Source organism: Paenibacillus sp. BK033 (assembly GCF_004345425.1).
In the GTDB taxonomy this organism is placed as follows: domain Bacteria; phylum Bacillota; class Bacilli; order Paenibacillales; family Paenibacillaceae; genus Pristimantibacillus.
This window is the reverse complement of sequence record NZ_SLVP01000007.1, coordinates 1-115,343: the sequence shown is the minus strand read 5'-3', so window position 1 is coordinate 115,343 and position 115,343 is coordinate 1. Positions and strand designations below refer to the sequence as shown.

106 protein-coding genes and 1 pseudogene (1 of these 107 running past the window's edge) are annotated in these 115,343 nt (G+C 51.2%); 77 read left to right on the top strand and 30 right to left on the bottom strand.

Annotation, left to right across the window (positions count from 1 at the left end; genetic code table 11):
- The 3 genes in view from EV294_RS21565 to sbnB are tightly spaced (each overlapping or abutting the next) and all read left to right on the top strand, a layout consistent with a single transcriptional unit that may run on beyond the window.
- Positions 1–705, top strand: the 3' portion of a protein-coding gene (locus EV294_RS21565; protein WP_132310573.1) for a phenylacetate--CoA ligase family protein. It extends 561 nt beyond the left edge of the window; 705 of the gene's 1,266 nt are visible here — the last part of the coding sequence; its start codon lies off the left edge, out of view; it ends in the stop codon at positions 703–705.
- Complete coding sequence (gene sbnA, locus EV294_RS21560; RefSeq protein ID WP_132310571.1) at positions 702–1,703, top strand: 2,3-diaminopropionate biosynthesis protein SbnA; 1,002 nt, start codon at positions 702–704, stop codon at positions 1,701–1,703. Before EV294_RS21565 ends, sbnA begins: the two co-directional genes overlap by 4 nt.
- On the top strand, positions 1,700–2,668 hold the full coding sequence (gene sbnB / locus EV294_RS21555; RefSeq protein ID WP_132310569.1) for a 2,3-diaminopropionate biosynthesis protein SbnB: 969 nt from the start codon (positions 1,700–1,702) through the stop codon (positions 2,666–2,668). Before sbnA ends, sbnB begins: the two co-directional genes overlap by 4 nt.
- A gap of 61 nt (positions 2,669–2,729) precedes the next feature.
- Here sbnB and EV294_RS21550 read toward each other — a convergent pair whose 3' ends face one another.
- Together EV294_RS21550 and EV294_RS21545 are read right to left on the bottom strand one after the other, a co-directional pair.
- Positions 2,730–3,734, bottom strand: a complete 1,005-nt coding sequence (locus EV294_RS21550) for an aldose 1-epimerase (RefSeq protein WP_132310567.1) — start codon at positions 3,732–3,734, stop codon at positions 2,730–2,732.
- Positions 3,735–3,844: 110 nt separating this feature from the next.
- Positions 3,845–4,207 carry a LytTR family DNA-binding domain-containing protein gene (locus EV294_RS21545; RefSeq protein ID WP_015846737.1) on the bottom strand — a complete coding sequence of 121 codons (363 nt, stop codon included), beginning with the start codon at positions 4,205–4,207 and terminating at the stop codon, positions 3,845–3,847.
- Positions 4,208–4,389: 182 nt separating this feature from the next.
- Here EV294_RS21545 and EV294_RS21540 point away from each other — a divergent pair, with 182 nt between their 5' ends.
- The 5 genes from EV294_RS21540 (at position 4,390) to EV294_RS21520 (ending at position 16,440) form a co-directional block, all read left to right on the top strand.
- Positions 4,390–5,469 carry a lactonase family protein gene (locus EV294_RS21540; protein ID WP_132310565.1) on the top strand — a complete coding sequence of 360 codons (1,080 nt, stop codon included), beginning with the start codon at positions 4,390–4,392 and terminating at the stop codon, positions 5,467–5,469.
- Positions 5,470–5,497: 28 nt separating this feature from the next.
- Positions 5,498–6,718 (top strand): MFS transporter, encoded by a 1,221-nt coding sequence (locus EV294_RS21535; RefSeq protein ID WP_132310563.1) that lies wholly within the window; start codon positions 5,498–5,500, stop codon positions 6,716–6,718.
- 177 nt (positions 6,719–6,895) lie between these two features.
- Positions 6,896–8,515, top strand: coding sequence for a cellulase family glycosylhydrolase (locus tag EV294_RS21530; protein WP_132310561.1), 1,620 nt, complete (start codon positions 6,896–6,898; stop codon positions 8,513–8,515).
- Positions 8,516–8,704: 189 nt separating this feature from the next.
- On the top strand, positions 8,705–9,913 hold the full coding sequence (locus tag EV294_RS21525) for an S-layer homology domain-containing protein (protein WP_132310559.1): 1,209 nt from the start codon (positions 8,705–8,707) through the stop codon (positions 9,911–9,913).
- Between the two features lie 821 nt (positions 9,914–10,734).
- Positions 10,735–16,440, top strand: coding sequence for a hypothetical protein (locus tag EV294_RS21520; protein WP_132310557.1), 5,706 nt, complete (start codon positions 10,735–10,737; stop codon positions 16,438–16,440).
- A 38-nt stretch (positions 16,441–16,478) separates the two neighbouring features.
- Here EV294_RS21520 and EV294_RS21515 read toward each other — a convergent pair whose 3' ends face one another.
- Positions 16,479–17,642 carry an ROK family transcriptional regulator gene (locus EV294_RS21515; protein ID WP_132310555.1) on the bottom strand — a complete coding sequence of 388 codons (1,164 nt, stop codon included), beginning with the start codon at positions 17,640–17,642 and terminating at the stop codon, positions 16,479–16,481.
- Positions 17,643–17,896: 254 nt separating this feature from the next.
- Positions 17,897–18,217, bottom strand: a complete 321-nt coding sequence (locus EV294_RS21510) for a helix-turn-helix domain-containing protein (RefSeq protein ID WP_243711747.1) — start codon at positions 18,215–18,217, stop codon at positions 17,897–17,899.
- A 379-nt stretch (positions 18,218–18,596) separates the two neighbouring features.
- Between EV294_RS21510 and EV294_RS21505 the strand changes: the two genes are divergently transcribed.
- From EV294_RS21505 to xylB, 25 genes are all read left to right on the top strand, one after another.
- Complete coding sequence (locus tag EV294_RS21505; protein WP_132310551.1) at positions 18,597–19,220, top strand: ECF-type sigma factor; 624 nt, start codon at positions 18,597–18,599, stop codon at positions 19,218–19,220.
- Positions 19,221–19,551: 331 nt separating this feature from the next.
- The gene (locus tag EV294_RS21500) at positions 19,552–19,977 is read left to right on the top strand and encodes a phage tail terminator family protein (protein ID WP_165930770.1); all 426 of its coding nucleotides are present in this window, start codon (positions 19,552–19,554) and stop codon (positions 19,975–19,977) included.
- The gene (locus tag EV294_RS30400) at positions 19,974–20,150 is read left to right on the top strand and encodes a hypothetical protein (protein ID WP_165930769.1); all 177 of its coding nucleotides are present in this window, start codon (positions 19,974–19,976) and stop codon (positions 20,148–20,150) included. Before EV294_RS21500 ends, EV294_RS30400 begins: the two co-directional genes overlap by 4 nt.
- Positions 20,151–20,153: 3 nt before the next feature.
- The gene (locus tag EV294_RS21495; protein ID WP_132310547.1) at positions 20,154–21,470 is read left to right on the top strand and encodes a phage tail sheath family protein; all 1,317 of its coding nucleotides are present in this window, start codon (positions 20,154–20,156) and stop codon (positions 21,468–21,470) included.
- Positions 21,471–21,483: 13 nt separating this feature from the next.
- Positions 21,484–21,951 (top strand): phage tail tube protein, encoded by a 468-nt coding sequence (locus EV294_RS21490; protein WP_132310545.1) that lies wholly within the window; start codon positions 21,484–21,486, stop codon positions 21,949–21,951.
- 35 nt (positions 21,952–21,986) lie between these two features.
- A complete protein-coding gene (locus tag EV294_RS21485; RefSeq protein WP_132310543.1) occupies positions 21,987–22,394 on the top strand; it encodes a phage tail assembly chaperone in 408 nt (135 codons plus the stop codon).
- Positions 22,395–22,591: 197 nt separating this feature from the next.
- Positions 22,592–24,472, top strand: coding sequence for a tape measure protein (locus EV294_RS21480; RefSeq protein WP_132310541.1), 1,881 nt, complete (start codon positions 22,592–22,594; stop codon positions 24,470–24,472).
- A gap of 62 nt (positions 24,473–24,534) precedes the next feature.
- The gene (locus EV294_RS21475) at positions 24,535–25,323 is read left to right on the top strand and encodes a LysM peptidoglycan-binding domain-containing protein (protein ID WP_132310539.1); all 789 of its coding nucleotides are present in this window, start codon (positions 24,535–24,537) and stop codon (positions 25,321–25,323) included.
- 5 nt (positions 25,324–25,328) lie between these two features.
- Complete coding sequence (locus EV294_RS21470) at positions 25,329–26,303, top strand: XkdQ/YqbQ family protein (protein WP_243711746.1); 975 nt, start codon at positions 25,329–25,331, stop codon at positions 26,301–26,303.
- Positions 26,300–26,554, top strand: coding sequence for a DUF2577 family protein (locus EV294_RS21465; RefSeq protein WP_132310535.1), 255 nt, complete (start codon positions 26,300–26,302; stop codon positions 26,552–26,554). Before EV294_RS21470 ends, EV294_RS21465 begins: the two co-directional genes overlap by 4 nt.
- Positions 26,551–26,928 (top strand): DUF2634 domain-containing protein, encoded by a 378-nt coding sequence (locus tag EV294_RS21460; RefSeq protein ID WP_132310533.1) that lies wholly within the window; start codon positions 26,551–26,553, stop codon positions 26,926–26,928. Before EV294_RS21465 ends, EV294_RS21460 begins: the two co-directional genes overlap by 4 nt.
- Complete coding sequence (locus EV294_RS21455; RefSeq protein ID WP_132310531.1) at positions 26,929–27,990, top strand: baseplate J/gp47 family protein; 1,062 nt, start codon at positions 26,929–26,931, stop codon at positions 27,988–27,990. It begins immediately after the preceding gene.
- Positions 27,991–27,992: 2 nt separating this feature from the next.
- The gene (locus EV294_RS21450) at positions 27,993–28,388 is read left to right on the top strand and encodes a phosphoglucomutase (RefSeq protein WP_132310529.1); all 396 of its coding nucleotides are present in this window, start codon (positions 27,993–27,995) and stop codon (positions 28,386–28,388) included.
- Between the two features lie 4 nt (positions 28,389–28,392).
- On the top strand, positions 28,393–29,415 hold the full coding sequence (locus tag EV294_RS21445; protein ID WP_132310527.1) for a DUF2793 domain-containing protein: 1,023 nt from the start codon (positions 28,393–28,395) through the stop codon (positions 29,413–29,415).
- Positions 29,415–29,831: a tail fiber protein gene (locus EV294_RS21440; RefSeq protein WP_132310525.1), complete on the top strand. Its 417-nt coding sequence runs from the start codon at positions 29,415–29,417 to the stop codon at positions 29,829–29,831. The genes EV294_RS21445 and EV294_RS21440 overlap by 1 nt, the downstream gene beginning before the upstream one ends.
- Positions 29,832–29,835: 4 nt before the next feature.
- Positions 29,836–30,459: a YmfQ family protein gene (locus tag EV294_RS21435; RefSeq protein WP_132310523.1), complete on the top strand. Its 624-nt coding sequence runs from the start codon at positions 29,836–29,838 to the stop codon at positions 30,457–30,459.
- Complete coding sequence (locus EV294_RS21430) at positions 30,456–31,640, top strand: phage tail protein (RefSeq protein ID WP_132310521.1); 1,185 nt, start codon at positions 30,456–30,458, stop codon at positions 31,638–31,640. Before EV294_RS21435 ends, EV294_RS21430 begins: the two co-directional genes overlap by 4 nt.
- Positions 31,641–31,654: 14 nt before the next feature.
- Positions 31,655–32,779, top strand: coding sequence for a hypothetical protein (locus tag EV294_RS21425; protein WP_132310519.1), 1,125 nt, complete (start codon positions 31,655–31,657; stop codon positions 32,777–32,779).
- Positions 32,780–33,019: 240 nt separating this feature from the next.
- Positions 33,020–33,196, top strand: a complete 177-nt coding sequence (locus EV294_RS30395; RefSeq protein WP_165930768.1) for a hypothetical protein — start codon at positions 33,020–33,022, stop codon at positions 33,194–33,196.
- Between the two features lie 65 nt (positions 33,197–33,261).
- Complete coding sequence (locus EV294_RS21420) at positions 33,262–33,555, top strand: hypothetical protein (RefSeq protein WP_132310517.1); 294 nt, start codon at positions 33,262–33,264, stop codon at positions 33,553–33,555.
- Complete coding sequence (locus tag EV294_RS21415; protein WP_132310515.1) at positions 33,555–33,794, top strand: hypothetical protein; 240 nt, start codon at positions 33,555–33,557, stop codon at positions 33,792–33,794. The genes EV294_RS21420 and EV294_RS21415 overlap by 1 nt, the downstream gene beginning before the upstream one ends.
- On the top strand, positions 33,784–34,569 hold the full coding sequence (locus tag EV294_RS21410) for a glycoside hydrolase family 25 protein (protein ID WP_132310513.1): 786 nt from the start codon (positions 33,784–33,786) through the stop codon (positions 34,567–34,569). The genes EV294_RS21415 and EV294_RS21410 overlap by 11 nt, the downstream gene beginning before the upstream one ends.
- A 245-nt stretch (positions 34,570–34,814) precedes the next feature.
- A complete protein-coding gene (locus EV294_RS21405; RefSeq protein ID WP_132310511.1) occupies positions 34,815–35,027 on the top strand; it encodes a helix-turn-helix domain-containing protein in 213 nt (70 codons plus the stop codon).
- Between the two features lie 224 nt (positions 35,028–35,251).
- The gene (xylA, locus tag EV294_RS21400) at positions 35,252–36,565 is read left to right on the top strand and encodes a xylose isomerase (RefSeq protein ID WP_132310509.1); all 1,314 of its coding nucleotides are present in this window, start codon (positions 35,252–35,254) and stop codon (positions 36,563–36,565) included.
- 38 nt (positions 36,566–36,603) lie between these two features.
- Positions 36,604–38,100: a xylulokinase gene (gene xylB, locus EV294_RS21395; RefSeq protein WP_132310507.1), complete on the top strand. Its 1,497-nt coding sequence runs from the start codon at positions 36,604–36,606 to the stop codon at positions 38,098–38,100.
- 161 nt (positions 38,101–38,261) lie between these two features.
- On the opposite strand, the gene EV294_RS21390 is transcribed toward xylB, so the two are convergent.
- Genes EV294_RS21390 through EV294_RS21380 form a run of 3 tightly spaced genes read right to left on the bottom strand, consistent with a single transcriptional unit; the run spans position 38,262 to position 40,676 of the window.
- A complete protein-coding gene (locus EV294_RS21390; RefSeq protein WP_132310505.1) occupies positions 38,262–38,447 on the bottom strand; it encodes a twin-arginine translocase TatA/TatE family subunit in 186 nt (61 codons plus the stop codon).
- 48 nt (positions 38,448–38,495) lie between these two features.
- On the bottom strand, positions 38,496–39,056 hold the full coding sequence (locus EV294_RS21385; protein WP_347813057.1) for a RidA family protein: 561 nt from the start codon (positions 39,054–39,056) through the stop codon (positions 38,496–38,498).
- A 15-nt stretch (positions 39,057–39,071) separates the two neighbouring features.
- Positions 39,072–40,676: a flavin monoamine oxidase family protein gene (locus EV294_RS21380; RefSeq protein ID WP_132310503.1), complete on the bottom strand. Its 1,605-nt coding sequence runs from the start codon at positions 40,674–40,676 to the stop codon at positions 39,072–39,074.
- A gap of 384 nt (positions 40,677–41,060) precedes the next feature.
- Between EV294_RS21380 and EV294_RS21375 the strand changes: the two genes are divergently transcribed.
- The 3 genes from EV294_RS21375 (at position 41,061) to EV294_RS21365 (ending at position 44,015) form a co-directional block, all read left to right on the top strand.
- Positions 41,061–41,291, top strand: coding sequence for a MerR family transcriptional regulator (locus EV294_RS21375; RefSeq protein WP_132310501.1), 231 nt, complete (start codon positions 41,061–41,063; stop codon positions 41,289–41,291).
- Positions 41,288–42,037, top strand: coding sequence for a twin-arginine translocase subunit TatC (tatC, locus tag EV294_RS21370; protein ID WP_132310499.1), 750 nt, complete (start codon positions 41,288–41,290; stop codon positions 42,035–42,037). The genes EV294_RS21375 and tatC overlap by 4 nt, the downstream gene beginning before the upstream one ends.
- Before the next feature lie 247 nt (positions 42,038–42,284).
- The gene (locus EV294_RS21365) at positions 42,285–44,015 is read left to right on the top strand and encodes a methyl-accepting chemotaxis protein (protein WP_132310497.1); all 1,731 of its coding nucleotides are present in this window, start codon (positions 42,285–42,287) and stop codon (positions 44,013–44,015) included.
- A 7-nt stretch (positions 44,016–44,022) separates the two neighbouring features.
- On the opposite strand, the gene EV294_RS21360 is transcribed toward EV294_RS21365, so the two are convergent.
- On the bottom strand, positions 44,023–44,910 hold the full coding sequence (locus EV294_RS21360; RefSeq protein ID WP_132310495.1) for a helix-turn-helix domain-containing protein: 888 nt from the start codon (positions 44,908–44,910) through the stop codon (positions 44,023–44,025).
- Between the two features lie 195 nt (positions 44,911–45,105).
- On the opposite strand from EV294_RS21360, the gene EV294_RS21355 reads away from it, so the two are divergent.
- Positions 45,106–45,498 carry a hypothetical protein gene (locus tag EV294_RS21355; protein WP_132310493.1) on the top strand — a complete coding sequence of 131 codons (393 nt, stop codon included), beginning with the start codon at positions 45,106–45,108 and terminating at the stop codon, positions 45,496–45,498.
- Between the two features lie 27 nt (positions 45,499–45,525).
- Here EV294_RS21355 and EV294_RS21350 read toward each other — a convergent pair whose 3' ends face one another.
- Complete coding sequence (locus tag EV294_RS21350) at positions 45,526–46,806, bottom strand: BaiN/RdsA family NAD(P)/FAD-dependent oxidoreductase (protein ID WP_132310492.1); 1,281 nt, start codon at positions 46,804–46,806, stop codon at positions 45,526–45,528.
- A 116-nt stretch (positions 46,807–46,922) separates the two neighbouring features.
- Between EV294_RS21350 and EV294_RS21345 the strand changes: the two genes are divergently transcribed.
- The 7 genes from EV294_RS21345 to acpS all read left to right on the top strand — a co-directional run bounded on the left by EV294_RS21345 (position 46,923) and on the right by acpS (position 51,872).
- A complete protein-coding gene (locus tag EV294_RS21345) occupies positions 46,923–47,759 on the top strand; it encodes an alpha/beta hydrolase (RefSeq protein ID WP_132310490.1) in 837 nt (278 codons plus the stop codon).
- A 101-nt stretch (positions 47,760–47,860) separates the two neighbouring features.
- A complete protein-coding gene (locus EV294_RS21340) occupies positions 47,861–49,510 on the top strand; it encodes an ATP-binding protein (protein WP_243711745.1) in 1,650 nt (549 codons plus the stop codon).
- A gap of 82 nt (positions 49,511–49,592) precedes the next feature.
- The gene (locus EV294_RS30920; RefSeq protein ID WP_279513598.1) at positions 49,593–49,724 is read left to right on the top strand and encodes a hypothetical protein; all 132 of its coding nucleotides are present in this window, start codon (positions 49,593–49,595) and stop codon (positions 49,722–49,724) included.
- Between the two features lie 10 nt (positions 49,725–49,734).
- On the top strand, positions 49,735–50,112 hold the full coding sequence (locus EV294_RS21335; protein ID WP_132310489.1) for a DUF3905 domain-containing protein: 378 nt from the start codon (positions 49,735–49,737) through the stop codon (positions 50,110–50,112).
- 81 nt (positions 50,113–50,193) lie between these two features.
- Positions 50,194–50,628, top strand: a complete 435-nt coding sequence (locus EV294_RS21330) for a BrxA/BrxB family bacilliredoxin (RefSeq protein ID WP_127491824.1) — start codon at positions 50,194–50,196, stop codon at positions 50,626–50,628.
- A gap of 30 nt (positions 50,629–50,658) precedes the next feature.
- The gene (gene nadE, locus EV294_RS21325) at positions 50,659–51,468 is read left to right on the top strand and encodes an ammonia-dependent NAD(+) synthetase (RefSeq protein ID WP_132310487.1); all 810 of its coding nucleotides are present in this window, start codon (positions 50,659–50,661) and stop codon (positions 51,466–51,468) included.
- 8 nt (positions 51,469–51,476) lie between these two features.
- A complete protein-coding gene (gene acpS / locus EV294_RS21320; RefSeq protein ID WP_132310485.1) occupies positions 51,477–51,872 on the top strand; it encodes a holo-ACP synthase in 396 nt (131 codons plus the stop codon).
- Between the two features lie 81 nt (positions 51,873–51,953).
- On the opposite strand, the gene EV294_RS21315 is transcribed toward acpS, so the two are convergent.
- Entirely contained in the window at positions 51,954–52,295 is a 342-nt protein-coding gene (locus EV294_RS21315; protein ID WP_132310483.1) for a c-type cytochrome, read from the bottom strand.
- Between the two features lie 130 nt (positions 52,296–52,425).
- On the opposite strand from EV294_RS21315, the gene EV294_RS21310 reads away from it, so the two are divergent.
- The 3 genes from EV294_RS21310 to EV294_RS21300 are packed head-to-tail and all read left to right on the top strand — an operon-like array spanning position 52,426 to position 55,164.
- Positions 52,426–53,319, top strand: a complete 894-nt coding sequence (locus EV294_RS21310) for a helix-turn-helix domain-containing protein (RefSeq protein WP_132310481.1) — start codon at positions 52,426–52,428, stop codon at positions 53,317–53,319.
- A gap of 4 nt (positions 53,320–53,323) precedes the next feature.
- Positions 53,324–54,517 carry an A/G-specific adenine glycosylase gene (mutY, locus tag EV294_RS21305; protein WP_132310479.1) on the top strand — a complete coding sequence of 398 codons (1,194 nt, stop codon included), beginning with the start codon at positions 53,324–53,326 and terminating at the stop codon, positions 54,515–54,517.
- A 14-nt stretch (positions 54,518–54,531) separates the two neighbouring features.
- Positions 54,532–55,164: a bifunctional 4-hydroxy-2-oxoglutarate aldolase/2-dehydro-3-deoxy-phosphogluconate aldolase gene (locus EV294_RS21300; protein ID WP_132310477.1), complete on the top strand. Its 633-nt coding sequence runs from the start codon at positions 54,532–54,534 to the stop codon at positions 55,162–55,164.
- Between the two features lie 13 nt (positions 55,165–55,177).
- Here the strand turns inward: EV294_RS21300 and EV294_RS21295 are convergent, their stop codons facing one another.
- The 5 genes from EV294_RS21295 to EV294_RS21275 form a co-directional block, all read right to left on the bottom strand.
- Entirely contained in the window at positions 55,178–55,915 is a 738-nt protein-coding gene (locus EV294_RS21295) for an alpha/beta hydrolase family protein (RefSeq protein WP_132310475.1), read from the bottom strand.
- Between the two features lie 272 nt (positions 55,916–56,187).
- Positions 56,188–57,081 (bottom strand): EamA family transporter, encoded by an 894-nt coding sequence (locus EV294_RS21290; protein WP_132310473.1) that lies wholly within the window; start codon positions 57,079–57,081, stop codon positions 56,188–56,190.
- Positions 57,082–57,489: 408 nt separating this feature from the next.
- Positions 57,490–58,410, bottom strand: coding sequence for a helix-turn-helix transcriptional regulator (locus EV294_RS21285; RefSeq protein WP_132310472.1), 921 nt, complete (start codon positions 58,408–58,410; stop codon positions 57,490–57,492).
- Between the two features lie 112 nt (positions 58,411–58,522).
- Positions 58,523–59,605: a Gfo/Idh/MocA family protein gene (locus EV294_RS21280; protein ID WP_132310470.1), complete on the bottom strand. Its 1,083-nt coding sequence runs from the start codon at positions 59,603–59,605 to the stop codon at positions 58,523–58,525.
- Positions 59,606–59,654: 49 nt separating this feature from the next.
- Entirely contained in the window at positions 59,655–61,418 is a 1,764-nt protein-coding gene (locus EV294_RS21275) for a glycoside hydrolase family 2 protein (protein ID WP_132310468.1), read from the bottom strand.
- Between the two features lie 222 nt (positions 61,419–61,640).
- Between EV294_RS21275 and EV294_RS21270 the strand changes: the two genes are divergently transcribed.
- The 3 genes from EV294_RS21270 to EV294_RS21260 all read left to right on the top strand — a co-directional run bounded on the left by EV294_RS21270 (position 61,641) and on the right by EV294_RS21260 (position 63,654).
- On the top strand, positions 61,641–62,138 hold the full coding sequence (locus tag EV294_RS21270) for a DinB family protein (protein WP_132310466.1): 498 nt from the start codon (positions 61,641–61,643) through the stop codon (positions 62,136–62,138).
- Between the two features lie 2 nt (positions 62,139–62,140).
- Complete coding sequence (locus EV294_RS21265) at positions 62,141–62,704, top strand: P-loop nucleotide/nucleoside kinase family protein (RefSeq protein ID WP_132310464.1); 564 nt, start codon at positions 62,141–62,143, stop codon at positions 62,702–62,704.
- A 92-nt stretch (positions 62,705–62,796) separates the two neighbouring features.
- On the top strand, positions 62,797–63,654 hold the full coding sequence (locus EV294_RS21260) for a sugar phosphate isomerase/epimerase family protein (protein ID WP_243711744.1): 858 nt from the start codon (positions 62,797–62,799) through the stop codon (positions 63,652–63,654).
- A 45-nt stretch (positions 63,655–63,699) separates the two neighbouring features.
- Here the strand turns inward: EV294_RS21260 and EV294_RS21255 are convergent, their stop codons facing one another.
- Positions 63,700–66,024, bottom strand: a complete 2,325-nt coding sequence (locus EV294_RS21255) for a beta-galactosidase (RefSeq protein WP_132310462.1) — start codon at positions 66,022–66,024, stop codon at positions 63,700–63,702.
- A gap of 121 nt (positions 66,025–66,145) precedes the next feature.
- Here EV294_RS21255 and EV294_RS21250 point away from each other — a divergent pair, with 121 nt between their 5' ends.
- Positions 66,146–67,000: a helix-turn-helix domain-containing protein gene (locus EV294_RS21250; RefSeq protein WP_132310460.1), complete on the top strand. Its 855-nt coding sequence runs from the start codon at positions 66,146–66,148 to the stop codon at positions 66,998–67,000.
- 61 nt (positions 67,001–67,061) lie between these two features.
- On the opposite strand, the gene EV294_RS21245 is transcribed toward EV294_RS21250, so the two are convergent.
- Positions 67,062–67,829 (bottom strand): DeoR/GlpR family DNA-binding transcription regulator, encoded by a 768-nt coding sequence (locus EV294_RS21245; protein WP_132310458.1) that lies wholly within the window; start codon positions 67,827–67,829, stop codon positions 67,062–67,064.
- A 220-nt stretch (positions 67,830–68,049) separates the two neighbouring features.
- On the opposite strand from EV294_RS21245, the gene EV294_RS21240 reads away from it, so the two are divergent.
- From EV294_RS21240 to EV294_RS21225, 4 genes are all read left to right on the top strand, one after another.
- Entirely contained in the window at positions 68,050–69,093 is a 1,044-nt protein-coding gene (locus tag EV294_RS21240) for an oxidoreductase (RefSeq protein WP_132310456.1), read from the top strand.
- A 152-nt stretch (positions 69,094–69,245) separates the two neighbouring features.
- Positions 69,246–70,235, top strand: coding sequence for a cation diffusion facilitator family transporter (locus tag EV294_RS21235; RefSeq protein ID WP_132310454.1), 990 nt, complete (start codon positions 69,246–69,248; stop codon positions 70,233–70,235).
- A gap of 181 nt (positions 70,236–70,416) precedes the next feature.
- A complete protein-coding gene (locus tag EV294_RS21230) occupies positions 70,417–71,361 on the top strand; it encodes a glycoside hydrolase family 43 protein (protein WP_132310452.1) in 945 nt (314 codons plus the stop codon).
- A 132-nt stretch (positions 71,362–71,493) separates the two neighbouring features.
- Complete coding sequence (locus EV294_RS21225) at positions 71,494–71,709, top strand: YczF family membrane protein (protein WP_132310450.1); 216 nt, start codon at positions 71,494–71,496, stop codon at positions 71,707–71,709.
- Positions 71,710–71,714: 5 nt separating this feature from the next.
- Here EV294_RS21225 and EV294_RS21220 read toward each other — a convergent pair whose 3' ends face one another.
- From EV294_RS21220 to EV294_RS21210, 3 genes are read right to left on the bottom strand one after another with little or no spacing between them, the layout of a single operon-like run.
- A complete protein-coding gene (locus EV294_RS21220; protein ID WP_132310448.1) occupies positions 71,715–72,932 on the bottom strand; it encodes a Ger(x)C family spore germination protein in 1,218 nt (405 codons plus the stop codon).
- Between the two features lie 38 nt (positions 72,933–72,970).
- Complete coding sequence (locus EV294_RS21215) at positions 72,971–74,431, bottom strand: spore germination protein (RefSeq protein WP_132310446.1); 1,461 nt, start codon at positions 74,429–74,431, stop codon at positions 72,971–72,973.
- Positions 74,424–75,545 carry a GerAB/ArcD/ProY family transporter gene (locus tag EV294_RS21210; protein ID WP_132310444.1) on the bottom strand — a complete coding sequence of 374 codons (1,122 nt, stop codon included), beginning with the start codon at positions 75,543–75,545 and terminating at the stop codon, positions 74,424–74,426. The genes EV294_RS21215 and EV294_RS21210 overlap by 8 nt, the downstream gene beginning before the upstream one ends.
- 161 nt (positions 75,546–75,706) lie before the next feature.
- On the opposite strand from EV294_RS21210, the gene EV294_RS21205 reads away from it, so the two are divergent.
- The 11 genes from EV294_RS21205 (at position 75,707) to EV294_RS21155 (ending at position 92,596) form a co-directional block, all read left to right on the top strand.
- On the top strand, positions 75,707–76,306 hold the full coding sequence (locus EV294_RS21205) for a TetR/AcrR family transcriptional regulator (protein ID WP_132310442.1): 600 nt from the start codon (positions 75,707–75,709) through the stop codon (positions 76,304–76,306).
- A gap of 72 nt (positions 76,307–76,378) precedes the next feature.
- Positions 76,379–77,581, top strand: coding sequence for an MFS transporter (locus EV294_RS21200; RefSeq protein ID WP_132310440.1), 1,203 nt, complete (start codon positions 76,379–76,381; stop codon positions 77,579–77,581).
- Positions 77,582–77,831: 250 nt separating this feature from the next.
- Positions 77,832–82,343 carry a glycoside hydrolase family 3 C-terminal domain-containing protein gene (locus tag EV294_RS21195; RefSeq protein WP_132310438.1) on the top strand — a complete coding sequence of 1,504 codons (4,512 nt, stop codon included), beginning with the start codon at positions 77,832–77,834 and terminating at the stop codon, positions 82,341–82,343.
- A gap of 66 nt (positions 82,344–82,409) precedes the next feature.
- Complete coding sequence (locus EV294_RS21190; RefSeq protein ID WP_132310436.1) at positions 82,410–83,453, top strand: S-layer homology domain-containing protein; 1,044 nt, start codon at positions 82,410–82,412, stop codon at positions 83,451–83,453.
- 88 nt (positions 83,454–83,541) lie between these two features.
- Positions 83,542–84,525 carry a glycerophosphodiester phosphodiesterase family protein gene (locus EV294_RS21185; RefSeq protein ID WP_132310434.1) on the top strand — a complete coding sequence of 328 codons (984 nt, stop codon included), beginning with the start codon at positions 83,542–83,544 and terminating at the stop codon, positions 84,523–84,525.
- 163 nt (positions 84,526–84,688) lie between these two features.
- Entirely contained in the window at positions 84,689–85,330 is a 642-nt protein-coding gene (locus EV294_RS21180; RefSeq protein ID WP_132310432.1) for a class I SAM-dependent DNA methyltransferase, read from the top strand.
- A gap of 45 nt (positions 85,331–85,375) precedes the next feature.
- Complete coding sequence (locus EV294_RS21175; RefSeq protein ID WP_132310430.1) at positions 85,376–86,293, top strand: PLP-dependent cysteine synthase family protein; 918 nt, start codon at positions 85,376–85,378, stop codon at positions 86,291–86,293.
- A 16-nt stretch (positions 86,294–86,309) separates the two neighbouring features.
- Positions 86,310–87,446: a bifunctional cystathionine gamma-lyase/homocysteine desulfhydrase gene (locus EV294_RS21170; protein WP_132310428.1), complete on the top strand. Its 1,137-nt coding sequence runs from the start codon at positions 86,310–86,312 to the stop codon at positions 87,444–87,446.
- 551 nt (positions 87,447–87,997) lie between these two features.
- Positions 87,998–89,764, top strand: a complete 1,767-nt coding sequence (locus tag EV294_RS21165) for a sensor histidine kinase (RefSeq protein ID WP_132310426.1) — start codon at positions 87,998–88,000, stop codon at positions 89,762–89,764.
- Between the two features lie 5 nt (positions 89,765–89,769).
- Positions 89,770–91,290: a response regulator transcription factor gene (locus EV294_RS21160; protein ID WP_132310424.1), complete on the top strand. Its 1,521-nt coding sequence runs from the start codon at positions 89,770–89,772 to the stop codon at positions 91,288–91,290.
- On the top strand, positions 91,283–92,596 hold the full coding sequence (locus tag EV294_RS21155; protein WP_132310422.1) for an ABC transporter substrate-binding protein: 1,314 nt from the start codon (positions 91,283–91,285) through the stop codon (positions 92,594–92,596). Before EV294_RS21160 ends, EV294_RS21155 begins: the two co-directional genes overlap by 8 nt.
- Positions 92,597–92,653: 57 nt before the next feature.
- Here EV294_RS21155 and EV294_RS21150 read toward each other — a convergent pair whose 3' ends face one another.
- From EV294_RS21150 to EV294_RS21140, 3 genes are all read right to left on the bottom strand, one after another.
- Complete coding sequence (locus tag EV294_RS21150) at positions 92,654–93,484, bottom strand: carbohydrate ABC transporter permease (protein ID WP_132310420.1); 831 nt, start codon at positions 93,482–93,484, stop codon at positions 92,654–92,656.
- Positions 93,484–94,365 carry a carbohydrate ABC transporter permease gene (locus tag EV294_RS21145; RefSeq protein WP_132310418.1) on the bottom strand — a complete coding sequence of 294 codons (882 nt, stop codon included), beginning with the start codon at positions 94,363–94,365 and terminating at the stop codon, positions 93,484–93,486. The genes EV294_RS21150 and EV294_RS21145 overlap by 1 nt, the downstream gene beginning before the upstream one ends.
- A gap of 196 nt (positions 94,366–94,561) precedes the next feature.
- Positions 94,562–95,953: an ABC transporter substrate-binding protein gene (locus tag EV294_RS21140; protein ID WP_132310416.1), complete on the bottom strand. Its 1,392-nt coding sequence runs from the start codon at positions 95,951–95,953 to the stop codon at positions 94,562–94,564.
- Between the two features lie 357 nt (positions 95,954–96,310).
- Between EV294_RS21140 and EV294_RS21135 the strand changes: the two genes are divergently transcribed.
- Complete coding sequence (locus tag EV294_RS21135) at positions 96,311–97,852, top strand: alpha-L-rhamnosidase-related protein (protein WP_132310414.1); 1,542 nt, start codon at positions 96,311–96,313, stop codon at positions 97,850–97,852.
- Positions 97,853–97,940: 88 nt separating this feature from the next.
- On the opposite strand, the gene EV294_RS21130 is transcribed toward EV294_RS21135, so the two are convergent.
- Positions 97,941–100,952 carry a glycosyl hydrolase gene (locus EV294_RS21130; RefSeq protein WP_165930767.1) on the bottom strand — a complete coding sequence of 1,004 codons (3,012 nt, stop codon included), beginning with the start codon at positions 100,950–100,952 and terminating at the stop codon, positions 97,941–97,943.
- 443 nt (positions 100,953–101,395) lie between these two features.
- Between EV294_RS21130 and EV294_RS21125 the strand changes: the two genes are divergently transcribed.
- Positions 101,396–102,469, top strand: a complete 1,074-nt coding sequence (locus tag EV294_RS21125) for a LacI family DNA-binding transcriptional regulator (protein ID WP_132310410.1) — start codon at positions 101,396–101,398, stop codon at positions 102,467–102,469.
- A gap of 54 nt (positions 102,470–102,523) precedes the next feature.
- On the opposite strand, the gene EV294_RS21120 is transcribed toward EV294_RS21125, so the two are convergent.
- From EV294_RS21120 to EV294_RS21095, 6 genes are all read right to left on the bottom strand, one after another.
- Positions 102,524–103,303, bottom strand: coding sequence for an ABC transporter permease (locus EV294_RS21120; protein WP_132310408.1), 780 nt, complete (start codon positions 103,301–103,303; stop codon positions 102,524–102,526).
- Positions 103,300–104,112, bottom strand: coding sequence for an ABC transporter ATP-binding protein (locus EV294_RS21115; RefSeq protein ID WP_132310405.1), 813 nt, complete (start codon positions 104,110–104,112; stop codon positions 103,300–103,302). Before EV294_RS21115 ends, EV294_RS21120 begins: the two co-directional genes overlap by 4 nt.
- A gap of 13 nt (positions 104,113–104,125) precedes the next feature.
- The gene (locus tag EV294_RS21110; RefSeq protein ID WP_132310403.1) at positions 104,126–105,163 is read right to left on the bottom strand and encodes an ABC transporter substrate-binding protein; all 1,038 of its coding nucleotides are present in this window, start codon (positions 105,161–105,163) and stop codon (positions 104,126–104,128) included.
- 11 nt (positions 105,164–105,174) lie between these two features.
- Positions 105,175–106,635 (bottom strand): aryl-sulfate sulfotransferase, encoded by a 1,461-nt coding sequence (locus EV294_RS21105; protein ID WP_132310401.1) that lies wholly within the window; start codon positions 106,633–106,635, stop codon positions 105,175–105,177.
- A 26-nt stretch (positions 106,636–106,661) separates the two neighbouring features.
- Positions 106,662–107,165, bottom strand: coding sequence for a MarR family winged helix-turn-helix transcriptional regulator (locus EV294_RS21100; protein WP_243711743.1), 504 nt, complete (start codon positions 107,163–107,165; stop codon positions 106,662–106,664).
- A gap of 273 nt (positions 107,166–107,438) precedes the next feature.
- Positions 107,439–108,284 (bottom strand): helix-turn-helix domain-containing protein, encoded by an 846-nt coding sequence (locus tag EV294_RS21095; protein ID WP_132310397.1) that lies wholly within the window; start codon positions 108,282–108,284, stop codon positions 107,439–107,441.
- 183 nt (positions 108,285–108,467) lie between these two features.
- Between EV294_RS21095 and EV294_RS21090 the strand changes: the two genes are divergently transcribed.
- The 9 genes and pseudogenes from EV294_RS21090 to EV294_RS21050 all read left to right on the top strand — a co-directional run.
- The gene (locus EV294_RS21090) at positions 108,468–110,513 is read left to right on the top strand and encodes a beta-galactosidase (protein WP_132310395.1); all 2,046 of its coding nucleotides are present in this window, start codon (positions 108,468–108,470) and stop codon (positions 110,511–110,513) included.
- A gap of 553 nt (positions 110,514–111,066) precedes the next feature.
- On the top strand, positions 111,067–111,399 hold the full coding sequence (locus EV294_RS21085) for a hypothetical protein (RefSeq protein WP_132310393.1): 333 nt from the start codon (positions 111,067–111,069) through the stop codon (positions 111,397–111,399).
- A 74-nt stretch (positions 111,400–111,473) separates the two neighbouring features.
- Entirely contained in the window at positions 111,474–111,854 is a 381-nt protein-coding gene (locus tag EV294_RS21080) for a hypothetical protein (RefSeq protein WP_132310391.1), read from the top strand.
- Positions 111,855–112,035: 181 nt separating this feature from the next.
- The gene (locus tag EV294_RS21075) at positions 112,036–112,308 is read left to right on the top strand and encodes a hypothetical protein (RefSeq protein WP_132310389.1); all 273 of its coding nucleotides are present in this window, start codon (positions 112,036–112,038) and stop codon (positions 112,306–112,308) included.
- Positions 112,309–112,585: 277 nt separating this feature from the next.
- Positions 112,586–113,491 (top strand): polysaccharide deacetylase family protein, encoded by a 906-nt coding sequence (locus EV294_RS21070; protein ID WP_132310387.1) that lies wholly within the window; start codon positions 112,586–112,588, stop codon positions 113,489–113,491.
- Positions 113,492–113,561: 70 nt separating this feature from the next.
- Entirely contained in the window at positions 113,562–113,996 is a 435-nt protein-coding gene (locus tag EV294_RS21065) for an HIT family protein (protein ID WP_132310385.1), read from the top strand.
- 41 nt (positions 113,997–114,037) lie between these two features.
- A complete protein-coding gene (locus tag EV294_RS21060; protein ID WP_132310383.1) occupies positions 114,038–114,532 on the top strand; it encodes an SMI1/KNR4 family protein in 495 nt (164 codons plus the stop codon).
- A 49-nt stretch (positions 114,533–114,581) separates the two neighbouring features.
- A complete protein-coding gene (locus EV294_RS21055) occupies positions 114,582–114,815 on the top strand; it encodes a hypothetical protein (RefSeq protein WP_132310381.1) in 234 nt (77 codons plus the stop codon).
- 181 nt (positions 114,816–114,996) lie between these two features.
- A pseudogene (locus EV294_RS21050) lies at positions 114,997–115,343 on the top strand (rRNA methylase); the annotation flags it as partial.

The window sequence follows — 115,343 nt, the reverse complement described above, 5'->3', positions numbered from 1 at the left end:
CCGGCACCTCCCGCGTGGCGTCAGCGTGTTGCGGAACGTCTAGGCATTACCGAGCAGGATGTCATGGACACGCTGGGCAGCATCGAGATCGGGACGATTGCTTATTACGACCGGTCGATCGGACGGTATGTCGTTATGGATGGCATTATAGCCGAGGGTGTGGAGCCTGCGGAGGCAGGCCTTTCCGATATCGAGCTTCCTGCCGGAGAGCAGCTGCTCGTGTTGACCTCGCTTGTGCGGCGGCGTTTCCCGGCGCTTCGTTTCGTCACTTACGACGTTGTTCGGGATTTAAAGGTAGAGGAGCGGAACGGCAAGCTGATTACCACTTTTGAAGCCATTGTGAAGCGGGTTGGGCCGGAATTGAAGCATGGGGAAAAAATCAGCATTTACGACATCGAAAATGCGATCTTCAAGCATGTCCGGCAAGCCGTTGTGAAGGTGCTTGTGAACGGCAATAGGCTGCAGGTCAACATTACGACTGCTGATGATTTGGATGAAGAAGCGCGAACTGCGGTTCGCGACGAGCTGCATAGCACCATTCCCGCGATTGGCGCGATGATTCGCGGCGGCCTGCTGGAACAGATGGATGTATGGTTTCATAGTGATAGTACGGACACCGCTTCGCCCGAGGGAACGGGAAAGAAGCCGATTAAGCAGAAAAAGCTGTTTGTGCAGCAGAGCAGCGAAGGAAGGGATCGTGGATGAGCGTTTACGACAATGTGGCGTCCATGATTGGCAATACCCCCATGGTGAAGCTTGGCAGGCTATTTGGGCATGCCGATTTTCAGGTATACGCGAAGCTGGAGATGCATAATCCAGGCGGAAGCGTAAAGGACCGTCCGGCAAAGGCGATGCTGGAGGCGGCGTTAAAGGATGGCCGGATTAAGCCCGGCTCCGTTATCGTGGAGTCCAGCTCGGGCAATCTGGCGGTAGGGCTTGCGCAGCTATGCAACACGATGGGCTTCAAGTTTATTTGCGTGGTGGATCCCAAAACAACGGAGGCGAATCTTCGCGTGCTCCGGGCCTACGGCGCACGAATCGATCTGGTCGAAAAGCCTGATCCGGAGACCGGAGAGTTCGTTCCGGCAAGGCTTGCGCGGGTTCGCCGCTGGTTGAAACGGCTGCCGGATGCTTTTTGGCCGAATCAGTATGGCAATAAAAATAATGCCTTGTCCCATCAACAGACGACGATGGCGGAGATGGCCGCCGATCTTCCTAAGCTGGATTATTTGTTCTGCGGCGTTAGTACCTGCGGAACGATCCGGGGCTGCGTGGACTACATCCGGGAAAACGGGCTGCAGACGAAGGTCATTGCGGTAGATGCGGAAGGCAGTATTATTTTTGGCGGGGAGAAGGGAAAGGTTACGCGTCTGCTGCCCGGACTTGGGGCTGGCATTAAGCCGGGGCTTTGTCCGGACGAAGGCATTCATGAGGTTGTTCGCGTGAACGACCGCGACTGCATCGCCGGCTGCCGGAAGCTGATTCGCATGGAGTCCATACTGGCAGGAGGCTCCTCTGGAGGCGTGATAGCGGCCGTTGAAAAATATAGTCCGTTCATCGAGCCCGGCTCAACCTGCGCGGTGCTGCTGCCGGACCGGGGAGAACGCTATTTGAATACCGTTTATGACGATACGTGGGTATCGCGGATGTTCGGCGCCGATTTTGCGTCCGGTCTTTACAAGCAAGGAGGAAACAAGGAATGATTTATTTGAACGAACGGGATATTGAAGGGATCGGCATTGACTGGCCGGCATTAGCCGGGCTTATTGGAGAGGCGGTTGCTGCTTACGCAGCCGGCGAGTGCGCGCAGCCGATCAAGCCTTATCTGAAATACGGCGATGAGAGCAACCGGATCATTGCGATGCCCGCTTTCGTCAGCCGGCCGGTGAGGGCTGCCGGGCTGAAGTGGATTGCCAGCTTTCCCGGCAATATCGAGAACGGGCTGCCTAGGGCAAACAGCGTTACGATTCTGAATGACCCGGATACGGGCATTCCCGTTGCTATGGTGCAGGGCAGCCTTATTAGCGCTATCCGGACGGCAGCGGTAAGCGGTGCTTTGCTGCGCAAGCTGGTTGCTGATCGCAAGCAGCCGCTGCGAGTAGGGCTGATTGGCATGGGGCCCATCGGGCGCATGCATGTGCATATGTTAAACGGTCTTCTTGGCGGCCGGATCAGCGGCATTTCCGTTTTTGACCGTCGGGACGTTGAAGTAAAGGAATGGCTAAAGGGAGTGCCGGCTGTTATTCCGGTCGTGAAAGCAGCTTCCTGGCAGGAGGCTTACCGCGGAGCGGACGTCGTGTTTACTTGCACGGCTGCGCCGGAGCGCTATATTGATGAACCTGCCAAGCCGGATGCGATTCTGATGCACGTCTCGCTTCGGGACTATCAATTGGAGGCATTGGCTAACGTGGGCACGATCATCGTCGACAGCTGGGAGGAGATTTGCCGGGCGGATACGGATACGGAGCGCCTGCATGTGCATGCGGGTCTGCAGGCAGATGATACGCTGACGCTGGCCGATGCGCTGACGCTTCCACCGGAGCAAATCATTCGGCCTTCGGGACCAACGTTATTTACGCCAATGGGACTTGCGATCTTTGATGTCGCCGTAGCCGCGCATTACGCCGCGGCTGCGGAGCGGCTAGGCGTAGGCTTGAGATTGGAGTAGAAGAACGAGGGCTGTTCCGGTTGGTTGGAACAGCCCTTATTTTTCCAGCTGGATATCTAATTTATTGGGCCGATCGCAAGTAGAAACGGCTGGAGTTTTCCCAAATGCCGCCCGGCTCCAGGCTGACGAGACCAATCTCATCGGCTGGCAGGTCAACGTTTGGCGCATTAACCAGGTTAAGCTGCGGCTCAGGGCAGAAGAAGCCTTTGGTAGCGTTATTGTTCCATACCATCCATTGCTTGAAGGCCGTACCCGCGTCATAGACGAGAGCAACCTGCTCGCGCGAATCCGTCAGCACCATTTGGTTGCGGCCGTTGCGCGGCTCTGCCGTATAGTGGTTGTCCATAGCTTCCCAATAAGTAGGAACGCCGGTTGTTTGAATAGCCTGCTCGCCTTCGGAAAGCGGGAGAAACTGGCCTGTAGGCAGCATACGCTCGCTCATTTCCCAGCGCTTGCCGATCGTCATCGTGAAGGAGCAGTCCTCCGGCGCGCTGTTTGGCGCGAACGGCGCATTAACCGCGGTATGGAAGGCAACCATGCAAGGCATGGCGTCTTGTCCTTCATTATGTACGGAAATATGCTGAAGAAGTCCGGTTTCGTTCAAGGCATAACGCAGACGAAGGGTAAACACATGCGGCAGGAATTCGAAGATCGGATGCTTCTCGTCTACGGACAGCTTCAGGGATACGTAGCTTTCCGTTTGGTTTACGCCGTAGTCTTCAACCGTCCACACCGCCGTATGGGCAAAGCCGTGCAGATGATTGCCTGTCTTAGGCTCGTTGATCGGGAAGGTATACGTGTTGCCGTTAAATTGGAAGCGGCCGTCTTCATAACGGTTCGGCGGGAACAATACCGGAATGCCGTGAACGCCGGGGTTTGCTTTAAACGCTTCCATTTCTTGCTCGGCTGGCTCGCGTAGAATATGATAGCCTTTGCTTGTGTCGCGGAACGCGATCAGGTTCGCGCCAACGCCAGGAAGCACGGCAGCTTCATAAGAACCCCATTGCAGCCATACCGCAGGCTCGCCTTTATATTGTTCTTCAAATGCTTTTCCTTGCGTGCTCATTGATAATGCCTCCTTATAATCAACCTTCCATTAGAATAACAGGATGAACTTGAACAGACAACCGCCGCATTCCAGTCCTGGAATGCGGCGGTTGTCCGTACAGGCAAAGCTTATGGTGTTATGCGCAGCTCGTTGTTGATCGTGCGTTGAGTGAAAAGCTGCTGCAGCACGTATTGTTTGCGCCTAGGTACCGGTACTTGCTTCGTCTCGTGGTATTCCGAGCCAAAGTATACGACGCCGCCGGCAATGGACTTGATCTTGCCGATATTAATGTAGCAATTCGTATTCACCGGATAGAAGCTGCTATTTGCGGTGAGCTGCTGGATCTGTTCGGCAGTCATTCTCTTCTTTATGTTGTAGTTTCTGCCGTGGAAGCTGACTAGACCAAGAGTACCAAGCTTGAAGTAAAGCACATCCGATTCCAGTTCGAAATCCTCGTAGACATTTCGGCCGCTCAGCGTAGTATTCATCATTCCGATTCCCCCTTAGAAATGTGAACTACTGATTTGATAGCGCTTACATTATATCACGCCTATGGATGGTTGAAAAGACATTTTTTATAAGCGTCAGAATGTTTCGTTAGAAGCATTGTGAAGACGGTTGGCATGTGCTATGTTCACTTTACTGTACTCTACTAAGAAAGGTTGTTGGGCAAATGAGCAAGAACCAGGCTTTTGCGGGCATTTTATACGTTGGCTCCTATGGAGCCGCAGCGGAACCGACGATTCGCGTATGCGCTTATGACGGCGCCGCGGGCAGGATTTCGGTCAAGCAAGAAGTGACGGAGGTTCAAAATGCATCTTATCTGGCCGTTGATTCGGCTGGCCGCCGGCTGTACGCGGTAAGCGAAACGGGGCAGACCGGCGAGGAAGCGGGAGGCTCGGTTGTATCCTTTGCGATTGATGAAGAAAGCGGAGAACTCACGGAGCTGAACCGACAGCTGACGCATGGCGCGGATCCTTGCTACATAACGGTTGATTCCGCGAATAACGCGGTTCTGGTTGCGAACTATACCGGAGGCAACGCAGCGCTGCTTCCTATTCATGAAGACGGCACGCTTGCGCCGGCATCCTCCATTGTCCGGGAGGAAGCACCGCTTGGCTCGAATACCGCGCGTCAGGAAGCTACTCATGCGCATGCCATTGTAGTAAACGGCAATTACGTTTATCTGAATGATCTTGGCACGGACCTGATCCATATCTTCCGGATTGAAGAAGGGAACAAGCTTGCGAAGCAGAGCTCCTGCAAGCTTCATTCGGGCGCCGGCCCGCGCCATATTGTTTTCCATCAAAGCTTGTCCACGGCTTATGTCATGAACGAATTGGATTCCACGGTCACCTTGCTCAATGTATCGGCGAGCGGTGAACTGACGCCCGTTCAGACCGTATCCGCTTTGCCGGAAGGCTTCTCCGGCTATAACGACGCAGCGGATATTCATCTGTCGCCCTGCGGCCGTTATTTGTACAGCTCGAACCGCGGTCATAACAGCATTGCCGTATTTGCCGTTGATCAGGCAGACGGAAGGCTGACGCTTCTGCAGAATGCTTCCTGCGAAGGGGATGCCCCGCGCAACTTCCTCGTGCTGCCGGATGGCAGCCAGCTTCTTGTCGCCAATCAGAAAACAGGCAATATCGTGTTGTTCTCCGTTGATGAAGAGACTGGTCATATTCAATCAGAAGGTACGATACTTGAAGTGCCAAGTCCGGTATGCATTCGTTTGGGTGCTGCCCGGTAAGCCTGGAATATAGAAAGAAGGAATCGGCATGTCCGTTAGCAATTCGGCGAAAATATCCCCGGCGGTCAAGCTGGGGACGGTATACTCTATTCTTTTTGCTATCAGCTCTGTCCATTTGCTTAATGATGCAATGCAATCGGTCGTTTCGGCTTTATTCCCGATTTTCGAGGATTCGCTTGGTTTGAAATTCGGCCAGATCGGCTGGATCGCTTTTACGCTTAATATGACGTCGTCGGTCCTTCAGCCTGCCGTAGGTTTATTGTCGGACAAAAAGCCCGCGCCTTGGATGCTTCCGGTGGGGATGGCGTGCAGTCTGGTCGGGATGGTCGGACTCGCTTACGCGCCAAGCTTCTGGATGCTGCTGCTTGCCGTCGTATTTGTGGGCTTTGGTTCGGCCGTCTTCCATCCGGAAGGCTCGCGCGTCGTATTCTTTGCGGCTGGCGAACGCCGCGGTCTTGCGCAATCGATCTATCAGGTGGGAGGCAACTTCGGCCAGGCGCTTGCTCCGCTGATGACGATTTATATTTTTGTCCCGCTTGGCCAACGCGGTGCGGTGCTTGGGACTTTCCTTGCGATTGCCGCCATTCTGGTGCTTCTACGGGTTGTCCCGTGGTACGGAGCGCAGCTCGCTGAGAAGGGAACGCCGGTTAAGAAAAAAGCAGCCGGTGCCGCTGCGGCAGTATCCCCATACAATAAAAAAGTTATCGCGTTTGCTTTAACGTTACTGCTTATTCTTGTTTTTGCGCGCTCGTGGTATGCGGCGGGAATCGGAAGCTTTTATAACTTCTACATGCAGGACAAATACGGATTGTCTATAAAAGCAGCCCAAGTGCCGCTCTTTATCTTTATGGCGGCAGGCGTGCTTGGGACGTTCTTCGGTGGTATACTCTCGGACCGGTTTGGAAGGAAGCGCATGATGCTGTTCTCGATTGCCGGTTCCGCGCCGTTTGCCCTGCTGCTGCCGCATGTATCGCTTGGCTGGGTGTACCCGGTTATTTTCGTGCTCGGGTTTATCCTGCAGTCCGGCTTCTCGGTCAGCGTCGTTTATGCGCAGGAGCTGCTGCCCGGCAAAGTAGGCATGGCGTCGGGCCTCATTACGGGTCTTGCCTTTGGCATGGGCGGGCTTGGCTCGATTGTGCTTGGTACGGCAGCCGACCATTATGGCATTTTGGATACGATGGTGGCCAGCAGCTTCTTGCCTTTGATCGGATTGTTATCGATTTTGCTCCCGAAGGACCGCAGAGAATAAAAGATGACAATATAATGGCTTCCACTCAAAAATCCGGGTATTGCTTAAGATGCTTACCCGTTGATAAAGTTGCCTTAACGGCGCTTGCAACCGCTCTTAACCGGCGTGTGCAGGCGCTTTTTCTGTTCTTACGCTTGTCTTCGGGAGGCATAACTTATCTTATTGGGGGAATCTGAGATGGCTGGGCGGTTGGGAGACGTAAACGGATTTGTAAAACGCGCAGGTCAGAAAATCGTAAACGGTGCTGGCGAGGAGATATTGCTGCGCGGTGTCGGATTCGGGAGCTGGCTGCTTCCTGAAGGATATATGTGGAGGTTCCCGGAAGCCGGCGACCGGCCAAGACGGATTGAGAAAATGGTACGCGAGCTGATCGGCGAGGAGAAGGCGGCATCCTTTTGGGAGATCTACTATAATACGTACATTGCCGAGGCGGATATCCGGCGTATTGCGGAGGAGGGCTTCAACTCGGTGCGTTTTCCGATCAACTGGCGATTCCTGATGGCGGAGGGCACGGACCACTATAATGAGAAGCATATGGCTCTGCTGGATCGGGCGATTGGCTGGTGCCGGGAGTATAAGCTGTACGTTGTTCTTGATTTGCATGGTGCTCCAGGCGGCCAGACCGGTGCCAACATTGACGATTCCGAGAACGATCAACCCGAGCTGTTCTTAAACGACGATTACAGGAAATTAACCATCGATATATGGCGCATGCTGGCGGAGCGTTACAAGGATGAGTGGATCGTAGCGGGATACGATCTTCTAAACGAGCCTCTGCCGGACTGGAATGCGCAATACAACGACAGACTGATGCCTTTATATAAGGAGATGGTGGCGGCGATCCGGGAGGTCGATGACCGTCACATGATTATTATAGAAGGCGCGCATTGGGCGACGGACTGGTCGGTTTTTAATGAGGTAATCGACGAGAACATGATGCTCCAGTTCCATAAGTATTGGAACAGCCCGGATACGGCAAGCATTCAGAAATTCCTGGATAAGCGCGAGGAACTGAACCTGCCGATCTATATGGGTGAAGGCGGAGAAAACAATATCGAATGGTATACGGGCGCGTTCCGTCTGTATGAGGATCATCATATCTCCTGGAACTTCTGGACTTGGAAAAAGCTCAGCACCACCAATTCGCCATGCTCGATTATAATGCCGGAAGGCTGGGACAAGCTTGTTGCTTATTTGGACGGCGGGGATAAGCCCAGCGCGGAAGCGGCGGAGCAGATCTTGTGGGCGTATCTGGAAAATCTCGCGCTTGACCGCTGCGTCTACCACCCGGAGGTTGTACGTTCGTTATTGTTCCGGACGCCAATCCGGATTCCGGCTATTTTTTACGGCTATTATGGGGAAGGCACAAGCTATGGAGTAGGCGAGCGGACTATACGGCAGCTAGGCTTCCGTGACGAGGATGGAACAGATATCCGCTTTACGGACAGTGAGCGGGAGACGGCGCATTTTCAGCATGGCGGCGGACAGTCGTGGGAACCGCAGGATTGGCTTCATGTTCGGTTGGCTCCAGGCGATTGGCTGGTGTACGAGCTGTATCTGCCTGAAGGAACGGCGTTGGAGCATGTCGTAACGGTACGAGCAAAGGCTATTGAAGGCGAAGCGGTTGCTGTCATTCGAGTGAATAACCATCTCGCGGGCATCTGCGCGTTCACAGGCACGGAATGGCAGGAGACGGCCGCAGTCGAACGCGTCACGCTGGCATCCGGCCGCTGCCGCGTAACGATCAAAGCCGAGGGCGGACCGCTTGCGGTCGAGTGGGTCAGGCTGGAACGATAATTAACGGAAACATTTGACAAAAAATGATAGATTACGCTATTATAGAAATAATTTTTGAGCGAAGCACGCCAAAAGCCTTACGGGTTTTTTGTGTGCTTTTTTTCTATCCAAAATTTCGAATACGGGGGAAGCAGGCAAGAAACAGAGGGCGTATTAGTCGCTTAAAAATCATAGGGGAGATGATAGATTGTGAGAAAAACATGGGTTTCTATTGTACTAGCCGGAGTTGTTGCGGCAGGGAGTCTGGTTGGATTAGGCGTGATGAGCAACGGGAGAAGCGCGGAAGCGGCTTCCAAGCCCTCGTTTACCGATATCGACGGGCATTGGGCGGAATCGTCCATAGAAACCGCGATGCAAGCCGGGGTACTTAATGGTTATCCGGATGGATCCTTTAAGCCGAATAATACCATTACCCGGGCGGAGCTGCTCAAGGTTATGGCCATGACCTTTAAAATCGAAGTGGCTGCTGTCGGCTCCAATTGGTATGCGCCTTATCAGACCGCGTTGTCCAAGGCGGGCATTTATTTGGATGGTGATTATCCGGGCAACCTGAACAATCCTGCCACTCGCAACGAAATGGCAAAGCTAGCGGTAAGGGGCGAGTACACGGAATACCGCGGGAAAAAGTTAAGCGCGGCGGAATTGATGTTCCGCGCGGTGAACAAAGGCATTTTATCCCGTTCCGGGACAAAGGCGGAGACGATTAACACCGAAGGCACAACAACCCGCGCGGAGGCTGCGGTGCTCGTAACAAGGCTGTTGAAGCTGGCTAACGGCGGTAAGCTGACGGTAGACCAAGGGGCGTCCAGCGCAGCGGAAATCGCTTGGCATCGGCACAATATGATTACGATGTTTAATCAGAATGATTTGGTGAAGCTGCCTTATTCGGTGGATATTAGCAAGAAGTATAACGTGACGATTGATAAGTTGATTATTCTGGACCCTGCGGATACGAAGGGGTATTATGCGGAGTATTTGAAAGGGGCAACATACAACTCTGCTGTTGCTAATGATAAGCCTTCGGATAATTATGTCTTCGCGTATAAAGTTATTGGTAAGAACTTAGTTGCTGATGGCTCTAGTCAAAATGTAGGAAATAGTTTTGCGATGTTCGCTGATGACTATACTGGTGGAAACATTGTGCTGGCCGATCGTTATATTTATAGAGATGGAAAGCTGCTTGAACGTACTGGGCTTTTTATAAATAAGACAGAGTTTGTCTTTAATGAACCTAGTAAATCAGCACATAATTACATTCTTGCATTGGTTCCTAAAAACTATGTAAATAAACAAATAAAGCAATTTGGAGGGTATCCCATTCATCTTGAAAAGTACAATGTATCATTCGGTAAACCATCACAAATTTACTTAACGGAAGTTAAAGATCAATGGTATTAAAAAAAAGTATTCCCCTTATTTTAATTGTCGTTATAGTACTAAACTTGTTTAATATCCAGTTTGTTTCTAGTGCTTCTACGGAAGTATTAAATAGGTCACAAGCCATTAATTTTAGTCAAAACTATTATTCAAGTGGAGTAATCTCAAATATATCAGTAAATATTAATATTCCCAAGGGTTATAAGGTGAAAGAAAACTCATTTCAGCTTTGGATGCAAGTAGCCGATAGTAAAGGGAATTTAACGCTAACAAAACGTACTAGTAAATTTAGCTTATCAGGTTCTAAATTAATAATCGAAACGGTTAGTGGTACCGAACTTACAGTTACTTCACTAAATTCTTTATCTACAATGTATGTGGCTGTTAACCGAAGAGCAAATGGAAAAGAGTGGATAATAGAGGGGAATGGTGTTGGACCCTATTATGTAACTCCAGATGTGGGTGATCCTTGTTGGGAAGGTAACATAACGGTTTGCCCAGGGAAATTAAAAGAAAAAGACAATCAAGGAAAACTAATTAGTGGAGAGATTAAAGCTGATGATGGAGCGATTAAATCTATTAGTAAAGGATTTGATCTTCCAGCAACATTCTTTACAAAAAATAACGAGAAAGTTTCACCTAATTTATTAAAGCCTTCATCTGCTCGGGTAACGGAAGCTAGACTAGCCCCAGGATCCAAGCACAGGATAGTAACAAAGGGCAATGGTATTAATGGTGCTGGATTAACAACAGCTATCTTACCTATAAAGACGAATGCAGATGTTTTGGTAGATATCCCCTGTACAGGTTGTGGCGGATATGCGGTGGGACAGAAGTACGATATGAATACAATTTTAAACTGGGCCGCAAGTACTTACTACTACGAAGGGGAAGTCCGAGTCACCTACGAACCAATCGCTGAACCAACCTCACCAACAGTCTCCTGCGATTGCTCAGCAGAACCGGACACGATCACCTTCGCTGACAAAGATATCCCAGTCACAGCTACGTTGACTGCCTCTCTCTCGGGTAAAGGCACCAAGACCGTCAAGAACTGGACGGTATACGGCCGAGCCGATGATGGCAGCCAGTACACAACCTCAACGGTTGGGTATGGCTTGGACAAGATTGAGCAGAAATTCAGCTTTACCTTACCCAAGGACAAGCTAGATGGGGTTGATAGTTATACAGAAACATGGGTCATGCGAGCCCGTGTAAACTTCAACGACGGGACAACAGCCGAGCAGCCGATAGCGTGTACAACAACCGTTGCGAAGCCGGGTGCCGCCACGCCGGATCCGGGAGGGACGCCAACCCCGCCGCCGGCTCCGCCGGTCACTGCGGATATTGAGTTTAGGCCTAATACCATTATTACAGGGGATCAATCAACGTTGGATAACAACTCCGATGGTTATACGTCCATGAGCTGGACGTTTTCAACCAACCTGCAAGAGGTTATACCGGATACCAGCCAGTATCGCTACCCCAATGTCAAATTTGATAAGCCAGGATTCTATCAGGCGAAAATAATGGTTACTAACGGCATCGAGACGAAATGGGACACCGCCTCTTTGCAGGTGCTTGATCCAAAGCCGGTAGCAGTCGTAACAGGACCAACGAAGGTGATTCAAGGGAGAGATTTCTCAAACATCTTCCATCTGTATAATTCGTATACTCCGCTTGCGGAGCGTGGGGTAACCCTTGATTTTACGAAGAATCAGACGAGTTACAAAAAGTCCGGAGATCCCGTATATACGAATGGCTGGCCATCCAAGGGACCAACAACGCTTGGCGATTATGCCGTAGAAGGCAAGGTTTTTGACTCGCAAGGACGCGAGAGTGACTGGGGCACTCATATTTTTGAAGTAGTTCCCGATCAGCCGCCAGTTGTAAGCATCATGACTCCGGAACAGACCTATCGTTTTAATGAATCGATGATCTATATCGATGCTGAAAGCGTAGATGGTGATGCGCTCGAAAGCATGAAAATCGAAGAGCGTTACGATCATGATAATGACGGCAACTATGAAGAAGAGCTTTGGACAAGCGTTTATACAGGACCTTTCAAAGATACGTACCCCGTCACTTATACGAGCGTAGGGAAGAGGCAATACCGTGCAAGCGTCACGGAGGATTACGGGTTGTCGGCTATATCCGAGATTGCCGCAACCAATGTTCTGAACTATGCTCCCTTTGTGGATTTTGACGTATTCGGCCTGACGCAGCAGCCTGATCAGGGAGATGACAGCGCACCTGAAGATTTGGCTTATACAGGCGAATCGATCATGCGTTCATGGAGGTTAATCCAGCCCTACACAACAAACGCTAACAAGCCGATCGGTTGGAAAACAAACAGCGGTGCATTGCAAACCAAGAATGCCAAGATGGCCGACTTCTTCATTAAGTATCCCAATATGGGATTAGGCGCAAATAGTCGCTCAAAGTACGAATTAGCTGCCGATCTGACCAGCCTGCCTGTTTGGGGACTGCCAGCAGGCGCTGCTGCCGTACCGTACATTTATGCGGGTCATCGCCTCTACTCGCGTGAAGGTGGGGAAATGGTAGAACGCAATGCGAAAAATGGCACGGAAATCAGCAGATTTTCGTTGTCCGAAGCAAGCGGTATGACCTATTTGGGAGCGGATAAGAACGAGAACTTTTATTATGGGGCATGGGTGGGTGAATCATCGAAAGCAACTGCCTATGAGATCAGGAAAATTAACAATCGCGGTCAACTCTCAGCCAGTTATACAGTCCCAATATCAACAGGCATTTCTTACGTGATGTATTTCGAGGTTTCGGATGACGGGCAATACCTCTATATGGCTTATCGGAATAGAGTGGGCGCCGAGCAAAATTACTGGAATGTACATGCCGTCAAATATTCCGTTCAGGATAAGTCCGTGAAATGGGATGTAAAAACCGGTGATCTCCGATATAACCCAACGATCCTGCAGAACTATAAAGGCGTTGTGGATTCTGACGGGGACTTATACCTGACTTGGGGGACCTATACAAGCTATGATGGCTTTGAAACCTACGCCATGGCGGTAAATGGCGATACAGGGGTTATGGGTTACGGGGCCATGACAACCGGTCAAGCAGACCCATCCTACATGGTTGCGAGTCAGCTCAATAAATCAAACAACACAAAGAATTTGTATTTCACCGTCTCCGGATACTACTCAAACATGTTTAATAGCGATACGGGCATGAGTACGGATATTTACGGGTTCTACTGGAATAGAACAACGGGTCAATTAAGCATGCTGGGTTATCCCGGTGTTTCCGGCCCTAATCGATTTGGGATGGAAAGCTGGTATTGCGACGATTATCCGTATTGCGATAAGTTTACCGCCGAAAAATCTTGGGGTGGGACAACTCCCGTTATTTATCCGGACGGAACGATTTATTCGACTACCGTTTATAATTACGGCGACTATAAGTTCGACAGCAATCTTTATCCAATTGTTTTTTACGATGGTAAGAAATATACGTATCAAAATAACAGAGGGAATAAGATTGCTAATGGAAAAGCCTTTTTAATGCCAAGCGGACTGTTGGCCTATCCGATAAACGGAGCATACGCAAACTACTCCGAGGCCACTTATAAGCCATACGCCGGAATAGTAGCTGCGGGCAGGGCGCCGGTGGACTTCTATAATAATTACTATGGTAACAAAACATATTCCAGCGAGATTTTAGATAAGGGCTATTCATTCCCAAGCGGTGCTTTGAAAGATCCGACACTAAACACATCCATACTTCCAGACGGATCATTTTATGGATTTTCGGCTACTTTAGGAGGTTCTACCATTCAATACGTATTCCCCTTTGTTCCCGCGAACGGCAGCGGCGATTATCCGAGGGCAATGGATGAGAATACCGTCGAAGTCGTGGATGCAACATGGGCGGGGTTGTGGTACGATCCAGCGACTAAGCTGAAGAACGACCGGCTTTCCTTTAACATCGCTGTCAACGATGCGGCTAACGATAAGCCAATCGGAGCAGCCGTTCAGGTACAGGACGGTAAGAATATGTACGCAGCCGAGTGGACAAAAGACAAGCTTACTTTATTTAAAGTCGCAGCGGGTACGAAAACAGCTTTGCAATCGGTAGATTATTCACGATCACCGTTCGTAACGTATCCCTTTGAGCTTGAAGCGAGTAACGGCACTTTGCGCGTCTTCATCAACCATGCCAAATTGATTGAAATTTCAGACGATACTTATAAGCAAGGCTCTGTGGGGATTATGTCGCTTGGCCAGCAGCAAGCAAAGTTTAGCGAGGTGAAGGTCAAGAACTACGGGGATTACTACGTAGAAGAAACCCGCCAGTCCGTTCTGGTCGGAGAAGAGATCAAGTACGACACGATTTTTGATGATATCGAAAAAGACCCGGAATCGGCTGAAGAGTGGAGCTACCGGCATGATCCGAATTATTTTGCCAACCCGCTTGGGCTCAGTGCATTTGACGGCAAAACCTTCGAGGTCAAACTTCCTGTACTGGACAAGCCCGGTCTCTACAACATCACGTTGAAGGCGAAGGATAGCCCCGGCATGGATGAATATGAGGGTTGGTCGGAACCGGTAACCAAGGAGCTGTATGTGCACCGCCGTCCCATTGCGCGGCCGGATGTCCGGTTCACGGGTATTGTATATCCGGAAGGGGAGACGCTCGATTATTCGACGTATGATACCTCATATGATCCGGATATCCCGGACTATCTTGCGGACCGGAAGTTTCGGAACAGATGGGCCGACGAAACGGCGTGGACTGCAGGAAAGAGGGAGCTGTATACCCGCCCTGGCGTGGAGCTTATTATTCAAGAGCAAGTGCAGGACGGCTTTGGCGTATGGTCCTATTGGGTGGAGACACGCGTCTACAAGGAAGCGCTCCCGGCTGCGAATCAGCATAGGCCGCAGATGATGATGACCTATCCTGGCGGAACCTTGGCTAGCCCAACGCTGCTTGGAGGCGAGCCAATGCTGCGTTGGACGTACAGCGATGCCGATGGCGATCCGCAAGAGCAATTTTATCTAAAGGTCTCTTACGTTGATAACGGAGCAACCATTATGGAAGGGACATACCCAGGCAACGATACCTCTTTCATACTTGATGAGGGAATCAAACAGGGGCGCAAAGTAAAGGTACAGGGCCGCGTCTATTCCAAAGGGTACTGGTCGGATGACAGCAATATCGTCTATTTTATTCTGAATACGCCGCCAGTGACGCATCTGCTGTCTTTTAACGGAGCTAAAGCGTCTGAACCTGTCTATACGAACAATAATCGGCCGCTGCTCAAAGTATCCGTTACCGACGTTGACGGTCAGCCGGTGTCCAGGGTGGATTACGAAGTCTTAGAAAATGCGAGTTCTGAGCTTGCGGCAGACACTAATAGCGCAATCAGCGCAACGTCTTACGCGCCTCCCGCCTTGCGGGAAGGACTTCATAACTGGAGGGCAAGAGCAAGCGACAGCTTTGCCTGGGGCGGATATTCGGAGAACGGCTATTTCTTTGTAGATACCGTTCCGCCGGACGATACGAACGAGCAGCTCGAGATCAAGCCTACCTCGGTCAAAGTCATGTTTAATCCGTTTAGAGATGCGGCACCGTCATCGGGCCATGCGTCGAGAGCCTTTTACATGCAAAAGGTGAATGATGACGGTTCAACGACCAACATCGATCTGAACAACAACGGAACCGCGGAATACAGCATTCCGCTCCCGAATGGGGCAACCAGTTATACGGTAGGCGGTCTGCTGACCGGAGCGAAGTACCGTCTGATGGTGGTGGACTGGGATGTAGCGGGCAATATGGGTCAATATCAATATATTTATTTCACAACAAACCGTCCGCCAACCGCGGATTTCGACTGGTCGCCGAAGCCGGTGTATGAAGGGGATACGGTAATATTCACTACAGCTGCATCCGACCCGGATAGCAATGAGCTGGCTGTAACGTATAAGTTAACCAGTCCAGCCGGCGTAATCAGAACCTTTAGCTATAGCTTCAAAACACCTTACCCTTCCACGGGACCAAGCTTGCGAATGACGGAGACGGGAGACTGGACGATGCTTCTCACGGTCAGCGACGGCATGGAAACGGTGCAAACCGAGAAAAAAGTAAAGGTGTTTGCGCTTGGGTTAACGGGTTACGTGAAGCATACGGAGCAGTGGGATGAGAAGCGCAAGGAATTCAACAAGAAGCAGAGCGGCAAAGAGGACTCGCCGCGGGGGTATAACGTATTCTGGGCCGGCGAGAAGTTCCTGCTGTCAGCTTCGACAACAAATACCGGAACGGCAACCAAAGCGGACCGGGTGGAGGTTTCGATGAAGAGCTATTCCGCTTCGCTAACGTCCATGAACAGCTCCCGAGCCGGCTGGCAAGGGGAACTATGGGAGAAGGCATTCAACGATTTGAAGAAAGGGCCGCTAAACTTCGAGTTCACGGCTTATTACAATAATGGCATTGTGAAGCGGGATACCGTGACGGTGCAGATTGAAGGCAATGTCTACGATATCGTTGGCGTGCATAGGGTGAAATAAAACAAAAAGGCTGCCCCATCTGAGGGCAGCCTTTGTCGTTATCCGCTCTTAATTTTTGTGAAAAATTTGCTGATTGCATAGTACGCCGCGCCTCGTACAGCCGATTGATCCTGCAGCTCGGCGAAAAGAATTCGGAGCCGCTCGCGGTGATAGGGCAAGGTGCGTCGGGTAACCGATGTCTGTACCGCTTCCTCAAGCCATCTTTGCGCCCGGCTCATGCGGTTGCCGATGATCACAACGTCGGGGTTGAACACATTAACAATGTTCGAAATACCCGCGCCCATGTACTCGCCAATCTTATAGAACAACGCACGAACCTCTTCATTGCCGGCTTCGGCTGCGTCAAGAAGATCCTCTAAGCTGTCGAAGCCAAGCGGAGCAGCCTGCTCAAGAAGTGCATTTTCGGAAGCATACAGCTCCCAGCAGCCTTCATTGCCGCACCGGCAAGGCTTGCCGCTATATTCAATGGACAGATGCCCAAGCTCGCCGGAGAATCCGGTTGCTCCTTTATATAGTTCTTTATTAAGGATAATGCCCGTGCCGATACCAATCCCGACACTGACATAGATCTGATGGGCGATTCCGCGGCCGATTCCGTATTTCTGTTCGCCTTGCGCGCCTGCGTTAGCTTCGTTGTCAATGGTAACCGGAAGCTGGAATCGTTCCTCCAGCATTTGCTGAAGCTCGACATGCTGCCATTCCAGGTTCGGGGCGAACAGGATGGAGCCCTGATCATCCACGATACCCGGCACGCCAATGCCGATTCCCACGATTCCATACGGACTAGCTGGCGCTCTGCCAATTAACTCCTCTATGCATTGAACCAGTTCCCTCAGAGTGAACTCGAGCTGATGCTTCTTGAGGCTTCTCTGAAGCTCGGCAACCACATTCCCCTCAAGGTCGGACAGCACTCCGCGAATGTAGTTAACGCCAAGATCGATCCCTACGGCATAACCGGCCTTGCCGTTAAACAAGAGCATAACCGGTTTACGTCCGCCGCTTGATTCCCCTGGACCAATCTCCAATACGAGATCACTGTCAATCAAATCTTGAACAAGATTGGAGACAGTTGCTTTGTTAAGCCCCGTTAGCTCGGAAATTTGCGCCCGCGAGAGGGGGGCATGCTTCAGCACGGCTTCCAGCACGATGGATGTATTTATTTTTTTTATAAGGGTCAAATCGCCTGTCGTAGTTACTTTCAACTGCAATTGCCTCCGTCCATGTCGTCCATTCAGCCTATTGTAACAGAATTTCCCCGTGATTTGGCTGGTATAAAATAGTTTAGCATAAAAACTTAGTTTGTTTAATATACAAACTAAGAATGCGGAATGAAGTTAGGGCTGGATTCGCGATTTCGTCCATACAAAAAGGAAATGAACGAACAGTGAGGGGATGAGATAGAGGGGAGAAGAGGGCATCGGCTTTTATGAGGTAAATCTGAAATCAAATCTACCTCTTATTTATTTTGGCGCTTCGACAATATAAAGCGTTTGAATGCATTGATTTCTTTCAATTCTTCCTCGGTCCAGTCTTCGCCATTTGTCTCTTCCTGATTGGAACGAAACGCAAGCTCCATCCCATTCTCTTCGATGAGATTGCTTTTCTTGAGTCCGAATCGGTTGGCAATTTTCTCAATGGCACCCATGCGAGGCTCTTTAAGGCCAGTTTCCCAGGCGGAAACGGCTTTATTTGTAACACCTGCAATATCAGCGAGATCCTGCTGCGTTAGGTCGTATTTTTCACGTAGCTTTTTTAAATTTGCGCTGATACTCAACATAATCACTCCATACTTGTTATAAGGTAATTGTACAAAAAAGGCTGATCCAAATCAACTTAAAGGTAGAAAAACGCGTGTTTTCGACGTTGACAATCTACTTTAAGAAGAATATTATGGAAGCAATATTAGGCAAATGAGGAGGGATGAATGCCAGTCCGGAAAGCATTACAGTTTCCGAAAATGGCTAATCGGAATATTAACGAATTTTTTTTGGATAGCAGTCTACTTTAAGTAGACAAAACAGAAACGGGAGCTGCCTTGGGGTAGGAGCCAAGACAGTCCTCAGGCAAAACTGATTATTGATAGTATAGCAAAAATTGCGAGATATGAAAGGATCTTATCAAATAATATATGAGGCTCAGCAAAGGAGAAATAATAGATGAAAGATAAAACGGCCGAAGAAAAAGAAGTTATTCATCAATTAAATCGATACAAGCAAATTCAGGCCAGAATCCAGGTGCTTGATCATTATTCGATTGGAGCTGGTTTGACGGTAAGAAGGCTTAATCAGGACGATAAGCTGCAGGCTTTGCATCAGCGTTTGCGGGGAATGCCAAGTTACGCGTACTTATCAAAGCGCGAGCAAAAGCTGGAAGCAACAGCAAACGCTTATCTATCCAAACAAGCAACTGGACTCAAGAGGCAGCTTGCCGAAATTCCAAGGGAAGCGGCCAACGAAGAGGATGAGCAGCTGCTCGCGGAGCTGCGCGAAAAAATCAAGAAGGTCATTGCGGCAAGAGGATACGACGATACGAAAAATGATTTTGACGCGGTGCTTGATCGCATAACCGAGCTGCAGGTTCTGCAGGAAGAGCTTAAACAGATTGACACAGTCCTTCAGGCTCTGGAATGTTACAAACCGAATTTATCCAGGCTTCTTCGCTTAAGGTATGTGGAAGGTGAGTCGGTAGAAGAAACGATCAGCCTTCTGGGCATTGTTGAACGGACGTATAAACGATGGAGAAAACAGGCGATTGAGCAGTATATTATCCTTTCCGCTTAAAGTTGTCCCTAAGGTTGTCCCCTTGAATGTACTGTTTGGGCAAGTCAACCCATGCTAATATGATAGTATCAAACGAAATGTTAAGCAGTAGCCAGCCGCCCCCGAGGGGCGGCTTTTACTTTGAATGACAGGCTGCGCACAGTTAACATTATCGGGCGATGAATAGAGAGGATGATGCAGTATGCGCTAACCAGTTGTTTTGGAGAAAAATGAAAAGGGACGATCGGGTGAAGCTTTGCGAGGGCGCAAGGCTTTTTTTGTTGTCCAATTCAAGTTCAAAAACAAAAGGTAACGTCAACGAATGAATTCTTAAAAGATTTGAGGTGATGCCGTGCAGATATCGATTAACGATGTAAGACATGCCGTGATTCAAACCCTAATCAACGCATTTCCGCAAACACCGGTCTCTGGCGATGACATTAAACAGATTCTCGAACCGCCGTGTTTTTACGTGAAATTGCTGGAGTCAACCCATCGGCTTGAGCCTGGCAATCGTTATCATCGGGATTATCCGTTTCTCATTCTGTATTCCGGTACGGACGGAAATGAGGATCTGTACGATGCAGCGGAGCAGCTAACGTCAGGTTTGCAGGTAGTTACGGTAGAGGGCTACCAATTAAACGGCGCGAATATGAGGCACCAAATTGTAGATGGGGCACTTCATTTTAGTGTCGATTACGGTTGTACGGTTACAAAGGAGACACCAATTCATCCAAGGATGATGCAATTGCACCAAACAGGAGGTATAAAGCCATGACCAAAACAGTGAAGCAGCAACCGATTTACTTTAAGGCGCAAATCTTGAAAGCAGGTTGTTTTACGCCGTTGCAAAGGGATTTTCTTAAAGCGCTATTAGAGGAAGGGAAGTATTACACGGTTGACGAGGCAGTAAAGCAAATTGAGCAGTACCTAAAACAGGAGGCGAAGTAAAAGATGGCAGGTGGAACATTTACGATGCAAAACAAGGTTCGGCCAGGTGTTTATGTGAACGTAGGCGGTAAAGGACAAGCGGTAGGTACTCTGGGAAGCAGAGGGATTGCAGCGATGGCGCTCCCACTCTCGTGGGGAGCACCGCAGAAGATGATGACTTTCGAGGCGGGAGAGGATTCGCTGGTTAAGCTCGGCTATGAGTTGAACGCCGGCTCCATGCTGCCTGTTCGGGAGGTTTTGAAACGCGCGAAGACGCTGCTACTTTATCGGTTGAATACGGGGGAAAAAGCATCCGTTACAATCGGGCAATTGACAGCTACGGCGAAATACGGCGGTATCCGGGGTAATGACCTGACGATTGTTATCGAGAATAACATCGATGATTCGGCGAAGTACGATGTAAAAACGTTTGTCGATAAGGCCCAAGCCGACCAGCAAACGGTAACGACGATTTCCGAATTAAAGGCAAATGATTGGATTGACTGGACGGGGGCCGGCGGACTGACGTCAAGCGCTGGCGCGCCACTTGCGGGCGGTACGGACGGAGCGGTTACCAACGCGGATCATTTGGGCTTTTTAGCTGCGCTGGAGCTGCTTGATTTCAACACGGCTGCCTATGTTGGAACGGACAATACGCTCAAAAATGTCTATACCTCCTTTGTGAAGAGACTTCGCGATGACGAGGGCAAGAAGGTACAGGCGGTTGTCGAAAACTATCCGGCTGCTGATTACGAAGGTGTAATCAGCGTGAAGAACGGTGTAGTACTCGGTGATGGCACGGTTCTCACTGCGGCGCAGGCGACAGCATGGGTAGCCGGCGCAACGGCGGCAGCCGATGTAAACCAGTCTCTTACTTATAGCGTGTATGACGATGCGGTAGATGTCTCGCCGCGTTATACCAACAGTCAGATCAATGCGGCGCTGCAAAACGGTGAGTTTGTATTTACGGCGAGCAATGGCAAAGCGGTAGTCGAGCAGGACATTAACAGCTTCACAAGCTTTACGGCGGAGAAAACGAAAGCTTTCAGCAAAAATCGCGTAATCCGTGTTTTGGATGGCATTAATAATGACTTTGTCCGGATTTTCTCCGATTACTATCTTGGTAAAGTTTCGAATAATGCCGCTGGACGCAACTTGCTTAAGTCGGAATGCATAAACAACATCAGCATGCTTCAGGGAATTGGGGCGGTGCAAAATTTTGACGCCCAAAATGATATCTCTGTGTACGCCGGGTTGGAGACGGATGCTGTCGGCATTGACTTGAATGTCCAACCGGTAGACAGTGTTGAAAAAATTTACATTACGGTAACCGTAAACTAAGGAGATGACGTAAATGCCTTTTATGATGGAATCTGATGCCATTAGCGGCAAACAAGCAACGGCGACTGCGACAATTAACGGCCGTGTGGAAGAGTTGTTTTACGCAAAATCGATTGAAGCAACGATTGAAAAAAATAAAGTGGATGTACCGGTTCTAGGCCGAACCAATACGCCGCAACGTTCCGCAGGCTGGAAAGGCAGCGGTACTCTGACGGTTTATTATGTCACTTCCGTATTCAGACAGCTGATGTGGTCCTATATTCAGACCGGTCAGGATTTTTGGTTCGATCTTCATATTACAAACGAGCAGCCGGGATCCGCTTCGGGTAAACAATCGGTTGTGCTTAAGGGCTGTAATCTGGACAGCATCATTGCAACGAAATTTGACGCAACCAGCGACGATATGCTCGACGAGGAAATGCCGTTTACCTTTAACGGTTATGATTTGCTCGATCAATTCAATACGATTACGGGCGCCTAACAGGCGCCTTATTTCAAATACGGAGGTAGATCTCAATGAATCTGCAAGAATTTCTTAATAACCATCCTGTTGACAATCTGACGGAGGAAATCATCGTTTCCCCGCGTTTCAAGGATGCCGATGGACTGCCGCTTAAATTTACGATTAAGGCGATGACGAGCCAAGAGTTCGAGGAAATCCGCAAAAGCGCGACCGAGATCCGCAAAGGCCGCAAAGTAGAGTTCGACGCGCAGAAATTCAATCTGCGCGCGGTTATTAACCACACGATTGTGCCGGATTTCAAAGACGCGGCAAGCATTCAAAAGCTTGGCTGCCGCACGCCGGATGAATACGTGCAAAAAGTGCTGCTGGCCGGCGAAATGTCCACCATCGTGAGCAAGATTCAGGAGCTCAGCGGCTTTGACGTCGGGATGAACGAATTGATTGACGAAGCAAAAAACTAATCATGGAGGGGGACGGCGAAGCCAATTACGCCCACTACGCCCTCCATCAGCTGTATATTCTCCCGGGACAATTTGTTCAATTACCCCGGGAGGAAAAGGCCTTCATAATGGCATCCATCGATATTCGGATTAAGAAAGAGAAGGAAGCTGCGAGGAAAAGGTAATCGTTACGTTATTTTGGAAAGGAGGTGAAAGTTTTGTCTAAGCTAAGGGTTGCACTGCGCTTGGCGGATGAAATATCGGGACCGCTTGCTAGCATTATTAATCAATTCAGTACATTAGAGCAATCCTTTCAGAAAGCTGCCGCCCAACAAGAGAAAGTAAATGGTGCAGTAGAGCAGGGACAAGGCATTGTGGGGTTGTTGGATAAAGGGATTAAGAGTGTAATTGATAAATATGTGTCGCTCGAAAGCTTACAGAATGGTATGAAGCTGAGTGACGATTATATGAATTCGATTACCCGGATCAATGCTATTAATGACAATTTACAGACGAGTGAACAACTGCAGGATAAAATCTTTGCAGCTGCAGAGCGGTCTAGAGGAAGTTATTCCGACATGCTAGCCATAGTTGGCAAGCTTAGTGCTGCGGACGCTTTTAAAAGCAACGATGAGGGGATTGCATTTGCGGATCTTATGCAGAAATCGTTCCGGCTTGGCGGAACCGGCATGGAAGATCAGAAGACAGGAATGGATGAGCTTGCCGGTGCCATGTCGGAAGGAAAGCTGGAAGGTGACGGATTCCAATCCATCCTAGAAAATGCCCCAATGATCGCAAGCGCTATCTCTCAATTCACTGGTAAATCAGAGAGTGAACTGCAGACCATGGCTGATAAAGGAGCCCTTACTGCAGACATAATTAAAAACGCTATGTTTGCGGCTTCGGGCGATATTAATTCGAGTTTCGCTGAAATGCCAATGTCCTTTGGAGACTACGTTACACAAATGCGGAATACGGCTTTACAGTCTTTTGGTCCAGTAATTCAGCAAGTAAGCGAGTTAATTAACAGCCCTGCAGGGGAGCAGTTTGTCCAAGGTTTTGGATCGGCTATTGCATTTGCAGCTCAGCTGGCAGGACAGCTGTTAACGGCCGTATCTAATGTAGTTGGTTTCATTAGCGAGAATATGCCGATTATAGAACCAATATTATGGGGATTGGTAGCCGCCATGGGGAGTCTGTGGTTAATAACCCAAATGGTAAACATAGTGCAGTTAATCTTAAATGCTACGATGAAAGCAAACATCTATGTTTTAATCATTTCGCTCGTAATTGGTCTAATCGTATGGCTTATTAAACTTTGGCAAACGAATGATCAGTTCGCCGCGGCATTAATGCGTGCCTGGAACGTCATTCTTAATTTCTTCGACCAAATCCCTGGATTCTTCTGGGGTATGGTTGAAGCTATGCTAGCTCCCTACGTCTGGCTTGCTGAAAAAATCGGCTTTATTTATGACAGCGTAATAAATGGAATCATTGATGGTATTAATCATGTTTTGCAAATTGTAAATAAAGTCACGGGCTCGTCCTTTGAAATTCAAGGTCACTTCAGTATGGAGAATCTCACCAAAGACATTCAGTCATTTGCGGCAGATCAGAAAAAGGATGCTTTCGCAAAAGCTGCAGATCAAGCTGCTAAGCGTGAACAGCAAGTGAAAGACGCGATGGCTGAACGTGAAGAGGTACGTTCGAAGAAGGAAAAAGAAAAAAATACCAACCCACTGGGAACAGGGGATTACGGCAATTTGGTAAGCGGTACTTACTCCAACCCACCAGGAACCGTAACTGGATCCGTGCCAGGAATCGGCGCCGGTACCGGCGCCGGAACTATTCCCAAGGTAGGAGAAGTTGGGGAAGTCGGCAAAATCAATAATACGGTCGACATCTCGAGCGAGGATATTGAAATGATGCGGAACCTTGCGGAAATGAATGCGATTCAGAACTTTGTGACGCTGACGCCGACGGTGCAAGTGACGACTGGGCCGATATCGAAGGACGTTGACGTGGACGAGGTCATCCGAAGGATCGGCAGCACGATGGAGCAGGAGATTCAGTCTTCCGCGCAGGGTGCTTACGGTTAATATGTTATGAACAGGCGAGGCGCTCTTAATAAAGAGCGCCTTAATAAAAAGGTGGTGTGAGGATGGCCGAGACAAGTTCGTTCACGATGATGATCGGCTGGAACAACGGTGAGGAGGGATGGGAGTTTCCGGTTCTGCCGGACGAAATCAACATTAAGCGCGATGGATCAGGCAAGGATTACAATATTGTCGGTACCGGTCCTATCAGCACGATTGAGAAGCCGGGGCTTGCGGAAATAAGCTTCAAGAGCTTTTTCCCCGGACACAACTATCCCTTTAATCAAAGTATTTATCATTGGAAAAGGTATGATCACGTTCAGGACCGAACAAAATCAAGGAATATGATTCTTGAAGTGCTGCGCGGCGTCGATTGGAAAACGAAAGTTCCGGATCCTAACGCCTATGTGAACGATATTAACAGATGGATGCACAGCGGTTACCCTGTCCGGTTTATTTATGTGGGCAGCAACTCCCAGGATGATTCGGCCAAAATCAGTCTGCCGATGTCAATCGAATCCTTCGAGCGTTGGGAAGAGGCCGGTTCCCCGGGAGATATTTTCTATTCGCTTAAGCTCAAGGAATACGTCTTTCATTACCCGCAAAAAGTCAAAGCCGTAACGACAGCCGACGGTAAAACGAAGCTTCTCAAGGATTCGTCGTCAAGACCGGATGATCGGGTGCCTCTCAAGACGTACACCTTAAAACCGGGCGATACGCTTATAAAAGTAGCCGGAATGCAACTGGGGAACAGTGCGCGGTGGAGGGACATTCAAAAGCTTAACGGAATTACGGATGCGGAACTGAAACGGCTGCCGGTCGGTAAAGTGCTCAAATTGCCGAATAGGAGCTGATGCCCATGTTTGAGCTTATCGTCGACAACCGCAATGGAACGCTTTGGGATCTTTCCAAGCTGGTACCCGATTGGAGCTGGAGTACAAAACGAACCGGCAAAGCAGGCACGCTGCAATTTACGATCATTCGTAACCCGTCCTACCAGGAATCGCATTATGAGATTAATTGCGGCGATGTCGTTAGGCTGCGAATGAACGATACGGTCCTTTTTTATGGATATGTGTTTGTCCTGGAGGACTCCGAGGACCGGGAATTAAAAGTAACGGCTTATGACCAGCTCCGGTATTTGCTCGAGACGGATACGTACGTGAAGACGAACGTTACGGCTACCCAAGTCTTAAAGGACAACGCGCTGGATGTCGGTCTTTCAATCGGAGATATCGCGGATACGATTCATCCCATAAAGACATTTTCGCAGGATGGGCAAAAAAGGCTGGATATGATTTATAAAGCCCTTGACGAGACGCTGATCGCTAAGGGGCGCATTTATGTTTTGTACGATGATGACGGTCATTTAATGCTCAAAGATATCGAGGATATGACTCTCGATCTCATTCTCGGTGATGATAGTCTCGTATACGGCTATTCGTTGAAGCGCGACATTGATTCCGATACCTTTAACCGGGTGAAAATGGTGAAGGATAATCAAGAAACGGGGAAGCGCGAGGCCTATATTCTTGAGGATAGTTCCAAGATCGGCAAGTGGGGGCGGCTGCAGTACTATCAGAAGGTCGATGACGGGCTTAATAAAGCCCAGATCAATGCGATGCTGGAATGCGTGATGGAGCTTAAAGGCCGCGAGCAGAAATCCTTCAAACTGGATGCCCTTGGTTACATCGGTATGCGTGCCGGCGTGAAGCTGCAAATCACGATTAAGGAACAGGGGATTAATCAATATTTTCTCGTTGAAGAATGCACCCATCAAATGAAAGGGGACGAGCATACGATGAGCCTGGATCTAAAGGTGTACGGGACATGAGTATTAACGACCAAGTAAAAAAAATCGTGAAAGAGTATTTAAGCTCTATACAGCCGGTTGCCGTCATGTATGGGTCGGTTACGAATACAAATCCGCTGGAAGTGAACGTTGATCAACGGCTCACCTTTACGGCGGATTTTTTAATTATACCGGAACACATCGGCACCAGTCTGGAACCTGGCGCGAAGCTGATTCTGCTGCGAGAGGCCGGCGGTGAAAAGTTTGTCGCTATAGGGAGGTTGATGGATTGATCTTGCCTAAAGGAGCGGTTCTGGATACCGCGTCGGAAGAAGTGTTACAAACCAGTCGAACCTATCATCTGAATCAAGAGCGGGGCAGGATCACCGGGATTGTTGATGGGCAGGATGCCGTAAAGCAGGCGATTTATAAAATACTGAATACCGAACGGTTCGCCCATTTTATTTATTCCGGAAGTTACGGAAGCGAGAAAAGCGGAATATTCCGCAACGATTATGAGCGCTGCATTCGTGAGGCTCTGTTGCAGGATGAGCGCATAAGCGCCGTTCAGGATTTCGAAATAACGGGAAGCGGAGACGAAGCTGCTGTTCGTTTTACGGCTCTAACGATTTACGGCTCCGTATCCATTGAGAAAGGAGGATTCTAATTGTACGAAACGCAAACCTTCGAAGCGATCTTGCAGCGTATGCTAGATCGGGTACCCGGCTCCATAGACAAGCGCGAAGGGAGTATTATTTACGACGCCCTCGCTCCGGCAGCAGCCGAATTGGCACAAATCTATGCCGATCTGGATATAAATTTAAATTTGGTATTCGGAAATACCTCGACCGGGGAGTATCTGGCGAGGCGAACGGCGGATTTCGGAATCGAGCGCCAGCAGGCATCTAAAGCCGAGCGGCTTGGTTTATTTTACAACAGTGAAAATGTACTGATGGATGTTCCGATTGGCAGCCGTTATTCTTTGGATGGCTTGTATTACAAAGCGATCGAGAAGATCTCGACCGGCAATTATAAGCTGCAATCCGAGACAGCTGGAAGCACGGGCAATGCCAACTACGGACAGATGCTCCCCATGGATTATATTAACGGACTGGGGAGAGCGATTTTGTCAGAGGTTCTGATTCCGGGTGAGGATGATGAGACGGATGATTCGTTAAGAAAACGATTTTTAGCGAAGGTACAAAAACCGGGAACCAGCGGAAATGTATCCGATTATAAAAATTGGGCATTATCCGTGTCCGGTGTCGGAGCAGCGTATGTGAAGCCTTTATGGGATGGGCCGGGCACGGTAAAAGTGACCATCTTAGACAGTGAGATGCGTCCGGCATCCACTGCCTTGACCGAGGAGGTGCAAAATTTCATTAGTCCGTTGCCGGGGATGGGACAAGAGGTAGCTCCGATTGGAGCAATCGTAACCGTATCCCCTGCCGAAGGAGTGGCCGTAAATCTTACGGCTAAGCTGCTTCTGAACGGTTCGGCGTCCTTGGCGGATGTTCAGAGAAATATTGAAGCTGCAGTCGCTGCTTATCTCAAAGGACTCGCATTTGCTGATGATCCTTCGCCTAAATACGTTCGAATCGGTGCATTGCTTTTGGACATTGAGGGGGTTAACGATTACTCCTTCCTGCAGATTAACGGGGGCACATCCAACATCCCGATATCCCCTGATCAAGTAGCCATACTTGGAACGGTGGACTTGGAGGTGTAAGTATGCCCTATCATTTTGCGCCCAAGCTAAATGCCAAATCGGATGGTAGCCATTATGTAATTGAAGAAGCAGTAAAGATGACAAACGGCTCGTATATCGGCTTTCTGGCGCACGATAACATCCTGGAAAATACGATAAGCGTCTATACAGGAACGAAATACACGGGCTCATTGGTTAAAGACGTCATTATCTCGATTCCCCAGGATACGCCCTGGAGGCGTCAAGTGAAAATCTTTTCGAATACGGATGAGGTTTACGTAACCTACGAGACGCCGGGCGATGTCGTTGAGGCGGACGATATTAACGGCTTGCAAGCAAGTCTTACCGCTACGCAAAAAGAAATCGAAGATTACAAAACCAGCGGAATTGTTGACGGGGGATCTTTTATAGGAGAGTGATGGAATGGCGCAAACGATTCAGTTAAAAAGAGGGACGAAAGCCCAACTGGATGCTCACGGGCCGCTTGTATCAGGCGAAATGGGCTTTTGCACGGATACGAAAGAAATTTTTATCGGAGACGGCAGCGCGAATACGCTTATCGGACGGGCAATGTCAGGGACTGAGTCTGCCAGGCCAACGGCTTCCGTTTTGGGCCGTCTCTATTATGTGACGATCGGAACCAACGCCGGATATATGTACTTTGACAGCGGCACAGCCTGGCAAGCGGTCAACGCGCGGAAAATAACAGAATTATCCGGTTCCTTGGACGATATTGTTGACGGATCAAGCTATGGCAAAGTGTTAAAAGCGGATATCTCCAGCGGTCGCATTAATAAGGTGTCGGATGGAACGAATACTTTAACGGCTGCTGAATTAAGAGGACATCTCAATGACGCGAGTCTACACAGGCAAATTAACGATTCCGGTTCAACGGTAACGGATTTGTGGTCAGCGCAAAAGATCAGAAATGAAATTGAATTGGCAAAACGAAATATCGAGCCGCAAGCCTCCGTTAAAAATCGGACAACGACGGCTCCTCCGGCAACCCCGGCAGATGGCGACCGTTATATTATCCCCGGCAGCGCAACAGGCGTCTGGTCCGGCAAGACGAATCAAATTGCGGAATGGCAATCGTCAACTTGGACGTATTATCCGCCAGCTGTTGGTTGGACCTGCTATGTCGACGATGAGCAGAAGATTTACTCCTGGAACGGATCGGCGTGGGTACGCACTGGCGGTGCGCTACAAACGGTTGGGGCTGGCAATGGCTTGACGGGCGGAGGACAAGCGGACAGCGTGACTTTAAACGTGGGAGCGGGTAACGGCATTGCTGTTGCGGCAGACGCTATTTCCGTCGTAGCAGGTAATGGTATCACGGTTGGCTCAAGCGGTGTGGCCGTTAATATTGACGCCGCTGCTATTATCTACGATGCTGCCAATGGCAACAGGCTCACAGTAGGGACCGTAGACGGCGGGACATTCTGATGGCCAGGAAAGCATTAATACAGATCCGCCGGGGACTCGAGATCAACATCGGTCTGCTGGCCGAAGGAGAACTTGGTTATTGTACGGATAGCCAAAAGCTCTACATCGGAACCAGCGGGGGGAATGTCGTGCTTGTTGCTGCCCAAACAGCCGGCGACATGCTGAAGTCCATCTACGATACGGATAATGACGGCAAAGTAGACGCTGCTGTTGCTGCAGACAACGTGCCATGGTCCGGCATTAGCAATAAGGCGTCAGCTTCTGTTTCCGCGGCAGGTATCGTGCAGCTTAATAGTACGGTTACGAGTACCAGCACGGTGCAAGCAGCTACCGCAAGCGCGGTGAAATCGGCTTACGATTTGGCCAGTGGGAAATTAAGCCCAAGAGTAACCTGGAATCAACTTAAGGGGGTGTGAGCTTTTGGCATACGGTATTGAGGTCTACGGGGTGCTGGCATACGGAGCGGAGGAGGGGGAGGGCGGCAATAGCAATTCTAAAAGTATTGATTTATTAGCCTATCTACCTTCCTATTACAGGGAAATAACGGAAATGAAAGAGCTTCAAGAAGCTGCAGGTTATGAAATCTCGGATCTTGCTGAGAAAAGTATCGATCTGCTGGACCAGAGTTTTATTAATACGGCTACCTGGGGATTAACGCGCTGGGAAAGCGAACTAGGTATCGCAGCGAATCGCGTTCAGTCGTATGAGCGGCGAAGGGAGCAGTTGAAGGCCAAGTTATACGGTTCCGGGACAACAACGAAGCAGATGATTATCGACACGGCGGCGGCTTTTTCGGGCGGTGAAGTCGTGGTAAATGTGTATCCGGAGCAATACCTGTTTGAAATTGTATTCGTCGGATCCAAGGGGATTCCGCCAAACATGCCGGGCTTTATTCAAATGCTTGAAGATATTAAGCCAGCTCATCTGGCTTATAGATTCAAGTACATTTATACCGTTTGGGATAACCTGGCGGCCTTATCGTGGGGAAATGCCCATGCAAAAACTTGGTCGGAACTAAAAGTATATGAAGGAGGAGCGCAATGAAAACGACAAGCAATCTCGGGCTGATGAAGCCTGAAGGGACAGATGTTGTAGATATTGAGAATTTTAATACAAACGCAGATACGCTTGATACAACAATTGGCGCTATGTCCACCGTGCCAACAACGGCAAAAAATATTGCCGGGGCAATTAAGGAAATCCATACGGCAATGTCAAACCTGGACACCACGATCTCGGATGGAGAAATTACAACCGCCAAGTTGGCGGATTCGGCGGTTACAACTGCTAAGCTTGCCGCGAATGCCGTAACCGGAGCCAAGATGGCGAACAGTACCGTGACGGCAGCTCAGCTTGCCGACGGGGCCGTTACATCAGCAAAACTTGCGGATAGCGGGGTAGTTGCGGGAACATACAAAAGCGTGACTGTTGATGGAAAAGGCCGGGTGACCGCGGGAACGAATCCGACAACGCTTAGCGGATATGGGATCACGGATGCTGCGCCTTTGGCTAGCCCGGCTTTGACGGGGACGCCTACGGCGCCTACTGCGGTAGTAGATACAAGTTCATCTCAACTTGCGACAACTGCATTTGTACTTGGTCAAGCAGGATCAACTGCTCCTGCTATGAATGGCACAGCGGCCGCTGGCTCGTCAGTAAAGTACGCCCGCGCCGACCATGTTCACCCGACGGATACTACTCGGGCACCGCTTGCATCACCGGCCTTAACCGGTACGCCGACAGCACCTACAGCGGTGATCGGGACTAATTCGAAGCAATTGGCAACAACGGAATATGTGGACCGGGCGGTTAGTAACGTTGAGGCAATGGCCAAGGCTTCGTCCAACAGAATGGACAAAATCTTGTCGGCCAAGGTGTCCAACCTTGCATTAAACAGCACGTCCATTGATGTTGGTGGCTGGGTAACAACATACCCGTATAGTGATTCGTTCTCTAATGGATTTATTGACGATGCTAACGGCCTGTTTTATCCGTCCGAAGGTGTCCAACTCATTGCCGTGCGACCTGACTTGGGTTCTTACGTGACGTATAGCATATACAAAAACGGCGCTTGGTTCGCGCTTGGGACAACTAATGCGACATCAGGCGCAACAACGGCAGTAGTGGACTACGCTTCACCGGGGGACTATTATCACATAAAAGCGTCATCCAGTTCGGCAAGTACCGGCAATGGCCTTGCTATGACGGTAACTAAACTAAATTAAGGAGTGGTTAAACAATGGCTATCAATTACGGGTCCGGCCGCACAACGGCCACGATTTCAACAAATACAACGTTGGCCGCTGGTGTTTATGAGTATCAAAACATTACAGTAAACGCAGGCATATCGTTAACAGTACCTAATAACACTATCATTTTTGTTAAAGGCACACTTGCCTTAAATGGCATTATCGAGGTATCCAACGCAGGGACCGGCGGCGGCGGCGGCCTGGTATCGTCAACTCCAAGTTGGGGGCAAGGCGGGAATGGCGGGGACGCTGGCGGAACCATTACCGTAATTGCCAACACCATAACAGGAAGTGGAACAATCAGAGCGAGAGGCGCCGGTGGTGGCGCCGGGATTGCGTCTAACATAAGTTATGGCAGTGACGTGGCGGCAAACTCATATAAAATGCCGGGAACAGGTATTCCGCATTTGACGCCATTTAGCATGGGCATTTCTAAATTGCCGGTATCGCCGCCGGGCGGCAACGTAATTGGTCCTTATAGCGGCGGCGTAGCCTTCCAATATGGAATCGCCACAAAGCTTAATGACCTTTGGGACTACTTGCAAAATAATGTTATTTACCAACTAAAGCAAGGCGGCTATGCGTCGCTTTCCCTGCAAGCAGGCGGCGGTTCGGGTGGGAGTTCGGGCGCCTATGCCGGAACATACACAGGAGCAGGCGGACCAGGCGGAGCCGGTGGTACCATGTTCGGAATTGGTGGCGGCGGCGGACAAGGTGACAGCTATCACCAAAACAGCGGGGCGGGATTATACGAAGGTACGGCCGGAGCAGGCGGCGGTGGAGCAGGCGGCGCCATCCTGCTTGTGTGCCCAAGCGTTTCCAGCACGTTAAACCTTGATGTAACAGGCGGAGCAGGCGGCAACGCACCGGCACAATACGCAGGAGGAAGCGCCAACAACCCACGCGGTGGCGGCGGTGGCGGTGGTGGTGGTGGTCTTATTCTATCGTTTACGGATAAAGACTTGTATAACACTTCTTTGGTAACAGGCGGCGCGGCTGGCCTCAAATCACCAAACACCGGCACAGGCACGTCCGGCGCCGTATATGCTACTGACGGTACAATCGGAACAAGTGGCCAATATCTTTATTTGCCTATCAGTACTTATTTGTCCTAATCTATCGAGATGGTCAGGGGCATATCGATCCTGACCTCATTATATGCCCAGCATGGGCGCTATCTTTAGGGTTCAAGTCCTGAATGGTGAAGGCAGTAGTAGCCATAGCTCAAAGGCAAGGGTGTCCGCCGCGAGGCGGAATCTGAAGGAAGCCGGCGCTCCGGTCTGAGGAACACTAACTTCATATAAGGCTAGCGTAGGTTGGGTGAGGTTGCATAACTTCATAAAGGAGACTGACAAATGAACGAAGATTCAAAATATGTAGAAATCAATGGCGATAAGAAGACAGTTTGGAAAATGCCCCCAATTGAATTTGGCGGCGTTACCCGTCTCCAAATTCGCGATCTGACTACTCTTATGGGGGATTCAGATTACCAAGACAAAACGGATTGCGGTATAACGCTTAAGCAAATTTAATGAGTTAGATCAGCTCCGCTGTATAAGTGGGGCCTTTTATTTTTGAAAAGAAAGCAGGTGATTAGATGAATTGGAGCTCAATTACGGTTGTAATTGGGGTTTGTACTGGTCTCAGCGGAATTATTTTAGGCTGGTTGGGACGGTCGCGATCCATACGAAGTGATACGGCAGCCGAAGCCGGCAGGGATGCGACCTTGCGTACGGACGTTGAGTATATCAAACGTGGAGTCGATGATATGCGCGTTGAACAGCGGATACAAGGGCAGCGGTTCGATATTTTGGCAGAACGGGTTACGAGAGTTGAGGAGTCGTCCAAACAGGCTCACAAACGGCTCGATCGATTGGAGGCAGAGCACTAATGGAACAACAGGATATTCTCACCCTAGCCGCCCTTGTGGCGGCTTTTGTTGGTGTCGTTAAGGGTTACGGTGTCCCGGCTAAACATAGCTCGGCCATTGCTATTGGTGTAGCAGCTATTTTCGTCCTCGTTCCTTCAACGGTACGAGATACTATTATTAACATTGCCGTAATCGGGCTAACCGCATCGGGTGCATACAGTTACGTCAAAACGAAGGATAGTGGCAAGGATGCAAGCTAAATCAGCCAGTAATGTTAAGATCATTGACGTCTCTCACCATCAAGGTTCAATAAACTGGACAGCAGTAAAATCGGATGGTGTAAAGGGGGCATTCATAAAAGCAACGGAAGGCAGAACGATCCTCGATGATAAGCTCGAAGTGAACGCAAAGGAAGCTGCGACAGTAGGACTTGCAATTGGCTTTTATCATTATGCTCATCCGGAGAATAACGATCCATTGGTAGAGGCTGCTCAGTTTGCGAATGCGATAAAAGGTTTTGCAGCCCAGTTCCCGCATGTCTTGGACGTTGAAGGCAAGGCGTCTACAGTTGGCGGAGTTCAATTATCCGATTGGTGTTTAACCTGGCTCCAAGAGGTGGAACGTATTACCGGACACCCAACGATGATCTACACAGGGGCAAGTTTCGCGAAAATTTTCTTGAACAAGCAGGTCGCATCATTTCCTCTATGGATTGCTCATTATGGCGTAGAAACACCAATAGCGAACGGCACATGGGAAAAATGGTCCGTATTCCAGTATACTTCTAGCGGGAGTGTAAAAGGGATAACTGGAAATGTAGATATTAATGCCATGGAGCATGATTTTTTCGATAAGCATGTTCAACTTCCTGAGTGTATGAGGGAAAAAGAATACATCCTCAAACCTGCTGATGCGAACAAAATCATTCCGTTTTTATCCGCTGCTTATAAGGCAACGCAGGATCCGGAAGCACGTGAAGAACTGCATCGGCTAGCCAACGAACTGCGTAAAGCGTCAGGGCAAAAAGAACAGTAGGCATTAAAAGGAGCTCAAACACAGAGAAAAAGTGTTTGAGCTCTTTTTTGCTTGTTTTTAGGTGATTTTTAATACTCCGAACCCTATTTCCAAATTATTTTCAACTTGCAATAGGAACGTATGTTTGGTATATAATAGGAACACATGTTCTTATTATATAGACTATCTATATAGGGTGAATCGTAACGGTTGTTTCGGAATTGGCATCTTCAAATATGAGGATCAGCTATTATCAGGAGGGTAGTGTGATTCGAGTGATTTTTACATTTAAAGAAATTCGCTTGGCGAAACAATTGGAGGTCAGTGACGTTGCTGCACGAATCGGTGTATCGGATGATTTGTTATTGAAATACGAAAAAGACAGCCGCATGATTCCATGCAGCATTGCCATGAAATTATGTACGCTTTATCGTGTGCCTACAATCGATCTGATTTATATCGGTAAGCTGCCGGATTAGCATTGGCAGTTTTTTATTTCCCCGTTACTTCAGTGTAATGAAGCGAACAAACGGGAATATTACTCCTGAAAAAAATGAAAAAAAATATTTTGATGAATCTTAGTTTGTTTAATAGACAAACTAAGTTACCCGTGCTATATTATTGGTGAGCGTTTTCAAAACACACTTAGCTAACGAGAAGATTGAACTTATACTCGTACATTTTAAAGGAGGATATTCATCTCATGACGTATTTCGCTAACATCGGCAAGATCCAATTCGAAGGCAAAGGCTCCGACAATCCGCTGGCATTCAAACACTACGATCCTAAACAAGTGGTTCTGGGCAAAACCATGGAAGAGCATCTTCGCTTTGCGGTTGCTTACTGGCACACTTTCAACGCTAACGGTACGGATCCGTTCGGTAACGCAACGATGATCCGCGGCTGGGACAAATTTGACGGTCTTGACCGTTCGAAAGCCCGCGTGGAAGCTAACTTCGAATTCCTGGACAAAATCGGCGCGCCGTTCTACGCATTCCATGACGTGGATATCGCTCCTGAAGGTGCTACGCTGCAAGAAACGAACAAAAACCTCGACGTTATCGTCGCTATGCTGAAAGACCATCAACAACAATCCGGCAAGAAATTGCTTTGGAATACGGTAAATATGTTCTCGAACCCGCGTTACGTACACGGCGCTGGCACAACTTGCAACGCTGACGTATACGCATACGCTGGCGCGCAGCTGAAAAAAGGCCTTGAAGTCGGTAAAGAGCTGGGCGCGGAAAACTATGTATTCTGGGGCGGCCGCGAAGGTTACGAGAACCTTCTGAACACGGACATGGGATTCGAGCTTGACAACCTTGCCCGTCTGTACCACATGGCTATCGCTTATGCGAAAGAAATCGGCTTCGACGCTCAATTCCTGATCGAGCCTAAGCCAAAAGAGCCTACTAAACACCAATACGATTTCGATGCTGCAACAACAATCGCATTCCTGCAAAAATACGGCCTGAAAGACTACTTCAAGCTGAACCTCGAAGCTAACCATGCAACGCTTGCGGGCCATACTTTCGAGCATGAAATCCGTACAGCTGCTATTAACGGCATGCTGGGCTCTCTTGACGCTAACCAAGGCGACCTGCTGCTCGGCTGGGATACCGACGAATTCCCAACTGACCTGTACTCGACTACGCTGACGATGTTCGAAGTTCTGAAAGCCGGCGGTCTGACTCGCGGCGGCGTTAACTTCGACGCGAAAGTGCGCCGTGGCTCGTTCGAGGATCAGGATCTCTTCCTGGCTCACATTGCCGGTATGGATTCCTTCGCTTGGGGTCTGAAAGCAGCTGCGAAGCTGATCGAAGAAAAAATCTTCGATCAAATCGTTGAAGACCGTTACAGCAGCTTCAAATCCGGCATCGGCGCTGAAGTTGTTGCTGGTAAAGCATCCCTGGCATCCCTTGAAGCTTACGCTTTGCAAAACAACCCGATCGTTAACAAATCGGGCAAGCAAGAGCGCATGAGACTGATGCTCAGCGAAGTTATTTTCAGCGTTTAATCGCCGAAGATAACTTAGGCAATGGGAGGATTATGTCAATGAGTTATGTAGTTGGTATAGATTTAGGCACTAGTGCCGTGAAGGCATTGCTCGTTGACAAGAACGGAACGGTAGCTGCGGAAGCATCCCGCAGCTATCCGCTGTTCCACGAGCATTCCGGCTGGAGCGAGCAAAAGCCGGAGGATTGGGTTCAAGCAACAATCGAAGCCTTAAATGAACTTGCTTCATCTAATGGCATTGCTCCCGATCAAATCGAAGGCATCAGCTTCTCTGGTCAGATGCATGGCCTCGTGCTGCTTGATGCTGACAACAAGCCTGTACGCAACGCCATCCTGTGGAACGATACGCGTACCACGGAGCAATGCCGCGAGATCGAGCGTACGCTTGGCGACAAGCTGCTTGGCATTACTCGCAACCCGGCGCTTGAAGGCTTCACGCTGCCGAAGATTCTGTGGGTTCGCCAATATGAGCCGCAAGCCTTCGAGCAAGCGAAGCTGTTTGTGCTGCCGAAAGATTATGTTCGTTATGCTCTGACAGGCGAGCTGCACATGGATTATTCCGATGCTGCGGGTACTTTGCTTCTGGATGTTGCGGCAAAAGAATGGAGCAGCGACGTGCTGTCTGCATTTGAATTGCCAGCAAGCTTCTGCCCGCCTCTGGTAGAATCGCACGGTCTCGTAGGCACGCTGCTTCCCGAAATTGCGGAACGTACCGGCCTTCAGCCATCGACGAAAGTATTTGCCGGCGGAGCCGACAATGCTTGCGGCGCCATTGGAGCCGGCATTCTGTCCGAAGGCCTCACGCTGTCGAGTATCGGTACATCGGGCGTTATTCTCGCGTACGAGAATGACAAGAACAAAGACTTCCAAGGCAAAGTCCATTTCTTCAACCACGGCAAAGAGAACTCCTTCTATGCGATGGGCGTAACCCTTGCTGCAGGCTACAGCCTAAGCTGGTTCAAGAAAACCTTTGCTCCGAACGAATCGTTTGACGAAATGCTGCAGGGTGTAGGGGAAGTGCAACCGGGTGCAGGCGGATTGCTCTTTACGCCTTACCTCGTTGGCGAACGCACGCCGCATGCCGATCCGGCTATCCGTGCCAGCTTTATCGGCGTAGACGGCTCGCATGAGCGCATTCATTTCGCCCGGGCGGTGATGGAAGGAATCACGTTCTCGCTTAACGAGTCCGTCGATATGTTCCGCAGCGTTGGCAAAACGGTTGATAAGGTTGTTTCCATCGGCGGCGGCGCGCAAAATCCGGTATGGCTGCAAATGCAGGCGGATATTTTCAACGCGACGGTAGTGGCGCTTGAGAATGAACAAGGCCCAGGCCTTGGCGCGGCAATGCTCGCAGCTTACGGCTGCGGCTGGTTCGACAGCCTAGAAGCATGCGCGGAGCAATTCGTGAAGCATGCGGCTTCGTACGAGCCTCAGCCTGAAGCGGTTGAGACGTATAAAGGACTGTTCCGTATCTACCAGCAAGTTTACGCGCAAACGCGCGGCATGAACGAAGCGCTTGTCGCTTACCGCGGTTAATCACCGCACCCAATAACGCGAGTTGATACCGTTTCTTCCGGTTAGCCGGGAGGAACGGTTCTTTTTTTCTGCAGCCGGGTTAGAGGCGCTTGGCCGACGCAGTGTTGCGGGCTAGAACAGTAAATAGGCCGTACCCACAGAGGGGTACGGCCTATTTACTGCTACGACTTGCTTTCGGATACGACTTCTTCCTTCGTATCGGAGACAAGCTCCTTTGCCGACGTTTTGAACTCATGCAGCGTACGGCCTACGGCACGGCCTAGCTCAGGCAGCTTGGAAGGGCCGAATATGATTAATACGACAACAAGAATCATCATGAGACCCGGGAAACCAACGTTTTGAAGCATACGATCATCTCCATTCTGTTTGTTGTTAAAGGTTCACTCTAATCGGAATTAGTCCTGTCTATGATTGCTTGGGTAAGCGGCAACCGCTTCGATCTCGATCAGCCAATCCGAATTGACAAGGCTTGCGACGCCAACGGTGGAACGGGCTGTTTTTACGGGGTTTTCTTTGGTGTTGAAGTATTTGGCGTAGGCTTTGTTCCATCCGTCGAAATCGAACTTGCCTCCTTTTGCGGCATCTGGCGCAATGTATACGCGCAGATACGTGACGTCCTTCATCGAGAGGCCTTGCTCTTTCAGCAGGGCTTCGATATTTTTGAGAACGCTGAGGCCTTGTTTTTCGGTATCGCCGTACCGTTCGTACACCGTCTTGCCTTCTTTGTTCACGACGGAAGGTACCGTGCCGCTCGTTTCGAAGGTGGCCGTGATCGCCGGCATCGCCACCGCGCTGGAGATTGCCGAAGACGGGTTGCCATAGAATTCCGGCTCGTGAATCGGGGCGAGCGGGTATTTATTAGGCGTAACCGCCGCGTATACGCTAGCCGTTGCGGCGAGGCAGGAGATTATAACCGCTCCGGCGATTACCTTCATTTTTCCTGTCATCTTCATCATTGACCCCTCCTTTGGCTATTCCTTCATGACGCGCTCATGGATGTCGGTGACAACCGAACGCGCGGATTCAATGCCGCCTGCCATCCAGGCCGTAATGTAGCTGATATGCTCGCCGGCCAGATAGACGCGGCGGTCAGGCTTGCAGAGCACCGGATAGTTGGTCTTGCGGTCGTCCTCCGAGTAGGAGACCCAGCTGCCTTCGTTGTATTTGATCGTTTTCCAGTTCACGGAGAACGAAGATTCGAACTCGTTATAGTATTGCGGGTGAATTTTGGCTCCTTGTTCAAGCGCATGCGCTTCGCGTTCTTTGAAGGACAACGCGCCAATCTTATCCGCGTTGGACCCTTGGGCGTAATAGCCGAGCAGGAGACCCTTTTTGGCAAAATAATTCGTTGGCGGATAATAGATCGACGAAATATCCATATTCGTTAGCGTATTGCCGCCGTAGATTTGGTCGTCTTCCTCCCAGAAGCGCCGTTTGAATTGCAGGCCGATTTTACCCGCGTTGGCATACTTCGTATTGTTGATTGCCTTCGTCATGTCAGGCGACAAGTCATGCTTAATGTTCTTGAGCACGGACAAAGGAATCGTGCAAATGAGGAAATCGCCTTCGATCTGTTTCATTTCGCCGTTCAAGAGGTCGGTGTAGGTAACCTGCACCTTATCTCCGACATGCTTGAATTCGGTCACTTCCGAATGGAATTTGATCCGGTTGCCCAGCCGTTTCTCGAAAGCTAGCGGAATCGCATCGATACCGCCGACGGGATGGAACATCATCATTTGCTGATCATAGCTGTATTCGCTTGCGAAGAAGTTGCCGAAGCCGGAGTTAATGATTGCCTTCATATCAAAAGGATCGCGGATGACGCCGGCATCAAGCCTCGAGCCCGGTTCATCCTTATAGCCGCCGCGGGAAGAGCCCTTGTAGAAAAGATCGGCGTCAAGGTTGCCCTCGGAGCGGAGGTAAGCGACGATTTTGTCCTTTTCCTCCGCCGTAACCGGAAGGTCCAGCCCGGGCTGATTAATGGATTTGGCGAGCAGCTCGTTCACGTAACCTCTGACATCGGCTTTGGCCGCCCGCTTTCGGACGCGGGTGCCGGACAAAGCGCCAACGTTCTCATTGTAATAGTAAGCACTTTCGTTGACGTTATTGAACGGCTCCATCGCGATGCCGAACTCGCGGCAGTAATCCATCGTGACGTGGAACTGCGGAATACGCATCGGACCCGCATTCAGATACATGCCGTCATCAAACCGCGCAACCTGCTTTTGTCCCCCAAGCTCGGTTACCGTCGTGCCGCGGCGCACCGACCAGTTCCGGCCGCCGGAACGGGCGCGGGCTTCGAGAATCGTACAGTTATAGCCGGCTTTTCCCAGCTCATAAGCTGCCGTCAGGCCGGCGACGCCAGCGCCGAGGATAACGATTTTTTTGCCCGAACGGTTTGTACCCTTCAAATCCCAGCTGGATGGAGGCTCATACTCCGCTGCTTTCAGCGTTTCCGGCGTAAATAACCCCATCGTCCCCATTACGCTAAACACCGCGGCGGCTCCGCCGATCTTGCCGACCGTTGTCAGAAATTGTCTGCGCGACAGCTCGTTTGGTGTCTCTTTCGTTTCCATGCCCGTCAACTCCTTCGCTTGATCGATTTGCTCGTCTCGGAAAGAAATGTAGCATGGTCCTTCAAGCCTTCGCCAATATTTTGTGAGGAAGTCTAACATAAATAAATTTTATTAAGAAGATAAAAATAATTAATCAACCATCATTCAATAGGTAATTATAACCATTTAGAGGTATGGGGTGAAACTCCGTATCTCATAAAAACGCAAGCTTTATAAGCGTTTGAACATAAATGGTGTTCGTTTTGTTCGTTTATAATCATCGGATTCGGATAAGCTGACCAGGGCTATCGGTCCCATTGACGAAGAAACAGACCGCTGATAACATTTCGAATCAAAGAGATAGTGTTAGAAAAGGTAACATATCCGTTAGGGAGGCGTTTGACGATGAAGGACAAAGTGATGAGTATTGGAATCGTTAGCGACTTAACTGGTTTGACGGAAAGACAAATTCGGTATTACGAAGAGAAGCAGCTGGTCTTCCCGGTGAGGACCAAAGGGGGCGCGCGCAAATATTCCTTTCAGGATGTCGACCGCTTGAAGGAGATTAACGACAAGCTGAGGGACGGGTTCCATACCTTTGAGCTGAGAAAACCCGGAAGGTTGTGCAGCGAATGATTAGAATCGAGGAGACGATGACGCTGCTCGGACATCTTACGGAGCTGCGCAGGCGGATCTGGAAGAGTCTTATCGTGGTGCTTCTGTCGCTGGGAGGCGGGTTGTACCTATCGCCGAAGGTGCTGCGTTATCTGAAAAGCGTGCCGCCGGGCTCGGAAATGACATGGAACGTATTTTCGCCTTGGGACGGCATCCGCATGTATATGTCGGTTGCGCTGGCGATTGCTTTGGCCGTATCGCTGCCTTTTATTTTGTACCAGCTGTGGGGCTTCGTGAAGCAGGGGCTTCATCCCGGGGAGCGGACCGCCGCGCTGCGGTACGTGCCTTACAGCGTGATCTGCTTCTTTACCGGGCTGGCCTTTGGTTACTTTGTGGTCTTCCCGATGAGCTTCTCTTTTACTTCCAAAATAACAAAGAGCATGGAGCTTGTAGAAACGTACGGGGTTGCGCAATATTTCGGATTTATGTTCAATATCGTACTGCCGCTTGCTATTGCGTTTGAGCTGCCGGTTATCGTCATGTTTCTGACGAAGATCGGGATTCTGACGCCAAAGGCTCTCCATAAAATGAGGAGATACGCTTACCTGGTGCTTGTTATCGTGGCCAGCCTAATCTCCCCGCCTGAACTGATTTCCCACCTGCTCGTTTTTGTTCCGCTTGTGGTCCTTTACGAAATCAGCGTTCTGCTGTCGCGGATCGTATACGGCAAAAGGAAAGTAGCCCTTGCGGAGGTTTCCGGAGCGTAAAGCATACAATTAACAAGCCCTGGCCTATTAAGGCTAGGGCTGTTTTTGTGTTCTTCCGGCCCCGTTTCACCTTGTTTCAGAAAAGATTAAAAGCTTTTGCATTTTATCCGCTAAGTGATCTGCCGCAGACAGAAAGCGAGCAAATACGTCAAAATGACGGATTTCCCGCATACCTATCCATTTGGTTGTTATTTGCATGTAAGATATACTAACATCATAGTGGGCAGAGTCCAGAGGAGGGTTTTATATGCCGCAATCATTCGCAAACGGATGGAAATGGAGAATTTCGGTGAGTCAAAGGCTGACGCTATCCTTCCTGGCGATCGTCATTATTTTGGCGGCGAACGGAGCGCTCAGCTTTAATCGGATGGACAAGCTGACAAGCAACGCCCGGGAGATCTCGCAGGTATGGCTGGCAAATATCAAGGCCATTAACGAAATCAATTATTTGAACGAGCATATGCTTACCATCCAATACAAGATGGCGTGGGAAAGCAATCCGTTGAAGCGCAAGCTGCTGGAGGAGGACGGAGAGTATACGATCGTTATCCTGCAGAAGAAGCTGCAGGAATTTATGGAGCTTCCGAAATCGGGCGATGACATGAATCTGTCCCGCAACCTGGAAGGGGAGTGGAAGGCCTATCTGGCGTTATACCGGAATGTCATCCGTTACTCCAATCTGGAGGATGATAAGCAGATACGCGATTCCCTCCTGGCCTCGGAGCAGTCCTTCAGCACGATGCAGTCTTACATAAATACGCTCATACGGATTAACGAGGAAGGAGCGAAGGCGGCCGAGAAATCGAGTGAGAAAATCAACCGCCAAGCGGTTATGGCGATTACCGGCAGTCTAGGCGCAGCTCTTATTCTGGTTCTCGTTCTGCTCTATTACGTGCGCAGGACGATCTCCCTTCCGATCAAGCGTTCCTCGGATGTAATTGCCGAAGTGGCTGCGGGTTCGCTTTCGGTTGTTATTCCGAAGGTAAGAAACCGCGATGAAATAGGGGTTATGGTACAGGCGCTGCAAGGGATGGTCGACTCTCTGCGGACGACGATGCAAAGCGTACGGACGGCCGCAACCAGCATCTCCGCGTCATCGGAGGAGATGCTTGCGGTATCCGAGCATAATGCCGGCACGGTCGAGCAGGCTTCAGCCATGTTCCGGGAGGCGGCATCGGGCTCCCAGGAGCAGCTCCACGGCTTCGAGGAAATTTCCCGTTCAACCGAAGAGATGGCGCATGGAACGCAGCGGATTGCGGAAAGCAGCTCTATCGCGGCCGAGCTCTCGGCAAATGCGGAGCGGCAGGCGAAGGAAGGGGTTGAGACGATTGGGGAAGCCGTCCGGACGATGGCGGACATCGATGACACGGTCCGTTCGGCGTCCGAGCATGTCGCGCTGCTCGAGAATCGTATGAGCAGCATTGGCAGGATTACCGATTTTATCGGCTCCATATCCAAGCAGACCAATCTGCTCGCGCTTAATGCCGCTATTGAAGCCTCGAGGGCCGGCGACGCGGGGAAGGGGTTTGCGGTTGTGGCGGAAGAGGTTCGCAAGCTGTCGGTACAGACGGCGGCCTCCGTCTCCGATATTGCCGGTGCTATAAGCTTGATTAAAGAGGATACGGTCTTAACCGTTAAAAAAATGAATGCGAGCCGGGACGAGACGTTAAAGGGGCTCGAAAAAGTACAAGCAGCGGGCCGCTCCTTCCGTCAAATTACGGCCGCGGCAGGCGATGTATCCGGCAAGATCGAAGAGGTTGCAGCTGCTGCCGAGCAGCTTGCCGCCAGTTCGGAGGAGGTTTCGGCCTCCATCGATCAGCTGACCGAAATCGCTCGCCGTACCTATGCTATTGCCAGGACTGTCGCGCAAAGCGCGGACAAACAAACCGCCTCGGCCGAAGAGATTGCTTCTGCCGCAGGCGGTCTGACGGAGATCGCTCAGGATCTGAACGATCTGGTTATGAAGTTCCGTTTCTAACAAACGTCTAATAACGCTTAAAGCCGCTCCATATCGATTCCGGCTTTACCCCCAGCTCTCCGGCTATCAATTCGGCCGTAAGGCGCTGGGGCTTTTTTATTTTTCCGTTGCGGATTTTGGAGATGGTCGTAAGCGAAATCAAGGTTGATTGTGCCAGGGAAGTAGCGGTGATATTTTTGCTCAGCATCAGCATGCGGAGCTTGTAGGCGGCATCCTCCTCGCGAGCCGGCTGAAGCATGCCGGTCAGCAGGACGACATAACCCTTGAACTCTTTGTTTCCGTGGAAGAAGGGCTTGACGACTACGGTTGTCATCCGGAGCTGATCGCCGAAATACAGCCTCACATCAGTCTGCTCGGTTGTTCCGTGAGTACGCGCGTATTCCAGGATGCGGCGAAGCGGTTTGCGGCTTTCTTCCGCGACATGGTCGAATATGGAGTGGTTCACAAGGTTAATTGGCTTGAAGGGCGAGTAATACCGGGTTGCGTTTGTAATGCGGAGCTGCTCGGATACCCCGATGCTCATCAGTACTTGATTGTCCATCGCGTATTCTTCGATATATCTCTCCTCCGACAAGTCCTTGCAGATCATAATGAAGCAGGTCTGTTCGCTGGATGGCAGCCGGCGGCTGGAGAACCGAACGGGAATGGAAGCGGTGGATTTGGAGATCAGCTCCTGCTCGAGCGACTGCTCGTGATCATCGCTGAGCTGGGTCATTAGCCCGCCAAAGCTAAAGCCTCTTCTTAACAGCCCGTCGGGGTCGGCGTCCATCAACTCTGTCTTTTTATATCCGGTCAGCTTGGTAAAGGCATAATTAATATCACGTATATACCATCGATTATGCTCAAGTTCGACGATAAACATCGGATCAGCTAATAAATAAAATACATTCTCCATTGGTTTGTCACCTTCCTGGAAGTTATTATGTGAATCTTGTTATAATATGACTCATTGTGTTAATAAACCTGACGCATAAGAGTATAACTTAAATTATATAAAGTTTTGTTGAAATGACAACACCTTTCATTCATAAAAGTGGGGAATGTTAGGGAATCTTAATATATTGGAAGCCTATCGAAGGAGATGAGATGAATGAGCTCGGCTATTTTATTTGATTTCGCTGACTCCTTTAGCGCCGCGCTTGCGCGGGATACTCTGCAGGAGCTGGGATACGAGCCGTTAATGCATGAGGGGAACCGCCTGCACATCCATGTGGACGGGAGCGACCTGACCTCGGCGCTGGAAATCGCCATGTCTCATGGAGGCCGGCTGGTGGACCAATCGGCGATTCAGAACGAGGCAGTTACCGACACGGCGTATTCCCTGAATGCGATAACTATTCCGGCGCATATCGTGAACGAGGATTGGATTGGGGCGGAGGAAGCAACGGACCTGCACAACCGGGACGACGACGCGGATACGCGGAACGAGTTTTTGCCGGATCCCGGCGAGTACAGCCATTTCTCGGGGGATGTGCACACGTAATACGGGCGAAAAAGGAAAAGCGCGGCGTCAGCTGCTTAAAGCAGCCGATGCCGCGCTTGTTCCCGCGCTGTGGCCCGTAGTGAATGCGGCCGTAATATTATAGCCCCCGGTATAACCGTGAATATCGAGAACTTCCCCGCAGAAGTAAAGCCCTTTGGCGAGCTTCGACTGCATCGTCTTCGGATCGATCTCTTTCAGATGCACCCCTCCGCCGGTCACAAAAGCCTCTTCGATCGACAACGTTCCGTTAACCGAAACAGGGAATTGCTTTATCCGTTTGGCCAGCTCGCGCCATGGTTCCTTCGGGATATTGTCGTACGTGATATCTCCGTTAATTTCGCATTGGCGGAGCAGCAGCTCCAGCAATCTTTCCTGCACATAGCCGCGCAGCACGTTTTTAACCGCCTTTTTCGGATCAAGCTTGGCAAGCTTCAGCGTCTCGTCAAAGATTTCGGCCTCCGAGCGGTTCGGAAGCAGATCGATGGTAACGAGAACCGTCTGTCTGCCGCCTTCGCTTTCGGAAGCTTTCCTCAGCTCCTTAACGACAAATTGGCTGCAGCGCAGCGCCGCAGGGCCGGATAAGCCGAAATGCGTGAAAATCATATCGCCCTCGTGGGAGACAAGCTTTTTGTTCTTGGCATTCCATACGGTCAGCGTAACGTCGCGGAGGGACAGGCCTTGCAGCTCCTTAGTGCGTATCCACGGCTCTGCCGAGGTGAGCGGCACCTCCGTCGGGTATAGCTCGGTAATCGTATGACCGGCTTTTTTGGCCCAAGGATAACCGTCGCCCGTTGAACCCGTATGAGGAACGGATTTTCCGCCGGTAGCGACAATGACGGACTTGGCATGGATCATTTCGTTGGATGCGAGTCTAATCCCCGCAACAGCACCGTTCTCGTACAGCACTTCCTTCACCGGCATGTTCGTGCGGATCTCGACGCCCTGCTCCTTCACCTTCCGGATCAGAGCTTCTACTACCGTCTTCGCCTTGTCCGATACCGGGAACATCCGTCCGCGGTCCTCTTCCTTCAAGGCTATGCCCATCCCTTCAAAGAAGGCAATGATCTCCCGGTTGCCGAATTGATTAAGAGCGCTGAACAAAAACCGCCCGTTACCCGGGATATTGCGGATCAGTTCATCCATTTCATTCGCGTTGGTTACGTTGCAGCGGCCTCCGCCGGAAATGCCAAGCTTGCGTCCAAGCTTGTCCCCTTTATCAATAAGAAGGGTAGACGCGCCGGCGCCGCTGGCGGCCACGGCGGCCATCAATCCGGACGGCCCGCCGCCGATAATAATGACATCAAACATCGTTTACATGGCTCCTGACTCATACGTTTTCTTCTATTACGTATTGTAACATTCTTTTTCTTGTTTAATGAAATATAATGATGACAACTTTAAACCGGTAAAGGAGCGAACAACGGATGCAGCGGACGGATTGGCGGTACAGCGGGGCAAACGGAAACGAAATTTACGCGAGAGAGTGGCTTCCCGATAACCGGGAGCCAAAGGCGGCGGTTTGCATTGTACACGGCATGGGAGAGCATGGGGAACGGTATTCCGCGGTTGCGGAGCGGCTGACAACCGAAGGCTACGCCGTGCTTGCCCATGACCAGGAGGGGCATGGCCGTTCCCCGGGGAAACGCGGGCATCTTGCTTCCATGGAAACCGCGGTTCATAACACGGGTCTGCTGCTAGATCAGGCTAAAGCCCGGCACCCGCAGCTTCCATGCTTTCTTTACGGCCATAGCATGGGCGGCAATGTAGCCCTCAATGCCGCGCTTCGCCTTCAGCCTGCAATAGAAGGACTCGTTCTGAGCAGTCCGTGGCTTCGCCTGGCGAAAGGACCAAATGCCGTAATGAAGGCTGTGGCCAGGCTGCTTGTGCGTTTTGTCCCCAAGCTTTCGCTCTCCACGGGGATTAGCCCCGATGATCTGTACCGCCCCGGCTATGATCAAGCGGTTACGTTCCTCGGGGACCCTTTATGCCATAGCTCCATCACCATCAGGACGTTTCACATTATGACGGATGCGGGCGAATGGGCTATCGCGCACAGTAACGCGCTTCGTGTTCCGGTGCTGCTGGCGCACGGGACAGGAGATAAAGTGACCTCGTTTGAGGCGAGCAAGGAGGTTGCGGAGCGCCTCGGCGACAGCTGCAAATTCGTTAAATACGAGGGCGGATACCATGAACTGCATAACGATCTGTTTGCGGTTCATTTGTTAAATATTATTACCAATTGGCTGGGGAGGCGATTGTAAAATAATGAGAGTTGTGATTTAATCGGACTATCAGGTGAATAGGTGAAGTCAGGGGTATATTTCATAACATGACGTGTTTTCGTTGGGGAGACTGATCGTTCGTGTTGAAAGAATTGCTGTTACAATTCTTTATTACGCTAGTACCTGCCTTTGCCTTTCAGTTATGGCATAATTCGAGCCGTCATTGGCGGAGAATTCCCGTTATCATAGGGCTGTCCAGCTGTATTTCGATGGCATTGTGCATGTTGTTTACGAAGGACTACTACGGCTGCGAACTTAATTTCCGGCTTATGCCTTTGTTAATCGGTTCTTTATACGGCGGACCATACTTTCTATTGCTGCTGAGCGGCGTATATGCGGCGCTTCGGTTCCAATCTCTCGACAGCATGGGGGAGACGGTTGTATTCGTAACCTTTATGCTTGTTTATCTTGTCTTTATGCCGTCCATTATAAGGGCGTTCCAGCGTTCGGACCGGCAGCGCAAGATCAGAATCGTCATGCGGCTCATCGCCGGGATGTGCGCATTCGTCGTTCTGTCCTTTACCGTGGCTGTCGTAACGACCGGTATGCCGGTTAATCTCCAATTTGTGCTGCTCGCGCTTCTTACTATCGCGATGACGGTCGTATCTTCGTGGATATCGGTCTATACGGTAGAGACGTTCAAAGAAAACACCCAGCTGCATTATGACGTGAAGCGGGTGTCGCAGAGCTACCGGCAGGAAGTGGAGAAGCTTGAGCAGTTTATCGATCAGACGAAGATTGCGGTTGTTCTGGTCAACCAATACGGAAAAATCACTCATCTGAACGAGATGGGGGTTCAGATGCTCGCGGGCGGACAAAATATCGTCGGCCAATATTTTTACGAATTTTTTGATAACGGGCTGGAGGACTCCAATGCGAAGCTGCTGCGCGAAGCTCTTAACGGGCAAGGTCTTGTCCAGGAGTATCCGCAGGTGGAGAACGGCCGTACGCTACTCAAGACCGCCTTCTGCATTCGCAACCTTCAAACGGATTCCGTTACGGGGGCGGTTCTGACGGCGCATGATATAACCGAGCTGGCCCTGCTGCGAAGCGAGGTTGGCAGAATGGAGCGCCTCAGCCTGATTGGGCAGATGGCGGCGAGCATTACCCATGAGATCCGCAATCCGATGGCGGTTATCCGGGGCTTCGTGCAGCTCATGCGGGAGCGGAGCCCGGAAAGCCAACAAGCCTATTACGGCATTGTGATGGACGAGCTCGACCGGGCGAATACCATCATAAGCGATTTCCTGTCCTTGGCCCAGAACCGGGCGTTAACGATGGAGGCAGGTTCGTTGCATGATATTATCCGGGAAATGATTCCGTTATTAAATGCGGACGCTAATCTGCGGGGCCAGACCATCGAAGTGGAGTTATGCGAGTTCATTCCCTCCATTCTACTCAACGAGAAGGAGATCAAGCAGCTGCTCCTCAATCTGGCGCGCAACGGAATGGAGGCGATGAGCGAGAAAGGCCGCTTGTCCATCCATACGGCTTACATAGAAGACAAGGAAGAGATCGTCCTTCGCATTCAGGACCAGGGTGTCGGCATCTCCGAAGAGCAGAAGCAGCGCATCTTTGATCCGTTCTTTACGACCAAGACGCAAGGAACGGGCCTAGGGCTCCCCCTTTGCGTGAGCATTGCCGAGCGCCATAACGGCCGAATAGACGTCGAATCGGAGCAGGGCGTCGGGACAACGTTTATCGTCTCGTTTTTCAGGCAGTCAGCCTGAGGAAGATGGAACATAAAGCTTGCGCCCGCCGCGCATACTATCGTAGTCAGCACATTCAGTTTTATACGGGAGGACGACTACGATGGCGAAAAATAAAAACGGCAACTCGCTTGAGCAAACCGAGCAAGAGAGAAAAAATAAGGCCGGGGCAGCCGCTCCTGGCGAAGCCGGTTACGACAAGAAGCTGGACGGGCCGAACCGCCCTTCCATCTAAGGAGCTAGCGATGGATAACGGCAAAGAGGACGATCCGTCGCTTGATCCGTTCGAAATCTCCTTCCTTCCCGAATTCCGAGAGGGAAGAGGGCCGCGCGAGCCGTTTGTTAACAAGCATGGCGTAGTGATCGGGGATCATGATTACGATTCGCCGAATTCGCCGCTTAATGAATGGAGCACCGAGACGGACCCGGCCGTTATGGCCGGCGACGAGTGGGTCCATCCCTATAAGGATATCGGCTTCCAAACCGCCGAGAATCGGGACTATTTCGAACGGGGGATCGCTCCTCGGGCGGGGATATTCATGCATCAGGACAAAAACAGCGCTTACCGGGCAGGAGTACCTGTTCCAGACTCGGCGGAAGCGCCGCAAAAGCAACCGGAGTGACATTGCTCCGGTTGCTTTATTTTCATAGCGGGCGGTATAATAGGAACTAAATTTAGGTTATTACAAAGGAGAGTGTTTCAAATGTCGATGTCATTTGAGAGATATATGCTGGATATGGTTCAACCTATGCGTGACGACTTGACCCGGATCGGGATCAAAGAGCTTCGCACTCCTGAGGAAGTTGCCGACGCGATTCCGGATGCAAAAGGAACAACGCTTGTCGTTGTTAACTCGGTATGCGGCTGTGCGGCCGGTCAATGCCGCCCGGGCGTAGCGGAAGCGCTGCAGCATGATATTACGCCGGATCACCTGTACACCGTGTTTGCCGGTCAAGATAAAGAAGCGACGGCGAAGGCCCGCGAGTACTTTGCTCCGTATCCGCCGTCTTCTCCTTCCATCGCTTTGATGAAAGACGGCGAGCTGGTGCATTTCATCGAACGCCATCAAATCGAGAACCGTTCGGCTGCCGAAATCGCGGCTGATCTGACTGAAGCATTTGACCGTTACTGCCGTTAATCGGCAGGTGGAGTAGGGGGAGCCTGGGCTATGAGTTTACAACAGGAAATAATCGAGCGCTTCGGCGTACAGCCGGAGATAGATCCTGCTGCCGAGATCCGTAAACGCGTCGACTTCTTGAAGGAGTATGTGAAGAAGTCGGGGACAACGGGCCTCTTGATTGCGATCAGCGGCGGGATCGACAGCGCGGTTACGACTGGCCTCTGCAAGATGGCAACGGACGAATTGTCTGCCGAGACCGGCCGGGAGTATATGACGCTTGGCGTATTTCAGCCTTACGGGGAGCAATCCGATATTGAGGACAGCTATGCGACGGCGGAAGCGTTCCAGCTGAAGTATAAGGTGGAGACGAATATCGGCGAAGCGGTGGATGAAATCGCGCTGGAGACCGAGCACGCTCTTAAATCGATCGGGATTCACCGTCATCTGAGCCGCGGCGGCAAAGGGAATGTAAAAGCAAGAACGCGCATGGTTGTCCAATACGCGCTTGCTTTCGATCTCAATCTGCTTGTCGTTGGAACGGACCATGCATCCGAAGCAATCACCGGCTTTTTCACGAAGTGGGGGGATGGCGCGGTTGATATCACTCCGCTCAGCTCGCTTAACAAGCGTCAGGTTCGCCAGCTTGCCAGCGTGCTTGGCGTGCCTCAGAGCATTCTGGACAAAGCGCCAACCGCCGGACTTTGGGAAGGGCAGACCGACGAATCGGAGCTTGGCATTCTGTACGACGAGAACAGCGCTTATCTCGAAGGCAAAGAAATCGGAACCGAAGCGAAAGCGAAGCTTGAGAAGCAATACTTGCGTACCGAGCATAAACGCTCCCCGATTCCCGGGATCTGATACAAGCGATGATAGCGGGGATCGGACATGATGTGACGGATATGGACCGGGTGGAGGCGCTGCTTGCGGGCAGGGCGGGAGCCCGGTTCCTGGACCGGATATTGACGAGTCGGGAGCGGGATCTGGCATTCTGCTATGAGGGCAAGCGTCTTGCGCAATTTACGGCGGGGAGATTTGCGGCGAAGGAAGCCGTAGTGAAGGCTTTGGGCTGCGGAATCGGAGCCAAGGTCGGATTCTCCGACATCGATATTTTGCGCGGACCCGAAGGGAAGCCGGAATGCACGCTATCCAGCGGTGCCTGGGAGAGACTTGGACGGATGCCGGAGAGGCATCGCATTCATATTACGATTACCCATGACCGCTCGATTGCGTCCGCGGTGGCGATTGTGGAACAGACGGAATAGAGTACTAATAGAAAAGGCTGATCGGTAGGCGGCTGCTTAAGCTGAATATCGGATCAGCCTTTTCGTCTGATGATTTGTTCCTTATTTCTTGCCTGCCAGCCAGGCCGCAAGCTCGGCAATCTGCTCGTTCGTCAGACGTTCCTCGAAAGGCGGCATCGAGGATCCGCCATGCTTGATCTGCTCGGCAATCTCGGTTTCCGTCATTCGCGCCCCTACCTGTTGAAGGTTTGTTTGCGCTCCCATCCGCCCCTGCAGATCGGAGCCGTGACAGCTGACGCAGTTCGCTTTATATACAGCTCCGGCCTTCCCGGGAGCATCCATATGGCTGGTTGAGATCGCCGAGCCGGAACCGGAACCGCCGCTGCCGCAGGCAGCGAGAAGCACGGCGAGAACGGAGGATACAATCAATCCCTTTGCTAGCATGTTTTCCCTTCTTTCTTGTAACTGGACTATAATAAATCCAACATAATGATAGAACTTCCAATATGATTTTAACGTTATTGCTTATATAATAAAGTAAATAATTTACGAATACCAGACAACAGAGGTAGTCATGGACACGAGATTACAGATATTACAGAGACAATTCGATCACTTGAGGATCGACGTCATTATGGCTGCTTATTCGGAGAGGGAAGCCGGCTGGTTAAACAACAACGATGAAATCGATTATTACCGAATGTTCTATTTGGTGGAAGGACATGCCGTACTCGAGACAAAGGGAATAATCTACGATCTCGTGCCGGGCAGAATATATATGCTTCGCCCAAAGCAGAAAGTCAGCTATACTATTGCTATTAAGCAAAAGATAAAGGCCTATTGGTGCCACTTCCGCGTGCGCAATGTGGAGGATCTGAAGTTTATGAAGCTGCCAAAGCTTCCGTTCTCATCATCGGTTGATATTCAGGACGCGCAGTATGTAGTTGACATTATGCAAAAAATGATAAAGGCCCAGGAGTTCCAGACAGTTTCGTCCAACCTTAGGCTGCATTCCGGCATTCTTGAGCTGCTGGCCTATCTGCTGGATCACAGCTCTTGGAAAGATTTGAATGATGCTTATTTTATAAGCAATGAGGTTGGAAAAGAAAAATGGGATGATGTTCTTGCCTATATCGAGCAAAACTTGCATCATAACATTCAAATCGAGGATTTGGCCAAGGTCGCTTATCTTCACCCCAATTATTTGATTACCTCCTTCAAATCGATAATGGGCTGCTCGCCGATTCAATATGTAACCGAGCGGCGCCTTGAGCTGGCCAAAAAGCTGCTGAAGGAGACGGATCTGCCGATTTCCGAAATTGCCGGCAAGGTAGGGATGCTGAATCATTATTTGCCGAGGCTGCTTAAGCGGCATACCGGAATAACGCCAAAGCAGTATCGCCGGTTTATGCGGCTGGAGCTTCCGAAGGCTCTGGGGACGGCCGAACACAAAGAGGTGAAAGACTAGACAAATGGAAGCGATTAATAAGGAAGAGGCAAAGGCTTACTTCAGCCGCGAGCTGCTTGCCTGGTACCGGAGAATCAAGCGGGACCTGCCATGGCGGATGAATCAGGATCCATACCGCGTATGGGTATCGGAAATCATGCTGCAGCAGACCCGGGTGGACACGGTTATTCCGTACTACGAGCGGTTTATGAATAAATTCCCTACGGTACGCGCGCTTGCCGAAGCGCCGGAGCCGGAAGTGCTGAAGTGCTGGGAAGGACTCGGTTATTATTCGCGCGCCCGTAATTTGCAGGCTGGAGCACGCGAAGTCGTCGAACGGTACGGCGGTGCAGTGCCGGATGACAAAGCGGCGGTGGCGGGCCTTAAAGGCGTTGGCCCTTATACCACCGGGGCGATTATGAGCATCGCCTTTAACCGTCCGGAGCCTGCCGTAGACGGCAACGTCATGCGGGTTCTGTCGAGGTACTTCTGCCTCGAGGACGATATTGCGAAGCCTGCGACGCGCGTCGGCATTGAAAAGCTTGCGGTATCCCTCATTCCGGAAGGGGCTGCCGGGGATTTCAACCAGGCATTGATGGAGCTTGGAGCGCTTGTCTGTACGCCAAAGTCGCCAAGCTGCCTGCCATGTCCGGTAATGGAGCATTGCGAAGCCCGTCTTGCCGGCCGCGAGACGGAGCTGCCGATGAAGACGAAGGCGAAGCCGCCTCGTCCGGAGAAGCGCGTTGCCGCGATTATCGCCGGTACGGGCGCGAATGAAGGCAAGATTCTGGTGCGCCAGCGTCCGGAGACCGGATTGCTTGCCAAGATGTGGGAGCTTCCTCATTTGCTCGTACCCAAGGAGCACGAGAAGATCATTGATGCCGCTGGGGAGACCGACGGCAGTACGGCGGCTGCGGGCGAGTGGCTGACCCGGTCGATGGAAGAAGAGACAGGTCTCCTGATCCGTCCGGAGCGCTGGTTTATGGATGCGGATCATGTATTCAGCCATATTCATTGGAAAATGAGAATTTATCTGGCCGACCTTGGGACGCATGCGGGAACTGCCGAAGCAATTGGCGCAAGCCTGGCTGCGGAGTCTGCGGCCGCTTACGAAGCTGGCGGCATGCAGAGAGAATACCGATGGATTGGTCCTGAAGATATGGACACATTGGCTTTTCCGAATTTATTCATTCGCATATTGCGGGAATATTGGACGTAAAGGGGACGGTTGAGATGAGCAAGATGCTGGATTTGCTGCTTGAGCACAAGATTGTCGCGATTTTGAGAGGCATTGAGGACCATCAAGCGGACGCTGCCGGACAAGCGATGATTGACGGCGGCATTCGTCTGATGGAAATTACGATGAACACACCTGGCGCGGCCGTAATGATCGAGCGCTGGCGCAGCCGCTTTGACGGACAAGCTTCGGTAGGGGCGGGTACCGTGCTTGACGTAGAGATGGCGAAGACTGCCGTGGCCGCAGGCGCGGAGTTCCTGATCTCGCCGAATCTCGATGAAGATGTCGTCGCCTACGGACGGGAAAGAGGAGTTTCGGTATGGCCGGGCGTCATGACCCCGACGGAAATCGTAAAAGCCTGGAAGGCCGGAGCCGAAGCGGTGAAGCTGTTCCCGATGGGGACGCTTGGCACCAAGTACTTATCGGAAATACGCGGACCGCTTGATTCCATCCCGATTATGGCGACCGGCGGCGTAGACCTTCATAATATCGCCGATTATTTTGCCGCGGGTGCCAACGCCGTCGGAATGGGTGGCAAGCTGCTTAATCTGGACTGGGTGCGCGAGGGCCGATTCGATCTGATAACGGGCCGCGCGCGCCAGTTTGTTGAAGCCGTAAGCAAGCTGTAATCTCCGCAGAGTATTAGTTTGCCCGAAGATGGCTGTCCAGCCATAGCTTGGCCTGCTCCAGCATCTTGAGCGTGATCTGATGGTTGACTCCGCTGTATTCAACCATACGTAAACGCTCGGGAGCGGCGCAGGCCTTTTTATCCATGAAATAACGCTGGCTGTGAATCGGTACCGTCGTATCCTCTTTTCCGTGCAGCAGCAATAATCCTCTTTCATCCTCGAAATTTAATAAAGTGATTGGATCATGCTCCGAGAGAGCGGCATGTTCTTCTTCGCTTAAGGCCGGCCTTCCGGCGTATTTCAAATACGCTTCATAAAATTCCGTCCACGCGCAGGAGCCGTTAATCACGACGGCTGCGGCAACCTCCGTATTTTTCGCGAAGGCTCCCGCTGCTACGAAGCCTCCCGCCGAATGACCGATAATGCCGATTTTGCCGCTCCTTATACCGCCAAGCTGTTCGGCCATCTCGACGGCCTCCTTGGAGCCTTGCAGAACAATTTCGAGGAAGGTCTGTTCGAGCACGGCGGGGTCCGCGTAATTCAAATGGCCTCGATATCCGTGATGGAGGAGCTCAGGAACGATAACCGTATAGCCCCAGCCCGAAACGATGGATGCGAAAAATAAGTAGCTTTCCTGCGTGGAGCCCCATCCGTGATATAAAATGACGGTTCCGCCTGATTGCCCGATTGGATCAACCTGCAGACAGGTGACGCCGGCAAGACTGACTACTTTATGATTAGTGCCGCTCATTCTTTTACTGCCCCCGTTCTTATGTAAGCTCACCTCATTAGACTACCATGCTCTCCCTGGAAAAACAAAGTGCCTGCGGCACGGGGCCGCAGGCTGCAAGAGAGAAATATAATAAAGGGGGGTCATGTCTATTAGTATAGATTGTGTAAATGAAAGGAATCTGAGTACAGTGTTACAAGAACATTACAATGCGGTGACTCTATGAGCATTTACTCAGACAGGGGCTGGAAAAAATAGAATTCTTTCATTCGGAAACATAGTTCTTTCATCTTCTATGCGGCAAAGGACGACTGGCTTGATTTCCTAAACCGGAGGTTGCTGCTGGCAATCCCGCCTAATATAACGATAACGCCAATCCACTGCGGCAAGCTTATGGGTTCCGCGAGCACGAAAGAAGATAGGATAACGACAATCGGCAGCTCGGATGCGGTCAGAATCGTTCCTAACCCCGAACCGACATGCGGCATGCCGATCGAAAACAGTAGGGGCGGAAGAACGACTCCGAATACGCCTAGCGCCAATCCGTAAGGGAGCAGACCCGTTACCACATCCCAATCGAATAAAAAGGTCGGCGGGAATACGATAAATATCGTGATCAGGCCACCCGTGGAAAGAAGCGCGCTTTTTAACAGGGGAGGCGTTGATCTCTCGACCGTGCTGCTCAGAAACACAAAGGTAGAGAAGGTCAGAGCGGCAAGCAATCCCCACAGGCATCCCGTCCACGATAGCGGCACGCTCCCCTGAAACAGAATATTGGCAGCCAGGACGGAACCGGTCAGCGTGAGCGCAATGGACATCAGTTTGTTTCTGGACGGCTTTTTCTTAAGCAGCAGCCACTCCAGTAACGTGCCAATCCAAACGAATTGAAATAATAGGACGATAGCGAGCGAGGCATTAAGCGTCTGCAGCGCTTGATAGTAAAAAACGCCCGTTAAGCCAAACGGTATTCCGGATAATAGGAGCTTCAAGGATTGCGTGCGGGTTGGCGCTTTCTTGTTAACGAGCAGAACAATGAGCCAGCTTAGCACAGCCCCGAAAAGATACTGCCCGCCGGTTACCGCGGAGACGGAAAATCCCGCCGCATACGCCAGTTTGACGAAGGTGGACAAGACCCCGTAACAGCAGCCTCCCAAACTTACGATTAATGCGTAGTGCCATAATTTCATGAAAATCCTCCTTTTTTGAACGCAAAAAACCACACAAACGACGCGTACCGGCAGTACGGTCTTTGTGTGGCGAAAATAGAGATTGCTCTCCAGAAAAGTCCACAGCTTCCCCAATGAGTTTTAGTATTGACGTTTCGGTTACAAGTATAAGAACAGATCCGGAGCATTGTCAATGTTTAATTATTCCGAAGACTCGCAGCACAAGGAGCAGAGGCCGACGCGGCTTTTTCCGGTTCATATGCGCATACTTCCAACCATGCTTGTCGATTTGTTTAAGCTCCCAGCTTCTGTGCCTCATCTGCTCTTCAAAGAAAAAAGGATGGTCTAACAACTCATTCACGTCCCTTTACGATTAAGTTGATCGAACGAATGTTTCCATTATAAAAAAAGAAGTATGACAGCATCCTGTCACACTTCTTCGTAACGGTTTAACATTTTTCCAATTTTGTCCTTAATCCGTTGCCTGAGCGCAGGCGGCTCGAGTACGAGGGCGTCTTCTCCAAAGCCAAGCAGCTTCTCGATCAGCCAGTCCGTGTCAATCGCCTGAACAATCGTTAGCGTAAGAGAGCCGTCTTCGTTAAACCGCTTCTCGTCCAAATAAAATTCATCCAGCACCCTTGCAAGCGACCCGGCCGCAAAATGAATGACGGCATGCTTGGTCTGCTCCTGCTCCTGATGGCCGCCGCCGGAGAGAATATCCTCGGTATGGATGTTATGCTCCCGCTCGAAGCATTCCGGCAAGGCCAATAGATCCGACATTCTGGTCAGCTTGAACACCCGATAGTCGTCCCTGGAGCGGCAGTAGCCATACAAATACCAGGAGTCGTATTTGAGCAGAAGACTAACTGGCTCGACGACGCGGTTCTGTCGTTCGTTCTTTGCGTTCATGTAATGGAACACGACGAGCTGGCGGCCGTTAATGGCGGAGTGGAGCGTGCGAAGATGAGTCGTATACGATCTCCAGTTGCCAAGATCCATCGTCAGGCTTGGGGCTCTGCCGTTATCGGCCTGAACGGTCTTCAGCCGCTGAATCGTTTCCTGCGCCCGCTCATCCTCGAATACGGTAGTCGTGCTTTTGAGAAGAGTAATTAGAGAGGCGATATCATCGGAGCTGAGCAGGCTTTTGTCCATCTTGTATTCCTTCATAATGCCGTATCCGCCGTTAACGCCTTGATAAGAAACAACGGGAATGCCTGCCGCGCAGATCGCCTCGATGTCCCTGTAGATGGTTCTCTGCGAAACGCCGTATTTGCAAGACAATTCCGATGCGGACACCACTTCGTGATTAAGCAGCATATAGATGATCGAGATCAATCTTTCCAGCTTCAAAAACAATCACCGCCTCCTAGTATTGCGCTGTTAAGATCGTAGTGCACGGGGATCGGTTTTGTCTATAAAAATAGCCTTGGCCGGATAAAGGCCAAGGCTATTAGGCTAAGCATTAGAACGGGAGCTCGATAGAAACCTCGCGTTTGGCGGCGGAGGAGCGGAGCACCCCGTCGATAATGGCTTGCTGAATGACGATCTGAGAGCCCGGAATAGGGGCAGGACGTCCTTCGCGCACGGCTTCGGAGAAATCCCGCACCTTCTCGTTGAAGAGGTTAAGGTCGGTATTCGTAACCGGAATCGGCGTCTCGGTCTGCTTGCCCATAAAATCATGGAAAAGCTTCATTTCGCCGACGCGGCCATCCCAAACGCCGGACCAGTTGCCCGTACCGTAAGGATTCACTTTAAGTCCGCCGTCCGTTCCAAGGAACATGGTGGAGCCAAGCGTATCCATGTGCATCGCCCAGGAGATCTTGAATTGCAGCACAAGGTCGTTCTCAAAGCGTACAAGCGCTACCCCGAAATCCTCGACTTCGAACTTATGGGCTTCCGGATGATAAAGCGGATTAGTGCCGAAATAATTGGAGGTATACGCCGAGACGGTAAGCGGCTTCGGATAACCAAGCGCGTTAAGCGCCATATCGAGCGAGTAGCAGCCGATATCCGCCATAGCGCCGGCCCCGGCGAGCTGCTTGCTGATAAACGTGCCGCCAGGCATGCCGCGTCTGCGGCCGCCGCCGGTCTCCACGTAATACACCTTGCCAAGCTTGCCGGATTGGACGATTTCGTTAACGACCTTCATGTTAGGATCATAACGGGGCTGGAAACCGATCGTCAGCATATTTCCCGTTTCGTTCGCGACCTGAACCATATCAATCGCTTCGTCCAAGGTAACGGACATCGGCTTCTCAAGCAGGACGTTTTTGCCTGCGCGCAGAGCGTCAACGGTTGTTACGTGATGGGAGGCATTTGGCGTGCAGATGCTGACCCCGTCCAGATCAAGCTCTAGGAGCTTGCGATGATCATCGAAGCCGATGGCTCCAGGCAATTGCTCGCGCGTAACGAATTGATCCGCTTTGCCGGGAATGACGTCGGCTACGGCGACAATTTCAACGTCGTGAAGCTGTTTGTAGGCTCTTACGTGAGCAGAAGCGATACCGCCGCTGCCGATAATTCCAATACGCTGCATTTTTGACATGAATGAAATCCCTGCCTTCTCATGAACTGTGGACATTGGAAACGCGATTCTACTGCAGATTGATTTTTCTGATTTTCTCCATGGCAATCTTCGGCTCCCGCTTAATCGTAAGCAAGCCGTTAACCTCCTGCTGCACGTCCGTAATCTGCGTATAGCAGAATCCGCTTACATAATCGAGATTCTTGATCGCTTGGGTAATTCCTTCATAACGGGCCAAAAATTCTTCTTCATTTTTTACTTGGTTGCCGTAGCCCCAGCCGGATTCGCTCGTAAAGGCGATGCCGCCGTATTCGCTGATGATCACCGGCTGGCCTTTGTAGCCGTAGCCGTTAGCGAACGGATAGCGGTGCTTGTCGTGCGCGAAGTCGTTGCTGAGCAGCGCATCCTTATCCTTGTATCTGGCTTCGAGGACGGAGCCCAGCTCCTCGTAGTCGTGAAGCGTAATGATATCCGAGATCGTATGCTCCCAGCCGTCGTTGACGACCACGGGTCTCATCTGATCATAGGATTTGGTCAAATGATAGATCGATTCGGTAAATTGCTGCTGCTTCCGGTCGGTGAAGATTTGTCCGATTCCCCACGATTCGTTAAACGGCACCCATGTCACGATGGAAGGGTGGTTGTAATGCTGGCGGACCACTTCCATCCATTCCTTCGTGAACCGGTCTACGGCGTCGTCTCCGAATTCGTAGGTGGCGGCAATCTCCGACCAGACGAGAAGGCCTTTGCGGTCCGCCCAGTACAGGTATCTCGGATCCTCGAGCTTCTGATGCTTGCGCACGCCGTTGAAGCCAAGCGCCAAGGTTTTATCGATATCCTCGATAATGGCTTCTTCGGAAGGCGGAGTCAGATGCGTATCTTCCCAGTAGCCTTGGTCGAGCAGGAGGCGCTGGTAGAGCGGCTGCTTGTTGAGCAGGATGCGGTCGCCTTTAATCTGAATGCGGCGCATGCCGAAGTAGGAGTATACCGTGTCTACCGGATGACCGTCTTTCTTCAGAATGACCTCCACATCGTACAAATTCGGATGATTCGGATGCCAGGAATGGATTTTCCATTCGTTGACGTCGTTCATGACGCTTAGCTCCACTTTCAGGAACTTGCGGTCAACGTTGGTTTCGGAGGAACGGATCAGGTTACCGTCGTAACGAATAACGGTCTGGAGCGTCAAGCCGTCGAAGGAACGAACGGTGCTGCCAAGCTCGTATTCGAACGTAACCGCTGCTTCCTCCAGCTTTGGCGTAATTTTAGCTCTGCCCACATGGTTGCCGTCGACGTATTCCAGCCAGACGGACTGCCAGATGCCGGTTGTCTGCACGTACCAGCAGCCGTAATTCTTCTCGATCCAGCGCTGCTTGCCTCGCGGCTGCATCGTGCTGTTGCCGTCTTCGACGCGGAGCGTAATCCGGTTATCTCCGCCAACCTGCACGGCATCCGTAATATCGAAGGAGAATGCCGCATATCCGCCTTCATGCGTGCCGATATAAACGCCGTTCACCCAAAGCTTAGCCAAATAGTCAACGGCTTGGAAATGGAGGATGACGCGTTTGTCTCCCGTTTCTGCCGGGATGGCCACATTCCGCTCATACCATACGCATGGATGGAACGTCTCCTCGCCGATGCCGCTTGCCTTCGTCTCGTATGTAAACGGGACTTGTATCGTACGGTCCGCATTCAGCTTGCTGTACCATTTGCTGCGTTCGCCTTCAAACGAATCGTCGAAGCGGAAGCCCCACTCGCCGTTTAACAATTGCCATTCGTCGCGTACCCACTGCGGACGCGGATAATCCTTCACATACTTGTGCGTGCTAGCCATAATCTTCTTTTCTCTCCTTTTAGTTAACCGTTAGGTTAATTTAATAATGAAGTTAAGATGATTCTAGTTCATATTATGTGGAAGGACAGTTCTTATGTCAATATTAAGGTTAATTTATTAATATTAAAGTTAACTAATAGAAGCGGTTAGCGGATAGATGCGGTTTTACAAAATATGCTAGTATAGAAAGGGCGCTATCTCAAAGCGGAAGGAGATCGAGTGATGATGAAACAACTGATTGTAGGGGATGCTGAACATGAACTGACGATTACACGACGTATTCTGGAGCGCTTGCCCGACGAGCATATGGCTTGGAAGCCGCATGAAAAATCGATGACGCTGGGCGGGCTTGCCACGCATTTGATCAACCTGTTGAACTGGCAGGCCGGTATTTTACTTTCCCCTGAACTCGATATGTCAACTGTATCTGGGCGGAGGGAGGCTTTGCAAAAGCGCGAGGACATACTGGCGGAATACGATGCAAACTCGGCTAAGATTATCAAGCTGTTGGACGAATGCGACGAGGAAAAGCTCGGGGAAGAATGGACGCTGCGAAACGGTGATTATATTATTCTGCGGCAGCCGCGGGCAATAGCGCTTCGTTCCTTTGGGTTAAGCCACATGGTTCATCACCGTGCTCAGCTTGGGGTATATTTGCGGCTCCTGGATATTCCGGTGCCCGGCCTCTACGGTCCTTCGGCGGATGAAGGAAGCAAATGAGCTTGACCAAACCTCTGCTTATTATCGTAAACGGATTCCCGGGAGCCGGAAAGACTACGCTCGCCAAACGGCTGTCCGAGGATTTGAAGCTTCCCCTATTATCCCGCGACGGGATCTACGAGACATTGTTTGACGCTCTGGATTGCGATACGCATGGCTCTCCGCCGCTCTTGGCGCCGGCCGCTTTTACTTTTCTTTACTCCTTCGCGGGTACGCTGCTGGCTGCCGGACAATCGCTTGTTGCCGAAGGCTTCTTCGGCCGTCCGGAGCTTAGAAGCGCCGAGTTTCTTAAGCTGAAGCGGGAGCATGACTTCGAGCCCTTCCAAATCATGTGCAGAGCCGATGGACAGGTGCTCCTCGAGCGCTATTATACGCGCATGGGATCAGCGGAACGGCATAAGGGACATAACGACGGGGAATGGATTGAGCAGCAGGGCAACAAAGAGCGACTGTTGAACGAAACGCTTGCGCCGTTGTCTATCGGCGGAACGGTCGTTGAGCTCGATACGGCGGCAGGATACGATTATAAAGGTTTGCGGGAGCAGGTTCGCTCCGGACTGAAATAGCAGGATTAAACGAGTTGATAGCAGGATCGTTACTGCCTCTCCTTCAGGCAATTCTCTATACTAGACTATATGTTTATTTAGGAGGAGAGCTTGTGAGGGAATCGTTGAATCCGAGGCTTGATGTTCAGATGTCGTGGTGGGGAATGTCGGGCCTTGCGGCAGCGGAAGGGCGAAGCATAGAGGAACAGGTGGAGATGATTGCGGAAGCGGGCTTTGACGGTATCAACGGATTTATTCCGGCTCCGCAGGACGAGGAGAAATGGAGACGTCTCCTTGAGCGATACGGCTTGTCCTTTAGCGTAAACGCGTACCCGAAGACGGCTCAGGATATGGACCAATTTCTTGCCCGGGCGAAGGAATACGGGGGCATTCAGCATATTAATGCGCAGGTCCTGACGCCTTTTCTCATTGAAGAGCCAGCCGTTCAGCTGCTCAGCGCGATCGATGCCTTATCCCGTCATGCCGGAATTCCGGTGTTTATCGAGACGCACCGCGGTACGATCACCCAGGATTTGCTGCGAACGGTGGATTATATCAAGGCGCTGCAGTCTCTTCGTTTGACCATTGACCTGTCGCATTACGTAGTGGCGGGAGAGCTCCATACGGTATCCGATGAAGCGGAGCAGCTGATCCAGACCGTTCTGACCCGCAGCGCGGCTTTCCATGCGAGGGTATCCAACGGAGAGCAGGTGCAGATTGACGTAGGCAACAACGGGGAGCATCCGATGCTGCGGCATTTCGAGCGCTGGTGGAGCTCCGGCATGAAGAATTGGCGCTCGAATGCGGGAACGGGAGAGGCGCTGCCTTTTGTCGTGGAGCTTGGCCCGCCTTCTTACGCAATAACAACGGACGAATACGCCGGACGAACCAATGAAATCAGCGACCGGTGGGAGCAATCGAAGTTTTTCATGAGAACGGCCAGAAGGCTTTGGTCGGAAATGGGAAAATAGAACAACAAGGGATCCTTGCTAACATGCGAGGATCCCTTGTTTGTTCTATTTGGCTGCCGGAAGCAAGGCTATCCGGTAATGCGGGACGACTTCGATCCGGTGAAAGACCGCAATCTCAACGCCTTCGAATCTCTCAATCTGCGCCTGGTTAATAAAGGTATGCACCGTTCCCCGGCGAAGCGGGGTAATGGTCAGATGCAGCGCGGATTGCTCCAGCTGATTGTAAAAATCCTTGAGGCCGATACTCCAGGTTTTGCCGAAATGAATATGGTCGGTCAATAGCTTGCCGTTCAGGAACGCTTGGGCGACATCGCCGTCATAATCGATTTCGAGCCATACGTCTTCCACATGGGAAGGCCAATCAGTGCCGGCGAATCGCAGAAGTGCCGTATGGTCGGAAGGGTTTGAGATTGCAATTTCCGGCGCATAAGCAGGAACCTCGATCGAATAGGTGCGGAACAAGCCCTCCGTCTCTTGCTGCGACGCCATTCCTTTATTTGCGATCAGCTCAGTCTGTGGCGCCGGGAACAGGGATACCCTGCATGCCGTGCTGCCCGGCGAAGTAAAGACGAGTTGATTGCGATGGGCAACAACCGGGCAGCTGCTGATTGCGACCGTGGATTGCCCCCACAGATCGAAACGGTACGTCTGCAGCGCGTCCTGGCGGGAGAGCGTCATAAAGCGGACGGACTTGCCGTCTGTCGTCCGGAACAAAATTCCGTTGTTCCTGCCAACAACCGGGCGGATCACGCAGCTGCCGCCGGCTTCGCTAACTTGACCGTCATGAACCTCAATACCGGACAAGGAGGCTTTGGCGACTACATACTCGGGTGCCAGGCCGTCATGGGCGTAGAAGAATACAATTCGTTCCCCATCGGACGCTTGTACCTCCGTCAGCAATTGAGCCGTTGCGCTGATCAAGGAAATGCCGGAAAGCTCAAGGTTGAACGGAAGCACGACTCCGGTGTTGCCCGGCAGCAGAGCTTCTCCTTCCCTAGGGAAAGACACCGGACCGCGGGCAGTTTCCAGCTCGATGCGGAACGAGCGCTGCGGCAGCTCGACCTGGTCCTGGAAGTTGTTGAGGAACACAAAGCCGGAGCCGTCCTTCTGTCTTACGCACCACCTTAGCGTTGCCGCATCGGTTGCCTCCAGGTCGGATTGGCCTTCCGGCAGTACCGTTGTCATAGGGGCCAGAACAGACCCAAACGATTCCAGGAACAGGGACAAGGAGCGAATGCGGTCATACGATTCTCCCACGCGGCCGAATTCTCCCAAGGGCGATTGATAATCGTACGTGATTTTGGGCAGAAATTGTTCATTCATGCAGCCTTTTTTGCCAACCGGGTTAGAGCCGCCGTGGTACATATAATAACCGACCAGGTTGCTGCCGCTTGCAAGCTTCACAAGCGTCATCGCTTCAATGCTGGCAGCCGGCACGGATGGCCGGGCATTATAGCTGACCTGCATGCCGCCGGCCATCTCGCAATAAGCGACCGGATATTCGTTGGTGTCGAAGTTAACGGGTTCGGCAGGTACAACCCGCAAGTCCCGGAACATAAACTCCCGGCTTGGCGGTTGATCGGGAATCCAGGAGGTATAAGCGTAGCCGGCCAGCATCGGGAGGAAGCCTTCCTCCGGAACGGCTGCACCGCCCCAAGCCGTCGCGGTAAAGAACATTGGCTTAATCCCCGCTGCCTCCGCGATTCGGCGGAGCTCTGCCAGATGCTCGTTGCCGCCGGTTCCCGCTGACAGGAATTTGCCTGCTTTATACCCCCATGCTTCGTTCGGAGCGCCGCAATGCATAAATTCATTCTCCAGCTGAACGGCGATAACCGGGCCGCCTTCCTGATAGAGGCTGCCTTTCATTTGTACCGCAATTTCCCGGTATAGCCTTTTGGCAAGCTTTAAGTATTCCGGGTCGTTTGAACGGATCTCGATCGGTTTGGCAAGCACCCAGTCCGGAATGCCGCCGTTGCGGACCTCGCCGTGGCAGAACGGGCCAATCCGGAGAATAAGCGGATACTCCAGCTTGGCGCATAGATCGATAAAGTGACGCAAATTACGGCTGCCGCTCCAATCGAATACGCTTTCTTCCTCCTCGTGAAAATTCCAGAAGACGTAAGTAGCCACAATATGCACGCCGCCGGCTTTCATTTTGAGCAGCTCTTCCTCCCACTGGAGATAGGAGAAACGGGAGAAATGATATTCGCCAACGACGGGGATAAAGGGCTCGCCGTTCCTCGTCATATAGTAATTAGTGAAGCCAAAGGATTCTCCTTTTGGATTGCTGCCGCCGTTTGCTCCCAATTTACCCGGACGTACCTCTACCTGGGCGCTTTCGGTCAGATTAAGTCTTGTTGCTTCGGCCATTGCTCGCATTGCCTCCTTATGTTATGTTGATTGCGATGAATTCTACTGTTCTAAAAAACGTATTATTCATGTATTTGTCTACTATTGTAGGGCAATCGCCAGATTGTGAGGTAGTGCTGATATGGCTAAAGAACAAACCGATTATGCTATTTATAACTGGCGTCCGTACGGAATTCTGATTGCGGGCTATTATAGCGAGTCTTCCGAATATGCCGTCCAACGTCCATCGGGCAGCAGAGACTGGCTGTTGATGTATACCGTCTCGGGCGAAGGCAGGGTTCAAAAGAACAACCAGAGCACCGTCGCGTGCAAGGCTGGTGATGTCGTTATACTTATGCCGGGCATCCCTCATCATTATGGAACAAAAGGGACGTCGTGGGAATTTATTTGGGTTCACTTTATTCCGTATCCGGAGTGGAGTACGTGGCTCCGGCTGCCCGGCTCGGACGAGCGGTTTTTCTTCCGGCATATCGCGGGGGACGAGTCGCATCACGGTATTCAAGAAGCGTTAATGCGGATGGTCCGGCATGAGGCCTCTGCGGGAAGCTCGGAGCTGCACCGCCGTCTGGCGGAAATTGCGCTGGAGGAGACGCTGATCTATATCCAACAGACTTGCCCGGCAGAGAATGCCGTTTCGATGGATCCTAGAATCGCTCAGATTCTGAGGGAGCTTCAGCTGTATCCCGCCCAAAAAGTCAGCTTGCCGGAGCTTGCGAGAAAAAGCTGCTTATCCACCTCGCGGCTGTCTCATCTGTTTAAGGAGCAGGTGGGGGATACGGTCCTCAATATCGTAAGTAAAATCCGGATGGAGAAGGCTGCCCAGCTGCTGACGGGCACGAACCGGCAGATAACGGAAATCGCCTCGGACGTGGGATTTGACTGCACGATTTATTTTACCCGCAAGTTCAAAGAGGCTTTTGGCGAGACCCCTTCGTTGTACAGGAAGAGGGAGCAGCCGGCAGCTCTTAGGGAATAGAAATAGAAATAGGAATAGAATTAGAAAAAGCGGCTGTGCGAATGGCACGGCCGCTTTGGTTTTATTTAGGCAACGGGGAAGCGACAATCACTTCTATTTGGTGGTCTTGCAGCAGCTTGTCGAAAGGAGCAGGCGGATCAGCGTCCGTAATAAGCAGGTCGATGGCATCGAATGCGCATACGCGGTGAAACAGGCTTTTTTCAAATTTGGCCGAGTCGGCCAGCATGATGACCTGATGTGCCCGTTTGATCATTTCTCGCTTGAGATAAGCCTCTTCTTCCGTAGTGGTGAATAAACCCTCGGCCGTAATGCCGCATGTGCCGAGAAAAAGCTTGTCTACCCGGATGTCGCCCAGCATCTCGAGCGTACGCGGCCCAAAGGCGTACCGGTGCCAGGTATTCAGCATGCCGCCAAGCAAATGGGTAGCGATCTGCGGCTTGTCGCAGAGCACGCCGGCAATATCGATCGAATTCGTGACAACCACATTGTCCGCGGTGGACATAAATTCGGCGACGTATTGCGTTGTGGTTCCGGTATCGAGCATTAAATATTCTCCGTCCCGGATAAGGGAGGCGGCTGCCATCGCGATGGAACGCTTGCTTCCCGCGTCGGTTAATCTGTCTTTGTAGCTGCTCACCGATTTGGTCATGGACGAGAGAATCGCTCCGCCGCGCACGCGGACAATCAGACCGTCCGCTTCCATCTTGACCAGATCGCGCCTTGCCGTGTCGTAGGATACTTCGTACAGGGTGCAAATATCCTCCATGCTGATATTCCGGTTCAGCTTCATATAATCAACGATTGATTTAATCCGTTCGTCTTGCGTCATCTTTTGCCCACCTTATTTATTCTTCTTTCATTATAAGCACCGGCACTTTTTAATGACAAGCTAAAATAAGGAGGATTTGCGTGTTTCGCTTGGATTCTATCTGGTTATATATTTATTATAATTACAAACATAAGTTAAATAATTAAAATGACATTGAAATACCGCATTTCATCTTTTATACTGGTGGAGTTGGGACAGAGAACGGAGGGGAGTGCAAGTCATGAGCAATGTTAAAGTCGGATTGGTTGGCTTCGGATTATCGGGGCAGGTTTTCCACGCACCGCTTATTCGGGCGGTTGGAGGAATGGAAATCGCGAAAGTCGTGTCCAGCAATCCCGAAAAGGTAGGACAATACTTGCCGGACTCGGAAGTTATCGCCTCGCTCGAGGAGCTGCTGGCCGATGAAAGCATCGATCTGGTCGTGATTACATCGCCTAATCAGACGCATTATCCTTTTGCGAAGCAAGCTTTGCTTGCGGGCAAGCATGTTGTGGTCGAGAAGCCGTTTGTTATTTCCTCGGAGGAAGCGGACGATCTGATCGAGACGGCTCGGCAGCGAAACAAGCTGCTCAGCGTCTATCAGAACCGGAGATGGGATAACGATTTTCTAACCGTCAAGGGCCTTATCGAGGCTGGAGAGCTGGGAGAAATCGCATCCTACGAGGCGCATTACGACCGTTACCGTCCGGAAGTAACCAATAGATGGAGAGAAACGGCAGGTCCCGGCTCCGGCATGCTGTATGACCTGGGCTCGCATTTGATCGACCAGGCGCTGCATTTGTTCGGGAAGCCTGATAGCGTATATGCCGATCTTTTGGCGCAAAGAGCAGGCTCCGAGGTGACCGATTACTTCCATCTGATTCTGAGCTACGGAACAAAGAGGGTTATTCTGCACAGCGGTTCCCTTGTGATGCGGCATGGTCCAAAGTATCAGGTGCACGGCAGCAAGGGCAGCTTTATCAAATACGGCCTGGATTCGCAGGAGGATATGCTGCGAAAAGGCGGCTTGCCGGGCCAGCCGGGCTGGGGCATGGACCGGGAAGAATCGTACGGCGAGCTCACGGCAGCGGTTGACGGCAAGGCCGAGACCGGCAAAGTGAAGACGCTGCAGGGAAGCTATGAATCCTTCTACGAGGGAATGGTTAAGGCGATTACGGCGAATAAGCCTGTACCCGTTGCGGCTGAAGATGCCAGAAACACGATTAGGATCATTGAGCTGGCCATCCAAAGCAGCGCGGAGAAGAGAGCTTTGCCTTTCGAATAAAAACAGAAGTGCCTGGCATGAGATTGGAGCATGTCAGGCAATTTTTTTTAAGAGGGAACATGGTGAAACCACTTTTTTACAGGATCGTATTGTAGTAAAGTGATTTTACCTATACTAGGAAGATGCGCAAATGATGGAGGGAACTTTGTAAAGTGGAATCGGACAGGAAGAAAGATCGTATCTGGAGCTTGTTGAAAAAAGGAAATACGTCTTCGGCAACGGCGGCGGTCGGAAATACGGCGGTGGCCATCGTAAAAGGCGTTGCCGCGGTGATGACGGGAAGCGGCGCGATGTTCGCGTCCACCATGCACTCCATTGCGGATGCGGTGAACCAGGGCTTCGTATTTGCGGGAAGCGTGCTTGCGGAGAAAAAGCCGACGCAAAGATTCCCGACCGGATTTGGCCGGGTTATTAACCTGTTTTGCATGATTGCCGTTATCGTGGTTACCGTTATGGCCTACGAAACCATCTTGGAAGGCTTTCATTTGCTGGCTCATCCGTCGGAATCCCATGGCTTCTGGATAAACTTTATGATCCTGCTTATTTCCATTGGCGTTGACGGCTTTGTTTTACATAAAGCGATGAAAGAGATTCTTCACGAATCGCGTTCCGAGGCGAAGGGGCTTGCGATTGTTGCGGCAGCGTTCAAAAACGTCGGACGGGCCGCTCCTCCGACGCGTCTCGTATTTTACGAAGATTTGGTTGCTACAACAGGCGCGTTTCTTGCGCTGATTGCCGTCGTTGTCACCTCGTTTACCAGCTTTGCCCTGCTGGATGGCGTGTCGACCATATTGATTGGTCTACTGATGGCAGCGGTGGCGTTCCGCGTGGGCTACGACAACATGGTTGGGTTGATTGGCGTCGCCGCGCCGCGCGAAGTCGAGGATAAGGTTGCGAAGCTGATCTTCTCCCACGGAGAGGTAACCGATATTTATTCGATGCGGATTTTGCAGGAAGGCCGCTATTACCACGTAGAAGGTCTGGTCGAGCTGAAGCCGGGAATGACGCTTGCGGAAGCCGACGATATCAAGTTCAAGGTGAGAGATACGCTATTGCTTGATCCGGCAATCGCCGACGTTACGATAGGCATTATCGAAGATAACGGAGTCCGCAACTGGCAGCCGCAAAAGGCCGGCCTATAAAGAATGAAGGCGCTGTCCTTGGGACAGCGCCTTTTTCTTTGAAACCACTCTGGAGACAGATCCTGGCGAGGTTCAAAATAAAGCACAATAGGTCAGTTCATAGCATGATAAGTGCTTATCAAGCCGCCTCTAGTGCCGGATAATTGGAGCTGGAATATGTGAAGCTTAGGAGGATTAAAGCATGTCAGCAGAACGGGAAAAGAATCAGCCCTACGAGGCTTATCTGTTTGTGCATTTTACCGGTGAGCATGAGAATGGGGAGCAGGTTTATTTTTCGGTAAGCCGGGACGGGCTTCATTGGAATGATCTGAACGGCGGACAGCCGGTATTGCAATCCGGTATCGGCGAGAAGGGGGTGCGGGATCCGTTTATGATCCGTTCTCCGCTCGATAACAAATTCTATATCATTGCGACGGATCTCCGCATTGCGAGCGGCAAAGGCTGGGATACGGCGCAGCATCGCGGCAGCCGGTCGATTATCGTGTGGGAATCTCCGGACATGGTGAATTGGTCGAAGGAGAGAAGCGTTGAGATCGGACTTCCGGAAGCGGGCTGCGTCTGGGCGCCGGAGACGATCTTTGACGAGGAAGCGGGAGAGCATCTGATTTTCTGGGCTTCGATGACCACAGAAGGAGACCGGGAGGCCAAGCAGATTATTTACAGCTCCCGGACGAAAGATTTTATGGCTTTCACGAAGCCGGAAAAATATATCGAACGCGGCAATCACGTGATCGATACGACGATTATCCGGGAAGGAAGCACGTATTACCGTTATTCGAAGGACGAGACAACCAAGTGCATAACGGTCGAGAGCAGCGATTCCTTATCCGCTTCCTCGTTCCGGGAGCTGCCTTCGCCTGTGCTGGACGGGCTGTTCGGAGTGGAGGGGCCGGAAGTATTCAAGTTCAACGACCGGAACGAATGGTGCCTGATGGTCGATCAATATGCCGCGGGCAAGGGATACCTGCCGCTCATTACGGAAGACTTGTCCAGCGGGCAGTTCCGTATTCTGAATCCGGAAGAGTATGATCTCGGGGCAACGAAGAAGAGACACGGATCGTTCCTGAATCTGACCGGAGCCGAATACGAGGCATTAGTGAAAGTCTGGGGCACGCCCGGACTATAAGGCGAAAAAAGCTTGGCATGGAGCCTTCCATGCCAAGCTTTTTTCAGTTTCCGCATAGATTCGTTTCACCATCATACATATTATTTGGGTCAACCGGGAAACAGTTATAGTTAAAGGCAAGGAGGCAGCCCAATGTATATGAAACATGCTTTGTCGTATGTTCTGTTGATCGTTATCGGATTTTCTATCATCATATTGGCAGACTTATTATCCGGAATGCCGCTATCCGAAGCTTTGAACATCATTCGGCATACCTTTAGCATTCTGACGCCAATCGAATACATACTCATTCCGGCAGCGGCTATATTGCCGTTTATTACGATCGGATGGAGGAGAAGAAGGGAATAATCGTCTTAACCTTCTTCTTCCTTCATCTGCTTCTTGAACGATGTTCCTCTCATGCCGGCCCTTCGAATATAAGCCTCTATTTGAACCTCGTATTCGCTTTGCGCGAAAATTTTCGGCCAATCCTTGCTGAGTTTCTTCCACTCCTCAGGATGGGTTCTCTCGATAGCCGAGCCGAAACCAACCACATCCGATTCCGCTTTCTGTGCAGCTTTAATGGCAGCCGATATTTCTTCTTTCGTTTGAGCCTTCCACTTGTCTTGAATTTGCAGCATCGCTTTCCGGCTGTCCAAATCGGAGGAGCAGCTGGTTTCCCCAAGAATGCCTTCTTCTTTGACGTGAATCAGAAATTTCGGCTTGCCGTTATTTATGCTGGGCTTTACCTTCGTTTTCGAGCGAACGACAATCACGACGTCATTGTCCTTGGTATCCCCGCAAGGGAGATTCATGGCGGTGCCCTTCATTTTATTGCGAGTCCACATCACGCCTCTGGCAGGCTGATTATCGAGCCAGCCTGTTAACTTCCCTTTTTTCATCAACGCTATGCCGTTGACCAGAATATAAGCGGGAGGGTTAGCGTCTTTCGAGTTTTTATCCGTAGTGGCCTCCGTTCTGTCTCCAATCATTTGGATGCCCCCGATAATCGGTTCACCCGGCCCGACAAGATCGTTGATGATCTCCTTGGCATTCGTGGCGGCGTTCTCCGCCCACACCTCGGAAGTAATGCGGGATCTTCGCGAAATCCCAATCGAGGGGGTCTTTTCGAGCGGCGTAATAATACTCATAACTTTTTGAGCCGTTATGCCCCTGGCGATAAGAACAATCGAGCTGAGGCGGACCTCATGGGATCTTTCGAAGAAGTCGAACATATCCTCGATTCCTTTCCTTGCAGCCGCTTCTCCGATTACGACAAGCTGGATATGGCCGAAAAAGAGCCGTCTCGGGACCTTCCGCGATGCTTTGCGAAGCGCCCCGAACAGGGATTTATCCTGACTGCTGTAGGTCACGATGGGAAGAGCCCCCATGCCGGCCTGAGATACTCCTTGCGTAGATAAAGCCCCGGCATTCACGATTTGAAAGGATACGGAGTATTGATCCGAGTTCGGCACCGCATCCACGCCCATTCCAAGCACGATGGACATCTCCGTTAGCTCTCTGCTGTTCCAGCATCCCGCGATCGGCAGGCATGCCGAGATGATCAGCAACAACATAATGATTCGTTTCACAAGCCCGGTCCTCCTCGACAGTTTTGCAAAAATTCGGTTTAGTTTGGCCTGCGGTTCGACGTGGGCTGGAAGGAGGGTCTCATCCTTTTAAACGACCTGCGGAAGAAAGTATCCTTCAACTCTTCTTTCCTCATCGGGGCAAGCGGCGACAAGTACGGCTCGCCGAAAGACCGTAGTCCGCACATATGGGCGGTTAGCAGGATAGTGAACATTACGATGCCGAAAAACCCGAGGAAAGCGGAAAAAAACATCACCGCAAACCGTAATAGCCGGATAGACAAGGCGGCATTAAAGGCAGGCGTCGTAAAGCTTGATATACCCGTAAGCGCAACAACGATAACCATCGCGGAGGATACGATTCCGGCCTGCACAGCTGCTTGACCTAATACTAACGCGCCTACGATCGAAACAGCTTGTCCGATCGCCCGTGGCATCCTGATGCCGGCTTCCCTTAGAATCTCGAACGAGACCTCCATAATGAGAGCTTCGACCAAGGCGGGGAACGGAACGCTTTCGCGCTGCGACGCGAGCGACAGCAGCAACGGTGTCGGGATCATCTCCTGGTGGAAGGTAATCGCCGCAATATAGATGGAGGGGCCAAACATGGAAATAAATAAAGAAACATACCGCAGGAAACGGATTGCGGAGGATACGTCCGCACGGTGATAGTAGTCCTCCGCCGATTGGAAAAACATAAAGAAGGTCGTTGGAGCCACAAGCACAAAAGGGGTTCCGTCTACGAATATGGCAACCCGCCCTTCGAGAATATGAGCCGCTATCGTATCCGGCCTTTCCGTATTAAACATGGTGGGAAAAGGCGTAATGCTCTCTTCCTCGATCAAATTTTCGATATAGCCGGACTCCAGAATGGAATCGTAGTTGATCTTCCGCAGGCGCTTCCTAACCTCGTCAATAACCTCCTGCTTCGCGGTGCCGTTCAAATACATCACCGCGACATCCGTCTTCGTAACGGAACCAATCTTCATGGATTCCAGCCAAAGATTCGGATTCCGGATCCGTCTGCGTACGAGCGCGACGTTGGTGCCGATGCATTCGTTAAACCCTTCCTTTGGCCCGCGAATGACGATTTGGGAAGAGGGCTCCGTAACCGCCCGTACTTCTCCCCCGCGCGTTTCATAGCTAAGAGCTTCGCTGAATCGGTCCACGATCAAAACGGTATCGCCGGATAAAACAGCCAAGATCAGATCGTCCATCGATAAGACAGACTGAACGTTATTAACGGACAGGTCCAGATGCTTCATCTGCTGGAGAAGAGATCCGCTGCGCCGGTTCAAATCCAAGGTGAGGGAGGCTACGGAATCGAAAAACAAATCATGAACAAGCTGTTTATCGATCAGCCCTTCCATGTAGACGGCTGCTGCCTTTATTTCCGGATTCTCCAGCCGAAATCTTTTGAATACCAGATCGGAGCTTGGACCTAAAGCCGATTTAATCCTTTTTAAATTCGATTCCAGATCCGTATTTACGGGATTAGTCATTATGGCCTGCCCCCCTGAGCTGTCGGAATGTTTTTTTGGCGAGATGCACGAGAAGAAGAAGCAAAGGCAGGGCAACCGTGACGATAAAAAGCATCAGCATGGACGAGGTTTGCCCTTCGCTCACGTGCTCTGGAAAGCTCCAGGCCGAGAAGATAGACATAAACAACACCACAATCCCGACGGGAGCAGCCAGCTTGGCGAGCGTATGAATCCGGAACAGATCGCCCCAGATGGCCATGACGGCATAGCTGTACAAGCTCATTTTGAAAAATACGCATATAATGAGCGTCAGCATGACAATCGCATCCAGCCTCTGCAAAAAATTCGCGATATTGACTACCGAAATCATGGTTAAGAGAGAAAAAGTAGAGCGGATATAAATGCTGTCTCCAAGAACGAGGAGCTGTACGGCCTGCGTCAGAGACAATACGAACCCGCTGAACAATATCGCGACCATTCCTGTTTTGCCGGCCTTTTTCTTATCCTTAAGGTGGGGCAGGACGGTTGAAAAGGCGAATAACTCGCCAAACGGGAATAATAAAATGGAGGGATACGCCGTTTTAAAGGCATTTTTCCAGCTCCCCCCGTTAATCGGAAAGATGTTGGAAAACTCAACTTCCCCTGAGAAAAAGACGGCCAGGAGACCGAAAATTCCAAGGATAATGATCACATACACGTAGACCTGGGCCAGGCGGCAAATGACTTCGATTCCTTTGCCAAGCACATAAATCATGACAAGGGCCATAGTTGCATTAATGATAAACAAAGGAGTCTCGTCGTACGCGGACGCAATTAACAGGTCGCCGGCTTCCCGAAGATTGCGGGAGGCATTATATATAAAATAGGCAAGAATAAAAAGGCTGATCGGCCAGGCAAGAACGGGACCAACGATCTTTCGGATATAAGCGCTGACGATAAGTTCGGGATATTGCTGATGGAGATACCGGTAGACCGAGTAGAGCAGAAGAGCGCCCGGAATCGCCAGAAGAACGGATAACCATGTCGCATGGTTGGAAGCAAGTCCGATATGGACAACGATTGCGGTTCCGAATTCGAATAAAATCATAAGGGCCATTAGCTGTCTGGAGCTTACGGTTTGTTGGTTTCCCTGCATGCGGAGTCCTCCCGGAATCTTTCCGCTAATTATTTCCATGCGGGTACCGGAATATGTAAACCGAGCAGACTTTGCCGGGATTGCAAACGTTGCGCTTATCCATTACAATACTGAATAAACGTTCAGTATCGAAATCGGGAGCTCAAGCGGGGTGAAGCAGCGTGAACAAGAAGCAGCAGCAAACCGAGCAGACAAAGAAGAAAATAGCGGATGCGGCGCGGAATTTGTTCGTGCAGAAGGGTTATAAAGCGACCTCTATCGAAGACATCGTCAAAGCGACGGGCTGCAGCGCGGGCAATATTTATTACCATTTCAAAAACAAGGAAGGGCTGTTCCTGCATCTAATCGAGGATTGGAACACGGAGTGGGAAGAGACCTGGCTGGCAAAGGAGCCGCAGTACAAGACCACTATCGATAAGCTGTACGGCATGGCCGAGCATCTGGCGCATGATCAGCTGAATCATCCGCTGACCAAAGCCGTTGACGAGTTCTTCAACAACGCGGAGAAAAATCCGGAGGTCGAAGAGCGCATTAACGAGATGGTTAAAGGTTATATTGACTTTAACCGGGATTTGCTGCAGCGGGGAATCGACAGCGGCGAATTCCAATCCTCGAATGTGACCGGCCTTGCGATTATTTTGGACAGTCTGATGTACGGCCTGAATCAGCACACGCGAACAATGGAACGGGAGGAAGCTTTGGCGGCTTACCGGCTGGCTATGGACGTGTTTTTGCACGGCATTGCCACGCCGGCCCGCTAGGCCTTTTTTTTCGCAATGATCTAGAATGAATATTCAGTATTCGAACAGCTTAGAAATCGGGGGAATCATAAGATGACTTTATTGCTTAAAAATCGGGGTGCTTTGCTTATCCTGATGTTTAATTTATTGCTAGTTTTCACGGGGATCGGGCTTGTTATCCCGATTATGCCGAAGTTTATGGAGACGCTTGGCATAACGGGAGGTATTGTTGGCCTGCTCGTGGCGGCGTTCTCGCTGACGCAGCTCCTATTCTCGCCGCTTGCCGGGCGGTTGTCCGACAAATTCGGCAGGAAAAGGATGATCGTGTTCGGCATGCTTGTGTTCGCCTTCTCCGAAGCTTTGTTTGGGGTCGCGGAATCCTCGGTCTTATTGTTCGTATCCAGGCTGCTTGGGGGGATTAGCGCCGCTATGATTATGCCGGCCGTTATGGCTTACGCGGCGGACATTACGACCAAGGAAGAGCGGGCCTCGGGCATGGGCTTTATTAATGCGGCCATTACGACCGGCTTTATCATTGGTCCCGGCATCGGCGGCTATATTGCCGAATTTGGCATCCGGGCGCCGTTTTACGCAGCCGGGGCAGCAGGCGTACTGGCAGCCGTGATCAATTTGATTATCCTTCCGGAGTCTAAGCCCGTACAGGAGGAGCTAGCGGAAACTTCGGTGCCCGGGAAGGAAAAGCGCGGATTCGTTACACAGCTTCGTTATTCGTATCGCGAGCCTTATTTCCTGGCATTGATTATCGTCTTTGTCATGTCGTTTGGACTGGCGAACTTCGAAACGGTATTCGGATTGTTCGTCGATCATAAATTCGGCTATGGGCCTAAGGATATCGCCTTTATTATTACGTTTGGGTCCATTGCGGGCGCAGTCGTTCAGGTTACGATCTTCAGCTGGATTCTGAGGACGTTCGGCGAGCGGCGGGTCATCTCGGTTTGTCTTCTGTTTGCCGGATTGTTTATCGTCCTGACGCTTTTTGTTCACCAGTTCTGGATGGTGTTTGCGGTAACGTTTATTATCTTCCTGGCGATTGATATCCTGCGCCCGGCGATCAGCACGCAAATGTCGATGGTTGCGAAGGATCAGCAAGGTTACGTGGCCGGTCTGAACTCGGCGTTTACGAGCCTTGGCAATATTGCCGGACCAATCATCGCCGGATTCCTGTTCGATGCCAATATTAATTACCCTTATACGCTAGCTTGCGTCGTTCTGCTTCTATGCTTCGCGTTGACGCTGAGCGATAGAAAACGCAGCCTGCAAGGCGCGAGAACTTAACAGGAAAGAGGGTCGATTGGCTGATGTCGGTTTTTTTAAAACCGGTGTCAGCTTTTTTAATTTAACCCCGTTATCAAAAAAAATAGGAACTTATCCCAAAAAAAGAGGCGCTTACCCCCAATTAAGTAAGCGTTTACACTTTAGGTGTCGACAAGTTCAGCCGAGAGGGGGAAAGCTTACCGTTTCAAGCTTCGCAAGCATCCGCCGTCAGTCACAATCAATTCATTGGGATGAATAGGATGGTGTCAGCATGGACAGTTCGAAGGGGATAAAAAGAAGAAAGACGGCTTCCTTATTGTTAGCCGGAACTTTGATGTTCAGCGGCGTTCTGCAGGTGATGCCGAGCAAAGCCTCGGCGGATTCGATTGCTTTTAACACGCAGTCGGGAGGCATCTTCGACGGAATGCCTTTGTTTGACGGGGTGCCTTCTCACCTGGACGCTTTCGTGGATACTTATTTTAACTATGTGGGCCTAGAAGGCGCCGCGTTATATGCAACGGGCATCCGCGATAACTACACGTTTGTGATGGACGATAATCCGATCAAGGGCAAGACGGTGCCGGGCGGCATTGCGGCCGCGGATAACGTATACGGCGTATCGACCGATTTTCCTGCTCTCGTTGGCCTTGGCCAATCGTGGAACAAGGGGCTGCTGACGCAAGTCGGGCAGGTGATGGGCAGCGAGAAAATCAGCCAGAACAACGTCAAGCAGGGCACGGCCAATATTCATAACGGTTCGAATGCCTCCAAGCCGATCGCATTTACCGCCTTGTCGGATTTGCGGATTAACCCGTTGAACGGGCGTTTCCCGGAAGGGTACGGGGAAGACCCGTATCTGTCGGCAACGATGATCGACAATATGGCGGCGGGGCTGTCCGGCACGGACCAGAACGAAAGCGACAACGGCTTCTGGATCCGGGCTATCGTAGGGACGAAGCACTTCTCCATGTACAATGCGGAATGGTTCCGGCAGTCCTCCAGCACCGCGGCGGGAGCAAGGGCCATCTACGAATACCAGACCCCGTCCGCGTTCAAAGGGCTGGAGTCCGGCTCCGTATCGGGTATTATGACTTCCTTCGGGCGCACAAACGGCATTCCGAATATTATTTCTCCTTATATGATTCTGGGCGACAAGGTTGCGCGGTACGGCATGTATTCGTCGCCGGACTTTAACGGGGAGCAGCATCTGTACAACGCAAGCTTCGGCAATGGCTACGATACGCAGTATACGCTTGACCGCAAGCATGCGCTGGCGCTTATGGTGCTGGGTCATTCGGAATCCGTCCGCGCCTCCGGTACCGACAAGACGGATGTCGTGACGCTTGCCAACGCGGTCAAAGAGGGGCTGTACGGCATCACGCTGCAGGATGTGCGGGACGCGGGCAGACCGCTTGTGAATCAGCTGGTCCGCGCGGGGATATTTAACGAAACGGACGCAAACGGCATCCCGAAATATTATCCGTTTGCGGGCCAGGCGAAGGATGTATCGTCCAATCTTACGAGCTTCAACACCCAGGCGCATCAGGAAGTAGCTTTGCAGGCCGCGCGCGAGACGGTTGTTCTGCTCAAAAATACGGACGGCGCGCTGCCGCTCGATAAAACGAAAAAAGCGGCGGTTGTTGGGGCATACGCGGATATGCGCATGAAAGCCCAGTATTCGGCGAGCACGCCAAGCCTTCCGACTGCCGGCAAAACGCCGTTGTTCGCGATCCTGAGCACGATCGGCGCTTCCAAGGTGCAGTTCAATACCGGCGGCGAGGTTATCGCGCTGAAGTCGAAGGCTAACGGCAAATACGTGACTGCCGGACCGGCGGCAGGGGCTCAATTAACGGCGGACTATTCGACATCTGATAATACGTTCACCAACGCTCAGCTGTTCGAGGTCTATGATTGGGGCCAGCAGGCGGCAAGCCTTCTCTCCAAGGAAAACAGCCGCTGGGTTACCGCGCCAACAACGAACAATGCGGCGGTTGGCAATACGGCAACGGCAAACCTGCTGCTGACGGGCTCGGATTGGTCCAACCCGACGTCGGTCAGCAATAACAGCACGATTCCGGCTAAGCTGCGCATCGAAGGCAATTCGGACAATTCCGTCTCGATTATCTCCGGCGGATTGGCGTTTCAGACCGGCGTATACAGCGGCCGGTATGTGACTACTGCGGCGGACGGCAAGATGGCTACGGGGGCTGCGGCAATCGGCAATCCCGCGAATTACAATTCCCGCGGCACGGACGCCAAGTTCGAGAAAACAACGGTCAAGGAAGCCGGCGCGGATGCGGCAGCTATGGCGGACACGCAGGATTATGCTCTCGTCTTTATTGGCGCGCATCCAAGCAACAGCGCGGCGGAAGGCAATGACCGCGCGGATCTTTACCTGGGCGCCAATGATTACAAGCTGGTCAAAAATGTTGCCGCGGCTTTCGCGGCCAAGAACAAGAAAACAATCGTTGTTCTGCTCGCCAGCTCGCCGGTCATCATGGAAGAAATTCAGAACGACCCTAACGTATCGGCGATTGTGGAACAGCCATATTCCGGCGAATTCGACGCGCAAGGTCTTACCGATGTGCTGTATGGCGACTACGCGCCAACCGGCAGATTGACGTCTACCTGGTATGCGGATATGTCGGCATTGCCTGCAATCGATAAATACTCGATTCCGGAAGGCAGCGCCACAACGCTTAGCCAGATCGATCCGCGTTACACCGTGGATATGTCGAATGCCGATCCGGTAGAAACGAAGCTGACGTATATGTATACTTCGGCGCCCGTTACCTATCCGTTCGGTTACGGATTAGGTTATGCGGACTTTACGTACAAGGATTTCTCGGCTCCATCCAGCGCAAGCAGCGCTTCTCCGTTTAACGTATCCGTAGAGATCACGAACGAAGGCAGCATCGCAACTTCCGAGGTCGTGCAGCTGTACGCCCGGAAAAACGGCTCTGCTTACGGAGCCGAAGCTCCTCAGAAGAAGCTTATCGGCTATGAGAAAGTATCTCTTACCGCAGGCGAGCACAAGGTCGTTGCCTTGACTGTCGATCCCAAGGATCTTGCGATCTGGGATGTAAACAAAGGCGATTATATCGTAGAGGACGGCTCGTACTCCCTCATGGTAGGCCATTCTTCGGACGATATCCTCTTTACGGGCAATATCACGATCGGGGGCGACCAGCTTGCATCGCTTTCGGCCGTAAGCAAGTTTAACGTCTTTGACCATGCGTTCGCGTCCAGCCATGTGGCGTATTCCGAAGCTTCCAAAGCACGGACGGTGGCTAGCCTCAGCGAAGATAAGATCGCCGGCGAATACTACACCGTTAATTCGAAGAAGCAGGGAGCATGGGTAGCTCTGCCTAAGACCGATTTTACGGGCGCCCAAAAGCTGGTTGCCAGCGTTGCGAGCAACGGCAGCGGCGGTCATATTACGCTTCGCGCGGATTCGCCGGCGAATGAGCCTTTTGCAACCATTGAAGTTCCGGTCACCTCCGTATCCGCGTATACCATGCCAACTGCGGCGGATCAAACGGTACGCGAGCTTGGCTTTGCGGAGGTGGAAGCGGCGATAGATAACGCCCCGGCCGGTCTCCATACGGTTTATGTAGTGTTTGATTCGCCGGATATCCGGATTGATACGCTGCAGGTCACAGAGAACGAGTTGACCATCAGCTCCCCGGCAGCGAATGCGGTGCTTCCAAGTGCGGAGGTAGGAGCTCCTTATGAACAGCAGTTGAATCTAAGCGCAATTGGCGGAACCAAGCCTTACGCATGGAGCGTAACCGGGCTGCCTGAAGGACTTTCCTTCGATCCTGCTACGGGCAAAATTACGGGTACGCCGGCGGAAGGAAGCGATAATGCCAGCCCGTATACCGTTACGATTACGGTAACCGATGCAAATAATACGGCAATTGCGGTGACCAACACCCTGGCCGTTCATCATGCGGGTGTCCTTACGGCGTCCATTGCGGGTGCGAGTCAGGTCTATTCCAATGCTCCGTTCAGCTTGACGGTTGGATTAAATCATGTATCCGTTCCGCTGCTGGCACAGGATATCCGGATCAGCTACGATTCCAGCGCCGTAGAATTCCTAAACGCGGAATCGCTGGTAGAGGGAGTCAGCATTGTTGGCACAAATACGGATGAACCAGGCATCGTGCGCGTCCTGGCCGTCAGCGAAGGACCGGATCACGCGGTGACGACAGGCGGCAACGTGATCAAGCTGAATATGAAAGCCAAGCAGGTATCGGGCAATAGGGCGGCGGTGTTTGCGATCGCCAGCGCGGAATTCTCCGATGCCGCAACCGAGATTGCGGCTGAAGCCGGCGATGCCTTAAGCGTTCAAATCCTGTACGTGAATACGCAAGCCTTGCTCGATATCATCACCGAAGCGCAAGCGTTCCACGATGCGGCGGTTGAAGGTACGGCTGTTGGCCAGTATCCCGCAGGATCCAAAGCCACCCTGCAAGCTGCCATTGACGCAGCGGCAGCCGTTGCCGCCGGAGCGCCAACCGAGCAGCAGGTGCAAGACGCGGCAGCGGCGCTTCATACGGCGCTTCAAGCATTCAAGCAGCTTGTCGTTACGCAGGTTGTCGGCGACGTCAACGGCGACAACAGAATCAGCGTGCTTGACCTTGCTCAAGTATCCGTCAATTACGGTAAAACCTCGCAATCCGCGGACTGGAGCTCCATTAAGCGGATGGACCTCAATAATGACGGCGTTATCGATATTTCCGATCTTGCTATCATTGCGCAAAAAATTCTGCAAGCTTAATTAAAAATCATAGGCAAGCAGGAGGAGGGAAAGTCCCTTCTCCTGCTTTTATGGGGGAGAAGAAAGATGCTGCGGAAATGGTTCCTCTCGACGTTGGTAGTAGGAATGTTGCTTGCCGGTTTGCCGGCTGCTTTAGTGTCTGCCGCTGCGGCTTCTTACGAAATTAGCCCCGACCAGACAAGCGTTGGCGTGAATAAGGCGTTAACCGTAACGGTAAAAGCGAGCGAGCTGAAAGACGTGTACGGTTACGAGATTGTTCTTTCTTACGATACAACGAAGCTTTCCTTACAATCCGCCAATAACCTGCTGCCCAAAAACAATGCAGCGGAACAAAACGGCTTTGCCATCTCTCCGATTAAATCCGGCAACAAAGTGACGTTCGCTTATACGAAAGTGGGCTCCGCTGCGGGCTCGGAAGGGTCGCAAGCGCTGGCCGCGTTTACCTTTGGCAGCCTTGCGGCGGGAAAAGCAACCGTCAAGATTGAATCGGTTAAGCTTGTCCGCACGGATCTGACCTCGGAGAAGCAAACGCCCGATAAAACGGTTCAGATTTACGTTTTGAATGCGAACAGGGAATTTAAGGACGTCGCGGCAGGCTTCTGGGCGAAGGATGCCATTACGCGGGCTGCCCAAATGGGCTTTGCCAACGGCTATCCGGACGGAACGTTTAAACCGCTCAAGCAGGTTACCCGGGCGGAGTTTGTTACGATGCTGGCGCGAGCTTTGGAACTGCCGGAAGCGGAGCGGCAGGGCACCGATTTTAAAGATAACGAAAGAATAGGCAATTGGGCGAAGCCTTCCATTGCAAGCGGAGTTGCCGCGGGTTGGATCAAGGGCTTCGAGGACGGTACCTTCCGTCCGGATCTTCCGATTACGCGGGCCGAAATGACGGTTATCGTCGCTCGCGCGCTTAAGCTGGACACGGCGCAGGCGCAGGCCGGGCAGCTGTCGTTCGCGGATGCGGCGAGCATCCCTTCATGGGCGAAGGATGCCGTAGCCGCGGCCGTGAAAGCAGGCCTCGTTAACGGCAGGGGCGGCAACAAATTCGTTCCCGCGGATTCCGCCAACCGTGCGGAAGCGGTAACGTTGATCTTACGAATGGCGGATTAGTCATTCAAATATAACCAAGCCATCATTGAAAACAATGGGGCGCTTTGGCACAATGACGATAGTGACTTGCGGGAAGAAGGCGTCTTTCATGAAGAGAATGGTCAGGATAGTAAAGAGTAAAGCGTTTATTGTCATTGCGCTTGTAATCGTGCTCGTTTTTCTAAACAATACAACGTATTTCGCAAAATCGTCTGGCGGCGAGCCTTTGCTGCTTGCTCACCGCGGAATGGCGCAGACCTTTACCATGGAAGACATTCAGAATGATACTTGTACGGCGGAGCGGATCTACAAGCCGGAATACCCGTACCTGGAAAATACGATTGCGTCGATGGAAGCCGCTTTCGAAGCCGGTGCGGATATCGTCGAGTTCGACGTACATATCACAAAGGATGACCAGTTTGCCGTGTTTCACGACTGGACTCTGGATTGCCGTACGAACGCCACAGGCGTTACCCGGGACTATACGATGGAACAATTAAAGCAGCTTGATATCGGTTACGGTTATACGGCCGACGGCGGAAAAACGCATCCTTTCCGGGGAAAAGGAGTTGGCCAAATGCCTTCGTTAACGGAGGTGCTGGAGCATTTTCCGTCTCAATCCTTTCTTATTGACGTAAAAAGCAATGATCCCGATGAAGGCCGGCTGCTGGCGCAATATTTGGGAAAGCTCCCGGAGGACCGCAGAAGCAATCTGGCTGTCTATGGCGGGGATGAGCCGATTGCAGCTTTGAAGAAAGAGCTTCCGGGTATGAGGGTTATGTCGAAGGCCACCATGAAGAAATGCCTGATTCCTTATCTCGCCGTTGGATGGACCGGGTATGTGCCTTCGGCATGCAGCCATACGGAAGTGCATATTCCCGAGAAGATTGCCCCCTTCTTGTGGGGATGGCCGGACAGGTTTTTGGATCGCATGGCAAAAGCGGATAATCGCGTCGTGATCGTTGGCGGCGACGGCAGCGAATTTTCCAGCGGCTTTGATACGGTGGAAGATTTAAAACGCCTGCCCGAGGAATATTCGGGCGTCATCTGGACGAACCGGATTGACCGGATTGCTCCCCGATATAACCGGTAACGGGGGAGGATTAAACAGCTTTGCTCTTTCGTTGAGCAGGGCTGTTTCTTTTTATGAATAAATCCGATTAATAAGGTTGGAAAAAGGAGAACAAGTTGAGCCCGGCTACATATGCTGATAGCAAGCAACACATTGTGGCAGCACGAGAGGGGCATGCGTACAGATGGGCAGAGAGTTTACAGCGCTGTTTGACGAATGGTCGGAATCTTACGATCGGACGGTTGCCGGGGAAGATGTGGAATATCGGGAGGTATTTGCGGGCTATGACCGCATCCTTGAAGCGGTAGCGGAGAGGGTTAGCGGAACGATTGTAGAGTTTGGGGTAGGCACGGGCAATTTGACGGAGAAATTGCTCAAGCGGAGCGATAAGGTGTACGGCATCGAGCCCTCGGAAGGCATGCGCCGGGAGGTGTCGAAGCGCGGACTGCCCATCCGGCTTCTGGACGGCGATTTTCTGGAGTTTCCTGAATTGCCGGAGCGAATCGACGCGATTGTCAGCACCTATGCTTTTCACCATTTGACGGATGCGGAAAAGGACCAAGCGATTGCCCTCTACAGCCAATTGCTTGCACCCGGCGGGCGCGTGGTGTTTGCGGATACATCCTTTGCCAATGCGGAGGAGCGTCACGAGATTGAACAATCTGCCCTTGAAGCGGGCTTCCCAAATTTATATAACGATTTGCGCACGGAGTATTATACCTCTCTCGATGTCTTGAATAAGCTGTTTACGAATCACGGTTTTACGGTCGGCTTCACCCGGCTCAACCGTTATGTCTGGCTGCTGGAAGCGGTCAAGCTGGCCTGAACGAATTGCACCTCTAGACGGGAACAGCAGAGGAGAGATGCTTGCATGGCTATTTACCGCAATGTCCGTGAGCTGATCGGAAATACACCCATTGTTGAACTGACGCGTTTCCCGTTACCCGCAGGGGTCCGGTTATTTGCCAAGCTGGAGCTGATGAATCCCGGAGGGAGCGTGAAGGACCGGTTAGGTCTGGCGCTGCTGCGCGATGCGGCTGAGCGGGGCGAGCTGAAGCCCGGAGGAACCATTATCGAACCAACGGCAGGCAATACGGGGATTGGGCTGGCGTTAGCCGCCGTTGGCACGGACTATAAAGTGATATTTGTCGTACCCGAAAAATTCAGCATCGAGAAGCAGACGCTGATGCGCGCGCTTGGAGCGAAGGTCGTTAATACGCCTACAGAGGACGGGATGCTCGGGGCGATCCGCAAAGCGGAGGAGCTCGTATTGTCTATTCCGGGAGCGTATTCACCGGCGCAATTCTCGAATCCGGCGAACCCTTCCGCGTATTACGACACGCTTGGTCCGGAGCTGTGGCAGGAGCTGGACGGGAGAGTGGATGTTTTTGTGGCGGGAGCGGGAACGGGCGGAACGTTTATGGGAACGGCGCGGTATTTGAAGGAGCGGAGTCAGACCGTAAAGACGGCTATCGTCGAACCGGAAGGCTCGATATTGGCTGGCGGTAAGTCCGGGCCGCACCGGACCGAAGGCATCGGCGTGGAGAAGCTGGCTCCGTTTATGGACCCTTCCTATTTCGATGCGATCCACACCGTTACCGACGACATTGCGTTTGCGCGGGTGAAGGAGCTGGCAAGGCTGGAAGGCCTGCTTGTCGGCAGCTCCTCCGGGGCGGCGCTTGAAGCTGCTCTCAGAGAAGCGCAGCTTGCGCCATCGGGAAGCAACATCGTGACGATATTCCCGGACGGAAGCGAGCGTTATCTGAGCAAGCAGATTTACGGGGAATAGAGGAGGCGGCTTGACGTTGAAGCGATTAACGAAGCTGATTCACGCCGGAACGCCGGTTGATCCGCATACCGGCGCGGTTAACGTTCCGATCTATCAGACGAGTACGTATAAGCAGGAGGACGTCGGCGTTCACCGCGGTTATGAATATTCCCGCACGGGCAATCCGACAAGGCATGCGCTGGAGGAGCTGATCAAGGAGCTTGAGGGCGGCGCGCGGGGACTTGCGTTCAGCTCCGGCATGGCGGCGATTCATACGGTGCTGTCGCGTCTGGGCAGCGGGGATCATCTGCTTGTGACCGACGATGTGTATGGCGGGACGTTCCGTATTGTTACCCGGGTGCTTGCGCGTCTTGGCATTGAGGCCACCTTTGTGGACACGGCAGATTTGGATGCGCTGGAGCAGGCGGTACGGCCAAATACAAAGGCCTTGCTCGTCGAGACGCCAACCAATCCGCTCCTGAAGCTGACGGATATCTCGGCGGTCTCTGGCTGGGCGAAGTCGCACGGGTTAATGTTTATTGTAGACAATACGTTTGGCACGCCTTATTGGCAGACGCCGCTTGCGTTAGGCGCGGATGTCGTTGTTCATTCGGCGACCAAATATTTGGGCGGGCATAGCGACGTTGTTGCGGGGCTGGTCGTTACGGCAGACGAGAAGCTGGGCGAGGAGCTGCATTATATTCAGAATGCCGTTGGCGGCGTGCTTGGCCCGCATGATTCCTGGCTGCTGATCCGCGGCATGAAGACGCTGGGGCTGCGAATGGAAGCCCATGAAAACAATGCCCGCGAGATTGCAAGCTTTCTTGCCGAGCATCCGGCTGTTCGAAAGGTCTACTACCCGGGCTTGCCTGACCATCCGCAGCATGAGCTGGCGAAGCGTCAGGCGCTTGGCTTCGGCGGGATGATCTCGTTTGACGTGGGAAGCACCGGGAAGGTAGCGGAGGTGCTGCGAAAGGTTCGATACTTTACGCTAGCCGAAAGCCTTGGCGCCGTAGAAAGCCTGATCTCGGTTCCGGCCCGGATGACGCATGCGTCCATTCCGAAGGAACGGAGAGAGCTGCTTGGCATTACCGACGGGTTGATCCGCATCTCGGTCGGCATCGAAGATCGCGAGGATCTGATCTCCGATTTGACCCAGAGCCTGGAAGGCTAGCGAAGCCGGATTAGTTCCGATCGTACTACGCCTTAAGCCGATCGCGGCACGAAACTTTCCTCTATATCGACGTTGTGTCCGACATGTTCCGAACCCGTAGCTAACTAGAGTCCGTCTTATATCGTGCTTAACGATGCCGTACATCGTTAAGCACTCCCCCGAATAGGTAAAACCAAAAGAAGAGGCCGTGCAGATCTCACCTGCACAGCCTCTTTTGCTATACGGTTACCTCCCGCAAGGATTTTCTTGTTTTGTTCTTTATTTGACAGGTTAAAGGCAAACGAAGTGTTTGTATGTTCTGGAGAAATGCTAATGTTCGCTTTTGCTCTGGGATTCCTACTATACAACTCTAATTGAGAGGAATCCCAGAGCAACGGCGATCGGAAGAACATACAAACACGCAGTTTGCATATTAACCCACACAATAAATACAATCCAAAAAATCCTGACACCCCACCTAAAAAAATGCGCCGTGATAAACGTCCCAAATTTCGTTTACAATGAAGGAAACATCTTATCGGGCCGGATCGGCGGCCAAGGAGCCAAAGCGGATGCGATCCTTTTCCTTATCCTCGCTTCTAAGGCAGTACCGTCCCCGCAGACTTCGCACCCGAATTCTGCTGGCCGTAGTGTTATTGTCGGTGCCGCCGCTAATCATTCTTGGATATATTTCCTTTAATATTTCGAAAAATACGATCGTGCATAACCATTTGGACAATAACAAGCATAATCTGCAGGCGGCAAGCGAAGTGGCGGATCTCTTATTTCGCAACGTCATTAACATGCACCGGCTTATACTGGCGAATGATCAGCTTCGCGAGGAGCTGAAGGCAAGCGCGGCGGACGAAAGCCATGTGCTGGATATCCGGACCGCCAACCGCCTGCAAAATCTCGTTGTGCGCAATCTGATCGATACCCGTCATATCGACTCGATCTGCTTGTTTGACAAAGGCTTTCATTCCGTCTGCTACGGCAGCGTTGAAGCCAACGCGGGCATCTATGACGATGAGACAAGCCGGTCGGTGATCGGACAGACGGATTGGTACAAGCGTGCGGAAGCGGCTAACGGAAGAGAAGTATTTTTCAGCTATAACGTCCTTCAGTCCATTCATTCGGGGAATGCCGGGGCCTCGTTCTCCAGCGTAAAGCTGCTTCGTGATCCGGCGAGCTTCCGCGTCATCGGGCTGCTTATTATTAATTTGAAGAAAACGATATTCGAGCAGGCGATGGGGGATGACGGGGATTTTATCGTGCTGGATACGACAAGCAAGCTGTCCCGCAGCGTCTATGCCCAGAATGCTTCGATTGAGGAGATGATCGACCGCGAGGTTGGCGAGGAGGGCGTCCTGCGCGAGCTGCATCAGCATGGCTATTTGACGGTTGGTTACCGGAATGCGACAACCAATTGGACCTTTCTCCATATCGTCAAAACAAACGTGCTGCTGCAGGATTCGAACCGGATCGGCACGGTAACGATGCTTATTGCGGGCTTTATCGCGCTAATCGCGATTATTCTGTCCATGTTCGTATCGGGAAGCATTACCCGGCCGCTGCTGCAGCTGAAAAAAATGATGGTGGACTGGTCCAAGGGCTCGGGCGCCTCGGTTCAGGTTATTTCCTTCGAAGAGGATGAGGTCGGGGCGATTGGCGAGACGTTCCGCAAAATCTCATCCGAAAACAAACAGCTGAATGAAAGGCTTATTCATTCGCAGCTAAAGGAGAGGGAAGCGGAGCTTCGGACGCTGCAGGCGCAGATTAAGCCGCATTTTCTCTATAACACGCTGGATTCGATCTATTGGATGGCTATTCTGCAGAACAACACGGATATCGCCAAGATGACGGTTGCCTTATCGGAGAGCTTCAAGATCAGCCTGAACAAAGGGAAGGAAACGATTCCGGTGTTCAAGGAGCTTCAGCATATCGAGCATTATATGACGATACAAAATCTCCGCTATAAGTCGCGGTTCCAATATATCGTGGATGTCGAGCAAGGACTGATGAGCATCGAGATTCTGAAGCTAATCCTGCAGCCGCTTGTCGAGAACGCCATCTACCACGGCCTGGAGCCGAAGGTTGGAGAAGGAACGATCCGGCTGACGGGCAGAATGGAGGACGGAACGGCCGTCTTCACCGTGGAGGACGACGGCGTCGGGATGGAGGATATCCAGGCTACGGAGACCGGGTACGGGCTTGTCAACGTCAGGGAACGCATCATGCTTTATTACGGTCACAGAAGCTCGTTAACGGTTCGGAGCGAACCGGGGAAAGGAACAATCGTCGAGATCCGGTTCCGGCCAAATGAAATCAGAGAGGGTTGAGAGTCATGTTAAAAGCCGTTATTTTCGACGATGAATATATCGTTACTAAGGGGCTTCAAATGATGGTTGACTGGTCCCGTTACGGCATTGAGCTGGCTGGCACAGCCGCCGACGGTCTCTCCGCTCTTCAGATGGTCCGCGAGCTTCAGCCCGATATCGTGATGACGGATATCCGCATGCCCGGCTTAACCGGCTTGCAGCTGATCGAAGAGATCGCGAAGGAAATGCCGGATACCGCGTGCATCGTGTTCAGCGGCTTTAACGAGTTCGAATATATCCGCAAGGCGTTAAAGCTTGGCGTTATTGATTATTTGGATAAGCCCATCACGCTTGAAAAAATCGACGAGGCGATCGGACGGACCATTGCCCGCATCGGCCATCAGCAGGAGCATACGCAGCTGAAAACCCAAGTGGCCGCCAATAAAGAAGCTTTGCTGGAGAAGGCAACGCTTGATTTGCTGCTGCTTGGCGCGCAAGCGATTCCCGCCTGGAGATCCGCTTATGGCGAAGCGGAGGCTAGGCAGGTCATCGGGATTACGATTCTTGCCGCTACCGGCAAGCCGGATCCGCTTCTCGAAGATCACCCGTCCTATCGCATGGTTTCTTTTCCGTACGGGAAGGAATGGGTAATGGCGGTCTTTCATAGCAAGCTGCCCGCGGATGAATTATGGGAGCAGCTGACGGTCCTCTCCCCGCAAATGCAGGAGACGGTTGGCTCCGGACAAACGTATGCCGATCTGTCGGAAGCGGGGGCAAGCCTGAAGGAAGCCGTCCGGGCCCTTCGTTACGCGGTATTTCTGGAGGAGAAGGGCTGGACCCGGTTTGAGCCTGCCGAAGAAAGCCTGCCGAAGGGCCTTAATGAGCGGGAGGAAGAGATCGTCTTCTTCATGAGAACGGGCAATAAGGAAGGGCTGCTTCGCCAGTTGGAGGAATACAAGCATTGGACGGAAGCGGAGCGGTTAAGTCCGGAGCTGGTTGAACAAGAGGTGCTGAAGCTTGCTTATATCGGGTACCAGGTGGCCATGGAAGCGGGCGGAGAAGCGCGGACGCTTGTCCCGCACCGGGAGCTCGGCGAGATGTCGTCAAGAGACCGGATGTTCGAATGGCTGCGGGAGCAGATGGAGCTGCTTCATAACTTTATGAGGGAAGACAAGCAACGGGCGAAGCATAATGCGGTGGAGAAGGCGCTGGCTTTTATCGAAAAGCATTACCTGGAGTCGTTCACCCTGCAGGAGGTGGCCGAGCATGTCGGCATGAATGCCACTTATCTCAGTCTGCTGTTCAAGGAAAAGGTTGGAACCTCGTATATCAAATATGTTACGAAGCTGCGGATGGAGCAGGCGAAGATGCTGCTGCACAAAGGCATGCTTGTCAACGATGTGAGCAAGAAGGTAGGCTATTATAATTACAGGCATTTCACGGAGCTGTTCAAGAAATATGCGGGCGTAACGCCGGGGCAATTCCGTGAAGGACATGTCGGCGGCAAAACGCATGAGCAAGCGCAGGAGGTGGAGGAGCATGAATAGGCCGGCTGCGGCAATGGGCCTAATAACCGCCTTATGCGTATTTCTCGTTTCCTGCACGAGCGGCGGCTCTTACGGATCCAATGGGGATGAGCAAATCGCGGATCCTACCCGGGTTATTCATTACGTATCGTCGGATCTCGAGGAGCAGCAGCCCCGGATTATCAGCGAGCAGGCCCGCGAATACGAGAAGAAGCATCCCACCATTAAATACGAATTCGAGAACGTCAACACCTCGGACCTCGTTCAGAAAATCCAGCTTCTGGCGGCAAGCAACGATCTGCCGGAGGTCTTCTCCTACGAGTCGGGCAGACCGCTTGAGCAGCTGGCGGATAACGGATTTATTCTGGATATCGAGAAGGTGTTCCGCGAGCTTGGCCTGCAAAACGAATTAAACCCGGCAGCCGTGAAGCTGCTCAAGTCGATGGTCCGTGACAAAGGACTGTACGCTTTGCCGCTAGAGATCAACATTGAGGGCTTCTGGTACAACAAAGCGCTGTTCGCCAAGTATGGTCTGGCGGTTCCGGAGACCTGGGATGATCTCCTTCACGCGGCGGAGGTACTGCAGTCGCATGGCGTTCAGCCCTTCTCGCTGGCAGGCGGCAATAAATGGCCAATCACCCGGCTCATTAACAGCTATGTGATCCGGGTATACGGCTACGATGCGATGCAGCGGGTCGCCCGCAAGGAGCTTAAGGTAACGGATCCGGGGTTTGTAAAAGCGGCCGATACGATTCAGCAGATGGCCCAGCTTGGTTATTTCGGCAGGCATGTGAACACAACCGAGACGGACGAAGCCACAACGATGTTTCTTGAAGGAAAAACCGCGATGTATTACACGGGAAGCTGGAGCCTCAGGGACTTTAACAGCACGATCCGAAACAAGATCGGAACGGAAGCCATCGGTTTGTTTAACATTCCTTTGGTGAAGGGCGGAGTGGGAACGAAGGATGACTGGCTGATGAACGCGGGGTTGACCACTTCTTTATCGGCGGCAGCGTATGACGATACGATGAAGGATTGGCTGAAGGCCGTATTTACCGGCTATGGGGACAAGGCTATGCAGGAATACGGCGTTATCTCCGGCTTTAACGTGCAGAACATGCCCGAAGATGTGCCTAAGCTGACGCAAATGGCGCAGGAGACGATCGACAGCGTCAAGAACGGCGCTTTATGGTTCGAGGCTTTATTTGATGCCGATACGCAGACGGTAGCCTGGAATAACGCCCAGCTGCTGATCGCAAGCAAGGATTACACCGGCAGGATGTATATGCAGGATTTGCAGGCGGCATTAGACAAGCAGCAATAGACGGGAACGGAAAATCCCGCACACCTGATCTTGGTTTGCGGGATTTGTTTGCGTTTGTCAGCCTTTGACCGCGCCGGCCGTCATGCCTGCAACGATTCTTTTGTTGAAGAAGATAAACAGGATTAGCGGCGGAAGAGAGATCAGAATAATGTCCGCGAACAGCAGATTCCAGGACGTATTGTACATGCTGGTGAAGTTGTACAGGGTCAGCTGGATGGTGGCGTTTTTGGCTCCCGGGAAGAAGTAGAGCGGGTTCACAAAGTCGTTGTAAATGCCGACCGACGACAGCACGATAACCGTCGAGGTTACCGGCATAAGAAGCGGCAGAATCATCTGGAAAAACATCCGCATGCTGCCGCAGCCGTCCACGATAGCCGCTTCGTCAATTTCCCTCGGGATCGTCGCCATAAAGCTGCGGTACAGCATAACGGCGAACGAAATGCCAAGCGCAACCTCAACCAGGACGATCCCGGACATCGTCTTGAACAAACGGATGGAATCCAGCACCCAGATCGTTGGCACAACGGCGGGCGGAATCATAAGGCCGGCCAGCACGAGAAATTGAATAATGCCGGACCAGCGGTCATTGCGGCGCTGCAGCACATAGCCGGTCATCGCGCTGACTACAACAAGAATAGCGATCGACAGCAGGGTGATAAGCGTACTGTTCACGAAGGAGCGGATCACCATATGGTCCTGCGCGATAAGAACTTCCTTGTAGTTCGACCATTGAAGGGACGTTGGCCAGCTTAGATCAAGCTGGGCGGCGTCCGTTTTGTTTTTCAGCGAGTTGACGATGACAAAACAGAACGGGACCCAGAAAATAACGACGGACAAGACAATCGCGATAACCTCGAAAACAATTCGTTTCGTGCCTTTCAGCTTCATTACAGATCAACCTCCCTTTTGGACAGAAGCTTAAGCAGAGGGAAGGCCAGCAGGGATACGCCGATAAAGAGAATCACGTTGCCCGCCGTCGAGAGGCCATAGAAGCCGCCTTGATATTGTTTATAAATGATAGAAGCGATCAAGTCCGTGCTGAAGCCCGGCCCGCCTTTGGTCATCGCCCATACGAGGTCGAAGGAGCGCAGGCCCCCGATGAAGGCGAGAATAATAACCGAGTTCATCGCGGGAGCCACAAGCGGATTCGTAATATGCTTGAACCGGTCCCAGGCGTTGCCGCCGTCGATCTGGAGCGCTTCGTAATAGTCTTCGGGAATGGACATAATGCCCGCGATAAAAATAACCGTAGCCATGCCAACGCCCTTCCACACGTCAACGAATGCGACGGACAAAAGAGCGATACTCGTGTCGCCAAGCCAATCGGGGCCAACAATGCCAGCAAGCGCCAGGCTTTTATTAATGAGGCCTTGTGTCGGATGCATCATGCTGCTGAACGCGATGCCTACCGCAATGGTAGAGAGCAGCGTCGGGAAGAAAACAACGGAACGGAGATAGCCTTTGATTCGGAGACCGGATGTCAGCGCGACCCCCAGCAAAAGCCCGAATACGACCTTGAGGCCGCAGGTTACAACCGCGTAGATCAAGGTGTTGCGGAAGCCGATATTAAGCGACGATTCCGAGAAAAACGTCTTATAGTTGTCCAGGCCGATGAAATCCCAGTCCACCAGATCCCATCTCGTCATACTGAAGAAGAAGGACATGATGGTAGGCAAGAGGAACAGCACGAAATAAATAATACCCGCGGGCAATAAAAACTTGTACGTATAAAACCTTTTGGAAGCCTTTGTTAGGGAAGCCTTCTGCATGGTGAATCTCTCCCATCTTACTTTCTTTGCAAAAAGCCCTGTCCTGCCTGAAGAAGCAGGGCAGGGCTGCTATGACTGCCTACCACATCAGAAAATGTAAGTATTTCGAGCTCGAAATACTCATTTTCTGATTGGCGATAAAACTACCATTGAAACGCGGTCGCTCATCTTCGGATGACTTCGATATAAGGTTTTATCACCAGCCTGCGATGCCAAGCTGCTTCGCTTGCTTCTCGACGTCTTTGTCGTACGCCTTGGCATTGTCCTCCGGCGATTTCATGCCTGCGCCAACTTCAACCGTCAGCTGCGGCAGGCTTGGTCCTTTGAGCGGGGACAGGAACTCGAGGGCCGGTGCGTTGTTGCCATTATCGAAGTACGGCATCATTTCTTTTACGCCTGCGTAAGCATCATCCGGCAGCGTTGCGCCCTTGATCACGTAAGGACCTTCCGGTTTTGCTTTTGTTGCCAGGAGAGCCATGCCCTCAGGCGAAGCGAAGAAGTTGATCCATTTTTTCGCGGCTTCCACGTTTTTGCCATCCTTGTAGATCGCGATTCCGGCTGGCATCCATACGGTCAGAGCCGTTTTGTCCGCGCTGTCGGCAGGCTGGGCGAATACGCCGATATCGTCGATTTTATCCGGATACGTTGCAAAGATGTTTGAGAGAGCGAAGGTCAGCATCGGGTACTGAACGCCTGTGCCGTCAACGAGCATTTTGAGCGCCTGGTCATACGTGGTGGCGAGGTAATCCTTGTTCATGTAATCCTTCATCTCGGCCAGCTTCTGGAAGCTGCGCAGAGCGGCAGGCGTATCGGCGAACTTCGCTTTGTTATTGGTGAAATCGTCGGCAAACGTTGGAGCATCGCCCTGTACGTTGGCGTAGTCGGCCAGCACGATCAGCTGAGAGGTCCAGCTGTCCTTGTAGGAGCCGATAACCGCCGTTTTGCCTGCCGCTTTAATTTTCTCGTTGTTGGCTTTCAGCTCATCCCAAGTTTTCGGAACGGATAAGCCTAGCTCCGCATAGACCTTCTTGTTGTAAAGCCAAGCTCCTGCCTGCGATGCGCCGCTTGGGGCCGCATAGGTTTTGCCGTCCACGCTGACGGTTGGCAGGAAGGAATCCATTACATTTTGCATAAACGGTTCGCTTGTCAGATCAATGAAATATTTCTCGGGCTGCAGCGCTTTGAACAAAGAGCCGGAGTTGTAGAAGCTCAGGTCATCCATTTCGCCGGTTGCGAGTCTTGTTTTCACGAGGTTGTCGCCTTCGTCGCCGCCCGGGCGGAGGTCGAATTCGGTCTTGATGTTGTAGCGTTTCTCGATTTCGTCGGCTACCGCTTTAATACCCTCCGTAGAAGTCTGGTTGTCGATCATCAGCTTCAGCGTGACCGGCTTCTCGTAGCGTTCGGATGAGGCATCGCTTGTTGCCGCCGGCGATTCGGCTGCCGCGGTCTGGCTTGCTTCCGGGGATTTGCTTGCATTGGCGTTCGCAGCGTTGCCGTTATTATTGTTGCTGCCGCATGCCGTCAAAGCGGATGTAAGAAGCACGGCTCCTGTCAGGGCCAGCATTGTTTTCTTTTTAGATTGTGCCATTCAGATATACCCTCCTTGTTATGTTCGAGCGTAATGAATCCGTTTCGTTTCTCGCTAGCGGTTCGGGTTTCCGGAGCCCTGTGGACCTAAGTGTAAAGGCTTTCACGAGTGCTTGATAAGCGCTGCTTTTTTTGGCTCTTGTCGGATTTTTTTTGACAGTGCAAGAGTGGCGCGGGGTTTCAGGGGGCGATCCAAATTAATCGTACGCGGGACCCAAAAAACGCTGACGTCTATAAACGGAGCATCTAAAAAAAACGGATGCCTATCCAAAAAGGCCGTCCTTGTAGGAAGCAATGTAAGCGCATACGATTGTAAGTATAAGAAGATAAGGCAGCAGGATACGGGAGGGGTTTAGAGATGTTAATCAATCAAACGATGGTCGATAAAGCGGAATCGTTAATACCTGAATTAATGACAAGCGTGGTTGAGCCTAGGTCGGTTGTTGAGATTGTGGCAGACGAGGAGGCTTTTCAAGGGTGGCGGGTTATGCAGGCAGAGGATCAGGCGTGGAAGGAGCGGATGCTCGGGAAAGGAGACAGCTTTATTCTCGACTTTGGCGATCACCTTGTTGGTTACGTAAGCTTGAAGGTAAAGCCCGTCGGCAGTCCGCCGGACGCACCGTTAAAGCTGAAGCTGACGATTGGGGAGATGCCTTGCGAGATTGCGGAGCCTTTTGAGTCGTACGACGGCTGGCTGAGCAGCTCCTGGCTGCAGGAGGAGACCGTTTTTATCGATGTGCTTCCTGCGGAGATCAAGCTTCCAAGACGGTATACGTTCCGTTATATCAAGGTGGATGTTCTGGATACTTCGAAAAAGTATAACGTGTCATTCGAGCGGGTGGAATGCACGGCGGTTACGTCCGGCGATGCCGCCCGCGTTGCGCCGCTGACGGATAGCGTATCCGGTGAATGGGCGGAGATGGACCGGATCGCGCTTAAGACGCTGCAGGATTGCATGCAGACCGTTTTTGAGGACGGGCCCAAGCGGGACCGCAGGCTGTGGATTGGCGATTTAAGGCTGCAGGCGCAGGCGAATTATTTGACGTTTAACAACCATGACCTGGTGAAACGCTGTTTGTATCTGTTTGCCGGGATGAGGCTCCCGGACGGTGCGGTTGGAGCCTGTGTCTTTGAGAAGCCGCATGCCCATGCGGACGATACGCGATTGTACGATTACGCGCTGTTTTTTGCGGCTTGCTTGTACGACTATTATGAGGCTACCGGGGATAAGGAGACGCTTGAGGAGCTGTGGCCGATTGCGATGGAACAGCTGGAGATCGGCGTGGAGAGGCTGGATGAGCGGGGGATCGTGCGGGATGACGAGACCTGGTGGAGCTTTATCGACTGGCATCCGGAGCTGAACAAGCAGGCGCCGTCCCAAGGCGTGCTCATTTATTGCTTGAAGCGGGGGCTGGAGCTGGCCCGCATTCTAGGTTTGGCTGACAAGCAGCAGTATATCGAAGAACAGATTGCGCGAACGGCTGAGGCAGCTGTTACCCAACTATGGGATGAGGACGCCGGTTTCTTCGTCAGCGGCACCGATCGCCAGATTTCTTGGGCATCGCAGATCTGGCTCGTGCTTGCGGACGTATTGCCGGCGGAGGAGAACGCCGCGTTGTTGGAACGCCTGTTTGCGGAGCAGCCCGCGATCGGGATGACAACGCCGTACATGTATCATCATTTGATCGAGGCCTTGTTCTCGGTTGGCAGCAGGGAGAAGGCTATTCAGCAGATGCAGGCATATTGGGGAGAAATGATCAAGGATGGCGCGGATACGTTCTGGGAGCTGTACAATCCGCAAGACAAGAAGCTGTCGCCGTACGGCAGCAACCTGATCAACAGCTACTGCCATGCATGGAGCTGCACGCCAACTTATTTTGTTCGGAAGTATCTGATTTAGTTGAACCGAGATCGACTTATCAGCACCAAATTGAGAAAGACCGCTTCGCGGCCGGGCACAGGATGCCCGGAGCGAAGCGGTCTTTCTATTATTTAAACGGTATGGTCACGGTAGACTGCTGACCGTTGGAGCTGCTCGCATTGACGCGGAGCGAAGATGCCCCGTTGCCAATCGCGCTCCACACCTTGATCGTGACGGTGCCATTGTTCATGTTCGCGAAGGAGCCGGTTGCCGAGGTTGGACCGCCGCCCTGCGTATAGTCCTCCCATCCTGTTACGTCATTGGTCGCGAAGTAGCCGTAGGTTTCCACTCTTGTCGCGCTTCCGTTGCCGTTAAAGTCATAGGTGACCTGTACTTGAACGCCATTGCCGACGTTCGTTCCGGAATCCAAGAACAGGTGGAAGGCGGTTGCTTTCGTCGAGTCGTAGGTGCCGTTAATGCCCGTTACGGTATACGTGCTGGCGCTATGCGGGTTACCGTCGTAGTTCGCTCCGCCCGCACTCGCAATCGCATCGCTTGCTGCCGCCGTTCCTGCCGTAAAGCTTAGGCTGGAGCCCGATTTCACATAAAGCACATTGCTCGAAAGCGATGCTCCCGCAACGGTATAGCTCGCCGCATTGCTGGTTCCGGAGGAGGTCGTAACCGTTACGTTATAGCTTCCTGCTGCAAGACCCGAAGGAACGGTGGCCGTAATCGATGTGTTTGACCAGCTTGCAACGGTTGCGTTAACCGAACCGAATTTAAGCGTTGATGTGCCCTGCGAAGCTCCAAATCCGCTGCCGGTTACGGTGACGGTGCTTCCCGCTGAGCCGGAAGAAGGGCTCACGCTGGTGATCGAAGGTCCGCTTGGCGTAACCACCGTTCCAAGGGAGGAGGCAACCGAGCCGGCAGGCACGCTCAAAGTAGCTCCGTCCGAGAATGTAACCGTAATGGCTGAAGTTCCCGGATTGTATGCGACGTAGTTGCGGATTGTGCCTTTTTTGAATACGCCGTAGGTTGGCACATTGGCCGTTACGGAAGTATCCACCTGGCCAAGCGCCTGCATGTTGTACAGGAAACTGTACGTATGCGCTTTGGTCTCGCCGTCCTCCGGCGTGTAGTTCGGATTCGAGTTAAACAGGCTGATTGCGCCGTTCGCATCATAGAGCGCTTGGTATTCCCAGAATATATCCGGCCACATGTTCCAGGCATTGCCTCCGCGTTCGGAGGCTGTCTGAGCCAGGAAGGCAGCGGAATAGGATGGCTTGTAGCCTAGATACGCGGAAGCGGCGGTTACCGGCAAAATATTAATGCCGCGGATTGCCTGCACATCCGCCGAGAACCAGGTTGCATAGACGGACTTGCCGCCCCAGATCATCGAGGAATAGTTATGGTTATATCCGCTCTTGAAGTTGGTTCCATCGATATTAAACCAATATTCGTTCACCGCGTTAACCTCGGTCGTGTACAGGTAGATCCCCGCATCCCGGATTGCCGTATTGCCCGTAGCCTGCCCCCACAGGATCATTGCGGACCAGGCGTTAATCGCTTCGGAGGACGATTCCTGATTATTGCCGTCCGCGAATTCCGAGTTGCCCGACGCCCAGGAATGGCCGGCATACGGATCGAAGTTGCGCAAGTAAGGGAAGCTCGTGTCGGAGCGGTCCCAGTTGGCGAAGTCTTTGATCAGCATATTCACCATGCCCCCGTAGTTACCGCTTGAAGCCCAGCTTGGATTGTTGCGGGCGACCTCTGCCGCTGCGCGAACCCAATAGCCATAGTGGAAATGATGGTCATTCAAGGAATCATTCGAACCGTAGCTGGCCGGATAGCCAATTAGGGTACCCCAGTTGCTGTTATAGTAGAACAGGTTATTGGTTTTCGTTCCGGCCGTCAAATTGCTGCTCAGCGTTGTTTCCAGATAGTTCTCGAAATTCGTGGCGGCTGCCGTATTGCCGGCCTGCTGGGCGATGGGGAGCAGGTTGGCGATCCGGCCCAAATATTTGCCAAGCCAATACGTATCGGTAGCCCCGACAGTGTGGTTCGCTTCGGTTCGCACGGACTCGATATAGTTGTTCAAGGCTGCGTTGCTATAGCTGCCAACGGCAGGCAGGTAAGGGAGAATGCCCTGATACGTAAGCGATGTTGCAAAGGAGGATCCGGCTACCGTCTTCATCGTTCCTCTCACGCTGTCGTAGGCGTACGGGAGCAGCGAAGTTGATGTATTTTTCCACTGGCTGGGATAAAGCGCCATAATCGTTCCCGTCTGCGTGCCTTCCATAGCTTGCGTTGTCACAGAGTAGGTAGTTGACACCTTGCTGGTCGAAGAGTTGTAGGAGTAGTTCGACGTTGTATTGGTTACAAAGGAGTAAGCGTATTGCTTGTAGGCATTTAGAGTAGCCGTCGTGTTATCCGGAAGAACGGCGATGGAGAAGTAGCTTTTGCCGTTCAACGAGTTGGTAAGCGTAGAGGTTCCGATGCCGGTCCAGGTGGAGCCGGTAGGTCCAAATAACCCGTAGTGATGACCGTTAACCGTGACGCCCAGAACGCTGCTTGAAGCGGTGCCGGACCAGACGGTTGGAGCGGAAGGGAAGGTGAGCTTAGGCAGGCCGCCGGAGTATGTACCGTAAATAAACGGCAGGCCGTGTCCGGTTGTGATCCGCATCGTTCCGCCGCTGCTGAACAGCATCGATACCGTCCAGTCGGAGAAGGCATCTACCTTAGCGTCCGGGAAGTTCGATTGGGCGGAATGGCCAAGGGTAAAATCGTTGACGTACGCGCCAAACATGGCGTCCGCGCTGCCCGATTGCACCGGATAGCCGATGCCTAATCCGTCTGCCTTGGCCTGAACGGCAAGCGGGTGAGGGAACATCACGTCCGAGTAAGCCTTCCAGGCAAGCGAGCTCCACCAGTCATTGGTTGGCATGGCGCCGGTCACGTTAGAGGTTTTGTAGATGGTTGCCGGAGGTCCGGTCTGTCCTGCAGGCAGGCTGTTCGTATAGCTTCCCGCGCCTACCGCAATCGTAGCGGCTGCTGCCGGCGAAGTAAACGAGCCTAGTATAGTGAATGCAAATAATGCGGTTAATACCATCAGCTTGGTCCATTTCATATCCTTCTTCATTAAGCTCCTCCTCAAAAAAAAGATGTTTATGCGCTCTTCCACGCTGCCTGGATTTTGTGCCCGGACCTCCCGGTCAGGCAACACCGCCTCCCTTCGTAGGATAAGGACGACAAAAAAAGAAGACCTATTCTCCATAATCCAGTGATTGCGGAACCGTCTTCTGTCGTTTTACAGCTGCGATAGATTCTGTTTGGATGTCTTAGGTGAGGGGTTAAGGAAATGATTGCTGCGTTTGAAGCGAAAAAAAGAGGAGTGAGGTGATAGCTTTTGCGAAATGTTTTCGTAATTTCATCTTGATTATGGTCCCGATGAATTCGTTTGTAAAGAGGGAAGTGGGCGTCTTTACAAAAATAGGGCTTAAATCCTGTTTTATCAACGAAAGTTTTCGTAAAATCAAAAACACAAAAACGGCGGTATTTCCGAAAAATAACAGGTGTGGTAGGATGAATGAAAGAAGAGAAGAAGGGCAGACCTGCCCACGGAAGCGAGAGATTGCAGTGAAAATAACGATTAAGACCATCGCCGAGCTGGCGGGAGTCTCCGTCTCGACCGTCTCCAAGATCGTAAACAATTACGATGATGTCGGCACCGAAACGAGAGAGCGCGTGCTGCGGATTATGGAGGAGCACGGCTATACGGCCTCCAATGCGGCCAAGGTTCCGAAACGTAAGTCCCAGCTGGTCGGAGTTGTCTACGCGGGTAAAATCAATGCCGAGTTTAATCATCTTTTCTTTGTGGATGTGATCAATGCCTTCAAGAAAAGAATCGGCCTGCTCGGCTACGACCTGCTCTTCTTCTCGAATGAGAGACTCGAAGATTCGGAAGGGGACTACTTGTCCCGCTGCCGCAATTATCAGGTGGACGGATGCATCCTTATTTCCGGCGACGAGATTGACTCCGGCATTGGGGAGCTGGACCAGAGCGATATTCCGTGCATCGGAATCGACCTGGAGCTGACCGGCAACCGGTCCGGCTACGTTATGTCGGACAACAGCCAGATATCGAACCGGGCGGTGGAGCATTTTTACCTCCAGGGGTATAAGGAATTCGGCTTTATCGGCTGCTCGGGGACAAGCCTGATCTCACGGTTCCGGGAGCAGTCGTACAGGGAGGCCTTGCAGCGTTACGGGTTGCCGGTCATGGAGCCGTTCTTTCGTAACGGGAGCGATTTCTTCGAGCATTCCGGTTACGAAGCGATGACAGCAATGATTGAAGCGGGGCAGGTACCGCGCGCGGTATTCGCGGCTTCCGATCTGCTGGCGATCGGAGCGATTCGGGCCATCAGAGAAAAGGGGCTGAGCGTCCCGGGAGATGTTGCGGTTATCGGCTGCGACGATATCGAAGCATGCCAGTACGTCACTCCTCCGCTAACCACCGTCAGGCAGGATAAGGAGAAAATTGGCCTTCTGGCAGCACTTATGCTATACGATCTGATGAACGGCCAGCTGCAGTCGAGCTCGGTTATGGTTGCGCCGGAGCTGATCGTGCGGCAGAGCTGCGGCGCGGCAGGTTCATGAAACAAGAGCTGTCTCAAGGCCGGTCGTAACCGGAACCCTGAGACAGCTCTTTTGTCAGCGGCGGCGAAGGGCCGTCGCGTTAATGACGCCGTACCGGAACAGCAGCTTGCTGCCCAGCCAGCCAACAATGCGGTCGGTCAGGAAGCCCATCAGTCCAAGGCTGATCAACCCGACAAAGATCCAGTCCGTGCGGAAGTAAAGCCTGGAGTTCCAGATGAGAAAGCCTACGCCTTCGTTGGCTGCGATCATCTCCGCGCCTATGATCGCCATGTAAGAGGTACCCATGGCAAGCCGAATGCCGGTGAAGATATAAGGCGTGGTCGCGGGAATGACGACATGAAGCAAAATTTGCCATTCGGAGGCTCCCATGCTGCGGGCCGAGCGGATCCGGTCCTCTTCAATAGCGAGCACGCCCGTTAACGTATTGATAATGACGATAAATAGAGTCGCGTACATAATGAGGGCAATCTTGGACTGCTCGCCAATGCCGAACCATACGAGGAACAGCGTAATAAACGCAATAGGAGGGATAAACCTTACAAAGTTCAGGAACGGCTCCGCAAAAACGCGGATCGCGGTTACTTTGCCGATGGTCAGTCCTATCGGAATGGCAAGAAGGCTGCCAAGCGCCCAACCGGCGAATACCCGGTAGAAGCTGATGCCGATATATTTCATTAATGAGCCGTCGCTTAGCAGCTCCTGCGCTCCTTGCCAGGTAGCGGCAGGGCCGGGAATAATCTCCGGACCGTAAATCCATGCTCCAATCTGCCACACGATGAAGGTGATGACCCACAGAAGAGGAATCGTTACCCATTTCCTGCTTAGAAGCTTCACGGATACATGCCTCCTTCCAGCTCGGCGTCAAAATGGGACTGGATATGGCGCTGAAGCTCGTTTAGCTCGGGGGAAGCGGGGTCGCGCGGATAGCCGAGCGGAACCTGATAGATGCTGGAGATCTTGGCATTAGGTCCGGTAGACATAACGGCGATCCGTTGTCCCAGCAGCAGCGCTTCCTGAATATCGTGGGTGACGAAAATAACCGTCTTGCCGGTTTCCCGCCAGATCTGGCTTAATTCCTTCTGCATAATCCGTCTTGTCATCGCGTCCAGCGCGCCAAACGGTTCATCCATCAGCAGAATCGCCGGATCGTTGGCTAATACGCGGGCAAGCTGAACGCGCTGCTTCATGCCGCCGGACAATTCGCGCGGGAATTTATTTTCATGGCCGTACAATCCGACAAGCCGGATATAACGGTCCGATATTTCCTTGCGCTGGTCCTTCGGCATCTTTTTCATTTTCAGGCCGAACTCAACGTTCTGCCGGACCGTCAGCCAAGGGAAGAGGGAGGAGTCCGCCTGCTGGAAGACTACCGCTCTTTCCTTGCCGGGCTTGTCGACTTCATCGTTCCCGACGCGCAGGCTGCCTCCGGTCTTGGAGACAAAGCCCGCTATCATATTCAGCAGCGTGGATTTGCCGCAGCCGCTTGGGCCGAGCAGAACGAAGAACTCTCCACCCTTCACGACCAGATCGATATCTTTGATAATGTAATGAACGGAGCCGCCCGAGCCTGGCTTAACCTCCGAGTAACTCTTGTTGAGCCGCTCGATCGTAATCGTATTTGGAGATGGACTCGTATTCAACATTTGTCATCTCTCCTTATTTCTTATAGGTGAACTGATCGGGTAACGCCTGCTGCACGCTGTCGAGGCTCAGCTTATCGGCCAGGTTGAAGTCGTTTTGAATAATGCCGGCTCCTACCATATAGTTCTTCTGGTTCGTCAGGCTGTCGAAGGATTGCTGGGTGAAGCCAACGTTCCAGTTGTTTGTCGGCAAATCCCGGATGGTTGCTTCCTTCGGCTGCTTGGTCTCCTTAAACAGGATGTCGGCCGTTTCGTCCGGATTCGCCGCAATGTACTTGGAGGTCTCATCCAAGGCCTTCAGGAAGTTGGCAATCGCCTGCGGATGATCCTTGATCAAGGAATTAGGAGCGATAATCGTGCCGCCGATCCGCACCGATGTTTTAGACATATCGGTCAGCTCATGAACGCCTTCAATGGCTTTGAATTTATCGATCAGCGTAGCGCCTATGACCCAGCTGGCGTCAATTTCGCCTTTCTTGAGGGCGACGTAAGCTTCGTCGAAGCCGCCTTGCCCGATCTCCTTCGTGTCGGCAGCGGCTACGCCGTTATCCTTCAGATATACATCCCACAAATAAGGGAGGAACGTACCGCGAAGGGTGCTCAGCTTTTTGCCCTTCAGGTCGGCAGGAGACTGGATTTCATCACGGACAAACAGCTTCCACTGGGCAGCCGATGCCTCGGTGTCCGTGCCAGTCGCGGCAATAATCGAAAAATCGCCTTTGCTTACCGCATTCAGTGAAGGGAAGTCCGCGCCCCAGCCGATATCCGCCTGCTTGATGAACAAGGAGTTAATGCCTTCGGCAGGCGTAGCGAAGGTGATGATGTCGGCATCAATGCCGTATTTCTCGAAGAAGCCTTTGCTCTTCGCCACGCGGAATACCGGGTTGGTCGAGGTATCTGCGATTTTGATCTTAATCGGGTCAGCCGCCGCTTCAGTTTGCTTGTTGCTTGCGGCGTTAGTCGCAGCTGCTGCCGGCTTATTATCCTTGCCGCCGCATGCGGCAAGGGTGAAGGTAACGGCCAGAACCGTTGCGAGAATACCGAACTTTTTCATCTAACTTCGCCTCAGCTTTCTTCTTCGGAATCGGCCGTGCTTGGGTTTTCTTCGATCGTCGCGACGCAGAACGCGCCATCGCCGTACTCTCCGGTACCTACGACCTCCACTACCGAGCTCGTTCCTCTGGCGGCGGCGCCCGGCACGCGATAATCCGCTACGTCGAGCGGAATAATCGCTTCTTCCGCCGGCTTCTCGAGCTGAGGAACCCACTCGTAAGGGACGCGGTAAGCGCGGTAAACCATATTGGCATTGATTTTGTTCTTGTAAGGAGAGATGTACTCCCATACCAGCTCATGCTCGCGGGTGACTTCGAAAATTCGGCCGTCGGCGCCTTCGGTAATCAGCGTATTGCCGTTTGGCAGGCGCTGCGCCGAGCTGATGTATGGGCTGTAGAAACGATAAGAATCGAGCGGTGCCATAAAACCGGCTTCCGTTGGCGTATACTGCCATTCAATCTCGAGAGTGACCGGATTGATTTCCAGAATGCGGGAATGGTCGCGGACGGCATTTTTGATGCCGTATGGAGACGCAGGATTCGGAAGACCGTAGCCGCCCCAGCCGCCGTTATCGAATACTAACAGATTGCCTTCGCCAGGCAGGCCTTGCGGAATGATATGGGCGTGATGCTGGCCGATAATCCAGCCCAGATGCTTGACTTCCGGCTTCGAATAGTCCGGTCCAAGCTGCCAGACGATTTTGCCGGTTTGGCGGTCCGTAATGGCGATAATATTGGATTCCCGGGCGTCCCAGATAATGTTGTCCGGGTGGAAGCGCTCGTCGCCGGCATCGTAAAATTTGTTCGGCCCAACCCAAGACGCGGAGTTGATATGCATCCAGTCGCCGCCTGTATTGCCGCCGAAGTGACGGCCGTTCGGATCGCGGAACAGCACGTTTTTCGCCGCCTCGTCAAAGCCAAGCTCTTCGAAATGATCGCTTACCGCCCATTGCCACAGGATATTGCCTTCCCAGTCCACCTCGAGAATTACGTCGTCGAGCAGCAGCTTATCGGAGATTTCCGGCTTGGTCACGTTGCGGTGAGCGAGGATGAGGGTGCGTCCGCCGTTCGCTCGCGGCTCCTGTCCCGGAGCATAATAGCCTACCGGATTGCCTTCGCGCTGGTAATCATGATGCGCGCGCGCCATCCACTCCGGCTCATAGCCCGGATCCTCTATGTATTCGAGGCGGTTGAATTTCCATACGATATTGCCGTTCCAGTCCACCTGCACCAGATCGGCTTCGTCCTGGAAGCCGTATTTCGGATCGCGTTCCTTCGTGCTGCCTACCACGTAACCGCCCGGCAAAATTTTGTTCGGGAAGCCGCGCAGACCTTTCCACAAATGAACCTCTTTGCCGCTCATATCAATCAGCAGGGCGCCTACGTTGGCCGCTTGGAAAATCGTGTAGCCGCTCCATGCTTTCTCAGGCAAATATACCGTTGCTCCGGTTGGATAAATAGTGGGATGTCCCATGCTCAACACTCCTTAAACGAAATAGTTTAATAATTCAGGAAATAATTTTGATTCGGTTTCGCGGCAGGCGGCTTTTGTGGTTTTTCAGCCGTTTTCTGCTCCGCTTTTTGCACATCGTATTCCTTGACCATTGCCATGTAACGCTCGGAGAAGCCTTCCAGATTGGCGTAAATACGCTCGAAAATTTCCTTCTGGCAGGCGAGCTCTTCCTCGTTAAAGCTGCCGAAGAGGAGATTTACTCCGCGTTTGCCAAGCTCGGGGTACCTGCTCAGCAGCTGCCGGCCTTCCTCCGTAATGTCCAGCCATACGTTCCTGCGGTCGCCTTGCAGACGCTGCCGCTCCGCGAAGCCCTTCGCTTCCAGCTTGTCGCAGAGCGCCGTGATGGCGCCGGAGGTCAGATCAAGCTGCTCCGCCAGGTCTCCAAGCTTTTGCGCGCCGCTGAGCTGAATGCTCCGGAGAATAAGGAAGCCGGGCAGGGCAATGTCCTCCACGGAGATTTTGTCGCGTTCCTTAACGAATCTGCGTACCATCCTCCTGAACAGCCAATCATTTTCTTCCATTGGGGATATGAAATCTGCCATGTTTTGCTCTCGTTACCTCCTAAAAAATGTCCGCCAAAGTGCCTGATATAGACAAAAAAGGCCGCAACATACGCCCTGTGTTCAGGTACGTCAGTTGTGGCCTTTGGTTATCCAATCGGCTTTATGAAATTAGTTCAACGCTAAAAGAATGAACGTTGAAGGATTATGGATTGATATTAACCCCATAATTCCGACAAGTCAAGTGGTATTTAAAAATAATTTTTACGTCTTATGCATTTCCCTGAATTGAAGCGGCGTCATGCCTTCCTGGTCCCGAAAGCATTTGCTGAAATAGCTGGTTTGGGAAAAACCGGTTTCGAGCGCGATAAGCTTGACCGATAAACGGGTTGAAGCAAGGAGCTGCTTCGCCCGGAGTATGCGTGCTTCGGTCAGGAAGTCGGAGAACGACTTGCCAAAGGTTTTATTAAACTTCCGGCTGAAATAATGGGAGCTGTAACCGGCAATCGCTGCGGCCTGCTCCAGGGTAAAGGGCTGATTGCAGTGGGCGCGTATATAATTGGCAGCCGCCCGGATTTTGTCCGCAGCCTGATGGACGGACACGTTAACCTGACTGGCGGTCGTCTGAATTCTGGCAAGCAGCTCGTACAGCGTAGATGCAGCCGCGTATTCGTCATCTACTTCATAGCTTCTGCCAAGCTTGAGGAGGCGCTCCATCAAGGCTTCCACAGGAGCCAGATCAGGCAAATGAAAGAGCCAAGGTTCATCAAGACCTCTTCCATCCAGAAGCTCCTCCAGCCTTGCGCCATAAAAATGCACCCAACGGATATTCCAAGGATTTAGGTTATCCGAATGGTACGTTTGTCTTAGTCCGGGTCCGTACAGAAAACCTTGTCCCTGCGTCAGCTCGTAGGTCATGCTGTCCGTGTGCAGATAACCTTTGCCATCCAGTACGATATGCAAATTGTAATAACGGTCCAGGTTGTTTTCGGTTGTGGCGAATTCCCGGTTGACGGCATGCTCCGGGAAATCGCCGTAGCCGCCGATGAAGTCGGGGAAGCAAATATGACGGGGGAAAATCGGCTTCGGAAGGAAGATATGTTCTTTCATAAAACACCTCGTTGCAACGCAATATTTTTATACGTTATGTTAAAACGCAGTTAAATACGGCATAGAGATTAGGTTTAGATAACAATATATTAATACATATCGCATCTTTTTGTCATATCCTTCTGCTTGGGCCTCCACTAGAATGTAAGGTAGATGCAAGATAAGCTAAGGAGGATGGCCGCTATGGCAAAATCGATCCAAATGGACGAGTTAACATTAGGGGTATGTTATTATCCGGAGCATTGGCCGGAGGGGCTGTGGGAGGACGATTTCCGCCGCATGCGGGAGATGAATATCTCGGTGATCCGGATGGCGGAATTTTCTTGGGCTATGCTCGAGCCTCAGGAAGGCGTATTTGATTTCGGCTTCTTCACGCGGGTAATGGACCTGGCGCACCGATTCGGTCTGAAAGTTATTCTGGGTACGCCTACCGCAACGCCTCCGGCTTGGCTGACGCATAAATATCCCGAGGTGCTGAATGCAACTAAGGAAGGCTTGCCGATCAAACACGGCATGCGCCGCCATTACAATTATTCCAGCAAGAAATACCGAGAGCTTTCGGTGCGGATCGTGCGCAATATGGTGAACGCTTACAAGGACCATCCTGCGGTTATAGGGTGGCAGATCGATAACGAATTTAACTGCGAGAAAAACGTGTTTTACGCCGAAGCCGACCATGCCGCATTCCGAGTGTGGCTCAAAGAGAAGTATGAGACGTTGGACAATCTCAATAAAGCTTGGGGCACGGTATTCTGGAGCCAGACCTATACGGATTGGGAGCAGCTTCACCTGTCGCAGACCGAGTCTCCAAACCCCCATCTGGGTCTCGACGAGAAGCGGTTTATTTCGGATAACGTTATCTCTTATGCCAAGCTGCAGGTTGATATTATCCGCGAGCTGGCGCCGCAGCATTGGGTAACGACTAACGGATTGTTCGGCCATCTCGACAATCATAAGATGACGGATGATCTGCTCGATTTCTTCTCGTATGATTCTTACCCGCAATTCAGCACCATTTTCTACGATAAAGATGAAATCAAGCCGCTGCAGGACCGTCAATCGAGCATTAACTTGACGAATGTCAGGTCCATATCCCCCAACTTCTGCGTCATGGAGCAGCAATCCGGACCTGGCGGCTGGGTCGACCGGATTGAGATGGGAACGCCAAGACCGGGACAAATCCGTTTATGGTCGTATCAATCCGTGCTTCACGGGACCGATCTGCTTGTCTATTTCCGCTGGCGGACGGCAACCTTTGGCACCGAAATTTATTGGCATGGCATCAATGACTACCACAACCAGCCGAACCGGAGAGTCCGGGAGGTGGCGCAGGTAGGCGGCGAGTTCGCGAAGATCGGCTCCCTGATCGCAGGGACGGCGTATCAAGCGGAAGTTGCTTTTATGCAGGATTACAACAACAACTGGGATGCGGAAATGGATGTATGGCATGGCCCTCTGCAGTGGCAGAGCATGCGATCCTGGTTTAAGCAGCTGCAATACCGTCATATTCCGGCAGACTCCGTTTTCTTGCGTTCCAATACGACTCTCGAGGATTTAGCCAAGTACAAAGTTATCGTCTATCCGCATTCGGCGATTATGACCGATGAGACGGCCGAGCTGCTGACCCGCTATGTGGAGCAAGGCGGCAAGCTGTTCCTGGGTGCCCGCACGGGGTACAAGGATATAAACGGGCAATGCTACATGCGTCCATTCCCGGGTCCGGTTGCCGGACTATGCGGCATTACGGTTGAGGACTTTACGCTAATCAAGGGAAAAGTATATGCGGCGGAGCTGCGATGGGAAGGCCGATTGTCCGAAGGCACGAAGGCGATGGGCTTCAACGAGGTGCTTAGCGTTCAGAACCCGGAAGCGGAAGTTATCGCCCGATATTCCTCGGAATATTATCGAGGGGAGCCGGCCTTAACCCGCCGGAGCGTTGGGGAAGGTCAAGTCTGGTACTTAGGAGCTGCCTACAGCGAACCGGTAGTCGACGGTATTCTGGATGAGCTTGGTTTAAGCTCGCCTCTCGCGGACCGGATCACCGCGCCGGCCGAAGTCGAGATCGGCATTCGCGCTTCGGATGCTGCCTCTTACGCCTTCCTGCTGAACTATTCGGATAAGCCGGTAACGGTTCAAGTGAAGCAGCGCGCAACAGACCTTCTGACGGGAACGGCACTGGAAAACGATGCAGAGATGCCGGCATACGGCGTTATGATATTGGAGCTTTAATGTGGAAAGCCCCCGCGGGAATGCCTGCGGGGGCTTTGTATAAACAAAAAGCCTGCGGCAATCAGCCGCAGGCAACAATAGAGAATATATAAAGGGGGGTCTTGTCCCTTATTATAGTAGCCGAAAATGAAAGGAACCTGAGCGGAATATTACAGGGAGATTACAAGTCATTTTAATAGATTCTGTTGTTTATAATTAATTTAATTGGTGTGAGAAAATAAAGTTTTTTAATTGATAGGGAATATTTAATTGTCTGTGAAATTAAAGTTCTTTAATACTGCTTGTAGGAGGAAGTTTCCTACGCTCAAGGGTTAGATTGAGCTGTCCGAGAACTGGAACATCTACATACCACCGGGAGTCGCATAAACTGCGACTTTTTATTTTTATGTATGATCTTGGATATCGTTTTTTGCTATACAATCGCTGTAGAATTGCACGAATTATTAAGCTAACGGGCAGTTTAGTTCCAATATGTGTTAATATTGAAGTGTTTCTACATTTGCAGAGTCGGCAGATAAATCAGGGGTACATGACAATATTATGGAGGACTTGCGTGAAATATAAAATTATTGAACAAATCAGGAAGGAAAAGATAAGGAACTTAGTACCGCCAAAATTCTTTACATCTATCCCATCATCGTGGCCTGAAATATGCACTGTTATTAAATTCAAATGTGATCGTAATGATGTTATTCTATCAACCACTGTTCTTGGCGCGATCCATTCTCTTGACCCAAGTGATGAATCAAAGAAGATTGCGTTTGGTAGTTGTTTCACAATTGAAGCCGTAGAGTTACTGCGGGAAAACAACATCAAGTACATCGCATTAAGCGATTTTCCTTGGACCGATGAGCGATATAAATTTATAAAATCAAATTCCCGTTGAAATATCTTATTAAGCTATCTGAGAACATTAGCTCAATAATACACGACAACGTATAGGAAGATAATTTTGGAGGTGTGTTTTTTCTGCTGTATCTTGATAAAAATTGCGCTGAAAGATTGAAAAGAGCAGGATATAAAAGGTTATACCGCACTGATGAACCTACTCCTTATGATTACTATGAATTTGAAGGAAATGAGTGGTCTCTAGGAGGTCAATTGACAGGCGAAGGTACTATCCTAGCTCCATCAGAAGTATATGAACGTGGGCTACTTTTACCAACGATCTCAGATTTGATGAATTGGCTTGTACACCATGATTATAGGTTTGTCATAAATTATAACGGTAATGGTTATAGAGTAATTGTAACTGATGAAAATGAGGAAGAGATTAAAGGTAAAGGCGGTACATTGCCGTATGCTTTGACTTCTATAGTAGAAAAACTCTTACTAAGATAGGTAGTTGTGTGTTGAGCTAACTGGGAGACGATAGCTCAATAAAGACAGTGTAGCAGCCGATATTAAAGAGGCTGCTATTTTTGTTGAACTGCAGGGAGGATAGTATTATTAAATTATAGAAGGCTGTTGAAGCAATGTGGTGCGAGGGTAGGTATCAAAATATATTTAAGGAGGAATATTAATGCAACTTGAAGAAGCAAGGTTTGGATGTAAGTATCTGTTATTTGGATTTACCTCTCCTTTTGTTCAGGGAGGACTTAACGATTTATTAATTGGATTTAATACAACTGATGAATTTGAGGAACGTTTCGTGGATTCGGAAGATGAAATTCCAGTGACCGGGTACGAAAACTATCAGGTGTTGTGTACTCAGATATCTCAAGCTGTGTATTTTGATTCAGAATCATCGCTACTCGAATGGGTTCAGAATGGGTTTTTATTGACTAGCGGGTAAAGGCAATATGTGTTTGAAGCATTATCACAATATAATATTGGATGATTAAGCTAACGGGAGACGTTAGTTCAGCCATTCAGGAGCAGTTTTGCCACAACGGTAGCTGCTCCTTTTTATTAAGCTAAAGGGCAGGTTAACGTGGAATTTGTGGTAACGATTTACTTTTCGAAAAGCTGATGTATAATAAACTAAAATCAGTGATATAAGCAGGGGCGTAGGCACAATGTGCTTGCGCCCTTCGTCATGATTCAACTCAATATTAATAAGGGGGAAATATATGAACTCAGTATTTGGTTTTGAAGAGTCAGATCGAATTTTAATTATAAATGCAGATGATTTTGGAATTACTGAGGGAACAAACGAGGCAATTCTAGAATTATTCAAACAGGCTGCTATCACTTCAACTTCAATAATGATTCCTTGTCCATCAGCTAGAGAGTTGTTAGATAGCGAAAATGTAACTACCATCGAGCATGCTGGGATTCATCTCACATTATCGAGTGAAGTGAAACAAGGGTTGAAACCCGTGTATCATGAAGATACACTACACAGCCTTGTTAATTCAGATTATGAGTTCTTTACAGATATTGCATACATAGAGTCCAATGCTGATCTTGCTGAGGTTAGACTTGAATTAGAAGCTCAAATTAACTATGCGATCTCCAAAGGGCTTGATCCAACTCATCTTGACAGTCATGCAGGGAGCATCATGGGCCTGTATACCGGACGCGATTTCTTAGAAGTAGCATTAGATTTGTGTTATAAATATCAACTACCCTTAAATTTACCTAAAAGGATACTGGAGCAACCGTTTATTACTGAAGTACAAAGGGAGAGGTTTGCGAATGTAATTTCTTCGGCGGAAAGACGCGGTATTTTACTCATTGATGATATGATTGCTCTCCCTTATTGTCTGAGAACGAATGCAAAGTATGATACAGTGAAGGCTCAGTTTATAACTATGATCGAAAACCTAAAGCCTGGTATCACTCAATTAACAGTGCACCCTTCAATAATTACTGAGGAATTAAAAGGAATAACCAATTGTTATTTGGAGCGTGAAATTGAATTTCGCTTGCTCTGCGACCTAGATATTATCCAGCTATTCAAGAAGGAAAACGTTAAACTCGTTTCATGGAAGGACGTTCGTGACCTACAGCGTTACGCTAACGGCGAACGATAGCTAAAATATCACGACGGCAGCTGGCGAGTTTGTTTCGCCTAACAAAAACCAACATACTAAAGGAGGAAGAATGGTGCCTGCGAGTACATGTATAGGTTGTCAATTAGCCAATAAAGAGATTGAAACCAATATTATATATGAAAATGATCTGGTAATTTGCATTCTAGATATCGCTCCTTTAAATGAAGGACACTTACTAATCCTACCTAAGAAACATTTTCACGATGTTGATGACTTAGATGAGGCTACCGCGAGTAAGATTATGCGTATATCTAGGTTCCTCACCAGACTGCTAAAATCACAATTTCAGCCTCAAGGCATAACCATTCTTCAAAACAACGGAAAGTTCAACGATTTAACCCATTATCATATGCACGTCTTCCCACGATACGAATCTGACGGTTTTGGTTGGCTAGAGCCTGCAGATTCAAGAAATGCCAAAGGCCGCTTAAAAGAAACAGCAGCTGCTTTGGCTTCTCTCATCCATCTACAGATTTTAAGCTAACGTAAGAACGATAAGTAGAAACAGGAAAGGGAAGATGAGGTCTGAAAGACATAGATGCGTTACTAAGAGAAATAGCTAGCTTACCCCACTGTAGAGTTGAACCCGCAAAAGGTATGCCAAAAACGGCAGGTCACAACCTCCCAGCTGATCTAAAACACTTTTATGAACTTTGCGGCGGAATAACGCTTTTTGGGAATAAGGATTATGAATGCCATATCGTCCCTCCTCACGAGTTTGTCTTATCTAATCCGGTGATTGTGGGAGAACAGGTTGAGGAGGACATTTCTTCCTATTGGTTTATTGTGGGTCATGATGGAAATGGCGATTACATTTCAATTGATTTGCATCAGAAAAGATTAGGTAAATGTTACGATAGTTTTTGGGATACACATGCGGTTGCAGGAAACTGCCCTGTAATAGCCAAATCATTCACTGAATTGCTTAATCAATTGGTTCAAAATAATGGTGAACATTGGTATTGGCTGAGGGAGGATTTTCAACCGCTCGGAGATGCTTATGATAACACTGAGCTTTAAGCTAACGGGAGACGATACTTGAACGAATTACAATTTAAGGATGTGTTGTATGAAATATATATATTACTATTTAAATATTTTTGGTTTTAATAAATATAAAGACAAAAAACTAAAAGCATATATTGTGATGGCGAGTATCGCCTGGATATTACTGATTGGTGTAATCCTAATCCCTACTTTGATTCGAGATGGTTTTCAGCTTGAAATTATTTCGATTTTTTTACTTCCTCTTATAGTTAGAATTGTTATTTTCGTTAATGCAAAAATGAATGGTTTGAAATGAATTATATTGTGTCATCCCACAATTCATTATTCGAATAATTACGCTAACGGGAGACAATAGTTTAACAACACGATAGCAGCCTCATGGCTGCTATTTTTGTTGCTATCAAGGGAATTAATCATGGTATTATGAGAGTATAATCATAACGATTTATTGCTCCAATTAAGGAGGAGAATAAAATTTGAAGATTTCTGGATATCGTGTAATTAAGGGAAAAGAACAGTTTAACCACACCTTTGGAGGAGTAGATTGGAAAACACCAGTATGTGTGAATTGTCTCGCTCCAATGCACCTAATCTTTTGTTTTGACCTTACAGATCCTCGATTAAATGGACACTACAAAGTTAAATTGGAAAGCTTACCTCTTGTTACATGCCTAAACTGTTCGGGGTATTGGGCACCACAGGTTTTCCAACTTGACCCTGTAGCTAAAGCTATAACTATAGTTAAACAAACTGATGTTGAACATTGGATTATGGAAGATGAAGACAAATTACCTGTTCCTCTCCCTTTGAGCAACGTAAAATT

What these genes read in the sequence shown, in the direction of transcription:
- sbnA (WP_132310571.1), top strand. Translation starts at nt 702, where the DNA reads ATGAGCGTTTACGACAATGTGGCGTCCATGATTGGCAATACCCCCATG.
- sbnB (WP_132310569.1), top strand. Translation starts at nt 1,700, where the DNA reads ATGATTTATTTGAACGAACGGGATATTGAAGGGATCGGCATTGACTGG.
- EV294_RS21550 (WP_132310567.1), bottom strand. Translation starts at nt 3,734, where the DNA reads ATGAGCACGCAAGGAAAAGCATTTGAAGAACAATATAAAGGCGAGCCT.
- EV294_RS21545 (WP_015846737.1), bottom strand. Translation starts at nt 4,207, where the DNA reads ATGATGAATACTACGCTGAGCGGCCGAAATGTCTACGAGGATTTCGAA.
- EV294_RS21540 (WP_132310565.1), top strand. Translation starts at nt 4,390, where the DNA reads ATGAGCAAGAACCAGGCTTTTGCGGGCATTTTATACGTTGGCTCCTAT.
- EV294_RS21535 (WP_132310563.1), top strand. Translation starts at nt 5,498, where the DNA reads ATGTCCGTTAGCAATTCGGCGAAAATATCCCCGGCGGTCAAGCTGGGG.
- EV294_RS21530 (WP_132310561.1), top strand. Translation starts at nt 6,896, where the DNA reads ATGGCTGGGCGGTTGGGAGACGTAAACGGATTTGTAAAACGCGCAGGT.
- EV294_RS21520 (WP_132310557.1), top strand. Translation starts at nt 10,735, where the DNA reads ATGAATACAATTTTAAACTGGGCCGCAAGTACTTACTACTACGAAGGG.
- EV294_RS21510 (WP_243711747.1), bottom strand. Translation starts at nt 18,217, where the DNA reads ATGTTGAGTATCAGCGCAAATTTAAAAAAGCTACGTGAAAAATACGAC.
- EV294_RS21505 (WP_132310551.1), top strand. Translation starts at nt 18,597, where the DNA reads ATGAAAGATAAAACGGCCGAAGAAAAAGAAGTTATTCATCAATTAAAT.
- EV294_RS30400 (WP_165930769.1), top strand. Translation starts at nt 19,974, where the DNA reads ATGACCAAAACAGTGAAGCAGCAACCGATTTACTTTAAGGCGCAAATC.
- EV294_RS21495 (WP_132310547.1), top strand. Translation starts at nt 20,154, where the DNA reads ATGGCAGGTGGAACATTTACGATGCAAAACAAGGTTCGGCCAGGTGTT.
- EV294_RS21490 (WP_132310545.1), top strand. Translation starts at nt 21,484, where the DNA reads ATGCCTTTTATGATGGAATCTGATGCCATTAGCGGCAAACAAGCAACG.
- EV294_RS21485 (WP_132310543.1), top strand. Translation starts at nt 21,987, where the DNA reads ATGAATCTGCAAGAATTTCTTAATAACCATCCTGTTGACAATCTGACG.
- EV294_RS21475 (WP_132310539.1), top strand. Translation starts at nt 24,535, where the DNA reads ATGGCCGAGACAAGTTCGTTCACGATGATGATCGGCTGGAACAACGGT.
- EV294_RS21470 (WP_243711746.1), top strand. Translation starts at nt 25,329, where the DNA reads ATGTTTGAGCTTATCGTCGACAACCGCAATGGAACGCTTTGGGATCTT.
- EV294_RS21465 (WP_132310535.1), top strand. Translation starts at nt 26,300, where the DNA reads ATGAGTATTAACGACCAAGTAAAAAAAATCGTGAAAGAGTATTTAAGC.
- EV294_RS21450 (WP_132310529.1), top strand. Translation starts at nt 27,993, where the DNA reads ATGCCCTATCATTTTGCGCCCAAGCTAAATGCCAAATCGGATGGTAGC.
- EV294_RS21445 (WP_132310527.1), top strand. Translation starts at nt 28,393, where the DNA reads ATGGCGCAAACGATTCAGTTAAAAAGAGGGACGAAAGCCCAACTGGAT.
- EV294_RS21440 (WP_132310525.1), top strand. Translation starts at nt 29,415, where the DNA reads ATGGCCAGGAAAGCATTAATACAGATCCGCCGGGGACTCGAGATCAAC.
- EV294_RS21430 (WP_132310521.1), top strand. Translation starts at nt 30,456, where the DNA reads ATGAAAACGACAAGCAATCTCGGGCTGATGAAGCCTGAAGGGACAGAT.
- EV294_RS21425 (WP_132310519.1), top strand. Translation starts at nt 31,655, where the DNA reads ATGGCTATCAATTACGGGTCCGGCCGCACAACGGCCACGATTTCAACA.
- EV294_RS30395 (WP_165930768.1), top strand. Translation starts at nt 33,020, where the DNA reads ATGAACGAAGATTCAAAATATGTAGAAATCAATGGCGATAAGAAGACA.
- EV294_RS21420 (WP_132310517.1), top strand. Translation starts at nt 33,262, where the DNA reads ATGAATTGGAGCTCAATTACGGTTGTAATTGGGGTTTGTACTGGTCTC.
- EV294_RS21415 (WP_132310515.1), top strand. Translation starts at nt 33,555, where the DNA reads ATGGAACAACAGGATATTCTCACCCTAGCCGCCCTTGTGGCGGCTTTT.
- EV294_RS21410 (WP_132310513.1), top strand. Translation starts at nt 33,784, where the DNA reads ATGCAAGCTAAATCAGCCAGTAATGTTAAGATCATTGACGTCTCTCAC.
- xylA (WP_132310509.1), top strand. Translation starts at nt 35,252, where the DNA reads ATGACGTATTTCGCTAACATCGGCAAGATCCAATTCGAAGGCAAAGGC.
- xylB (WP_132310507.1), top strand. Translation starts at nt 36,604, where the DNA reads ATGAGTTATGTAGTTGGTATAGATTTAGGCACTAGTGCCGTGAAGGCA.
- EV294_RS21390 (WP_132310505.1), bottom strand. Translation starts at nt 38,447, where the DNA reads ATGCTTCAAAACGTTGGTTTCCCGGGTCTCATGATGATTCTTGTTGTC.
- EV294_RS21385 (WP_347813057.1), bottom strand. Translation starts at nt 39,056, where the DNA reads ATGATGAAGATGACAGGAAAAATGAAGGTAATCGCCGGAGCGGTTATA.
- EV294_RS21380 (WP_132310503.1), bottom strand. Translation starts at nt 40,676, where the DNA reads ATGGAAACGAAAGAGACACCAAACGAGCTGTCGCGCAGACAATTTCTG.
- EV294_RS21375 (WP_132310501.1), top strand. Translation starts at nt 41,061, where the DNA reads ATGAAGGACAAAGTGATGAGTATTGGAATCGTTAGCGACTTAACTGGT.
- tatC (WP_132310499.1), top strand. Translation starts at nt 41,288, where the DNA reads ATGATTAGAATCGAGGAGACGATGACGCTGCTCGGACATCTTACGGAG.
- EV294_RS21365 (WP_132310497.1), top strand. Translation starts at nt 42,285, where the DNA reads ATGCCGCAATCATTCGCAAACGGATGGAAATGGAGAATTTCGGTGAGT.
- EV294_RS21360 (WP_132310495.1), bottom strand. Translation starts at nt 44,910, where the DNA reads ATGGAGAATGTATTTTATTTATTAGCTGATCCGATGTTTATCGTCGAA.
- EV294_RS21355 (WP_132310493.1), top strand. Translation starts at nt 45,106, where the DNA reads ATGAGCTCGGCTATTTTATTTGATTTCGCTGACTCCTTTAGCGCCGCG.
- EV294_RS21350 (WP_132310492.1), bottom strand. Translation starts at nt 46,806, where the DNA reads ATGTTTGATGTCATTATTATCGGCGGCGGGCCGTCCGGATTGATGGCC.
- EV294_RS21345 (WP_132310490.1), top strand. Translation starts at nt 46,923, where the DNA reads ATGCAGCGGACGGATTGGCGGTACAGCGGGGCAAACGGAAACGAAATT.
- EV294_RS30920 (WP_279513598.1), top strand. Translation starts at nt 49,593, where the DNA reads ATGGCGAAAAATAAAAACGGCAACTCGCTTGAGCAAACCGAGCAAGAG.
- EV294_RS21335 (WP_132310489.1), top strand. Translation starts at nt 49,735, where the DNA reads ATGGATAACGGCAAAGAGGACGATCCGTCGCTTGATCCGTTCGAAATC.
- EV294_RS21330 (WP_127491824.1), top strand. Translation starts at nt 50,194, where the DNA reads ATGTCGATGTCATTTGAGAGATATATGCTGGATATGGTTCAACCTATG.
- nadE (WP_132310487.1), top strand. Translation starts at nt 50,659, where the DNA reads ATGAGTTTACAACAGGAAATAATCGAGCGCTTCGGCGTACAGCCGGAG.
- acpS (WP_132310485.1), top strand. Translation starts at nt 51,477, where the DNA reads ATGATAGCGGGGATCGGACATGATGTGACGGATATGGACCGGGTGGAG.
- EV294_RS21315 (WP_132310483.1), bottom strand. Translation starts at nt 52,295, where the DNA reads ATGCTAGCAAAGGGATTGATTGTATCCTCCGTTCTCGCCGTGCTTCTC.
- EV294_RS21310 (WP_132310481.1), top strand. Translation starts at nt 52,426, where the DNA reads ATGGACACGAGATTACAGATATTACAGAGACAATTCGATCACTTGAGG.
- mutY (WP_132310479.1), top strand. Translation starts at nt 53,324, where the DNA reads ATGGAAGCGATTAATAAGGAAGAGGCAAAGGCTTACTTCAGCCGCGAG.
- EV294_RS21300 (WP_132310477.1), top strand. Translation starts at nt 54,532, where the DNA reads ATGAGCAAGATGCTGGATTTGCTGCTTGAGCACAAGATTGTCGCGATT.
- EV294_RS21295 (WP_132310475.1), bottom strand. Translation starts at nt 55,915, where the DNA reads ATGAGCGGCACTAATCATAAAGTAGTCAGTCTTGCCGGCGTCACCTGT.
- EV294_RS21290 (WP_132310473.1), bottom strand. Translation starts at nt 57,081, where the DNA reads ATGAAATTATGGCACTACGCATTAATCGTAAGTTTGGGAGGCTGCTGT.
- EV294_RS21280 (WP_132310470.1), bottom strand. Translation starts at nt 59,605, where the DNA reads ATGTCAAAAATGCAGCGTATTGGAATTATCGGCAGCGGCGGTATCGCT.
- EV294_RS21275 (WP_132310468.1), bottom strand. Translation starts at nt 61,418, where the DNA reads ATGGCTAGCACGCACAAGTATGTGAAGGATTATCCGCGTCCGCAGTGG.
- EV294_RS21270 (WP_132310466.1), top strand. Translation starts at nt 61,641, where the DNA reads ATGATGAAACAACTGATTGTAGGGGATGCTGAACATGAACTGACGATT.
- EV294_RS21255 (WP_132310462.1), bottom strand. Translation starts at nt 66,024, where the DNA reads ATGGCCGAAGCAACAAGACTTAATCTGACCGAAAGCGCCCAGGTAGAG.
- EV294_RS21250 (WP_132310460.1), top strand. Translation starts at nt 66,146, where the DNA reads ATGGCTAAAGAACAAACCGATTATGCTATTTATAACTGGCGTCCGTAC.
- EV294_RS21245 (WP_132310458.1), bottom strand. Translation starts at nt 67,829, where the DNA reads ATGACGCAAGACGAACGGATTAAATCAATCGTTGATTATATGAAGCTG.
- EV294_RS21240 (WP_132310456.1), top strand. Translation starts at nt 68,050, where the DNA reads ATGAGCAATGTTAAAGTCGGATTGGTTGGCTTCGGATTATCGGGGCAG.
- EV294_RS21230 (WP_132310452.1), top strand. Translation starts at nt 70,417, where the DNA reads ATGTCAGCAGAACGGGAAAAGAATCAGCCCTACGAGGCTTATCTGTTT.
- EV294_RS21225 (WP_132310450.1), top strand. Translation starts at nt 71,494, where the DNA reads ATGTATATGAAACATGCTTTGTCGTATGTTCTGTTGATCGTTATCGGA.
- EV294_RS21215 (WP_132310446.1), bottom strand. Translation starts at nt 74,431, where the DNA reads ATGACTAATCCCGTAAATACGGATCTGGAATCGAATTTAAAAAGGATT.
- EV294_RS21210 (WP_132310444.1), bottom strand. Translation starts at nt 75,545, where the DNA reads ATGCAGGGAAACCAACAAACCGTAAGCTCCAGACAGCTAATGGCCCTT.
- EV294_RS21200 (WP_132310440.1), top strand. Translation starts at nt 76,379, where the DNA reads ATGACTTTATTGCTTAAAAATCGGGGTGCTTTGCTTATCCTGATGTTT.
- EV294_RS21195 (WP_132310438.1), top strand. Translation starts at nt 77,832, where the DNA reads ATGGACAGTTCGAAGGGGATAAAAAGAAGAAAGACGGCTTCCTTATTG.
- EV294_RS21190 (WP_132310436.1), top strand. Translation starts at nt 82,410, where the DNA reads ATGCTGCGGAAATGGTTCCTCTCGACGTTGGTAGTAGGAATGTTGCTT.
- EV294_RS21185 (WP_132310434.1), top strand. Translation starts at nt 83,542, where the DNA reads ATGAAGAGAATGGTCAGGATAGTAAAGAGTAAAGCGTTTATTGTCATT.
- EV294_RS21180 (WP_132310432.1), top strand. Translation starts at nt 84,689, where the DNA reads ATGGGCAGAGAGTTTACAGCGCTGTTTGACGAATGGTCGGAATCTTAC.
- EV294_RS21175 (WP_132310430.1), top strand. Translation starts at nt 85,376, where the DNA reads ATGGCTATTTACCGCAATGTCCGTGAGCTGATCGGAAATACACCCATT.
- EV294_RS21165 (WP_132310426.1), top strand. Translation starts at nt 87,998, where the DNA reads ATGCGATCCTTTTCCTTATCCTCGCTTCTAAGGCAGTACCGTCCCCGC.
- EV294_RS21160 (WP_132310424.1), top strand. Translation starts at nt 89,770, where the DNA reads ATGTTAAAAGCCGTTATTTTCGACGATGAATATATCGTTACTAAGGGG.
- EV294_RS21155 (WP_132310422.1), top strand. Translation starts at nt 91,283, where the DNA reads ATGAATAGGCCGGCTGCGGCAATGGGCCTAATAACCGCCTTATGCGTA.
- EV294_RS21150 (WP_132310420.1), bottom strand. Translation starts at nt 93,484, where the DNA reads ATGAAGCTGAAAGGCACGAAACGAATTGTTTTCGAGGTTATCGCGATT.
- EV294_RS21145 (WP_132310418.1), bottom strand. Translation starts at nt 94,365, where the DNA reads ATGCAGAAGGCTTCCCTAACAAAGGCTTCCAAAAGGTTTTATACGTAC.
- EV294_RS21140 (WP_132310416.1), bottom strand. Translation starts at nt 95,953, where the DNA reads ATGGCACAATCTAAAAAGAAAACAATGCTGGCCCTGACAGGAGCCGTG.
- EV294_RS21135 (WP_132310414.1), top strand. Translation starts at nt 96,311, where the DNA reads ATGTTAATCAATCAAACGATGGTCGATAAAGCGGAATCGTTAATACCT.
- EV294_RS21130 (WP_165930767.1), bottom strand. Translation starts at nt 100,952, where the DNA reads ATGAAGAAGGATATGAAATGGACCAAGCTGATGGTATTAACCGCATTA.
- EV294_RS21125 (WP_132310410.1), top strand. Translation starts at nt 101,396, where the DNA reads ATGAATGAAAGAAGAGAAGAAGGGCAGACCTGCCCACGGAAGCGAGAG.
- EV294_RS21115 (WP_132310405.1), bottom strand. Translation starts at nt 104,112, where the DNA reads ATGTTGAATACGAGTCCATCTCCAAATACGATTACGATCGAGCGGCTC.
- EV294_RS21110 (WP_132310403.1), bottom strand. Translation starts at nt 105,163, where the DNA reads ATGAAAAAGTTCGGTATTCTCGCAACGGTTCTGGCCGTTACCTTCACC.
- EV294_RS21105 (WP_132310401.1), bottom strand. Translation starts at nt 106,635, where the DNA reads ATGGGACATCCCACTATTTATCCAACCGGAGCAACGGTATATTTGCCT.
- EV294_RS21100 (WP_243711743.1), bottom strand. Translation starts at nt 107,165, where the DNA reads ATGGTACGCAGATTCGTTAAGGAACGCGACAAAATCTCCGTGGAGGAC.
- EV294_RS21095 (WP_132310397.1), bottom strand. Translation starts at nt 108,284, where the DNA reads ATGAAAGAACATATCTTCCTTCCGAAGCCGATTTTCCCCCGTCATATT.
- EV294_RS21090 (WP_132310395.1), top strand. Translation starts at nt 108,468, where the DNA reads ATGGCAAAATCGATCCAAATGGACGAGTTAACATTAGGGGTATGTTAT.
- EV294_RS21075 (WP_132310389.1), top strand. Translation starts at nt 112,036, where the DNA reads ATGCAACTTGAAGAAGCAAGGTTTGGATGTAAGTATCTGTTATTTGGA.
- EV294_RS21070 (WP_132310387.1), top strand. Translation starts at nt 112,586, where the DNA reads ATGAACTCAGTATTTGGTTTTGAAGAGTCAGATCGAATTTTAATTATA.
- EV294_RS21065 (WP_132310385.1), top strand. Translation starts at nt 113,562, where the DNA reads ATGGTGCCTGCGAGTACATGTATAGGTTGTCAATTAGCCAATAAAGAG.
- EV294_RS21055 (WP_132310381.1), top strand. Translation starts at nt 114,582, where the DNA reads ATGAAATATATATATTACTATTTAAATATTTTTGGTTTTAATAAATAT.